111 protein-coding genes, 1 tRNA gene, 1 other RNA gene, 1 pseudogene and 2 other annotated features (2 of these 116 running past the window's edge) are annotated in these 115,343 nt (G+C 33.3%); of the genes and pseudogenes, 17 read left to right on the plus strand and 97 right to left on the minus strand.

What is annotated here, in order from left to right:
- The 5 genes from J2S15_RS01180 to J2S15_RS01200 form a co-directional block, all read right to left on the minus strand.
- Positions 1–1,377 carry the 5' portion of a YgiQ family radical SAM protein gene (locus J2S15_RS01180; RefSeq protein ID WP_307404667.1) on the minus strand. It extends 480 nt beyond the left edge of the window, so only the first 1,377 of its 1,857 coding nucleotides appear in the window; the start codon lies at positions 1,375–1,377; the stop codon falls past the left edge of the window.
- A 64-nt stretch (positions 1,378–1,441) separates the two neighbouring features.
- Positions 1,442–2,005 (minus strand): cyclase family protein, encoded by a 564-nt coding sequence (locus tag J2S15_RS01185; RefSeq protein ID WP_307404670.1) that lies wholly within the window; start codon positions 2,003–2,005, stop codon positions 1,442–1,444.
- Positions 1,995–2,471 carry a MarR family transcriptional regulator gene (locus J2S15_RS01190; protein WP_307404672.1) on the minus strand — a complete coding sequence of 159 codons (477 nt, stop codon included), beginning with the start codon at positions 2,469–2,471 and terminating at the stop codon, positions 1,995–1,997. The genes J2S15_RS01185 and J2S15_RS01190 overlap by 11 nt, the downstream gene beginning before the upstream one ends.
- Before the next feature lie 102 nt (positions 2,472–2,573).
- Positions 2,574–3,305 (minus strand): glucosamine-6-phosphate deaminase, encoded by a 732-nt coding sequence (locus tag J2S15_RS01195; protein ID WP_307404674.1) that lies wholly within the window; start codon positions 3,303–3,305, stop codon positions 2,574–2,576.
- A 10-nt stretch (positions 3,306–3,315) separates the two neighbouring features.
- On the minus strand, positions 3,316–4,038 hold the full coding sequence (locus tag J2S15_RS01200) for a glucosamine-6-phosphate deaminase (protein WP_307404676.1): 723 nt from the start codon (positions 4,036–4,038) through the stop codon (positions 3,316–3,318).
- Positions 4,039–4,130: 92 nt separating this feature from the next.
- On the opposite strand from J2S15_RS01200, the gene J2S15_RS01205 reads away from it, so the two are divergent.
- Positions 4,131–4,901, plus strand: coding sequence for a MerR family transcriptional regulator (locus J2S15_RS01205; RefSeq protein WP_307404677.1), 771 nt, complete (start codon positions 4,131–4,133; stop codon positions 4,899–4,901).
- A gap of 18 nt (positions 4,902–4,919) precedes the next feature.
- Here the strand turns inward: J2S15_RS01205 and J2S15_RS01210 are convergent, their stop codons facing one another.
- The 3 genes from J2S15_RS01210 to J2S15_RS01220 all read right to left on the minus strand — a co-directional run bounded on the left by J2S15_RS01210 (position 4,920) and on the right by J2S15_RS01220 (position 6,869).
- Positions 4,920–5,210: a hypothetical protein gene (locus J2S15_RS01210; RefSeq protein WP_307404679.1), complete on the minus strand. Its 291-nt coding sequence runs from the start codon at positions 5,208–5,210 to the stop codon at positions 4,920–4,922.
- An 89-nt stretch (positions 5,211–5,299) separates the two neighbouring features.
- On the minus strand, positions 5,300–5,794 hold the full coding sequence (locus J2S15_RS01215) for a DUF4352 domain-containing protein (protein WP_307404681.1): 495 nt from the start codon (positions 5,792–5,794) through the stop codon (positions 5,300–5,302).
- Positions 5,795–5,855: 61 nt separating this feature from the next.
- Positions 5,856–6,869 (minus strand): serine/threonine-protein kinase, encoded by a 1,014-nt coding sequence (locus tag J2S15_RS01220; RefSeq protein ID WP_307404683.1) that lies wholly within the window; start codon positions 6,867–6,869, stop codon positions 5,856–5,858.
- Between the two features lie 96 nt (positions 6,870–6,965).
- Here J2S15_RS01220 and J2S15_RS01225 point away from each other — a divergent pair, with 96 nt between their 5' ends.
- Positions 6,966–7,385 carry a hypothetical protein gene (locus J2S15_RS01225; RefSeq protein WP_307404685.1) on the plus strand — a complete coding sequence of 140 codons (420 nt, stop codon included), beginning with the start codon at positions 6,966–6,968 and terminating at the stop codon, positions 7,383–7,385.
- A 21-nt stretch (positions 7,386–7,406) separates the two neighbouring features.
- Here the strand turns inward: J2S15_RS01225 and J2S15_RS01230 are convergent, their stop codons facing one another.
- Genes J2S15_RS01230 through J2S15_RS01245 form a run of 4 tightly spaced genes read right to left on the minus strand, consistent with a single transcriptional unit; the run spans position 7,407 to position 11,405 of the window.
- Positions 7,407–9,197 (minus strand): MutS-related protein, encoded by a 1,791-nt coding sequence (locus tag J2S15_RS01230; RefSeq protein WP_307404687.1) that lies wholly within the window; start codon positions 9,195–9,197, stop codon positions 7,407–7,409.
- Positions 9,198–9,251: 54 nt separating this feature from the next.
- Complete coding sequence (locus tag J2S15_RS01235) at positions 9,252–10,007, minus strand: substrate-binding periplasmic protein (protein WP_307404688.1); 756 nt, start codon at positions 10,005–10,007, stop codon at positions 9,252–9,254.
- A gap of 23 nt (positions 10,008–10,030) precedes the next feature.
- Positions 10,031–10,756 (minus strand): amino acid ABC transporter ATP-binding protein, encoded by a 726-nt coding sequence (locus tag J2S15_RS01240; protein ID WP_307404690.1) that lies wholly within the window; start codon positions 10,754–10,756, stop codon positions 10,031–10,033.
- Entirely contained in the window at positions 10,749–11,405 is a 657-nt protein-coding gene (locus J2S15_RS01245; protein ID WP_307404692.1) for an amino acid ABC transporter permease, read from the minus strand. Before J2S15_RS01245 ends, J2S15_RS01240 begins: the two co-directional genes overlap by 8 nt.
- 39 nt (positions 11,406–11,444) lie before the next feature.
- Positions 11,445–11,653 (minus strand) — a binding site (T-box leader).
- A gap of 169 nt (positions 11,654–11,822) precedes the next feature.
- On the opposite strand from J2S15_RS01245, the pseudogene J2S15_RS01250 reads away from it, so the two are divergent.
- A pseudogene (locus J2S15_RS01250) lies at positions 11,823–12,589 on the plus strand (SDR family NAD(P)-dependent oxidoreductase).
- 126 nt (positions 12,590–12,715) lie between these two features.
- Here J2S15_RS01250 and J2S15_RS01255 read toward each other — a convergent pair.
- From J2S15_RS01255 to J2S15_RS01295, 9 genes are all read right to left on the minus strand, one after another.
- Positions 12,716–14,905 carry a sensor histidine kinase gene (locus J2S15_RS01255; RefSeq protein WP_307404694.1) on the minus strand — a complete coding sequence of 730 codons (2,190 nt, stop codon included), beginning with the start codon at positions 14,903–14,905 and terminating at the stop codon, positions 12,716–12,718.
- 17 nt (positions 14,906–14,922) lie between these two features.
- Positions 14,923–15,627 carry a response regulator transcription factor gene (locus J2S15_RS01260; RefSeq protein WP_307404696.1) on the minus strand — a complete coding sequence of 235 codons (705 nt, stop codon included), beginning with the start codon at positions 15,625–15,627 and terminating at the stop codon, positions 14,923–14,925.
- A gap of 576 nt (positions 15,628–16,203) precedes the next feature.
- Entirely contained in the window at positions 16,204–17,721 is a 1,518-nt protein-coding gene (locus J2S15_RS01265) for a phosphohexomutase domain-containing protein (protein WP_307404698.1), read from the minus strand.
- Between the two features lie 59 nt (positions 17,722–17,780).
- The gene (locus J2S15_RS01270; protein ID WP_307404699.1) at positions 17,781–18,611 is read right to left on the minus strand and encodes a class I SAM-dependent methyltransferase; all 831 of its coding nucleotides are present in this window, start codon (positions 18,609–18,611) and stop codon (positions 17,781–17,783) included.
- A 247-nt stretch (positions 18,612–18,858) separates the two neighbouring features.
- The gene (locus J2S15_RS01275; RefSeq protein WP_307404701.1) at positions 18,859–19,224 is read right to left on the minus strand and encodes a VOC family protein; all 366 of its coding nucleotides are present in this window, start codon (positions 19,222–19,224) and stop codon (positions 18,859–18,861) included.
- Positions 19,225–19,305: 81 nt separating this feature from the next.
- Positions 19,306–19,536 carry a hypothetical protein gene (locus J2S15_RS01280; RefSeq protein ID WP_307404703.1) on the minus strand — a complete coding sequence of 77 codons (231 nt, stop codon included), beginning with the start codon at positions 19,534–19,536 and terminating at the stop codon, positions 19,306–19,308.
- Between the two features lie 104 nt (positions 19,537–19,640).
- Positions 19,641–19,958, minus strand: coding sequence for a DUF3784 domain-containing protein (locus J2S15_RS01285; protein ID WP_307404705.1), 318 nt, complete (start codon positions 19,956–19,958; stop codon positions 19,641–19,643).
- A gap of 1 nt (position 19,959) precedes the next feature.
- Positions 19,960–20,388: a hypothetical protein gene (locus J2S15_RS01290; protein ID WP_307404707.1), complete on the minus strand. Its 429-nt coding sequence runs from the start codon at positions 20,386–20,388 to the stop codon at positions 19,960–19,962.
- Position 20,389: 1 nt separating this feature from the next.
- On the minus strand, positions 20,390–20,590 hold the full coding sequence (locus J2S15_RS01295; protein ID WP_307404709.1) for a helix-turn-helix transcriptional regulator: 201 nt from the start codon (positions 20,588–20,590) through the stop codon (positions 20,390–20,392).
- 182 nt (positions 20,591–20,772) lie between these two features.
- Between J2S15_RS01295 and J2S15_RS01300 the strand changes: the two genes are divergently transcribed.
- Complete coding sequence (locus J2S15_RS01300; protein ID WP_307404711.1) at positions 20,773–21,660, plus strand: fructose bisphosphate aldolase; 888 nt, start codon at positions 20,773–20,775, stop codon at positions 21,658–21,660.
- Between the two features lie 30 nt (positions 21,661–21,690).
- Here the strand turns inward: J2S15_RS01300 and J2S15_RS01305 are convergent, their stop codons facing one another.
- A complete protein-coding gene (locus tag J2S15_RS01305) occupies positions 21,691–22,215 on the minus strand; it encodes a hypothetical protein (protein WP_307404712.1) in 525 nt (174 codons plus the stop codon).
- A gap of 13 nt (positions 22,216–22,228) precedes the next feature.
- On the minus strand, positions 22,229–23,713 hold the full coding sequence (glpK, locus tag J2S15_RS01310) for a glycerol kinase GlpK (protein ID WP_307404714.1): 1,485 nt from the start codon (positions 23,711–23,713) through the stop codon (positions 22,229–22,231).
- Positions 23,714–23,859: 146 nt separating this feature from the next.
- On the opposite strand from glpK, the gene J2S15_RS01315 reads away from it, so the two are divergent.
- A complete protein-coding gene (locus J2S15_RS01315) occupies positions 23,860–24,270 on the plus strand; it encodes a nuclear transport factor 2 family protein (protein WP_307404716.1) in 411 nt (136 codons plus the stop codon).
- On the opposite strand, the gene J2S15_RS01320 is transcribed toward J2S15_RS01315, so the two are convergent.
- From J2S15_RS01320 to msrA, 3 genes are all read right to left on the minus strand, one after another.
- Positions 24,267–24,590 carry a GIY-YIG nuclease family protein gene (locus J2S15_RS01320; protein ID WP_307404718.1) on the minus strand — a complete coding sequence of 108 codons (324 nt, stop codon included), beginning with the start codon at positions 24,588–24,590 and terminating at the stop codon, positions 24,267–24,269. The genes J2S15_RS01315 and J2S15_RS01320 overlap by 4 nt on opposite strands.
- Positions 24,591–24,602: 12 nt before the next feature.
- On the minus strand, positions 24,603–25,661 hold the full coding sequence (locus J2S15_RS01325; protein ID WP_307404720.1) for a M42 family metallopeptidase: 1,059 nt from the start codon (positions 25,659–25,661) through the stop codon (positions 24,603–24,605).
- 107 nt (positions 25,662–25,768) lie between these two features.
- On the minus strand, positions 25,769–26,290 hold the full coding sequence (gene msrA / locus J2S15_RS01330; protein WP_307404722.1) for a peptide-methionine (S)-S-oxide reductase MsrA: 522 nt from the start codon (positions 26,288–26,290) through the stop codon (positions 25,769–25,771).
- 81 nt (positions 26,291–26,371) lie between these two features.
- On the opposite strand from msrA, the gene J2S15_RS01335 reads away from it, so the two are divergent.
- Entirely contained in the window at positions 26,372–26,956 is a 585-nt protein-coding gene (locus J2S15_RS01335; RefSeq protein WP_307404724.1) for a 3'-5' exonuclease, read from the plus strand.
- Positions 26,957–28,148: 1,192 nt separating this feature from the next.
- Here the strand turns inward: J2S15_RS01335 and J2S15_RS01340 are convergent.
- From J2S15_RS01340 to J2S15_RS01370, 7 genes are all read right to left on the minus strand, one after another.
- Positions 28,149–28,865 carry a LiaF transmembrane domain-containing protein gene (locus tag J2S15_RS01340; protein ID WP_307404726.1) on the minus strand — a complete coding sequence of 239 codons (717 nt, stop codon included), beginning with the start codon at positions 28,863–28,865 and terminating at the stop codon, positions 28,149–28,151.
- A gap of 2 nt (positions 28,866–28,867) precedes the next feature.
- Entirely contained in the window at positions 28,868–29,320 is a 453-nt protein-coding gene (locus J2S15_RS01345) for a LytTR family DNA-binding domain-containing protein (RefSeq protein WP_307404728.1), read from the minus strand.
- Between the two features lie 121 nt (positions 29,321–29,441).
- The gene (locus tag J2S15_RS01350; protein WP_307404730.1) at positions 29,442–29,606 is read right to left on the minus strand and encodes a hypothetical protein; all 165 of its coding nucleotides are present in this window, start codon (positions 29,604–29,606) and stop codon (positions 29,442–29,444) included.
- A gap of 70 nt (positions 29,607–29,676) precedes the next feature.
- Complete coding sequence (locus J2S15_RS01355) at positions 29,677–30,105, minus strand: MarR family winged helix-turn-helix transcriptional regulator (RefSeq protein WP_307404732.1); 429 nt, start codon at positions 30,103–30,105, stop codon at positions 29,677–29,679.
- A 132-nt stretch (positions 30,106–30,237) separates the two neighbouring features.
- Entirely contained in the window at positions 30,238–31,614 is a 1,377-nt protein-coding gene (locus J2S15_RS01360) for a citrate/2-methylcitrate synthase (protein WP_307404734.1), read from the minus strand.
- A 152-nt stretch (positions 31,615–31,766) separates the two neighbouring features.
- A complete protein-coding gene (locus J2S15_RS01365) occupies positions 31,767–32,774 on the minus strand; it encodes a C45 family autoproteolytic acyltransferase/hydrolase (protein WP_307404735.1) in 1,008 nt (335 codons plus the stop codon).
- Positions 32,775–32,887: 113 nt separating this feature from the next.
- Positions 32,888–33,799, minus strand: coding sequence for a DsbA family protein (locus J2S15_RS01370; protein WP_307404737.1), 912 nt, complete (start codon positions 33,797–33,799; stop codon positions 32,888–32,890).
- A gap of 202 nt (positions 33,800–34,001) precedes the next feature.
- Here J2S15_RS01370 and J2S15_RS01375 point away from each other — a divergent pair.
- From J2S15_RS01375 to J2S15_RS01385, 3 genes are all read left to right on the plus strand, one after another.
- A tRNA-His gene (locus J2S15_RS01375) sits at positions 34,002–34,078 on the plus strand.
- Positions 34,079–34,205: 127 nt separating this feature from the next.
- A complete protein-coding gene (locus J2S15_RS01380; RefSeq protein WP_307404739.1) occupies positions 34,206–35,879 on the plus strand; it encodes a MutS-related protein in 1,674 nt (557 codons plus the stop codon).
- A 248-nt stretch (positions 35,880–36,127) separates the two neighbouring features.
- Complete coding sequence (locus tag J2S15_RS01385; RefSeq protein WP_307404741.1) at positions 36,128–37,423, plus strand: MFS transporter; 1,296 nt, start codon at positions 36,128–36,130, stop codon at positions 37,421–37,423.
- A 209-nt stretch (positions 37,424–37,632) separates the two neighbouring features.
- On the opposite strand, the gene J2S15_RS01390 is transcribed toward J2S15_RS01385, so the two are convergent.
- The 4 genes from J2S15_RS01390 to J2S15_RS01405 form a co-directional block, all read right to left on the minus strand.
- Positions 37,633–38,271: a hypothetical protein gene (locus J2S15_RS01390; RefSeq protein ID WP_307404742.1), complete on the minus strand. Its 639-nt coding sequence runs from the start codon at positions 38,269–38,271 to the stop codon at positions 37,633–37,635.
- An 88-nt stretch (positions 38,272–38,359) separates the two neighbouring features.
- Positions 38,360–40,444 (minus strand): elongation factor G, encoded by a 2,085-nt coding sequence (locus J2S15_RS01395; protein ID WP_307404744.1) that lies wholly within the window; start codon positions 40,442–40,444, stop codon positions 38,360–38,362.
- A 10-nt stretch (positions 40,445–40,454) separates the two neighbouring features.
- Positions 40,455–41,123, minus strand: coding sequence for an ankyrin repeat domain-containing protein (locus tag J2S15_RS01400; RefSeq protein WP_307404746.1), 669 nt, complete (start codon positions 41,121–41,123; stop codon positions 40,455–40,457).
- A 174-nt stretch (positions 41,124–41,297) separates the two neighbouring features.
- Entirely contained in the window at positions 41,298–43,547 is a 2,250-nt protein-coding gene (locus tag J2S15_RS01405; RefSeq protein WP_307404748.1) for a U32 family peptidase, read from the minus strand.
- Positions 43,548–43,652: 105 nt separating this feature from the next.
- Between J2S15_RS01405 and J2S15_RS01410 the strand changes: the two genes are divergently transcribed.
- Both J2S15_RS01410 and J2S15_RS01415 read left to right on the plus strand, forming a co-directional pair.
- Entirely contained in the window at positions 43,653–44,165 is a 513-nt protein-coding gene (locus J2S15_RS01410; RefSeq protein WP_307404750.1) for a nitroreductase family protein, read from the plus strand.
- A 12-nt stretch (positions 44,166–44,177) separates the two neighbouring features.
- A complete protein-coding gene (locus J2S15_RS01415; RefSeq protein WP_307404752.1) occupies positions 44,178–45,032 on the plus strand; it encodes an aldo/keto reductase in 855 nt (284 codons plus the stop codon).
- Between the two features lie 28 nt (positions 45,033–45,060).
- On the opposite strand, the gene J2S15_RS01420 is transcribed toward J2S15_RS01415, so the two are convergent.
- Positions 45,061–45,699 carry a ferrichrome ABC transporter substrate-binding protein gene (locus J2S15_RS01420; RefSeq protein WP_307404754.1) on the minus strand — a complete coding sequence of 213 codons (639 nt, stop codon included), beginning with the start codon at positions 45,697–45,699 and terminating at the stop codon, positions 45,061–45,063.
- A gap of 101 nt (positions 45,700–45,800) precedes the next feature.
- On the opposite strand from J2S15_RS01420, the gene J2S15_RS01425 reads away from it, so the two are divergent.
- Positions 45,801–46,694, plus strand: a complete 894-nt coding sequence (locus tag J2S15_RS01425) for a class I SAM-dependent methyltransferase (protein ID WP_307404755.1) — start codon at positions 45,801–45,803, stop codon at positions 46,692–46,694.
- 40 nt (positions 46,695–46,734) lie between these two features.
- Here J2S15_RS01425 and J2S15_RS01430 read toward each other — a convergent pair whose 3' ends face one another.
- The 35 genes from J2S15_RS01430 to J2S15_RS01600 all read right to left on the minus strand — a co-directional run bounded on the left by J2S15_RS01430 (position 46,735) and on the right by J2S15_RS01600 (position 81,307).
- A complete protein-coding gene (locus J2S15_RS01430; RefSeq protein WP_307404757.1) occupies positions 46,735–51,495 on the minus strand; it encodes a Spy0128 family protein in 4,761 nt (1,586 codons plus the stop codon).
- Between the two features lie 29 nt (positions 51,496–51,524).
- Positions 51,525–52,853 carry an RNA polymerase sigma factor gene (locus tag J2S15_RS01435; protein ID WP_307404760.1) on the minus strand — a complete coding sequence of 443 codons (1,329 nt, stop codon included), beginning with the start codon at positions 52,851–52,853 and terminating at the stop codon, positions 51,525–51,527.
- A gap of 203 nt (positions 52,854–53,056) precedes the next feature.
- Positions 53,057–54,502 carry a glycoside hydrolase family 1 protein gene (locus J2S15_RS01440; RefSeq protein WP_307404762.1) on the minus strand — a complete coding sequence of 482 codons (1,446 nt, stop codon included), beginning with the start codon at positions 54,500–54,502 and terminating at the stop codon, positions 53,057–53,059.
- Positions 54,503–56,326 carry a glucose PTS transporter subunit IIA gene (locus J2S15_RS01445; protein ID WP_307404764.1) on the minus strand — a complete coding sequence of 608 codons (1,824 nt, stop codon included), beginning with the start codon at positions 56,324–56,326 and terminating at the stop codon, positions 54,503–54,505.
- 99 nt (positions 56,327–56,425) lie between these two features.
- Positions 56,426–57,259: a BglG family transcription antiterminator LicT gene (gene licT, locus J2S15_RS01450; RefSeq protein WP_307404766.1), complete on the minus strand. Its 834-nt coding sequence runs from the start codon at positions 57,257–57,259 to the stop codon at positions 56,426–56,428.
- Positions 57,260–57,426: 167 nt separating this feature from the next.
- Positions 57,427–58,284 carry a Cof-type HAD-IIB family hydrolase gene (locus J2S15_RS01455; protein ID WP_307404768.1) on the minus strand — a complete coding sequence of 286 codons (858 nt, stop codon included), beginning with the start codon at positions 58,282–58,284 and terminating at the stop codon, positions 57,427–57,429.
- Between the two features lie 11 nt (positions 58,285–58,295).
- Positions 58,296–59,066, minus strand: a complete 771-nt coding sequence (locus J2S15_RS01460) for a histidinol-phosphatase (protein WP_307404770.1) — start codon at positions 59,064–59,066, stop codon at positions 58,296–58,298.
- Between the two features lies 1 nt (position 59,067).
- Positions 59,068–59,397, minus strand: a complete 330-nt coding sequence (gene hisE / locus J2S15_RS01465; RefSeq protein ID WP_307404772.1) for a phosphoribosyl-ATP diphosphatase — start codon at positions 59,395–59,397, stop codon at positions 59,068–59,070.
- Between the two features lie 12 nt (positions 59,398–59,409).
- Complete coding sequence (hisI, locus tag J2S15_RS01470) at positions 59,410–59,727, minus strand: phosphoribosyl-AMP cyclohydrolase (RefSeq protein ID WP_307404774.1); 318 nt, start codon at positions 59,725–59,727, stop codon at positions 59,410–59,412.
- 8 nt (positions 59,728–59,735) lie between these two features.
- Positions 59,736–60,497, minus strand: a complete 762-nt coding sequence (gene hisF / locus J2S15_RS01475) for an imidazole glycerol phosphate synthase subunit HisF (protein WP_307404776.1) — start codon at positions 60,495–60,497, stop codon at positions 59,736–59,738.
- Position 60,498: 1 nt separating this feature from the next.
- Positions 60,499–61,218 (minus strand): 1-(5-phosphoribosyl)-5-[(5-phosphoribosylamino)methylideneamino]imidazole-4-carboxamide isomerase, encoded by a 720-nt coding sequence (gene hisA, locus J2S15_RS01480; RefSeq protein WP_307404778.1) that lies wholly within the window; start codon positions 61,216–61,218, stop codon positions 60,499–60,501.
- Positions 61,196–61,822 (minus strand): imidazole glycerol phosphate synthase subunit HisH, encoded by a 627-nt coding sequence (hisH, locus tag J2S15_RS01485; protein ID WP_307404779.1) that lies wholly within the window; start codon positions 61,820–61,822, stop codon positions 61,196–61,198. The genes hisA and hisH overlap by 23 nt, the downstream gene beginning before the upstream one ends.
- Positions 61,819–62,403: an imidazoleglycerol-phosphate dehydratase HisB gene (gene hisB, locus J2S15_RS01490; protein WP_307404781.1), complete on the minus strand. Its 585-nt coding sequence runs from the start codon at positions 62,401–62,403 to the stop codon at positions 61,819–61,821. Before hisB ends, hisH begins: the two co-directional genes overlap by 4 nt.
- Positions 62,404–62,411: 8 nt before the next feature.
- Positions 62,412–63,428 carry a histidinol-phosphate transaminase gene (hisC, locus tag J2S15_RS01495; RefSeq protein WP_307404783.1) on the minus strand — a complete coding sequence of 339 codons (1,017 nt, stop codon included), beginning with the start codon at positions 63,426–63,428 and terminating at the stop codon, positions 62,412–62,414.
- Between the two features lies 1 nt (position 63,429).
- Entirely contained in the window at positions 63,430–64,707 is a 1,278-nt protein-coding gene (gene hisD, locus J2S15_RS01500; RefSeq protein ID WP_307404786.1) for a histidinol dehydrogenase, read from the minus strand.
- A 4-nt stretch (positions 64,708–64,711) separates the two neighbouring features.
- Complete coding sequence (gene hisG, locus J2S15_RS01505; RefSeq protein ID WP_307404787.1) at positions 64,712–65,338, minus strand: ATP phosphoribosyltransferase; 627 nt, start codon at positions 65,336–65,338, stop codon at positions 64,712–64,714.
- The gene (gene hisZ / locus J2S15_RS01510; protein WP_307404789.1) at positions 65,335–66,459 is read right to left on the minus strand and encodes an ATP phosphoribosyltransferase regulatory subunit; all 1,125 of its coding nucleotides are present in this window, start codon (positions 66,457–66,459) and stop codon (positions 65,335–65,337) included. The genes hisG and hisZ overlap by 4 nt, the downstream gene beginning before the upstream one ends.
- Positions 66,460–66,497: 38 nt before the next feature.
- Positions 66,498–66,737: a binding site (T-box leader), on the minus strand.
- Positions 66,738–66,916: 179 nt separating this feature from the next.
- On the minus strand, positions 66,917–67,252 hold the full coding sequence (locus J2S15_RS01515; RefSeq protein ID WP_307404791.1) for a hypothetical protein: 336 nt from the start codon (positions 67,250–67,252) through the stop codon (positions 66,917–66,919).
- A gap of 299 nt (positions 67,253–67,551) precedes the next feature.
- Positions 67,552–68,760 carry a beta-barrel domain-containing protein gene (locus J2S15_RS01520; RefSeq protein WP_307404792.1) on the minus strand — a complete coding sequence of 403 codons (1,209 nt, stop codon included), beginning with the start codon at positions 68,758–68,760 and terminating at the stop codon, positions 67,552–67,554.
- Position 68,761: 1 nt separating this feature from the next.
- Positions 68,762–69,220, minus strand: coding sequence for a hypothetical protein (locus J2S15_RS01525; RefSeq protein ID WP_307404795.1), 459 nt, complete (start codon positions 69,218–69,220; stop codon positions 68,762–68,764).
- Between the two features lies 1 nt (position 69,221).
- Entirely contained in the window at positions 69,222–71,378 is a 2,157-nt protein-coding gene (locus J2S15_RS01530) for a peptidase domain-containing ABC transporter (RefSeq protein WP_307404796.1), read from the minus strand.
- A gap of 58 nt (positions 71,379–71,436) precedes the next feature.
- Positions 71,437–71,601 carry a hypothetical protein gene (locus J2S15_RS01535; RefSeq protein WP_307404798.1) on the minus strand — a complete coding sequence of 55 codons (165 nt, stop codon included), beginning with the start codon at positions 71,599–71,601 and terminating at the stop codon, positions 71,437–71,439.
- 84 nt (positions 71,602–71,685) lie between these two features.
- The gene (locus J2S15_RS01540; protein ID WP_307404800.1) at positions 71,686–72,357 is read right to left on the minus strand and encodes a GntR family transcriptional regulator; all 672 of its coding nucleotides are present in this window, start codon (positions 72,355–72,357) and stop codon (positions 71,686–71,688) included.
- 75 nt (positions 72,358–72,432) lie between these two features.
- Positions 72,433–73,521, minus strand: coding sequence for a DUF871 domain-containing protein (locus J2S15_RS01545; RefSeq protein WP_307404802.1), 1,089 nt, complete (start codon positions 73,519–73,521; stop codon positions 72,433–72,435).
- Between the two features lie 31 nt (positions 73,522–73,552).
- Entirely contained in the window at positions 73,553–74,002 is a 450-nt protein-coding gene (locus J2S15_RS01550; RefSeq protein ID WP_307404804.1) for a DUF3284 domain-containing protein, read from the minus strand.
- 1 nt (position 74,003) lies between these two features.
- Complete coding sequence (locus J2S15_RS01555) at positions 74,004–74,159, minus strand: hypothetical protein (RefSeq protein WP_307404806.1); 156 nt, start codon at positions 74,157–74,159, stop codon at positions 74,004–74,006.
- A gap of 19 nt (positions 74,160–74,178) precedes the next feature.
- On the minus strand, positions 74,179–74,394 hold the full coding sequence (locus J2S15_RS01560; protein ID WP_307404808.1) for a hypothetical protein: 216 nt from the start codon (positions 74,392–74,394) through the stop codon (positions 74,179–74,181).
- A gap of 15 nt (positions 74,395–74,409) precedes the next feature.
- Positions 74,410–74,718, minus strand: coding sequence for a PTS sugar transporter subunit IIA (locus tag J2S15_RS01565; protein WP_307404810.1), 309 nt, complete (start codon positions 74,716–74,718; stop codon positions 74,410–74,412).
- Positions 74,719–74,773: 55 nt separating this feature from the next.
- Positions 74,774–76,066: a PTS sugar transporter subunit IIC gene (locus J2S15_RS01570; RefSeq protein ID WP_307404812.1), complete on the minus strand. Its 1,293-nt coding sequence runs from the start codon at positions 76,064–76,066 to the stop codon at positions 74,774–74,776.
- A 26-nt stretch (positions 76,067–76,092) separates the two neighbouring features.
- Complete coding sequence (locus J2S15_RS01575; RefSeq protein ID WP_307404814.1) at positions 76,093–76,395, minus strand: PTS sugar transporter subunit IIB; 303 nt, start codon at positions 76,393–76,395, stop codon at positions 76,093–76,095.
- Positions 76,396–76,523: 128 nt separating this feature from the next.
- Positions 76,524–78,281, minus strand: coding sequence for a DUF885 family protein (locus J2S15_RS01580; RefSeq protein WP_307404816.1), 1,758 nt, complete (start codon positions 78,279–78,281; stop codon positions 76,524–76,526).
- An 8-nt stretch (positions 78,282–78,289) separates the two neighbouring features.
- The gene (locus tag J2S15_RS01585) at positions 78,290–79,156 is read right to left on the minus strand and encodes a YitT family protein (RefSeq protein WP_307404818.1); all 867 of its coding nucleotides are present in this window, start codon (positions 79,154–79,156) and stop codon (positions 78,290–78,292) included.
- 1 nt (position 79,157) lies between these two features.
- Positions 79,158–79,961, minus strand: a complete 804-nt coding sequence (proC, locus tag J2S15_RS01590) for a pyrroline-5-carboxylate reductase (protein WP_307404821.1) — start codon at positions 79,959–79,961, stop codon at positions 79,158–79,160.
- A 95-nt stretch (positions 79,962–80,056) separates the two neighbouring features.
- Positions 80,057–80,674: a bactofilin family protein gene (locus tag J2S15_RS01595; RefSeq protein ID WP_307404823.1), complete on the minus strand. Its 618-nt coding sequence runs from the start codon at positions 80,672–80,674 to the stop codon at positions 80,057–80,059.
- Between the two features lie 12 nt (positions 80,675–80,686).
- A complete protein-coding gene (locus J2S15_RS01600) occupies positions 80,687–81,307 on the minus strand; it encodes a DUF4004 family protein (RefSeq protein ID WP_307404825.1) in 621 nt (206 codons plus the stop codon).
- Between the two features lie 181 nt (positions 81,308–81,488).
- On the opposite strand from J2S15_RS01600, the gene J2S15_RS01605 reads away from it, so the two are divergent.
- A complete protein-coding gene (locus J2S15_RS01605; RefSeq protein ID WP_307404826.1) occupies positions 81,489–82,826 on the plus strand; it encodes a hypothetical protein in 1,338 nt (445 codons plus the stop codon).
- Positions 82,827–82,877: 51 nt separating this feature from the next.
- Here the strand turns inward: J2S15_RS01605 and miaB are convergent, their stop codons facing one another.
- From miaB to ptcA, 8 genes are all read right to left on the minus strand, one after another.
- Positions 82,878–84,314, minus strand: coding sequence for a tRNA (N6-isopentenyl adenosine(37)-C2)-methylthiotransferase MiaB (gene miaB, locus J2S15_RS01610; RefSeq protein ID WP_307404828.1), 1,437 nt, complete (start codon positions 84,312–84,314; stop codon positions 82,878–82,880).
- Positions 84,315–84,659: 345 nt separating this feature from the next.
- A complete protein-coding gene (locus tag J2S15_RS01615) occupies positions 84,660–84,833 on the minus strand; it encodes a 4Fe-4S binding protein (RefSeq protein ID WP_307404830.1) in 174 nt (57 codons plus the stop codon).
- 88 nt (positions 84,834–84,921) lie between these two features.
- Positions 84,922–85,344, minus strand: coding sequence for an aspartate carbamoyltransferase regulatory subunit (locus J2S15_RS01620; RefSeq protein WP_307404832.1), 423 nt, complete (start codon positions 85,342–85,344; stop codon positions 84,922–84,924).
- Between the two features lie 2 nt (positions 85,345–85,346).
- Entirely contained in the window at positions 85,347–86,282 is a 936-nt protein-coding gene (gene pyrB, locus J2S15_RS01625) for an aspartate carbamoyltransferase (protein ID WP_307404834.1), read from the minus strand.
- A 133-nt stretch (positions 86,283–86,415) separates the two neighbouring features.
- Positions 86,416–87,516, minus strand: coding sequence for an agmatine deiminase (gene aguA, locus J2S15_RS01630; RefSeq protein WP_307404836.1), 1,101 nt, complete (start codon positions 87,514–87,516; stop codon positions 86,416–86,418).
- Positions 87,503–88,888 carry an APC family permease gene (locus J2S15_RS01635; protein WP_307404838.1) on the minus strand — a complete coding sequence of 462 codons (1,386 nt, stop codon included), beginning with the start codon at positions 88,886–88,888 and terminating at the stop codon, positions 87,503–87,505. Before J2S15_RS01635 ends, aguA begins: the two co-directional genes overlap by 14 nt.
- Before the next feature lie 23 nt (positions 88,889–88,911).
- Positions 88,912–89,850 (minus strand): carbamate kinase, encoded by a 939-nt coding sequence (gene arcC / locus J2S15_RS01640; RefSeq protein ID WP_307404840.1) that lies wholly within the window; start codon positions 89,848–89,850, stop codon positions 88,912–88,914.
- A gap of 10 nt (positions 89,851–89,860) precedes the next feature.
- The gene (gene ptcA, locus J2S15_RS01645) at positions 89,861–90,883 is read right to left on the minus strand and encodes a putrescine carbamoyltransferase (RefSeq protein ID WP_307404842.1); all 1,023 of its coding nucleotides are present in this window, start codon (positions 90,881–90,883) and stop codon (positions 89,861–89,863) included.
- A 374-nt stretch (positions 90,884–91,257) separates the two neighbouring features.
- Here ptcA and J2S15_RS01650 point away from each other — a divergent pair, with 374 nt between their 5' ends.
- On the plus strand, positions 91,258–92,061 hold the full coding sequence (locus J2S15_RS01650; RefSeq protein WP_307404844.1) for a hypothetical protein: 804 nt from the start codon (positions 91,258–91,260) through the stop codon (positions 92,059–92,061).
- Positions 92,062–92,079: 18 nt separating this feature from the next.
- On the plus strand, positions 92,080–92,229 hold the full coding sequence (locus tag J2S15_RS20290; protein WP_370872479.1) for a helix-turn-helix transcriptional regulator: 150 nt from the start codon (positions 92,080–92,082) through the stop codon (positions 92,227–92,229).
- A 21-nt stretch (positions 92,230–92,250) separates the two neighbouring features.
- On the opposite strand, the gene J2S15_RS01655 is transcribed toward J2S15_RS20290, so the two are convergent.
- The 8 genes from J2S15_RS01655 to J2S15_RS01690 all read right to left on the minus strand — a co-directional run bounded on the left by J2S15_RS01655 (position 92,251) and on the right by J2S15_RS01690 (position 98,659).
- Positions 92,251–93,036: a TIGR00282 family metallophosphoesterase gene (locus tag J2S15_RS01655; protein ID WP_307404846.1), complete on the minus strand. Its 786-nt coding sequence runs from the start codon at positions 93,034–93,036 to the stop codon at positions 92,251–92,253.
- Positions 93,036–94,586 carry a ribonuclease Y gene (gene rny, locus J2S15_RS01660; protein WP_307404847.1) on the minus strand — a complete coding sequence of 517 codons (1,551 nt, stop codon included), beginning with the start codon at positions 94,584–94,586 and terminating at the stop codon, positions 93,036–93,038. The genes J2S15_RS01655 and rny overlap by 1 nt, the downstream gene beginning before the upstream one ends.
- A 156-nt stretch (positions 94,587–94,742) precedes the next feature.
- Positions 94,743–95,807 carry a recombinase RecA gene (gene recA / locus J2S15_RS01665; RefSeq protein ID WP_307404849.1) on the minus strand — a complete coding sequence of 355 codons (1,065 nt, stop codon included), beginning with the start codon at positions 95,805–95,807 and terminating at the stop codon, positions 94,743–94,745.
- Between the two features lie 42 nt (positions 95,808–95,849).
- The gene (locus J2S15_RS01670; RefSeq protein ID WP_307404851.1) at positions 95,850–96,308 is read right to left on the minus strand and encodes a CinA family protein; all 459 of its coding nucleotides are present in this window, start codon (positions 96,306–96,308) and stop codon (positions 95,850–95,852) included.
- A complete protein-coding gene (gene pgsA, locus J2S15_RS01675; RefSeq protein WP_307404853.1) occupies positions 96,308–96,901 on the minus strand; it encodes a CDP-diacylglycerol--glycerol-3-phosphate 3-phosphatidyltransferase in 594 nt (197 codons plus the stop codon). The genes J2S15_RS01670 and pgsA overlap by 1 nt, the downstream gene beginning before the upstream one ends.
- A 2-nt stretch (positions 96,902–96,903) precedes the next feature.
- A complete protein-coding gene (locus J2S15_RS01680; RefSeq protein ID WP_307404855.1) occupies positions 96,904–97,902 on the minus strand; it encodes a helix-turn-helix domain-containing protein in 999 nt (332 codons plus the stop codon).
- 100 nt (positions 97,903–98,002) lie between these two features.
- An RNA gene (gene rnpB, locus J2S15_RS01685) (RNase P RNA component class B) lies at positions 98,003–98,346 on the minus strand.
- Positions 98,345–98,659: a DivIVA domain-containing protein gene (locus tag J2S15_RS01690; RefSeq protein ID WP_307404857.1), complete on the minus strand. Its 315-nt coding sequence runs from the start codon at positions 98,657–98,659 to the stop codon at positions 98,345–98,347. Before J2S15_RS01690 ends, rnpB begins: the two co-directional genes overlap by 2 nt.
- 109 nt (positions 98,660–98,768) lie before the next feature.
- Between J2S15_RS01690 and recU the strand changes: the two genes are divergently transcribed.
- Entirely contained in the window at positions 98,769–99,359 is a 591-nt protein-coding gene (gene recU / locus J2S15_RS01695) for a Holliday junction resolvase RecU (RefSeq protein ID WP_307404859.1), read from the plus strand.
- Positions 99,349–102,195, plus strand: a complete 2,847-nt coding sequence (locus J2S15_RS01700; protein ID WP_307404861.1) for a transglycosylase domain-containing protein — start codon at positions 99,349–99,351, stop codon at positions 102,193–102,195. The genes recU and J2S15_RS01700 overlap by 11 nt, the downstream gene beginning before the upstream one ends.
- Positions 102,196–102,252: 57 nt before the next feature.
- Here J2S15_RS01700 and J2S15_RS01705 read toward each other — a convergent pair whose 3' ends face one another.
- From J2S15_RS01705 to lepB, 8 genes are all read right to left on the minus strand, one after another.
- Positions 102,253–102,708 carry a DUF1307 domain-containing protein gene (locus J2S15_RS01705; protein WP_307404863.1) on the minus strand — a complete coding sequence of 152 codons (456 nt, stop codon included), beginning with the start codon at positions 102,706–102,708 and terminating at the stop codon, positions 102,253–102,255.
- A 14-nt stretch (positions 102,709–102,722) separates the two neighbouring features.
- On the minus strand, positions 102,723–102,866 hold the full coding sequence (locus J2S15_RS01710) for a hypothetical protein (protein WP_307404865.1): 144 nt from the start codon (positions 102,864–102,866) through the stop codon (positions 102,723–102,725).
- Positions 102,866–103,996, minus strand: coding sequence for a YdgA family protein (locus J2S15_RS01715; protein WP_307404867.1), 1,131 nt, complete (start codon positions 103,994–103,996; stop codon positions 102,866–102,868). The genes J2S15_RS01710 and J2S15_RS01715 overlap by 1 nt, the downstream gene beginning before the upstream one ends.
- Before the next feature lie 30 nt (positions 103,997–104,026).
- Positions 104,027–107,125, minus strand: coding sequence for a dockerin type I domain-containing protein (locus J2S15_RS01720; protein WP_307404869.1), 3,099 nt, complete (start codon positions 107,123–107,125; stop codon positions 104,027–104,029).
- Positions 107,126–107,185: 60 nt separating this feature from the next.
- Positions 107,186–108,751 (minus strand): hypothetical protein, encoded by a 1,566-nt coding sequence (locus J2S15_RS01725; protein ID WP_307404871.1) that lies wholly within the window; start codon positions 108,749–108,751, stop codon positions 107,186–107,188.
- A gap of 132 nt (positions 108,752–108,883) precedes the next feature.
- Positions 108,884–113,857 carry a dockerin type I domain-containing protein gene (locus J2S15_RS01730; protein ID WP_307404873.1) on the minus strand — a complete coding sequence of 1,658 codons (4,974 nt, stop codon included), beginning with the start codon at positions 113,855–113,857 and terminating at the stop codon, positions 108,884–108,886.
- A gap of 25 nt (positions 113,858–113,882) precedes the next feature.
- Entirely contained in the window at positions 113,883–115,220 is a 1,338-nt protein-coding gene (locus tag J2S15_RS01735; protein ID WP_307404875.1) for an RNA polymerase sigma factor, read from the minus strand.
- Positions 115,221–115,285: 65 nt separating this feature from the next.
- Positions 115,286–115,343 carry the end of a signal peptidase I gene (lepB, locus tag J2S15_RS01740; RefSeq protein ID WP_307404877.1) on the minus strand. Its footprint extends 506 nt past the window's final position, so the window shows 58 of its 564 coding nt (coding positions 507–564); the start codon falls outside the window, past its right edge — the gene reads right to left on this strand; its stop codon occupies positions 115,286–115,288.

A 115,343-nucleotide genomic window follows, 5' to 3' on the forward strand; every position in this document is an offset into this window, starting at 1 on the left:
TTTTCCCATCTTATCTAACACTCGATCACTAATATGCTCAGGGGCAACTTTTAATTGACCACTAATATGATGTTGAACAAGTTCTCTGAAAAAACGTTCATCACGATCATACATTAAATAATCATAACGAAGACCACTTCGCACAAATACCTTTTTCACATTTGGCAATTCTCTTAATTTTTTCAAGAGTGTCAGATAGTCAGTATGAGTAACTTTTAAATTATTACATGGCTTTGGCCACAAACACTGTTTTGTTTTACATACACCATGATCAAGTTGTTGTTCACATGATGGCTCTCTGAAGTTCGCTGTTGGCCCTCCAACATCATGAATATATCCTTTGAATTCTGGATCCCATATCATTTTTTTAGCTTCTGCCAAAATAGAATCATGGGATCTTGCCTGAATTACTCTTCCCTGATGAAACGTCAATGCACAAAAACTACATGCTCCATAACACCCTCGATTAGATATCAGTGAAAATTTAACTTCATCAATCGCTGGGACGTGTCCAATTTCTTTATACATTGGATGATATTCACGAGTATAAGGCAGCGCATAAGCACGATCGAACTCACTCTGAGTTAGTGGGCGATTTGGTCGGTTTTGTACTACATACCAACCCTGATAACGTTCTACTAAAGTCTTTGCTTTAAAATGATCCGTATTCAGATATTGTGTATGAAAAGATTTTGCATACAATTCTTTAGAACGCACAATTTCTTCATATGCAGGCAACATAATGGGTTCAAAAGCAAGTGATGCATCTTTTGTCTTAAACACAGTTCCATCCAGATAAGTTAAATCTTTAATGGCAATTCCGCTATCTAGAGCATCTGCAACTTCAATTACGCTATTTTCACCCATTCCATACATTAATAAATCTGCATTGGCATCAATTACAATTGATTTACGAACCTTATTATCCCAATAGTCATAATGAGCTAGTCTTCGCAAACTCGCTTCAATTCCTCCAAGAATAATATTTGTATCTGGATACGCCTGTCTAGCCATTTGTGAATATACAACAACAGCACGATCAGGACGTTTCCCCGCTTCTGCATTTGGTGTATAACTATCTTTTTTTCTTCTTCTTTTTGATACTGAATAATGATTTACCATTGAGTCAATATTACCCGAAGAAATCATGAAACCTAATCTAGGCTTTCCAAATCGTTTAAAATCATCAACACTACGCCAATTCGGCTGTGCTAAAAAACACACCTTATATCCATGGCTTTCTAAAGTTCTGCAGATAATTGCAGCACCAAAGGATGGATGATCCACATAGGCATCTCCACACACATATACAAAGTCTGGTTGTTTCCAACCTCGCTCTAACATTTCTTCTTTTGTTACTGGTAAAAATTCATTCATATTGTACCTACTTTATTATTTCCTATCACATTATACTATAAATCTGACAAATTGAAATCAATGATTATTTTTTTGCTACAACTCGACATGGAAGACCACTCATTTCACTATATTTTACTGGATAAGTATTTGCAATAAAAGTAGTAGTTTTCTCTCCTTTTAGCACTTGTGATAAATTACATAAATTTTCAACTACAAACACTCCGTGATCTGCGCAATACTGATCCATAGGCGTATGTTCACTACCTCTTCGAATACCAGCACAATCAATTGCAATAATTGAAGCCTTCTTCGCTAATAAAGTCTCTATCAGTTCATTAGACAGTTGCGGGTGTTCTTTGAAATATTTCTTACCGCCATATCCAACTTCCTCAATAAATCCTGTATAAAATGCCACAAACATATGTTCACTAATTATGCTTGTATCAATATCTGTACTATTGATATCTCTATCTCTGATACCATGTACATCAAACACAATTGCATTTCGTTCCACAAACTCTAGTGGAAATTCCTTATTCATTACATCAAAGTGGGTTCCTAAGTGGCCTACTAATGATTTCTTTTCGTTCCCATTAGCATCTGTAACCATTTTTGGTGTAATTTCTATAGTTAAATCAATCAACATTATTTTCCCCTCCTTTTTTCGTTAATAATAAAATTTGATTTTCTAAATAGGTATTAAAATCGTTTAAAAAGATATCAACCTCTTTAAGTGTTTTATTAGAATAAGAATTTAAAAAGTTTAAATCACGTTCTTCCCATAACTCATGTCTTTTCAGATGTTCCAAAAACATTTTCTTTCCCTGTGGAGTAAGCGAATAAAATATTTCCTTTGCATTTCCATCTTTTGAATACTTATCAATAAAACCACCATTCATCAATTTAGTTGTTATTTTACTGATTGCACCTTTTGTCATTTTCATATAACTAGCAAGTGTTGTAACATTAGGATCTTTTATTTTCCCAATTGCATCAATACAGTGAATTTCTGAGTATCCTAACTCTTCTAAAAAAGCTTCTTCTGTCAACTTTGAAAGCATATCTTGTTTCTCTAATAATTCTTTTAATGAATCTAATATTCTTTTTTCCATAACTCACCTATATAGTTTCCTTGGAAACAATATATCAATATTCGCCTCTTATGTCAACTAATTAAGCTCTACATACATAAAAGAAAACCCGATTACTCGGGTTTAATCAATTAAGTCTTTGATTTCACTTGCTGCATCAGCATCTAATACTAATGTAAAATTAGGATGCAATTGGAATACTGAAGATGGCACATTTTCACTAACTGGTCCAAAGAACGCTTCTTTCACAATTCCTGCCTTTTCTTTTCCTGAGACAAATATAATTGTTTCTTTAGCATTCATTACACTTCTAGGACCCATTGTCACATAAAAGTCTGGAATATCTTCTTCATTACCACCAACTTCACTTTTCATAATGTCATACATTCTCGGAAAAATGCTAGTTTCTACTTTTGATGTTAAATCACCAAACTTTGTTGTATTTGGAAGATTTCCACAGAAATGTCCGTCTTTTCCTAACCCCATAAAAATCGCATCTAACCCACCAACACTTTCTAAGTAAGCATCATGTGTTGTATAGTTCTTTTCATCAAGCGCATGTACATGTTCCATTGAAATTCCAGCTGGATCAAAATACATATTTTTCAAGTTTGTCATGGTAACACCATAACCACCTTTTTTCTTAAATGGAATTTCATCAAAGTTATAATATGTTACATTCGTAAAATCAGATTTATTTTTAATTTCCTCTACCAATAATTCATATAAACGCTTTGGAGTTGAACCTGCAGTAATTGCGATGTTCATCTTTTTATTTGTATACATTTTTGCCAACAGTAAATCCATTACTGTTTTACTCATTTGTTCATAATCTTTTTCAATAATTATACGCATATTCTACCTCCTATATTAAATCTTTAATCTCACTTGCCGCATCTTCATCCAACACCAAAGTAAAGTCTGGGTGTAACTGGAATACTGATGAAGGAATATCTTCACTCACAGGTCCAAAGAACGCTTTCTTAATGATTTCTGCTTTCCCTTTACCTGTTGCAAACATAATTGTTGATTTAGAGTTCATAACACTTCTTGGTCCCATTGTCACAAACGTATCAGGAACTTCTTCCATGTCTCCTCCAACTTCTCCAGCCAAAGCAGGTTTCATTGCTTCAGGAATCGTAATCTCTACTGTTTTGTTTCCAAACTTCGTAAATCCAGGCATATTACCACAGAAGTGCCCATCTGCTCCGATTCCCATAAAGATTGCATCCAAACCACCAAAGCTTTCTAAAAGTGCATCATGTTCTTTATGATTTTCTACTGTTAGAGTATGTACATGATCCATTGAAATACCTGCAGGATCAAAATAGTCTTTCTTTAAATTAGAAACAGTAACTCCATATCCTCCACTCTTTTTAAATGGGATTTCATCAAAATTATAGTAAGTTACATTATCAAAATTTCTTCCATTCTTAACTTCTTCAGCTAATAATTCATACATTCTTTTTGGTGATGCTCCTGCAGTTATCGCAATATTCATCTTTCTATTTTCATACATTTTTGCCAATAATAAGTTCATCACTGTTATGCTCATTTGTTCGTAATCTTTTTCCACTATTATTCTCATAAAAATACCTCCGTTATTTTTAGTATAAACTCTATAGTCACTATAGAGTCAAGCACCAAAAATGTGTATAATAATAACAGTGAGGTATAAATATGGATGAGTTACTATCAATAGGAGAAATGGCAAAACTAAATAATGTATCGGTTCAGCGATTACGTTATTATGATAACATTGGTTTATTTTCGCCTGCCCATATTAATGAGCAGTCAAACTATCGATATTACACATCTGAACAATCCGCACATTTAGCTATTATTAAACAACTGCAATATATTGGTTTATCTTTATTGGAAATAAAACAACTTTTCGAGGATCCTTTGCATAGAGGAATCGAAGAACATCTTTCTACTAAAATGGATTATCTGATTCGCCAAGAAGAAAGAATACAAAGAAAAAAAGATCTGCTGAAAAGTTTTCAACACACCTTAAAAGCAGATAACAATGAAATAAAAAAGATTACTATTCACCATTTCATTGGTTTATTTATTGGTGATATCACTCAAGATTTGCCAATACCTGCATCAGGAATAAAATCATTCTATGATTCCAAAGTGGCAAAACAATTAGATAAACTAAATATATCAAAAGCTTATCTTCCTCATTTCTACGTAAATGGAGATAACTTTCAAAATGCCAGGATTTTTATAAGAAGTGTAAATCCTAAACCTGAATGTGAACTGTTAATTATTCCAGAAAGTGATTACTATTATTGTTATTCAGACGAGGATCACTTTTTGAATGATTGTAAGCGGCTAAAAGAAAAAGCTAAAAACGAAACAAATGAGTATTATATTGAAGCATTACCTAAAATTGATCAAAACAAAATTCAAAATTATCTCATATATCTACGTATCCAAAAATAAAAAGACCTCGCGGTCTTTTTATTTATTGTCATCTTCTAACACTGTTCTAACTACTTCTGCAGCAAGAACACCAGCACCAAGTAACAAAGTAGCTGTAGCCAACTTACGATGTTTCTTTCGTAAAGGAAAGTAACCAGCGATTAAGGTAGCACCAGTAACAACCATTCCTGCACGAACATATTTATCGAAGTTTTTATCATCTTGCACTTTTTTCACTACTTGATCCAGTTTTTGAGTAGAAACTTCAACTACATTTTCTAGCTGTTCTACTTTTTCATCAATTACTGTTTGTAACTCTTTTTCGCTCATAATTACCTCCATTTATGCTTTGTATATTTTAAATGTACCATATTCCCTAACACAGGTCAAAGACATAGAATGAATTTATGAAAAAAATTTTAACGAACAACAAATTTAACTTTATCTCCACCAAAAGAATCAGCTGTATACGTCAGTACAAGTGTTCCTTCTGGAGCAACTTTAAATGCGATTTCTCCTACTGCAGATTCCCCTGGATCTACATCTGTATCCATCGTTCCATTTGTATTTGCACTAAATGTAAGATCCTGTTCTCTACCATCTCCATCTTTTAGTGTGAAATCCAGCATACTGCTTGAACTAAAACTTTCATCAGTTGTGTTTTCTAATTTAATATCCATAACAAAGTAAATTGAACCATCTTCCTCAGGACCAAATATCCCTTCATCTACACGTGTGGAATTCACAGTAATTTTAATCCCATCAACTTCCGCAGTCTCTCCAACTGCAAACTCAGTTTTCTTCTCTTCTTCTTTTACTTCCTCTTCGGATGTACCACCTTCATCATCAACTGTACATGCAGCTGTAGTAAATACAAACATAACCGCCAGCAACAAACTTAACCATTTCTTCATTTCTTTTTTCCTCCTACATAGTTGTCATTATATAGGAAAGATTTTATATTTTGGTATGCTCTTAGCATACAAAACTGAAAATAATCATAATCACAAAACAACCAGTTAGAAAAAGAGCTATCCCTAAGATAGTATCTCCAATAAACCGAAATTTTTTCATTGGATTAAATCTTTTTATATCTAAATAATTAGTAAGTATTATTATTGGTAAAAGAAATATATATGCAACCATCGTTTTCGTATATAGTACATCCTGTATGTTTTTCGCTTCTGACACTTCAATTATGAAGAGAAACCAAATAATAAATAGATATGCTAGGCTAGCTAATATTCGATTAAAAGTCTTTCCTGTACGAAATCCAGGCAATGTATATTTAGAACGATTGGCAATCGCTTGTTTTAAATCCTTTTGTAACTGCTCAACTGAATGATATCGCTGATCCGGGTCTAACTGCGTACACTTTCTAACGACTCCTTCATGTTGTGAATCTGTTAGTTGTTCATTTACTAAACAACCTGTAATCATTTCGTTTAAAACATTTCCAAAAGCATAAATATCACTTTGTTGCGAACTATAGGAAAATCCATATTGCTCTGGCGCGGCATACCCAAGACTTCCCAACACATGAGTATCCGTTTTCTTTTCTTTATTGATGTTTTTAGCTATATCAAAATCAATCACCTTAATATGACCATTCACAACAATAATATTATCAGGCTTTAAATCACGATGAACAATTTTTCTTTTATGCAAGAACAATAATGCTTCGCTTAACTGATAAGCATATCTTCCAACAAGATGAATATCATCAATTGGAATTAAATCTCCCAGTAGTTCTCCATCCAGATATTCTTCAATTATTTCAAATCCATTTTCTATATTATTGATTTCATAAATTTTGGGAAAATGAGGATATGCTCTCATTTTTAACCATTCATAAATAGCTTTATTATCGTGCTGAAAAAACTGTTTTCTTACAAACAGTTTTTCATTTTTTTCTACTAATTCAATTTTCTTATACTCATTACTTGAGTATTCCTCAACACATGTATAGTTTCCCATTATGGGTATCATTATATCATACTTCTAAAGACTTTTTGTATGCTTTAAGCACACAGGTTTTCTCTTGTCTTTTCTACCCATTCATTATATTATTTGGATGGTGATAAAATGAAGAAAAAGAAAACGGAAGAGCTGGAAAAAATATTAAAGCACGCTTCTCATCATGAACTCAAGGAGTTCATTGATCAGATGGAACATACAAATTTTGTAGAGTATTTTGAATTTCTGTTAAATCAATATTCTATGAAAAAGGGCGAAGTCATCAATAATACAAATATTGATCGTACGTATGCTTACCAGATTCTTCAGGGAAAGAAACAAGGGAGTAAAGATAAAATATTTCAATTAGCTTTAGGTATGAACTGTACATTGTATGAATGTAATACATTATTGCAGTTAAGTGATAAGTCACGTTTGTATCCTAAAAAGAAACGAGATATGATACTTATTTATGCATTGGAATCAAAACTTTCGGTATTTGAAACTAATGAATTATTAAATGAATTTCAAGAAGATATCTTACAATAAGAAAGACAAGAATACATAGCGTTAACTAGTACTCTTGTCTTTTATTATGCCTACCATTTTCAACAGATACTCTGCATTTGTTGTCGTTGCTCTTCCTGGCTTTATTTTATAGTCAAAATAGATCTTATTGTTTTCATAATACTCTGAGAAGTGATAATTTTTACTTTTAATTTCCGGATCACTCTCTAAGTCACACAACTCGTAATCATGCGTAGTTACACAAGTAATACATTGTTCATTAGATAACTGACGAATTGTCTCTGTAGCACCCATAATGCGGTCCCTGGAGTTGGTTCCTTTGAATATCTCATCAATCAATGCAAGCATTGGTTTTTTTGTTTCATGAAAATCTACCATTTGCTTAATTCTAAGAATCTCAGCATAGAAAGTAGAAATTCCTTCACTGACATTATCCTCAATTCGCATCGAAGTAAAAATATCCATTATTCCCATTTGATATGCTTGCGCATGAACTGGTGCACCTGAATATGTAAGAATTGTATTCAATCCCAAGGTTCTAAGGAATGTTGTTTTCCCTGACATATTTGACCCAGTAATAACACAGGAAGTATCATCACTAGAGAAATCATTAAACACTGTTGTTTCTTCCAATAGTAATGGATGTCCCATAGAAGATGTTTTAACTTCCACTTCACTACTGATTGTTGGAAAACAATATACTTCTTTTACTTTTGCAAGAATACTTAAACTGCTAAGCGCTTCAACATTCCCAATTACATTGAACCATTTTGGCAGAATACTTAAGTAATCTTTTTTCCATTTATTTAACTGTTCTACGCAATGAAAATCCCATGATAATAATGCACTCATTAATAAATGTGCAAGAAAATTAAACCTTACTTTTGATAACTCACTAACAAATGATAATGCTTTGATACCACTTATAGATTCACTCATTGCAGTCAGTTGTTCTTTTAGATATTCACTCTCAAATGTTTCTTCCTTTAATGATTCAAACATTTTTAAATATATTGATAAAGACTCATGCAAAGCAAATACTGGTCGCAATGTAGACGTAATCTTTCCTGCAAACACAAACGTCAATAACAACTGTAAAACAATCCCTGCTTCCATAATCGTTAATGCAACATTTGATCCAGTTATATAGGCAACAATTAAAGAAACAATCGTAGCACATGGCAATAACCATTTTAGTACTTTCATAACCATTGGTATAGAATAACTGTCCTCATTCATTTCTTCAATTGACTCAAATACTTTTTTACTATTAACTTTGCTATTTGCTATTCTTCCAAGCACTTCAAAATGAATTGTAAATTCTAATTTTTCTAATAATTCCTTCACTGCATTTTGACGCTTTGTGATTTCTTTTTCATCTTTTGGTTTAAGACTTAACCAATTAGCTAACTGTTCTCTCCCTACATGAGTAGAAGCAGTATTTATATATTGATATAGTGAAGCATTTCCAAATATATCCAAATCATATCCTGGTGGAAAGTGTTCACTTAAGAATTCTTGTCCTTCGTCACTGAATTTCTTCCACTCATTTGTGAATCGATCTAGATATCGATTCAATACTTCTTGTTTCATCTTACAATAAGCTAACTGATATTTTATTCCATCATGTTTCTTTACCAAATATAAGAAAAGCACTAATAGAATAACGCTCATTGCATAATAGAATAATGCCTGTGTATATCCAAAATAGATTCCAGCTAAAATCCCTACAAATACAAGAAAACGAATTGTTGAATACGTCTGTGATGTTTTCTCCAAATCTTTTTGTTTATCTTGCTCTTTTTCTAATTGTTCTTCAAATACTGTTTTCATAAAATCCTCTTTCCCAACAATTGTAACATAAAAAGACGGCTTTCGCCGTCTATCTTATTCTGTAAACCATTTTTGAATTAATTCGTCTAATTCTCCACTTTCCTTCATTTCATTGATCGCTTTATCAAAATCAGCTTTTAACTCTGAATCTTTCTTGAATGCCATTGCATTTCCTGCAAGTTCATCCCCCTCTTCTAATATATAGTATCTCAAACCATCATTACTTTTCATCAAATCAATTGCTGTAGCTTGTTCAACAATCATAGCATCAATAACACCTTTATTTAATTCTTGAACTAGGTCTGCATAAGTTTTTAATTTCTTAAATGAAAGATCATAATCCTCTTGCATATTATCAACTACAAGTTCTTGTACTGTTCCCATTTGGATTCCAACATTTTTCCCTTTTAAATCAGCAGTTGTTTGTAAATCACTACCTTCTTTTACTAACACAACATTTTTCATACTATCAGAAGTATAGTACATTTCTGAAAAATCAACTTTTTCTGCACGTTCTGCTGAAGGTGTCATTCCTGCAATTGCAACATCACCTTTTCCTTGGTTCAAAGATTCAGGAATTGCATCGAAGTCCATATCTTTCCATTCAATTTCATAACCAGCGATTTCTGCAGCTCTTGTCATTACATCAATATCAAATCCATATAAATCACCATTTTCATCAACCATTTCATATGGAGGATACCCAGAGTTAGTAAGAACTGTTAATTTCTTATCATCACTATCACTGCTTCCACCACATCCGCTTAATACTAAACTACATACAAATAGTACACTTAATAACTTTTTCATTTTCTTTCTCCTCTTTTCTTTCGTTAAATCATATTTGCTAAGAATGCTTTTGCTCTTTCGCTCTTTGGTTGTTCAAAGAATTCTTTTGAAGGGCTGCATTCTTCAATTTTTCCTTTATCCATATAAATTACATAATCAGCAACTTCTTTTGCGAAGTTCATCTCATGGGTTACAACAATCATTGTCATTCCTGTATGACTAAGCTTTTGCAGTACTCGCAGTACTTCACTTGTCATCTCTGGATCTAATGCACTTGTTGGTTCATCAAACAATAATACTTCTGGATTCATCGCAAGTGCTCTTGCAATTGCACATCGTTGTTTTTCTCCTCCACTCATCTGGTGAGGATAGGCATCCAAACGATGTCCCAATCCAACTTCCTGAAGTAATTTTGTTCCTTTTGCATCTGCTTCTTCTTTACTCATCTTTTTAACTTTTTTTAGTGCATAAGTCACATTATCAAGTGCTCGCATATGTTCAAACAGATTGAAGTTCTGAAACACCATTCCCATTTTTTCACGAACATTTTCAAGTTTCGTCTTCGGATCATTTACCTTGATATTATCTAGATAAATTGATCCCTCTGTAGGAACTTCCAACATATTTAAACAACGTATGAAGGTTGATTTCCCTCCTCCACTTGAACCGATAATGGCATATGTCTTACCATCTTCAAATGTAAAATTAATATCAAACAGTACTTTTACATTACTGCTGTATTCTTTATATAAATGTTCAACTTTAATCATACTTTAACTTCCTTTCCACAAACTTACCAATCATACTAAGAATCTTATTCATTACATAATAAGTAATGAATACTACTAGCAATGGTTCGAAAGTTGCATAAGTTGTGCTCTTTACACTTTGATAACGATACATCATATCCGTCATACCAATTGCTGATACAACTGATGTCTCTTTGGTTAATGTGATAAACTCATTCATTACCGCTGGCAATACATTTCGAAATGCCTGAGGAACAATAATATCTTTTGCGATATCCTTTCCACTGACACCCAATGCTTTTGCAGCTTCAATTTGTCCTTTATCAATTCCATCTACCCCAGCTCTTATAATCTCAGAAAGATAAGCACCAGAATTTAATGCAAACACGATAATACAACTTACAATTTCTGAAGGATTAAACCCTGGTATTAATCCAGGTAATCCAAAGTAGAAAAAGATTAATTGAACATATACTGGTGTTCCTCTAAAAACATCAATATAAGCCTCTACAATAAACTTGGTTACTTTATTCCATCTTCGCAAAAATACAGTAGCTAATCCAATAATTGTCCCACATAGGGCTGCAACAAGTGAAATCAGTAACACTACTGGTAATCCACTCAATATTAGCTGCCAATACTTTTCGATAATCTCTACATTAAAATCCATACGATATCCTCCATTAAATAAAAAAATCCATCCTTCATATACAAGGACGAATTATTCGCGGTACCACCATTGTTTCCAATACTTCTGTATTGACTCTCTACTATAACGCCAGTTAGCGTGAATACCTCAATTGCTTTTCGATATCCCAGTTCCCAGACACGTTCCCAATTTCTTTCATCTGATTTTCCACCAACCAATCAGTCTCTATGCTTCCATAAATAGGTACTACTTCTGTTCATTACTTTTAATAAACAATATAATACAGCCATCTAATTAAAAATGCAAGCAGAATGTTTAAAAGTTGTTATATTTTATTATAAGCATATAAATTATGAGCACATGAATTGTTGTTTTTCACTTTCAAACTTATAATCAAGTTATAGTTAAAACTTAGTTCAGACAAAAGGAGGAAGAAACATGTTTGATTTAAAAGGAAAAGTAGCAGTTGTAACTGGTGCTAGTAGTGGTTTAGGAAAGGACGCAGCAATTGCATACGCAAAAGCTGGTGCTGATGTAGTTTTATTAGCTAGACGTAAAGATCGTCTAGATGAAGTTGCAAAAGAGATTAAAGAACTTGGTGTAGATGTACTTCCAATTCAAATGGATGTTACAGATGAAGACAGTGTGAAAAAAGGAATTGATGAAGCAGTTGAACATTTTGGACACTTAGACATCTTATTAAATAATGCAGGTGTTGCTGTTCGTGGTGGAGTAGATTCATTAAGTGTAGAAGATTTTGATAAATCAATGGACGTAAATGTTAAAGGAATCTTCTTGGTAAGTAAATATGTAGTAGCAAATATGATGAAGAATAAATACGGTAAAATCGTTAATACTGCTTCAATCAATGCGGTTATTGCAGATAAGGATGATACATTTATTCGTCACTCATATAATGCAAGTAAGGCAGCTGTATTAGTCTTACAAAAGGTATGGCAGCATCATATGGTAAATATAATATTACTGTAAATGCTATTGGACCTGGTTTATTTGAATCAGAAATGACAGAAAATACATTGTTTAAGTCTGATGCATTCTTAAACTTATACAATGGATTAAACCCAATGAACCGTCCAGGTAAACGAGGAGAACTAAATGGAACAATCCTTTACTTCTCTAGTGATGCATCTAGTTATGTAACTGGTCAATTCATCATCATTGATGGTGGTATGTCAATCGTATAAGCAAAAAAAGTCCACCGAAGTGGACTTTTTCTTTAGAATAGTATCGCAGTAATACAATTCTAAATTGAAGGACAACCAAATGAAGGGTAATCGAGAAGTTGTCCTTCCATAATAAATAATAAAGATTTATGAATCTTTTTGTGAGTTTTGCAATGAGTCTTCACTTTTTTGCCATGAACTCACTTTTTCTTTTGGAAAAATCAATTCAACTTTGAACAAGTCCCCATCTACATAGAGATTCATTTCCCCACCTTGGACATTGGTAAAACTCTTTACAATTGCCAACCCTAATCCAGCACCTTCCTGATTTCTAGATTCATCACCTTGAACAAATCGTTCTGATAATAAATCAATATCCATTTTAATTTCCTGTTCTGAAATATTCTTAAATGATACTAACACTTCATTTTCAAGTTCACTAATATCAATGTATACCCTTGTATTACTTAATGCATACTTATAGATATTCATTATCAGATTATCAAATACACGATACGTCTTAATACTATCGAGATTTAACATAATATGATCTGAAGATGTATGAATCTTAAAATCAAGATGTTTATTATCGATACAATTCAAGTTCTCAAAATGCACCTGATTCAACAATGCAACAATATCAACCTCTTCTATATTCAACTGAATATTGCCGCTATTCGCTTTACTGACTTCAAATAAATCATCAATTAAACGTTTTAATCGTAACGCACTAGAATCAAGCGTATTTACGTACTCTTTCTCCTGTTCATTCAGTTTTTCAGCTTTCAGTAAATCAATATATGTAATAATCGTTGTAAGTGGTGTTTTTAAATCATGAGATACATTTGATATTAACTCTGTTTTCATTCGCTGTGATTTTACTTCTTCACCTACTGCTGTCTGAAATCCATCCTTAATTCTAACAAATTCATTCCCAAGTGATTGGAATTGTCCCAAATTTCCATTTAGTTCAACATCAAAGTTCCCGCTTGACAGTTTTTTTGTAGCATCTAATAGTCTGTGGTAATTTGCTCTCTCTTCGTCTATTTTCCGCTTTATTGTAATAAACAGCAATACCGTATAAACAGCTGCTAACAGGAAGCCAAATCCAGGAGAAATAACACACATAAAGATACAGACAAAATTAATAAATACAAATAATAACAGTTTCTTGTTTATGTCTTTTTGTATATCAAAACTAACTAACTTTGATATAAAATGTTTTATTTTTCTAACAACCCACAAAACACAAGTGTTATATTTAAAATATGAGAATCCATTTAAAATAATATACTTAAACATAAATATAATTACTGCCACATACTGGAATACCAGACACCACATCAATCCATTAATTGCTATAACAAGAACTTCATTATCGATTAGATGCTGGAATCCTGCTATCGCGATCTGATGATTACTGATACCTGCAATTAATGGAGTAGCATATAATAGAATACCACCCATCACTCCCAGACAAACAATCAATATCTCAAGTTTTACTTTCTTGACTACACGATAGATGTGACACTCTTCCAATATCTTAAGTGGGCACGCAAAGATATAAAGTGCCAATGCCGCGGCTGCCATAAGGAAGTATGGCAACAAAGCTCCCATATAATCCCATGTCAAGGTATCTGTTCCCCATCCATAGTATTCACTAGTTGAGATATTGTACTTTGGAATTGCATATGTAATCGTGGTATTTTTTATGGGCTTAGCACTCATAATAGAATTATAACCATTATAGTAATCTTCATAGTAAGAGCCTTCCTTTGTATACTTAGCAACATTACTCAATGACTCTACACTACCAATTTCTTTTGCAAGATATTCTTTTTGATGATCATACCCATCAATACTTCCTTCTACACTCACAGTTCCATTTTCATCAAAATGAACGACTAAGTATCCATGATAATCCTTTCGCCTATTTTGATTATTTCTTAGATCTGCTATATTTTCTGCTGTGTTCGTATAAATAATCGGATCACCATCAATTTCAATACTATAGTAGAGCTGGTCACTATTATCTATTGTATTAATGCGTTCCGTTAACATATCCATAATATTATTTTTCGTCCAGCTGAATTCATCTTTATCTTTTTTTAATTCATCATCAAACTCAAAATATTTCTCATAAAAGTCACTTTTATCAGTTGTTGTTGATAATAGTGCATATTCCAGACCTGGTGCTTCACTTACCAAATCTCTTATTAATTCTTTTTTATTTTGTTGTTCTATATCTTCTTTTACTCCATCATACTGAAACATCATGAATACTGAAAGTACTACCAGAATTAGAACACTTGATATTTTGACTATTTTTTTATTCATAATCTACCTCTTTTACTTTATTTGATATTTTCTATTTTGTATCCAATTCCCCAAACTACTTTCAAGTATTTAGGTTGCTTAGGATTAATCTCAATTTTCTCTCTTAAGTTTCTAACATGTACCATTACGGTTTCACTGTTGATTGCATCTTCTTTCCAAACCAGTTCATAAATCATATCAGTAGAAAATACTTTTCCAGGATGTTTCATCAGTAACTCCATAATCTGAAATTCAATTGGAGTTAATCGAACTAGCTCACCATCTACATATAATTCTTTTGTATCTAGGTTCAACTCTAACCCACCAACCTGATATCCACTAAATACTTCTTCTTTCTTACTGGCAAGTTCCATAAAACGTTTGTAACGACGCAATTGTGCAGCTACCCTAGCTAGTAACTCCATTGGCACAAATGGCTTTGTAACATAGTCATCTGCACCTATATTTAATCCAGTAATCTTATCGATATCTTCTGATTTCGCTGATAATACAATAATTGGAAAATCATATGTTTCTCTTACTTTCATAATCATTGTAATTCCATCCATAATTGGCATCATTACATCAACAAGCGCCAAATCAATTGTTTCCTTTTCAATGATATCCAATCCCTCTTTTCCATTTAACGCCTTAAACACTGTATAACCCTGATTTTTTAAATAAATTTCAATTGCATTAGCAATTTCTTTTTCATCTTCCACTATTAACACTCTATCACTCATATAAGTACCTCTAGTCATCATTATAGCTTTTAAATTCTAAGAAATACAGTAGTCATTTCTAAAGAATTTCTTAAGACTTTTATTTCTTGTTTCTGCAATTTCACAATATATGGTGCTTTATCTTATGCTGATAACTCTTTTTATGAAACAGAAATAGAATTATACTTATGGCTAGAATGATATATGTGCTCTTCATATGTAATAATTTAATTAGCAAATAGAATCCATTGGTAGGCAGTTGTTGAAAGATGTGAATGATAAATTCTTGAACACTTATAATTAATGGCTGGATGAATGTAGAAAGAATTTGAAGTGGAAATAAGAAGTGAATTATTATTATTATATTTCCTTTTATATTCATATTAAGATGAAATAAAATTATTGTTACCAGAATTATTAATACAAGAACTTTAATTAAACCTTTATATTTTTTCACCACGATATTCCTCCTACTGATTACAGTATAAGAATAAAATCAAAAGGAAACATTGAAATAATATATAAAAATAAAGAAAGATTTTTTAAAGAGTAACGTAAAAACTCCTCTTACTTAACATAAAAGGAGTTTAGTTATAATTATTTATTCATAAATGAATGTAGTGAATCAAGATTTAATAATTCATAATCTTTTAAGAACTCATATAACTGAGCAGCTATTTTCTTGCATCCACCTGCACTATTAGATTCAATATTCAAAGCAAGGATTGGATCATGTAATGACTTTCTAAGTAACAGCCATCCATTTCCATTTGTTTCATCAAATGAGAATCTTAAACCCTCATAGTTTTCTTTTGCCAATTTAAACTGTGGTTGTTTAGTTGGATACGTTTCTAAAGCACTTAATACTTTTTCTCCATACTCAGAGAAATCTGGAGTATTGATTTGAAAACGTAGTTCTTGTTCCTCAAGAGGATGTTTTAAATCTTTGATTAAGGTATCAATAGATTTTCCTTGCGCATGCATCTTTGCCGCTTTAATAACAATTTTAGTGGCAAGATAAGCACCATCATCCAAGAAATAGTTTTCTTTTAATGCCGCATGTCCACTTGTTTCAATTGCTAATTGAGCATCTATTCCTTCTGCGTTTAATTCCACCGCTTTGTTGATAACATTTTTATAGCCTCGTTTGAATCGCAGATGTTTTACCTTCAATACATTCTCTAAAAACTCATGAAGTTCATCACTTGTAACACTATCCGTAACAATTGTGGTTCCTGGATGTTCTTCGCATACAAGTGCAGCACTTAAAGCAACAATCGCATTTCTGCTAATTTCATTTCCATCTTTATCAACCGCACTGCTACGATCTACATCAGTATCAAAAATCAATCCAAGATCAGCATTGTTATCCAACACTGCTTTACAGATTGCTTCCATTGCTTCTTTGTTCTCTGGATTAGGGATGTGATTTGGAAACATTCCATCAGGGTCTAAGAATTGACTACCTGTTGTATCAGCGCCTAATGGCTGTAACACTTTTTCTGCATAAAACCCACCTGCACCATTTCCAGCATCTACAACAATTTTCATACCAGATAAAGGTGTATCAAAATTTGTTTTGTCATTCACTTGCTTACGAATCGTTTCAATTAAGAAATTTGAATATACTGATAATAAATCCTGTTGTTTAATCGATCCATTACCTTCTATATAATTTTCTTCTTTTGCGTTTGTGATAATTTCCGTTATATCTTTTTTATTTAATCCACCATCAACATCAAAAAATTTCATTCCATTACGGTTATAAGGTAAATGACTAGCTGTAATCATAATTGCTCCATCACTTTTGAACTCTTCAAATATCGTTGACATAAACATCGATGGTGTTGATGCAAGACCACAATCGTACACAACACATCCACTATCTTTCAATCCTTTGCAAACCGCTTGTTTCAAAGCATCAGCTGATATCCTTGAATCATGACCTACAGCAACCTTCAAATCTTGCTTGTCATACTTATCCTGTAAATAAGTTGCAAATCCTCTTGCAAACTGATAAACGATATCTTCTGTCAGCGTAACACTCTCACCTGCTACACCATCAACAGCAACTCCACGAATATCACTTCCATTTTGTAATTTTAATAAATCCATATGTTCACCTCTTTAGTCTCTCTGCCTATAATCATAGCGAAACCTTGATTAGAATGCAATTATTTCTTTCTTGCAACAATACAGATTGTTGAAGACTGTTCATCATCTTTCCCCCCTGTACAATCGCTATAAAAACTAATATCGCTAAATCCTGCTTTCTGAAATTCATCTTTTAGTTTCTTTTTATTGAATGCAGTGTTCCACAAGTTATATACTTTAATATCTTTATCATCAACAATTGTATACTGTTCAAGATAAACTTCATTATACTTTCTGTCTTTCTTGATACACACATAAGGATGTGAACGCCAAAATCCACTATCCTCGTAAGTTATCATTTCTTGTTCTTTGAAATTCTTATAATTATATTGGCTAAATACATCTAAAACAAAAATCCCATCTGGTTTTAGTGTCTCATAAACATTTTTTAGTAACCCATCACGTTCTTTAGGATTTAAAACCCCAAAGTCACAATAAATCATCATTGCTAAATCAAAAGATTTATCAAACACAGATTCTAGATAGTTCTCATATCGATAATCAATCTGCATCTGCTTGCTTAAAGCATTTTGCTTTGCATATTCGATTGAACGCTTGGAATAATCTATCCCTACAACCTTACATCCGAATGCAGATAACTGTTCTGCATATAAGCCTGGTCCACAACCTAAATCTAAAACATCTACATTTTTCTTGTTTTCTACTAATGAATATATCCACTTGGCAGATGATTCTATTGTTTTCATTGTTCTTGATGCTGATTCTAATGTTTCATCCAAATGCGCTTTCAACATCTGTTTTGAAATATGTTCATCATTCCAAAACATCTTTTCTCCTTGCTCATATGGCTTCGGATTTTTTCTATATATTTCTAATAATTTCTTGTTCATATTAACCTCCGTACTTGCAATGTATATCATAAAAAAACTGTGGAATTTATAAAACCAGTTCAACATAATCAAAAGATACTGAATGTCAGTATACGATTGATTCATGCTGCTGATTTTATCTTTTCCACAGAACATTTACATTACTGATTGTGTAATATCAAATGGTTGGACTACCTCACTCCATTTCTAATTATGATATACATTGCAACTCTATTATACATGTAAGTATCTGCAATGTCATCTACCATTACTCGATTTCTCTAATTGCGAAATAGTTATGATTATTATCTGCAAAGTTAAATGTTCTAGTTCCATTCATTTCGACAATTTCACCAACGAGAACACCTTTTCCTTTTAAATCCATATATGTCTGATCAAATGATTTACAACTAAACAAAATTGATGGAACACCTAAATTCATTTCTGGATTCATCTTTTCCACCATTACACGATTAAAAAATACAATTGCAGTATCTGCTCCTTCTCTTGGTAGCAGTTCTACCATATCTTTTGATTCACTAAGTTTCATAAAGTCAAAATTATTAATCCAAAAGTCTCCTGTAACCTTGGGATTATTTACATAAACAATTACTCTGCCAACTGCATCTATCATAAAGTAACCTCCCTTTCAAAAGAGTGAAAGAGCCTTCATCTAAATAAAGACTCTTTTAAGTAATCAATGGGATATTATATGTTAATCATCAAGACTTTCTATAAAATCCATCCATTCTTCTTCATTATACTTATCATACTTGTCAGCTTCATGTAAAATCTTTTTGATTTCATGCACAGCTCTTTTTTGCTCAATCCATGCTGTCGCTCGGTTATTCGTTTCGTCTAGTTTCTCCAATGTAGCATCTAACCTTACTATTTCATCAGCTATTTTATCTAAAACTTTATCTTCTTTCTTTTCATAATCTGCCATAAGTCTAAATCCTCCTTTTTAATGCAAATACCCAGTTGATTCCTTATGACATAATCTTATCACTGATGAAAAAGTATTCAATTTATATGCTTGTTTAAGTTAGTTCATTTTAATTTGAATCGATTATTCGTGTTTGCATATACAATTGCAAAGATAAGACTTCCTAAGAAAATTCCTAATCCAATTATATGAATTATAGAGTTATCCACTGATTCACCAGCAATTAGCAATACCAATCCCAAATCTGCTATTAGAAATATTTTACCCATAAATTTTGATACCGCCTTACGATCATATGTATTATATTCATTTTTTGACATGGTTGAAAACCCAGCAAGCAATCTGGTGCCTCTCCCACTGAATAGAACCATACTGTATATAAATAGAATAATTGCAGGAATACATTTATAAATCCAGTCCATACTATACTTCCTTATCTTTTATTTTATGAATTACATAATAAACTGGGATTAAAATAAGTAATCCTCCTAAAATCATAATTACTAAATCCTCACTCATATATCCACTCACAATTAATGACTCTTTACTATCTGAAACTGAAATGGTTGACAGGACCACTGCAATAAGTCCGCAGACACCTGCAGAGAATATCACAAATCGTTGTCTGTTCTCACTAAGAGGATAAATATTTTTATGAATCATCGATACGCTAAAAAAAGTTACAGCTGCCATAATAATTAATAAGTTTGCATGTACAACATGAAGAAAAATAATATCCATATCAAATAGAAATGTATATAGTAGTAAACATATCCCCACAAATAATAATGTTCGCTTAAAGATATCACCTCTCATTATTAATTCATATTCATCAAGTTTTTTCAGTTTCATATTAATCCTCCTCCCAGAATAATTCATCCAATGTTTTATTTAACACTTTTGCGACTTTGATGCAAAGCGTGATTGAAGGTGAATAGTCACCTTTTTCAATTGCATTAATAGTCTGTCTGCTTACACCAACAGCATCTGCCAAATCTTTTTGTGTTAGTTCCATTGCAGTTCGTGCAATCTTCATTTTTAAATTTTTTGCCATGACCTTACCTCAAATTAAATATAAATCTTATTTCTTTTTATGTCAAGTATATTTGACTTTTTATCAAATATACTTGTCTATAATTATATTTTGACTCTTTATGCAACTATTCAATGTATATCATTTATACCTTTTCTTTTAGAGTGTTATAATAATTAATATGAAAGAAGGAGGATGCAGTTATGAATAATGAACAATTAAATCGTATGCATACAGGTAAAGGGTTTGTAGCAGCACTAGACCAAAGTGGTGGTAGTACGCCAAAGGCATTGCTTCAATATGGTGTTGAAGAAAATGAATATTCAAATGATGAGGAGATGTTTGCTAAAGTTCATGAAATGAGAACTAGAATTATTACTAGCCCATCATTTACATCAAAGCACATTTTGGCAGCGATTCTATTTGAAAATACAATGGATCGTGAAATTGAAGGAAAGCTTACAGCTGATTACTTATGGGATGTAAAGGGAATCGTTCCGATCCTAAAGGTTGATAAAGGTCTTGCTGACTTAGAACATGGAGTTCAACTTATGAAGCCAATTACTGGACTGGATGTTCTGTTGAAAAGAGCAGTAGACAGAAATATCTTTGGTACTAAAATGCGCTCTGTAATTAAAGAAGCGAACGAAGAAGGAATCAAAGCAATTGTACGCCAACAATTTGAACTTGGTAAGCAAATTGCTGATGCTGGATTAGTTCCAATTTTAGAACCTGAAGTTGATATCCATATTACGGATAAAAAGGAAGCAGAAGTTATTTTAAAAAGAGAAATCTTTAAACAATTAGAGTTGTTGGATAAAGATACAAAACTTATGTTTAAACTAAGTATACCAAGCGAAGATGACTTCTATGCTGAATTAATGGATTATCCACATGTAGTAAGAGTAGTAGCGTTGTCTGGTGGTTATAGCCGTGAAGAAGCAAATGAACTATTGGCTAAAAACCATGGATTGATTGCTAGTTTCTCTAGAGCATTAGCTGAAGGTTTAAGCGCTAAACAAAGTGATGATGAATTTAACAAAGTATTAGCAAACTCTATTGAATCAATTTACAAAGCATCAATAGTGTAAGAAAAAGTGTTCCATAATCGGAACACTTTTTTATGAAAACTCTTTTCTATTATTTTTAATATAATTTTTTAGTCGGTTTGATAATATTTCTTTATGTTGATCACTATGATATTCATGATCAATATCGATAACATAGGATGTTTTACCGTTTTTCTTTTTGCCTTTTTGATAGTCCATTCCTTTTTCTAAATAAATTAAAGCATTTACCATTGAAGCATCATTAAATGCATTTACTGTCTGCGAAATTTCTTCTTCAAAATGCTCTAGAAAACTTAAAATCCCTTCATTCCCCGTTTGAACTGAAAATCTCATAATAAATACAAGATTGCGTTCTTTTTTCGTTAAATCAATATCACCATCATCTAAATCCATCGTATACCAATATAATTCATCTAAAAACTCAGTTGGATTCGATATTGATAAAATATAATCAATAGGTGAAGTAGTATTTGATTGTTGTTCTAAAAATTCAATTGATTCTTCTACAAATTCAGAACGTTCTACTCCATCAAATAATTTCTTTACTTTTCGCTCCATGTCCTTGTTACTGCCCATCTTGTAAACCCTCCTATTTAAACATCATAACAGTTTTTACTGCTTTTTTCCATTGTTCATAGTAATATTCACGGTTTTTCTGATTCATTTGTGGTTGATATTGTCTCTGTACTTGGCGATACTTAAGGATGTCTTCTTGCGAAGCCCAAAAGCCACTTGCCAGTCCTGATAAATATGCTGCACCCAATGCGGTTGTTTCCTGATGTTTTGCTACATCAATTGATACATTTAATATATCTGACTGAAACTGCATCAGAAGTTCATTCATAACAGCACCACCATCGACACGTAATTCTTTTAAATCACATTCACATTCTTGAATCATTACTTCCAGCACATCTCTTGTCTGGTATGCAATTGATTCTAAGGTAGCTCTAACAATTTCAGCTTTACCACTGCCCCTGGTAAGACCTAAAATAGCACCTTTTGCATCCTGATCCCAGTAAGGAGAACCTAATCCAACAAAAGCAGGAACTAAATACACTCCATTATTGTTTTCAATCTGTTTCGCATACTGTTCACTTTCTGCTGCATTCTGAATCATCTGCAGACTATCACGAAGCCACTGAACTGCACTTCCTGCCACAAATATTGAACCTTCAATTGCATAATCTATTGTACCATTCATTCCCCATGCAATTGTAGTAAGTAGCCCACTTTTTGATATCACTGGTGTCTGTTTCGTATTCATTAGCATAAAACATCCAGTTCCATAGGTATTTTTAACAATCCCTTTATCAAAACAACCATGCCCATACAACGAAGCCTGTTGATCTCCTACAAGTGCAGTGATTGGTATTTCGTGTTGAAAAAATGCTTCCTTATTAGTAACTCCAAACAATCCAGATGTATCTTTTACTTCAGGTAAAACACTCTCTGGTATCTGAAATAATTGCAATAACTCAATATCCCACTTCTTTTCAAAAATATTATATAGCATCGTTCTTGATGCGTTTGAATAATCAGTCGCATGATTACCAGTTAATTTCCATAAAATCCATGTATCAATTGTGCCAAACAACAGCTTGTTTTCGTCTGCCAACTTTTTTGCCTCTTCTACATGATCAAACATCCATTTAATTTTAGAAGCTGAAAAATAAGAATTAATAGGAAGTCCTGTTTTAGATTTCACCATTTGTTCATATCCCTGTTCAATCAACTTCTCGCAGATTTCATTGGTTTGTGTTGATTGCCATACAATTGCATGGTAAATTGGTAATCCAGTTTCCTTATCCCACAATACTGCTGTTTCTCTTTGGTTCGTTATACCAATAGACGCAACATCATCTAAATCAAGTTTATGATTTACTAATAGTCCAGCAACTAAGGTTTGAGTAACTTTCCAGATTTCTTCTGCATCTTGCTCCACCCAACCTGGGTTAGGAAAAAACTGTGTAAATTCTTTTTGTTCCATTGCACAAATTTCACTGTTCTTATTAAACAACATCGCTCGAATCGATGTTGTACCAAGATCTAGGGTTAAAATATATTGTTTCATTCATCCTCCTATCGATTATCTATTAATTACGTTTTCTCTATTTTTTATTTTAACATAGTAAACTGATTTGAAAAGATGTGAGTGGCAATATAATGAAATTTGTTATAATATACATAACAAGTATCTACTATAAATGGAGGTATAATATGAGTAAAGAAGTTGTAGAAGCATATATTGAAGCAATTAATAGTCATAATGTAAATCGACTTATCCAACTGATGGATAGCGAATATTGTTTCATTGATACCTGGAATAATAGCGAAGATAAAGAAACTATGAAAACTGGTTGGGCAGAATACTTTAAACTGTTTCCTGATTATCATATTGAAGTACGGGACCTACTGTATGATAAAGATATCTTCACAGTTTTTGGATATGCAAGTGGTACCTATAAGAACACTAATAATCATTGGCATTTACCTGCCGCCTGGAAAGTAATTGCAAACGATCATAAAATCTTACACTGGCAGGTTTACTGCAATGCAAAAGTTCCTCTTGATTGTATGAATAAAGAAGATCAAAACGCTTTTATTTATAATGAAAAGAACAATGACTAATCATCGCTCTTTTCTAAACATTGTTTCAATGTTATATTTGGTTGTAATGTATAACGTTCATCATCTAATAATGAAGGATATTTAATTAATTCTTCTTTTTTTATTTTCGTTAACCGTTTTAAATAATATTCTAACTTTGATGCTTCACTTCTGTTTTCAGCAGTCCACAACACTTCTAAACTAATGATATTTCTTGCACGTGTATATTTTGCACCTTCTTTTGTTTTATAATAATGTTCCTTCATTCGTTTTTTTATATCATTGGTAATGCCTGTATATAATGAATTATCATGACAGCGAATTATATAAATATAGTACATTTCCTACAATCACTAGAAATTTTGAATCAACTGCTCATTAAGTTGTTTAATAATTGCAACTGCCAATAAAACGGTATGATCAATATCTTCCATTGATATATATCCATAATGAGTATGTGCATAACGAGTAGGAATCCCTAAAACCAGACAAGGTACTCCCTGTTCTGATATATGAATTGCTGCGCCATTTGTTGAACCAGCTTTTCTTACAGCACATTGATATGGTAATTCAAATGCATTTGCTGTTGCTCTTGCAAGCTCAATTAGTTTTGGATTAGAAATCATCCCACTATCAATATAACGAATCTGCGGCCCTTTTTTCAATACACCTTGTGGATGAGCAATATCATCATATACATCATCTGCTGGTGAACCTTCAAATACAATTGCTAATTGAGGTTTTACTTTATTTACTGTAACTTTAGCACCTCTACACCCTACTTCTTCTTGTGAAGCGATTGCGCCTGTTACCTGTACTTGCAGTTCAGTATCCTTTAATGCTTTTAAAGTTTCTAAAACACAGTAACAACCGATACGATTATCAAATGCTTTTCCCATAAACAATCCGGTTTCTGTGATTTCTTCCAAATAAACTTCTGGAGCAATTGGATCACCTAATGTAATATGAAATTTTTCTTCAACCTCTTGTTTTGAAAATGCACCAATATCAACAAATATATCATCCAACTCCAATTTCCTTTCCCTTTGTGCACTACTCATAAAGTGTGGTGGACGTGAAGTTGTTGTACCTTTTACATATTTTCCATCTCTTGTTTTAATAATCACTCGATGTGCAGGAATATTACTTACTACCCAACCCCCTAGTGGAATAATACGCAGTAATCCATTATCTGTAATATCCTGTACCATAAACCCAACTTCATCGCTATGTGCATCCAACATTACAGTTGGCAGAGTAGTGGCTTCATTATAATTCAGATATACGTTCTTTAGTGTATCCTTCTCTACTGAGATTTCTTGAGCAAATTCATTAATTACTTCTATCACATCTTCTTCATGACCAGATGGACCAAATGCATTACTTAATTTCTTTACTAACTCTTTATTCATTGCAGTTCTCCTTATATCCATTTTACTATACTACTTATTTTATCATAATTGTAGAACTAGAAATACTTTTTATCAAAAAGAAAAATCACATATCACTGTGATTTCTATTATTTATTCACTAAATAAGGATCTTCGTTTATCGCTTTTGCTCTTTCATAAACACTATCATCAATATGACAATACCCTCTAGGATTTTTATCAAGATAATTTTGATGGTATCCTTCTGCCAATACAAAGTTTTTTAGTTTTTCCACTTCAACAACTATATGATCCTTATACTTGTTTTTTAATCGCTGTAGTGATTGTATAATTATCGTTTCATCATCATTATCAATATAATAAATTCCACTACGATATTGACTACCAATATCATTCCCTTGTTGATTGAGTGTTGTAGGATCAATTATTTCATAATATAAGTCCAAAATAAACGGTAATGAAATGATTTCATCATCATAAGTCAGTTCTACTGTCTCGGCATGCATTGTATCCTTAATATCTTCATAAGTTGTCCTCTTTGTAGTACCATTGGCATAGCCAACCCTTGTACTAACAATCCCTTTTATTAATCTAAAATACTTCTCTACTCCCCAGAAACAACCACCTGCCAGGTAAATTTTTCTTTCCATACTTATAGCTCCTTTTCTTCATTCTAACATACATATGCGCATTTCTATAGAAATATGGTAAAATGAAATCGGAGAATTACTATGAAAAAATATATACCTAAAAATAGTTTAAAAGGATGTTATAAAGAAAAAGGATTGTTTTCATTACCAACTGACTACATTGTATTTGATACTGAAACAACCGGAACGGATCCATATACATCCAGAGTGATTGAAATTGGTGCAATCAAATATCGTAATCTTGAAAAGATTGAAGAATTTAATATGCTCATCAATCCAGAAGAAGCAATCAGTTCGTTTATTACCCAACTAACTGGAATAAGGAACAATGATGTTGTTAATCAGCCAACCATTGATATTGTTTTAAAAGACTTTTATGATTTTGTAGGAAAACTACCTTTAATTGCTCATAATGCAATTTTTGATATTCAGATGATTGCTGGTGAAGCATATCGATGCGATATGTCATTTCTTCAAAATGAAGTAATTGATACCGTGCCTATGGCTAGAGTAACAATACCTAAACCTTGGGTAGAAAACCACAAACTCGAAACAATCAAGAATTTCCTTGGTTTAGCGAATGGTTCACACCGAGCACTTGATGATTGTGAAACCTGCAATTGCATTTATCAACTATACTATGACAAGAATACACAAAAAAAGTAATCTATGGGGAAATAGATTACTTTTTTTCCTTTCCTGTTCTTCCTAGCCCTGTAAAATATGTCAGATACCTTTCCTTCTTCCTTATTTTATTTTGAATAAATTAGATCTCTAGCCTATCTTCAATATATATCCAGTTATCTAGTTTATCCCAAATACATAACACAAATCATACCTTTCCTTTTATGATTAGCGTTCCTTTCCTTCTTCCTAAACCTTTCCTAACTTCCTATTCTTTCCTGTCTTCCTGAACCTTTCCTTCTTCCTAATTCGAATAAATCAAATAACTAACCTATCTTCCATCTTCCTTTAGTTGTTTAATCCACCTCAAATCTGTAAGTACAAACTATAACCCTTTCCCTGTATAGCCGTACTCCTTCCCATCATCCACTTTTTCCTTTCCTAACTTCCAATCCTTTCCAATCTTCCGTTGCCCTTTCCTTCTTCCATTCTTTGAATAAATTAGATCTCTATCCTATCTTCTTTGATATACCCCAGTTATCTAATTCATCCCAATTTAGTAACACGTATCATAACCCTTTCCTAATCAATATGATATGCGCCTTTCCTTCTTCCTTACCCTTTCCTACTTCCTAGTCCTTTCCATCATCCATTTATGAATAAATTAGATTACTACCTATCTTCCATCTTCCTAGTTATCTAGTTTATTCTAAAATCTACAGTTACCATCATGACCCTTTCCAAAAATACATGTGGTATTTAAACCTACCAAAATAGTAGGAATTTAGAATTAATTTTTTATCCACCTCTAAGTGGACTCAATTGACTCTAAATTTTTTGCAAACTTCCTTGTTTACAATTCTATATTAACACATCATTCTATCATTTCAACTATAATGCCTATCAATTTACTAGGAATTAAAGAATTAAATTTTACCACCTCATAATAGTAATAATTAATTGGTGGACTCCATGCTAATATAATTGTATATCAAGGTTGTAATTCTCTGTAGTTTTCCTCAACTACATTTATATTCTAACACATTAAATTCAAATTGCAACCCTAATCCCCTCTTTTTTAGTAGGAATTTAAATTTCTTTTATTTATGCTACTTTTAATGTGTACCTATACTATAACAGTGGCTTATTAATTACCAATAAACACTCTGTTAAGAAATGGTTAATTTTAATTAAAAACAGAAAAAACTCTTTCGTTTTGAAAGAGTTTTTTTCATTAAATGTAAATGATATCCACACTACCTAATGTTACATTTCCTTGGATTGTAACTGTATGTTTTCTTTCTTCTGCAGATAAATTTGAATGCTTTCTTGTTTCATCCACTCCACCAAGAGTTGCTGACATATTATTAATAATATTCCATTCTCTTGGAAGATATAGTTCAACACTTCCTAACTCACAATTAATATCTACAACAGTTCCATTCTCACTTGGTATGGCTTGGTCAAAATAAACTTGTAGTGATCCAAGTGTACATGATATTTTTACTCTTTGTAGGTTTGTTGAATAAAGATATTGCGAACTTCCTGACATTGTTGTACTTAATTCAACAACATCATCTGTTGCATCTCCGCTCTCATTACGACCGTGATGATCAAATGTACGTGTATATCTGCGTTTGTAGTTGTAATCTTTTCTAAAGATAATATATAGTCCCACTGTAGCAAATCCTCCTGCCCACATTAATGGCCAAAAACTTATATATTCACTAATTCCTAATACTGTTCGATTCATCCATACTACATATGCGATTGGCATAATAACTAATACCCAGTTTCGATTAGTAATATTACCTAATGCACAAATTAGTAAGAATACTGATATAATGATGTGAAATAAATTCACCTGTAAGTCAATAAACTGACCTACCACAATTGCTGCTCCTGCTAACAGGAAGAATAAACCCCATAATAGATTGGTTCCTTTTCTCATAATTAACTCCTCTCTTGCAACTTAAATCTAAGTGCTTTGTAATACATTCTTGAAACGTAAACTTCTTTATGGCTATGCCGGAATTGAACTCTACTGGATGCTGCGATATTCTTTTGAATCGAATAAACTTGCTGTACATTAATAATAGTCGACTTTGAAATCCTTAGAAATGTATCAGGTAAATCTTTTTCTAATTCATATAAGCGGTATTTTACCTTATATGCATCATCAACAGTATGAGCAAAAACTTCATCGCCATCTGTTTCAAAGAAAATAATATGTTCTATTGGAAAATAATACTCTTCATTATTTTTATAAAAGACCATTTGTTTTTTTGAAGAATTCTGGTTCAAAATATGCTTTTGAATCATTTGGATATCTTTTGTAATTTCTTTACATTTGATTACAACTACTTCTTCATCTAGGTCATCCACTATTTCAATAAGTATTTTCATTTCTTTCTCCTTACCAACATTATAACGGACTATTAAAATTACGCCATAGTTTTTCGCCAAGTGGTAATTTTTTTCCACTAAGTTGTCAAGTTTCCTCTTTTAAATTAAAAAAGTTGATTGTTTACCAATCAACTCCATCATCATATTGTTCGCTATTATTACCTTCCATGCCAACAACATCATAGTAAATACCAATTACTTCATCCTCACTCATAGCGTTTAAATCTAATACTGTGTACTCGCTGGTTACAGCAAGGATATGAGCAACCATGTCTTCCCTAGTCATATGAATGTCCTCCTATCTTATATCTATACTTATTATAGTAGGATTCATAGATATTATCTATTCATATACTTTAAACATTCTTTTTAATCATGGAAGCATACACATCTAAAGAATTATATAAGTTATCTAATAATGTTTCATCAGAAACCAATTCATCTGCAAGCTTGTCGAAGAATTGTTTTGATGCATCTAATACTTCTTTTCCTTTTTTACTGATCATGAAATATACGATTCTACGATCACTTTGTGAAACTTGCTTTGTCAGTAAACCTTTATTTGCCATTTTTCTAAGTGTTGGTGATACATTGGATGTAGGTTTACTGATAACCCTTGCTATTTCATATAAGGTAACCTTTTCCTTTGTATCTAAAATACTTAGTATTTCAATTTTTGCTGAACTCATTTCATGCTCTTCATAAAATCCTATAATTTTTTGATGCCACAAATCTTGTAAATTATTCATGATTGCATTGCATTTGATTACTTTTTCCATTTTCATAATACACACCTCTATTCATCTACTGTAATTATAATATATATGTTTAGGGACATTATTCACCTGTCATGAAACTAATCATAAATGCAATGAAACTCGCTAAATCTTATAAAATATAAAAAAAGCAGTGAGAATTTACTCATTGCTCTTTCTGCTTTCAAGTGATTCGTACTCTTTACGAGTAGCTACTGCTTTATATGCTGGACGAATAATCTTACCTGCATTGATTAATTCTTCCATACGGTGTGCACTCCAACCTGCAATTCTGCTAGTAGCGAAAATTGGTGTATACAGTTGTTCTGGTAAATCCAACATACTGTAAACAAATCCACTATAGAAATCGATGTTTGCAGAAACACCTTTATATACTTTGCGTTCTCTTGCAATAATTTCAGGTGCTAGTTTTTCAACTGCACTGTAAAGTTTGAATTCATCCATACGTCCTTTTTCTTTCGCAAGACGTTCTACTGACTGCTTAAATAATGTTGCCCTAGGATCACTTATAGAATAAACAGCATGTCCAATTCCATAAATCAATCCTGCATTATCAAATGCCTTCTTATTTAATAAATCACTTAAGTATTGAGAAACTTCATCTTCATTTTCCCAATCTTTTACTTTCTTTTTCATATCATCGAACATTCTGACAACTTTGATGTTTGCTCCACCATGCTTTGGTCCTTTCAGACTAGCAAGTGCAGCTGCCATGGCTGAATATGTATCGGTTCCTGATGATGTTACTACATGGCATGTAAATGTAGAGTTATTCCCTCCACCATGATCTGCATGTAAAACAAGTGCCAAGTCAAGAATTCTTGCCTCTAACTCTGTATACTTTCTATCCGGGCGAAGTAAATATAAAATATTCTCCGCTGTAGATAATTCCGGCTGTGGATTATGAATCACTAAACTGTTTCCAGCTAAATAGTGATTGTATGCATGATATCCATATACTGATAATAATGGAAAGAGTGCAATTAAACGAATACATTGAAGCAGTACATTTGGTACTGAAGTATCATCTGCTGCATCATCATAAGAAGCAAGTGTTAATACACTTCTTGCTAATGTATTCATCATATCCTCACTTGGTGCTTTCATAATGACATCACGAACAAAATTTGTTGGTAATGTTCTATATGTACTTAATAAATCTTGAAAATTCGATAATTCCTCTTTTGTTGGCAAAGCGCCAAATAGTAATAAATAAACCGTTTCTTCAAATCCAAAACGGTTCTCTGAGGTAAAACCTGATACCAGGTCATTTACATTAATTCCACGAAAGTATAATTCTCCATCGCATGGATGATTTTCACCATCTATTTCTTTGGATGAAACAATCTCGCTGATTTCCGTCAATCCCGTTAACACACCTTTTCCATTTAAATCACGAAGTCCCCTGTTAACTTTGTATTCTGTATACAAAGAAGCTTCTATATTGCTATTACACTGACATAAATCAGCTAATAATTGAATCTCCTCTGTTACTTCAGAAAAGTTTATATCTGACATAATCGTACCTCCTTTACGCTTTATTATACACTATTTTTTCGTGAAAACCTAATCGACATTTTCTGAAAGAACTTACAAAAAGTTACACCTAAGATGTAACTTTTTGCATTTTATTCTATTTTTGAAACCGTATTCACAGATTTATATTAGGTTTATCTATTCCAAATCTTATCAAGACGATCATCTATTTTAAAGTCTGCTCTTGATGGATTCCCCTCTGCACGATATATTTTTTTCTGTTTTATATCATAAATAGAAGCCCAGATTGTATCAAATCCTGCACCTTTTTTATATTGACACATAAATCCATACGTTCCTGATAATAAGTTTTTCGCAAACTCTATGGAATAATCATTCTTCGAAAGAGCTGTTATTCCTGTCGTATAACGTTCCTTTGAATGAATTTCATCTACTATATCTTTTACCTTATACTTTTGCATTGATTCACACATAAAGTCATTTGCTGATACTAAGAATGTTTTATTACCATCAGGATAGCGAAATGCTATCTCTTCACAGTTGCATTCAATTGCCACCATATCTCCACTTTGATCAACTGCAGTAATAATCTGTGAAGATGCAATTGGCAACCTTTTCACTTCATCAATTACTTCTTTTACAGTTTTACACTTCTCCAGAAAATAACGTACTAAGAATCCTGCATTGAATCCTGGTTTAATTTTGTGTGGGATAATAAAGTTTAACCCAACTGCTAATCCATATTCATTTACTCCATCTTCCATCTGCACCATTGCAGTACTGTTTGCAACAAATGCTAAACAATCTTCTAGCTGATAATAAGCACTTTCTGTTAGTTTTTTGATTACCGTCGCAAAATCACTGGTTCTGGCCATCATCGTTGTGCTGTCATCTTTAAACACCATCGTGGTACACCAATTATCATTGGTATAGCAGTACATACAAAATAACCATGCAGCAAACTTCTGACTGTCAATTCCCATTCCATCTGCCAGACCTATAATTTGCTGTAACACCTCTGGATAATACATTTCATATTCTTTAATACATAATAAACCAAATGTTAGTTGATCTTCTGGGAGTTTCGCAAACTCCATAATGTTGACACCATTTATTTTCATTAATTTTCCATACTTTAAACCTGCTTCATAATGGGTTCCTTTATATCTTGGATGATACATTGTTTATTCCTCCTTGATTTCAAACTAACATGATAAAAATTTAATGTAAACAACTATAAAAATTTCGACTTTTTTGGTAATTTAATTCAAAATAAAAGGAGGTTTTAAACCTCCTATAAACAAACGCCTGTTTGCGGATCACAACTGATTTTGTTCATTATTTTATTAATAAAATAACTTTGACCTGCAACTTGCTTTTCTACTTTTCCTTCATCAACTAAACGCTCTACCCATTCATCTACTTTATCTAGACTTCCAAGATTGTATGCCTGCATAATTTCTGCAGCAGCTAAACGAGGATGTTTCTCCATAAAACTTAATAAATGTTCATCGTTAATTGGTGGATGTAGTGGTATTAATTTACCATTACTAATCATATTGATTACTGAGACAAAGGTATCAAACTCTTGAAACCCTCGCAACATTACCTGTTGATTGTTGTACTTTACTAAGAATGTTGGAAAGCCTTGTACACCTAAGGCTTTACCTAACGCCATATCGCCTTTGAATGCACCTTCTGCAGAACCATTGTCCATATTTTCTAAAAACGCACTGACATCGAGTCCTGATGCATCTACCAGTGAAGTAAGTACATCTAATCTGCTAGTTAGTTTTGCTTCTGCAGCACTTGCTGCACGAATGTTATATAAGAATAAATCTGCCTTTTCCTGATCAATCTTTTGCGCTGCTTTATATGCAATGTTTTGTGGGTAAGATGATGGATAAGCATTAGAGAACAAAGCAAAACCGTTACTCTCAACTGGCATACCATGACGCTCAGCAGCTTCTTCCCAATGAGTAATAATCTGTTTATTGACACTTTCAATATCACTACCACCTATATCATTAGAGTCATCACGAAAGTTATGTATATCATCAACCAGACCTCCCATCACATATCGAATTTCTATATTAGGGTAATGCGTTTCTAGTTTTCGTAACACTGGTTCACTTCCCCAGCACCATGTACAGATAGGATCTGTAAAGTTTTGTATTATTATTGTATTTGACTTATCTTCTGCCATATTGTTTCCTCCTATCATAATAATTCTAGTTACATCATATAAGGAAGAGATATGTTCGTCCATGATTATGCTCATGCATAGAATATAATTACATAATCAAATAAAAATAACGATGGATAAATTTAAATCAAGAACCTGCAATTTTACTATTTACAAAGCCAATTATTTTAGGTATAATCATATATGCTTACAATAAGTTATGGCGATCGTGGTGAAGTGGTTAACACATCTGGTTGTGGTCCAGACATTTCGTGGGTTCGATTCCCATCGGTCGCCCCATATAAATAATTAAACGTTCAATTAAGTTAAAGATAATACTTATATGAACGTTTTTTTGTATTCATTCTTGATTCAAATACAGTCTTAAATTATGCTATACTAAATTTACATAAAAGAGGGACAGATGATGAGTGAAGAAATGATGGTATATTGTATAATTGGTGGATTAGTTTTATTATTGGTTATTTTTCTTTTTATTATAAATATTCGTCGAATTAAAGCAATAAAAGTAAAGTTAGCAAATGAATATGGAAAACCACCCGTTTGGTCGTTAGATGAGAGAGATTACAATAGTATGAAGAATCTCCATCGTCATGGTTCTCAAAGTAATAGTGACATGATTGATGATATTACCTGGAATGATTTAAGCATGGATTCTATATTCAAGCGAATAAAGAATACGCAGTCTAGTGTTGGTGATGAATACTTATATCGTCTTTTACGCCAACAGAAAAATGAGAATCTTAACCATTTTGAAAAAGTCGTACAAGCATTAGATTCTGATGAGCAGAGACGACTGAATATACAGTACAGTTTTTATACTATTGGTCGTCATACTGGTAATAAACTAGTAGAGACATTAAATCACACGGATTCATTTCCTAAATTACCATTAAAGGCTATTCTTATAGTTACCTTAATTGATTTATTAAGTATTGTCTTAACCTTTTTCACTCCCGAATTTGGTGTTATAGCAATCACAATTTGTTACATTCTTTCAATGTTTTTATTTATCTATGCAATTAGAGTTATTTACTATACAACTCTTAGTATTCAAATGATTTCAAGTTTAATCAAATCTGCTAGAGTGATAGTGAAAGAAAACATACCAGAGTTAAGTCAGGAAACCAATCAATTGAAAGAACTATTAAAAAAATGTAACAGTACTGGTAAATTAGCTGATATTTGTAATCTTTTGTTAATTGGTAACAATAAGAATCCTTCTGGAAATATATTAGCTGTAATTCTTTGCTATTTTGGTTTCTATGCACTAGCATACCAATCCGTTGTAAAGAAAATAAGTAAACTATCTCCAGAGTTATTAGAACTTTATGAAATCATTGGATATCTTGAATCAGCAATTTCTGTTGCATCGTATCGAAAAAGTTTAAATTATTATTGTCACCCTACCCTTATTGATGACAATATAGTAAACTTTGAAGAAATTGTTCACCCATTATTGAAGAAACCTGTTGCTAATACACATAAGATTCATAACAAAATTATGATTACTGGATCTAATGCAAGTGGTAAATCAACCTTTGCGAAAACATTAGCAGTAAACGTTATTCTTGGTCAGTTAATCAATACATGCTTGGCAAAATCATTTCAATTTCGTCCATGTACACTGTATACTTCAATGAATTTAAAGGATGATTTGGAAGCAGGAGATAGTTTCTATGTTGCAGAAGTAAAATCGCTGAAACGCTTGTTAGATGAATCTGCGAAAGATGAGTACTCGATGTTATTTATTGATGAGATATTTAAAGGCACCAATCTGATTGAAAGAATTTCAGCTTCTACAATCATACTGAAAAGGTTAGCAGAAAATGATTGTTTCGTTTGTCTTACTACCCATGATTTGGAACTGGCAGGCTTATTAAACTCATTATACGATAATTATCATTTCCAAGAAGAAGTTAAAGATGATGAGATATATTTCAATTATCTGCTTCAACCTGGTATTACTACTGGTAGTAATGCGATTAAACTGTTAAATTATTGTCACTATGATAAAGATATTATTGATCATGCGCAATCAATGGCAGACCACTATCGTAAAACTGGAGAATGGTCATAGTAACTAGGGATATACCACTGTATCCCTTTTTTATTTTGATAATCGATTGACAGATGTACCACCACTATTCATTTAAAGTGAATTATGCTATTATAAACACATCTATGAAAGGAGAATTGAAATGATACTTATGCTTGCTCTTGCAGTAGCTCCATGCAAAGTCTAGTGGGACGAAGTTGCATGGAGGCAAATTACTAATTTGTCCCTAGACTTTGCTTTTTATTCAATAATGAAAAGGAGCAAAGAAAATGAAAACAATTAGAAAAGATATTATTAATTTAAAAGATTACTTAGTTTTATGGTCAACCCAGTTCTTGTCAACTCTTGGTAGTTCAATGACAAGTTTTGCACTTATCCTATGGTCATATCAGGCAGAAGGTTCTGCATTAACAACTGCAATTCTTTCAGTTTGCTCATATGTACCATATATACTGATGAGTATGATATCGGGTGTAATCAGTGATAAATGGAATAAGATACTAGTGCTTATAACTTGTGATAGCATGGCTGCTATTTGCACTATCATTACACTTAAATTATTAAGTGATGGGAATTTAGAAATTTGGCACTTATACTGTTTAAATGCAGTGAATGGCTTTATGAGTTCATTACAGTCCCCAGTTTCTGAAGTAGTTATAAGTTTATTGGTTCCTCAGGAATACTACCAGAAAACCAGTGGATTACAATCATTATCAAATTCACTATCTAGTATTATTACACCAATGCTGGCAGCTGCCCTATTAAGTTTTGGAAGTATGCAATTAGTAATTATGGTTGATTTAACTACCTTTATAATTGCTACTCTTACACTTTTATTTTTTGTGAAGATTCCAAAATTGGATACAAAGGAACAAGAAGAAAACATCAGTTTTACAGAATCAGCAAAGTTAGGTTTAAACTTTCTAAAGGAAAAGAAAGGTATCTTCTATCTGATGTTGTTTCTGGCGATGATCAATCTTACTGCATCTATGTACAACGCTGCACTTCCTGCCCTTATTCTCTCAAAGATGAGTAATGGAGTGGTGTCACTTGGTACTGTGCAGACTGTTTCCGGAGTCGCTTTATTGATAGGTAGTTTAATTACTACTGTTGCACCAAAACCACGAAGCCGAGTAAGGGTTATTTGTAATACTCTTTTAATATCAATGAGTACAGAGAATTTCTTTTTAGCATTTGGTAATTCGACTTACATTTGGAGTGTTGGTGCTCTTATAGGCTGGATCTGTATCCCACTTATGAGTGCTAACATGAATGTAATATTTCGTGAACAAATACCAATTCATCTGCAAGGAAGAGTTTTCTCAATAAGAAATGCATTTCAATTTTTCACCATACCTATTGGTTATTTCTTAGGTGGATTCCTAGTAGATTACTGCTTTGAACCATTTATGAAGAATCAGCAACCAAATAGTTTACTAACACAAATATTTGGAGCACAGAAAGGTTCAGGAGCTGCCCTATTATTTCTTGTATTAGCAGTTTTAGGAATCGCTACCTGTCTAATCTTTCGCAAAAATAAAGAGATATGGAAATTGGAAGAATAAAAACAAAAGTCGTTCATTGAGTTTATTGAAAACAATGAACGACTTTTATTGTTATAGGGTACAAAGTAAGGCAGGAAGATAGGAAAGGGATATTTAGGCCTTACTTTGTATCTTTATTATATCAAACTTGTCAAATTTTAAGTATTTATGTTATGTAACTAACAAAATAAGTTACCAATCTTAAAATAAAAAGTTCTCAAACGAGAACTTTACTTAATTGCTAGGATTTCTACGTTTACAACGTGTTTGTCACTGGCATTTTTTTCAATACTTAATACTTTACATTTAAACTCTTGAATATCATCTTCTTTAGATGAGAATGTATTAATTTTAGCAATATCCGATTTAGAAATATCCCCTACTACATCTTCATCTTTGGTAGTTACAGTAAAGTCTTCACTGATCAATAAAATCATTTCTTTTTCAATTGTTGAAATAATTGCCTGACGTTGTTTATTTGCAGTGTTGATAAGATTTGTTTCTAATACAGTAATTGTTTCAATTGCTGCTTTTGGTTCCATCTTTTCTTTCATTGTCTGTACTTTATCTTTTAGATTACCACTAGGCTTAAATTCAATCTTTTCTCCAACTGCTTTTAGAGCACTGATTGAGCCCATTGCTGTAAGAATAAAAAACAGAGTGACAAATAAAATTACAACTCCTAATAAAATATTAATTGTAAATGCATAAATACATAGAACCCCAAAAGCGATTGCTGCAAGTAGTTCAAGTATAAAGCTTTTCTTTAATTGCTTAGCACTTTTCCATTCCGTACCTATTTTTACTTTGTCCTCTTTTACAGTCCATTCTGAATTATTGTTACTCATATCTGAATTGTTATTACTCATACACATCTCCTATTTTGTCAAAGTAATTATACAAACTAAAACCTTCTTTTACAACAACAATTTCACAATAAACACAAAAAGAGGCATTTTATGCCTCTTTATCCTCCTTTAATTGTGCAATTATAGAATCTTTCAGTTGTGGTGGTACTTCATCATAACGATCAAACTCTTGTGTATAGAAGCCCCTTCCCTGAGTAATTGCTCTTAAGTTTGTTGGGAAATCCAGCATTTCAGCAAGTGGTGCTGAAGCAGAAATCACCTGTTTGTCATGCTCCATATCCATTCCAATAATCATTCCACGACGTTTATTGATTTCTCCAATAATCGTTCCTGTATATTCGTCAGGTACAACAATCTTAAGATTTACGATTGGTTCTAATAAAATTGGATTTGCCTTAGGCATTCCCTCTTTATATGCTAGTGATGCTGCCAATTTAAATGCCAACTCACTAGAATCTACATCATGATATTTACCATCGTAAAGTGTTGCTTTTACATTTACTACCTTATAACCTGCAAGAACTCCAGCCAGCATAGATTCACGTAATCCTGCTTCTACTGCTGGGAAGTAACCTTTTGGTACTGCTCCACCAACAACGCGTTGTTCAAATACCATTTCCTCTTCATCTGGATTTGGTGAGAACTCAATGAATACATGACCAAACTGACCATGTCCTCCTGATTGTTTCTTATGTCTACCTTCTGCCTGTACTGTCTTTTTGATTGTTTCACGATAAGGTACTTTAGGATCACTTAAATCAACATCTACTTTATATCTATTTTTCATTTTTGATACAATCACTTCTAAATGCTGTTCACCAACTCCATATAGTACGATTTGTTTTGTTTCTAAATTATTATCAATCCAGCATGTGCAATCTTCTTCTAATACTTTTTGAAGTGCACCATTTACTTTATCATCATCATTTTTTGTTTTTGGACGAACTGATTTACCTAATAAACCTTTACTGAAATTGATTCCATCTACTGCATACGAATGTCCTTTTTCACAAAGCGTATCATTGGTTTGCGTATATTGCAGTTTAACAACTGCTCCAATATCACCTGTAAATAATTTACCAACTGCTGTCTGGTGACGACCTTTGATAATGAAAATCTGATTAATTTTTTCAGTTTCATCTTTTTTAGAATTATAAACTGTTGTATCACTTGTTAATACTCCACTTAATACTTTTAAGAATGAAATCTTTCCAACAAATGGATCTACAATTGTCTTAAATACAAGACTTGTCATTGCTTCATCTTCATCGGTTCTTAACTCTTTGGTATTCTTTGTTTTTGCATCATTTACAACAACAGTTCCATGTTCTCCATAAGTTGGGAAGTATTTAACAATCAAGTCCATCAGTCTTTCAATACCAACTGAAAGGTTTGCTGAACCACTAAATACTGGAACAATTTCACCATTACGAACACCAATTCTTACTCCTTTAGTAAGTTGTGCTTCACTGAATTCTTCACCACTGAAGTATTTTTCCATCAGTTCATCATCACCCATGGCAACTGCCTCTGATATTTGTGCTTTATAAGTGTCTACTAAATCACGATAATCTTCTGGCACATCATAAGCTGTTTCTCTACTTGCTTTATCACCTTTGAAATACCAAACTTTATCTCTTAAGATATTAATGGAACCAACGACATCACCATTTTCAATAACTGGTACCTCAAATGGAATAACGGCTTTTCCAAAACTATCTCTTAATGCATTATAAGTTTCTTCAAACGAAGTATTTTCTTCATCTAGTTTATTAATAAAGAAAATAGAAGGTACTTTTTTCTCCTGTGCATGTTCCCATGCATTGATTGTTCCAGATTGTACTTTATCTTTTGCACTTACAACAATTAATGCATTGTCACAAACTTCGACAGCTGCTTCCTGTTCACCAATATAATCAAGATATCCTGGTGTATCTAAAAAGTTGATTTTGTAATCTTGCCATTCAATTGGAACAATTGATGTATAAATACTCATTCCTCTTTTGATTTCTTCACTATCATAATCAATTAAACTGCTTCCTTCACTCGTTTTGCCAAAACGATCACTGGCTTTGGTAAAAAATAACATTGCTTCTAGAATTGAGGTTTTCCCTGAGCCACTATGTCCTAATACGCTGACATTACGTATTTCACTCGCTTTATAATCTCTCATATAAACCCTCCTATCCTAGCAATGGTCCAAGCTCATCCATTAATGACTCACGTACATAATGTATTGCTTTTCGACCATCTTCATCTTCAAGTTCTTTGTCTGCTCCATAATCTAGTAATTTTTCCACTAAACCAGCGTATCCGGCGTATGCAGCACGCATCAGTGCTGTACATCCATTATTATCTGCCAGATTTACGTTGGCTTTTGATACTAATAATAAATCAATCACATCTTGCTTATATGCAAGACAAGCTTCCATTAGTGCTGTTCTTCCTTTTTCATCTTTTAGATCCAGCATTAAGTCTCCTTTTAATAATTCCTTTACAACTCGATCATGTCCTAAAAATGATGCACGCATCAAAGCTGTTCTTCCTTTAATATCCTGAATATTAATTTCTGCTCCTGCTTCCATTAATTTCTTAACAATCGTTTTGTTTCCTTTTTTAGCTGCACCCATAAGAGCAGTCCTACCAATACGATCACGTAAATTAACATCAGCGTCATTATCAATTAGAATTCTTACGACATCTTTAAAATCACGTTTTGCTGCACGCATTAAGATGGTACGTCCTTCCTCGTTTTGATAATTAATATCCAATCCCTTTTTCATCTGTGCGACTAATGTCGTAACATCTCCTGTTGCTCCACAGTCCCACATTATCTTCATTTGTTCGTCCATGTTTCCACATCCTTTCACTAAAAAATAGCGAAGCACTCTCCGCTATTCCTGAAACAAACAAAAAAATTGTGTGACAACCATTCCTTCTGCTTCTCTTACCTCGTTGTTCATTGTCATCACACCTTTCTTACATCTAATATAACAAAATAATACCACTGTTTGTTGCAAGTGGTATTATTGGTTACTATTTTGGAATTTTTGAATTAAGTTTCTGATTTCTTGAGGTGTTTCATCCGTGAAATCTAAACGAAACAAATCTATCTGAAGTTGTTTATATTCTTTTAATTTTGTAATCTGATCATTTACTTTATGATGATACATATGCATAATGCAGTTCTCATCTCCACGTAACCAGAATTTCTGCTGGAATGTATCCTGCAAGTAATAGTCTTTTACTTTACATAACTGACAGTTTTTCTTTTTACCATCACTACATAAACTATTAACTGCACAATACTTCATACTCATTAGTTTGACTTTGCCATATAAAACTACACCAATATCACCAAATGTATGATTACGTGTCTGATACTCACTAATCAGTTCTTTTGTTTGCTCTTGGCTTAATTCCTGTGAAAGATAAATATGTTTGTTGTTTAAGTGCTGTAAGTATTCTAAAGCATAAGAATTATGAACATTTAAAGAATAATCTAAATGATATCCTTTGTTGATTCCACCAATATCCCCTACCATAGACGTTTCTTCAGGATAGGATTCAATTACATTTGGGGTACGATAATGTACATACTTAGACTGAGCGTATTTTTTATAGATACTACTGTCATCAATGTAAATATGAATACCTGGGTACTTTATTGCTTCAATTAACTGTTCTTCCTTTAATACAGTTACTTCTAGGCGTGTTTCACTACTTTCATGAAACCTAAGTGGTGGCAATGACAATAGCTCTCCATCACGCTGAAATTGCTTCTGTACCTGTTTATATAACAAATCAAGTGCAGTTCTTCGTAACTCATTAAGTACTTTGATTGGAATAAACAGTCCATCATCCAATTGGATGTCCAGTTGTTTGAACTGATAGATGGTATCTCCTGTTTTCATTAGTTTTGATTTGATATCTTCACTTAGTGCTGCACGGTTAGTTGCTTCACTCACTATCTGTTCACTATTTACATTTACAAAGTTTCCATAATCATCCCAGACTTCCAGTTGGATTACTTCATTAAGTTTTAAGATAACTCTTCCATAGATTGATTCTTTTCGTGGTTGTTTCTGATATTCCTGTTGAATCTCTTTCTCTATCTGAACATCTTTTGTCTTAACCACCTTTGTACCTTTGCTTACTGGCATGTCTCTTGTATCGATTTCAATAACTTCCCCTGCTTTCGCACTTGCTACAAGCAGATCATCTTTATACATACGATTGATTTGAAAACCAATATCTTCTTTCATTAGAAATCTTATTCCATCATGCTGATGCAGTGGTTGTATTAGTTTAATTCCGATTCGTTGTTTATTTACATAAATTACACTACCTAATTCAATACCAATATGGTTTGGCCTTTCATAATTCATTAATTCTTTTGCCTGCTTTGAAAACAAATGTCCTTTGGTATAATCTCGATTAAATAAAACCTTTAACTTGTTCATTTCTTCTTGCGAAACTTTGTTACTATGATTATCCAATAATGAGCGATATAGAGATGTAACTTCTCCTACATATTCACTGCTTTTCATTCTTCCTTCTATTTTTAAAGAATCAATTGGTAATTGCTTTAATGTCTCAACATCATCTAAAAGATTAATATCTTTTGGACTTAACAGATATTTACTTTTTATGATTTCTTTATCTTCTCTTAATAAGGTATATGGTAACCTACACCCTTGTGCACACATTCCACGATTTCCACTACGATTATTATTCATTGCTGAAAACAAACACTGGCCTGAGAACGAGATACAAAGCGCACCGTGGACAAATACTTCTTTTTCAATATCAATATCACGAAATGAAGAAATCTGCTCTTTTGAGCATTCTCGAGCTAATACAGCACGTTTGATTCCCTGTGATTCAAGAAATAATAGTGCATCTTTATTATATACATGCATCTGGGTAGAGGCATGTACTTCAAAATCCGGAAACTGAGTACGAATATAATACATAATTCCTAAATCTTGTACAATTAATGCATCCACCTTTAATTCATACAATTCCTTTATATAGGCAAAACACTCTTCTAGTTCATGTTCATACAATAATGTATTTAAGGTAATATAAACACGCACATGATATCCATGTGCATAATTAATAATGTGTTCTATCTCTTCCATCGAGAAATTTGCAGCATATGCTCTTGCACCAAATTTATATCCACTCATATAAATTGCATCAGCACCATTTTGAATGGCAGCATATGCACTTTCGATTTTTCCTGCTGGAGATAACAATTCAATATTTTTCATGAGGTTATTGTATCACATTCCATTTATTTCCAACACACTCCTACTACTTTTCTAGTAATTTTTGTACTATAATGTATATGATATATTCATAAGAGGAGGAAACCTATGTTAGATATTTTTAAAAATCGGTTCAGTGTTCGTGAATACAATAGCGAAATTGTCAGCGAAGATGAATTGAATCAGGTTCTTATGGCAGCACAAAGTGCTCCTACATGGAAAAATAAACAATGCTTTGATATCATAGTAGTTGATGATAAAGATACATTAAAAGAAATTGGTGAAATTGTCAGATACAACCCTAGTAAAAGTGCATATCATAACGCCAGTCACTTACTAGTCTTTGTAGCAGATCCAACCAGAAGTGGAAACCGAGATGAAAAACCATATTACATGAGTGACACAGCAATTGCAGTTGAACATGCAATTCTACAGGCAACTGCCTTAAATCTTGGTACATGCTGGGTTGGTGTATTCCCCGAAGATACATTAAAAGAAAAACTCGGAATACCTGAAGAACTTAGAATTGTGGCATTAACACCACTTGGACATTCAAATGAAGAATATCAAAAACGACCACGTCGTGAATTATCGCAAATCATTCATAAAAATAAATTTTAGGAGGAAGAAAAAATGAAAAAACCCACAGACACATACACCTTGAATAATGGTGTAGAAATCCCATGTATTGGATTTGGGACATGGACAATCACTGATCGAGATACTTGTATCTCTGCAGTGCAAGATGCACTAAACGCTGGATATCGTCATATTGATACAGCTCAGGCATATCAAAATGAAGCATTCGTTGGTGAAGCAATTGCTAACAGTGGAGTAAAACGTGATGAAATTTTTATTACATCAAAACTGTCAAACAAAGTAAGAGGTTATGATGAAACAATTCAAGCAGTAGAACAAACATTAAAAGACTTGCAAACTGATTACCTTGATTTATTCCTGATTCACTGGCCAAACCCAATTGCCTTCCGTGATAACTGGAAAGAAATGAATGCAGAGTCTTATCGTGCAATGGAAGACTTAAACAAACAAGGAAAAATTCGTGCAATTGGTATTTCTAATTTCCGTAAGCATCACATTGAAGCACTTATGGAAACAGCAACAGTGAAACCTGTTATCAACCAAATTGAATTACACCCTGGATTATTACAAGAAGAACGTGTAAACTATGCTCATGAACATGATATGCTGATTGAATCATACAGTCCTTTAGGACAATCACGATTGATTGAAAAACCTGAATTTGATGTATTATGTAAAAAATATAATAAAGCAACAGCACAAATTATCCTGCGTTGGCAAATTCAAAAAGGACACTTGCCGTTGCCACGTTCAACTAATACACAACGTATCGCAATGAACCTGGATATCTTTGATTTTGAATTATCTGATGAAGATATGAGTTATATGGATGGTCTTACATTTGAAGGATTGGATCAAGACCACGATCCTGACACAGCAACATTCTAAGAAAAAAAACACCGCAAGGTGTTTTCTTTTATGACATTTTTATAATTTCATAGCGATCATTGATTTTAAGAACCGTGAATGTTGCAGTTGTTTTTAAATCATCTTCTGCTACATCAGTATCAGCATATGTAATGTTTACAGTTATTGTAAACCCTTCATACTCATCTGTGCTTTCTTCATAAGTCCCTTCTTCTTCACTACCAGTAGATGTGGTAAATTCTTCTGTAGTAGCTTCAGTTGAATTAACTTCTACTTTTGTAACTTCAGGTAAATTCTCTTTTCCATGTTCATCAATGATTGTCTGATAATTTGCATATACATAATTCATAGCAAATACTTGGAAATCTTCTCTATTTCCTTCTGGAAGATAAGTTAATCCACCAACTTCTTCAGCACTTCCCTTATTCTTAAGGGTAAAGAAATTTGCACTGAAGTTTTGAACTACTGATTTTGCAATTGCTTCATCATCAGATTTTAATGCATCTGTCAGTTCGTTATATAATTCGTATTGATAGTCCGTTGGATTCGCTGGAACTTCATATACATCATTTGCTTTTAGTTCTTCTTTTGTTTCTTCTTTTTTAGTTTCATCTTCGCTGTCACTTCCGCCACATGCTCCCAATACAAACAACAGGGACGCCATAACGATAACACTTAGTTTCTTCATAAAAATCCTCCATGGTTATTCATGTAAATAATATTATAACACAACTTTCCTCTTTTCAATCTTTTTATTGTGATATAATAGTAGAAGTTTAGGAGAATTTTATGAATCAAGTAGCGACAAATTGGAAAGATTATGAATGTATTGATTGTGGTAATGGAGAGAAACTGGAACGTTGGAAAGACGTTGTTTTACGCCGTCCTGACCCTCAGGTGATTTGGCCATTAGAGAATAAGGATTCTTTATGGAAACATCCAGACGCTCACTATCATCGCTCTAAAGCAGGTGGTGGTCAATGGGAATACTTAAAGAAAATCCCTAGTGAATGGACTATTCAATATAAACATCTAACCTTTAAGGTTGCCCCAACCGGATTCAAACATACAGGATTGTTTCCAGAACAGGCAGCAAACTGGGATTATATGATGAACAAAATCAAAAACAGCAATCTGGAAGAGATTCGTGTATTGAATCTATTTGCCTATACTGGTGGTGCGACTCTTGCCTGTGCCAGCGCTGGTGCTGAAGAAGTAGTTCACGTAGACGCAAGTAAAGGAATGGTACAGTGGGCCAAAGATAATATGAAACTTTCAAATCTTTCACATAAGAAAATCAGATTTATTGTGGATGATGTTATGAAGTTTGTACAACGTGAAAAACGTAGAGGCCGTACATATCATGCAATTATTATGGATCCACCAAGTTATGGCCGTGGACCTAATGGAGAAATTTGGAAAATAGAAGAACAACTATATCCACTGATTCAGGCATGTCTGGAAATTCTAGATGATGATGCCTTATTCTTCCTTGTGAACTCCTATACAACAGGATTTAGTGCAACTGTACTACACAATGTACTTCATGCTACTGTGTTAAAACGATTTAATGAAGGTATCTTATCATGTGGAGAAATTGGATTACCAATTACCCTTAGTAAAACGATTCTTCCTTGTGGGATTTATGGAAGATGGGAAAGAACAAACGATACTATATTATAAGCAAAAGAGGATGATTTCTTAATTGAAATCATCCTTTCTTTTACTTATTATTTTTATACATATTCTTTTTAAATCCATAGGTTACAAATACACCACTCAACAATAATAGGAACATAAAATAGTTGCTATTTGTTGTATCACCAGTTCTTGGTGCTTTGCTTGGTCGGAATGTTACATTCTTATCTCTTGTAGGCGTATCAATTGATGGTTTATCAGGAATTTTATCATTTTCGAAACTCAATGTAATTACAGATTTTTGATTATCTCTAATTTCAAAAGTAATTTTTTGGCTATTTAAAACATAACCTGTTGGTGCTTTTGTTTCTTTGAAGTAATAAGTTCCTACTTCCAGCCCAGTATAGATAACTTTTCCATTCTCATCACTCACTAATCCTTCTTTTATTAAAGTATCATCTGAGCGATGCAAACTAAATGTTGCACCCGATAATGCTGTTTTTGTTTGTGCATCTAGTTTTATCAGTTCTACATCTCCTGTTACTTTTGTTTCTTCATATACATTCACAAACTCAACAATGGATGCAGATGTTAAATCATCTCCTGCTACATTTGTTACATCAAGGGTTCCATCACCATTATCACTTATCTTATAAGTTCCTGTATATACTTTTGTTGAATAAGTAATTCCAGTAATATTACCTACTTTCTCAACTATCTTATATGTGTACGTTTGATCTTTGTCACTCAAACCATAGTTAAGAGTGTTGAATGTTATTATATCTTTTGTGCCTGATGTAGGAGTAATAGTTTTTGAATCTATCAATACATCTGACCCACTGTCTACTCTATATAATTCAAATGTAAATGTATCATTTTTTTTGAAATCTCTTCCACTCATTGTCTTTGATGCGTTGAATGCTATGTTTCCATCGGAACCATAAATATTAGTGAAATCAACAACTGTTGCCGATGTTAGGTCATGACCTGAATCCCTTGTAATTGAAAGAGTTCCATTCCCAGTATCTGTTATCTTATAATCTGCTTTATATTCAGCTGTTGAATATGTTATACCATTTATATTCTCTTTTTTCTCAACAATCTTATATGTATATGTTTGATCTTTATCTGCTAATGTATAGTTTATTTTATCAAACACGATTGGTGCAGTAGTTCCACTTGTTGGAGTAATTGTCTTTGAATCAATTTTCGTTACAGTTGACCCTACTACTTTGTATAATTCAAAAGTAAATGTATCTCCTGATTGAAAGTTTCTTCCATTCATTGTTTTCGTTGCATTGAATGTAATGTCACCTGTAGCACTGTAAGTGTTTATAAAATTAACAATTGTACCAGAGGTTAAATCATGTCCTGATTCTTTTGTAACCAAAAGGGTTCCATCACCATTATCTGTAACTTTATATACACCCTCATATACCTTTGTTGAATAAGTTACACCACTGATTGTATTCTCTTGTTTTTCCTTTATTCTATATGTATATGTTTGGTTTTTATCAGTTAATGTGTAATCTAATTTTTTGAATACAATAGATGCTGATGTTCCACTTGATGGTGCAATTGTTTTTGAATCAATCAATGTTTCATTTACACCATCAAATTGATATAACTCAAAAGTAAATGTATCACCAAACTTAAAATCTCTTCCACTCATCGTTTTCGTAGCATTAAATGTAATATCTCCAGTTGCAGCATAAGTATTAACAAAATTAACAACTGTACCAGAGGTTAAATCATGTCCTGATTGTTTTGTAACAGAAAGAGTTCCATTGCCATTATCTGTAACCTTATATTCACCTTCATATACTTTCGTAGAATAAGTTACCCCACTGATTGTATTTTCTTGCTTTTCTTTAATTCTGTAGGTATATGTTTGGTTTTTATCAATTAATGTATAGTCCAACTTTTTAAATGCAATGGATGCAGATGTCCCACTTGTTGGAGTAATTTTCTTACTTTCAATCAACGTTTCAGTTGAACCATTTACTTGATACAACTCAAAAGTAAATTCATCACCTAGCTTAAAATCTCTTCCACTCATCGTTTTCGTAGCATTAAATGTTATATCACCATCTGCTGTGTATAATTTATTTGTTATATTTCCAACATCAACAATCGTTGGTGACGAAGCTGGTAAACCATCTCCTAATGTAAATGTATATTTGGTGTCTGACAACACGTATCCATTTGGAGGGGTAACTTCTTTAAAGTAATAATTTCCTGCATCTAAGCGTAATACCTTTAGTTTACCTTTTGATAATAAAATACTTCCTACAGTTAGCGAATCACTACCAGTGTCATCATGTACATACCAATCCTCACCACTAATAAGCGTTTTTGTAAATCCTGTTACTTTTGTTGCATTATTAATATCTGTATCATACTTATATAACTCAAACACCGCACCTGAAAGAGCATCCAATGTTGTTTCATCAACTTTTTTAAGTTCCACTCCTCTAGGTTCATTATTAATTAGTTTATAAGTAATTTTGTCATCCGCTACACTAAATTCAATTCGTTCATTTTGTCCACTATAAAACCCACTTGGTGATACTACTTCTTTTAAATAGTAATTACCTGGAGCTAATTTATTAATAACAAAGCGACCAGTACCACTTCCTGTAGTTAATGTTTCAGTTGCTCCAGTGTTACTGAATACATATTTTCCATCTGTATAATCAAATTTTAATGGTGTTGTTCCACCAACTTTATATACTTCAAAGCTTACATTCTCTAAATATCCATTTATTGCAGTATCATCGTCTTTGTTCTCTGAATTTCCATAAGTACTATCCGCTTTATAAATAACCGCATCTCCGTTAGTTGGTTTACCACTAATTGTACCACTCCATCCATTTAATGCTTCAGCACTATATTCTTCAGTAGACCATCCTCCACTTACTCTAAAACCATTTGTTACTTTTTCTACAGTTCCAGTTTCATTTTGATCAACTTTTACTCTTGTTGTAACATAGCCATTATAAGTGAATACTGGTGGATTTGTTTGATAATATACTTTTGAATCAATACATGCTTGACTCAATTCTCTCCATTCAGAAAGTTTTAATTTTAAGTTATTGCTATCTATTAATTCATCACCTTCATCTGCATTATTATCAATTCCTTGTTGAATCATATAATCTGCATTTAATTTGATTGCATCAATTTCATCCTGTATTTTTTCTAAGTCATATACATCACCATATTTTACATAATTACCACTCGATGGTGAACCAAAGTTCGCAATTAGCCTTTCTCGTTCATTACCTGAACCATCATCTTCTAATATAATAGTCCACGTTTTTCCTGTAGAACGAACACTTGCTTCAGCAGCAGCCATTGATGCTGATGTAGTTCCAGGATCAATAAAAGTAAATCCCCTGTTCTGTGCTGCATTACCAGAACCTATATTAATATAACTTTCACCACTCATTGTAGTTAAATTTGATTGGAATGTACGGTTTGTTGTATTATTATGCAAATATATCGGTACTCCAAACTGTACCGCTACTCCATTAACTCTCCATGATGCTTCTGGATAAGCATTAAATGTCTGATGATAATCTACATACTCTTCAAAAATTAAATCTTTATATGTGTAAGGTTTAGATATAGAAAATTGGGTTGAAGCATAATCATTAATCAGTACTTTCCAATCAATTAACTTATTATCATCGTTATAGATGCTAAAACTTTTTCCACTAGGTTTAATTTCCGTACCAATGCCTGGTTTATTCCCAACAGGAGGATCTACTCTTTCTATTTCCGCTACTGTATCTTCACCACGATTAATAATAATTGATTCTCCTGCTTTTGTGCCTGACATAGTTGCAAATCCATCCATCGTTCCTTTAATATCAGTTAGACTTGGTAAATCTATTGTAATGTCCGGATCAAATGTAATAACATAAACTAACTTATATTCTCCATCCTTAATTTTTTGTTTTTCTACGGTTCCAACAGCTAATTTTTTACCATCATCACCATAGAGTATTTTTTCACCAAAACTCATTCCACTTACAACACTATCTGGACCTTTAATAGTACAAATATCAAAGTTAATGAAATCTCCCTTTTCGAAACCTATATCAGCAGAGTTTATAAGTGACCAACTCATATCAAAGTAAAATGTTGGTGATCCATATGTTTGTAAATCAAGCGCTGGCTGTACTCCTGAACTAACTCCTCCAACTTCTTCATAAATTGAAGTCTTTGGTCCTCCGTGATACGAAGCAACAGATAAAGTTAATTTATCTATTTCAAACTTTCCAGACACATTCTGATTAGGTGTTCCACCAACATAAAGCGGTTGAATGTTATTTGTACTATCATTAACTACTTCTTCCATCTGAAGATACTTTGTGAATTCGGCATTATTATGATCATAAAAATATAACTCTGCACTTTCTTTAGCATCTAGTTTTACATCAATTGATAAAGTACCATTTAAGTTTGTATAACTTTCTGCATTATCATCCAACTTAAATGATAAACTATGGTTATCTTTATCTATAACTACTTTACCAACTTCACTACCATTAATATTAGTTAACGATATTTCTTCGCTAGTTAGAATATTAAGTTCAGTTGGAAAGTATAAAGTTTTCTCTCCTTCAAAGTCATTCTTATTATCAAAGTTCCAGTTAAAGTTTACTTTTACATTTTCATCTTGTTGAAACTTCTCTGGAACGCTCCCATCCTCTTTTGTTATTTCTATTTGGTTAATCCACTCAATTTCTTTTGCGTGAATGTTTATTCCTGTATTACTACCTATAAATGTTGAGACTAACATAATAGTAGCAAATATTATTTTTGAAATCTTCTTCATTGTGCCCTCCTTAATGTAAAATTTCATACTTATTTTTCTATCTCCACTTGAAGTTCATTTCCTGCATAATCATAAATATAAAATAAATCATGCACTCCTACTGGACTATATATTGATATGGTGTTTGTTGTTTCGTCAAAGTAATATTCATGTGCTACATTGCCATTTCGATAATGTACAATCGCTTGTGGATTGATATTTGATAAGTCATCATACAAATGTAATGTGAATTGAAATTCTTCTTTTGTAGAATATCCATCTGGACTATCTCGATCAATATTAGTAATTGTAAACTCATACTCATCAATAATCTTGTCATCCTTCTGCAACTGAGCAATATGTGTTCCATTATCACTTACTTCTGTTGTCTGAACTCCATCAATTAATATATGATCATAATTATCATTACTTGTTTGTACATCAACACCTACGTTTTGATTTGTCCATGTATCATCAAATGATACATTTGTAATTGTTGCTAAATCTTCTTCTTTCTCAACCACTTTTTCCTCTTCTGGTGCAATAGCTGGTGTAACTTCAATTATTTCCTTTTCTTCAGGTGTATTATTGTTAATAATTCCATATCCACCAATTAACGCTACCGCTACTGCTGCTCCTATCGCAAGTTTTGTTTTTAGTGCTATACCAGTTGCGGCAGCAGTTCCACCAATAATCTTCTGTAATAACTCAGGATCTTCTTTTATTCCATTTGTGCATATATCATTTAATGTATTGTACGCGCTTTGAAGAACCCCAGGTGTAAACAATAGAACACCATAATTTTTTGGCGTTATTCCTTGTCTTTGCAAGTCGCTTTTTAATGCTTTTTTGATTTTATTCAGCCTTGAACTTACTGTTCCTCTTGGAATTTCTAAAACAACGGAAATTTCATCTAATGGAAGTCCTTCGTAATAACGTAAAACACCAACACTTTTCAGAGGAATGCTCATTCCATCAAGTGAATCCATAATTGCTGACATAATGCGTTTGTCTTCAATAATTTTAGAGACATCGGCTTGCTTCTCATCTTTGTAATCATCAAATGTATTATCATCATCCAAGATTATGTATTTCTTCTCTTTTCGTGCAAGATTCAAACATTCGTTATAAGCAACTCTTTGAATCCATGCATGGAAAAATTTTGAATCGTTTAATCCATTTAATTTGTTATAGACTTTAATAAACACCTCCTGCACAATGTCATAAGCAATATGGTCATCTTTAAAAAAGTGTTTTGAAATAAAATAGATTTTACTATAATAAGCTTTGTATATTTCGGTAAAAGCATCGGTATCTTTCTTTTTTGCTTTCTCTATAGTCTCAATTGAAACAAGACTATATATCTTCTCCTCAGTCATCTTTCGCCCTTCTTTCTAATCTCATACATTTATTAGTCGTAAATCTTTCATAAAGCGTTCACATTTTTGCTTATATTTTATAAAAATTGTCATTTGATTAAACGAACTCATACATATGACGGTAAGTTTCACTAAAAGTCTCACTTTTTTCACTAAAAAAACAAAAAAAATATGATTGATATTTATCAACCATATTTCTTTTATTAATTTAAGTCTTCACCATTACTTTGAATTACTTTTTTGTACCAGTTAAAACTATCTTTTCGATAACGGTTAAAAGTTCCTTCACCGTTATCATCAGCATCCACATAGATGAATCCATAACGCTTTTTCATTTCTCCAGTAGATACACTAACTAAATCGATACAACCCCAAGGAGTATATGCAATCAACTCCACCCCATCATTAATTGCTTCCTTCATTTGCTCAATATGCGTACGTAAATAATCAATGCGATACGGATCATGAATAATACCATTTTCAAATTTATCAGTAGCACCTAATCCATTTTCAGTAATCATTACAGGTACCCGATAACGATCATACACTTTATTAAGGGTATATCGTAATCCAACCGGATCTATTTGCCAATCCCATTCACTTTCTTCTAAATATGGATTGCGTGCTCCCCCCATAATGTTTCCTGATGTCTGATCAGCATCAGGATCAGAACTACGACATACAGACATATAGTAACTGAATGCATAGAAATCATGTAAGTTTTCTTTTAACAGTTTTTTGTCTTCTTCTGTAATATCTATTATAATTCCATTGTCTTGATAATATTTTTCTTGAAAATATGGATACTCTCCTTTTAACTGTACATCTGAACAAAAGCAGTTTCTTAGTAAATCTTCTTGTTGGGTAAGTACGATATCTTCTGGCTTACATGTTAGAGGATATAGTGTAATGTGACAGGTCATAGAACCAAATTGAAAATTTGGATTGATGCTCTTACCTAGTTGCACTGCTTTTGCGCCTGCGACAAGTACATGGTGTAATGCCTGAAATCGCAATTGTGCATTATCTGTTCCACCACCAAACGTCTTCATATCATCCGCAATGATACCACCTTGAACAAACCCACTTATTGGAAGTGACAGATTATTTATTTCGTTAAACGGAATCCAGTAAGTTACATAATCTTTATATCTTTCAAAAAGAACATTACATAACTTCATGAAACAATCTATCATTTTACGTGATGCCCATCCATTAAACTTCTTAGCTAAATGTAAGGGTAACTCGTTATGTGAAATTGTAACTAGTGGTTCGATATTGTATTTTTTTAATTCTTCAAATATTTTATCATAAAACAAGAGTCCTTCTTCGTTAGGTTTTTCTTCATCTCCATTAGGAAATATTCTTACCCAAGAAATAGAGAAACGGTACATTTTGAATCCCATTTCAGCAAACAATGCAATATCCTCTTTATAATGATCATAATGTTCTGATGCTTTATGAGAGGGATAGTATAACTGCTCACTCATATCTAAGGATACTCTCCTTGGGTTTTGATGAGTACCTACAGTAATTACATCAGAAACACTGATTCCCTTGCCACCGACTTCCCATGCCCCTTCAACTTGATTTGCCGCAGTTGCACCACCCCAGTAAAATCCATCTGGAAACTTTGTAGTTTTCTTCATTTATGCATTCTCCTTTGTTGATAAATAAACTAAATTATCTTTATTATCAGTTGTTCCATCTGTCTTTGAAAACTGAAATGTATAATTCTTACTATCTGTAATTACCATACACACAGTTGGATCAAATCCTTTTTCTTTGATTAATTGTGTATCAAACTCAACAAGTTTATCACTAGCTTCTATATAGTCACCTTCATTTACAAAACTAATAAATCCTTCACCATCCATTTTCACCGTATCTATTCCAATATGAATTAATATTTCCACATTGTCATCTGATAAAATTCCAATTGCATGTTTCGTATGATACAGTGATACTATCTTTCCGTTACAAGGAGCATAGATAATATTATCTTCTGGAATAACAGCTATACCATTTCCTAAATATCCTTGAGCAAAGGTTGGATCATTCACTTGTGACAGGGAAATCACATTACCTTTAACTGGACTATTTAATATGTATTCCCCACTTAATTTTGTTGTATATCCTGTGAAGTGTAAAATTACTACAGTTACAATCATTGAGACTGATACACCTAGCATGTAATAAACAAAGGTTGGTCCAAAGGCTAATATGATTGTTCCAAATGGTACAAATCCAAACCCTCCATAAGTTACGCTAAACAATCCCATAATAGCACCACCTGCTGCTCCACCTGCCATAACTGCAAATAATACTTTTTTAAACTTCAAAACTAATCCAAATAATACTGGCTCTGTCACTCCAATAAGCCCAGATATTCCTGTTGAACCAGCAATTGATTTTAAATCTTGATCTCTCGTTTTAAAAAATACATATAATGCTGCAGCTGCCATTGCAGCATTTGAAGCAGCACTGAATGGATACATGAAGTCATAACCTAATGATTCTAAGTTCATTACAACAATTGGAGTAAACGCAACTTGCATCCCTGTCGCAAGAATGAATGGATAAGTCAATCCATAGAAGAGTCCACCTAATACTCCAAACTGGTTATAAATCCAAACGAATCCTTCGGCAACGAAATTACCTGCAAATTGTCCCAGAGGCCCTAAAATCCATAGTGCAACTACTCCACCTATTAGTAATGACAATGTTGGTGTAACAATAATATCTACCATTTTAGGAACAATTCTCTTTAATCCCTTTTCAATCAATGACATAAAGTAAACTGAAATTATAATTGGAACTACTGAACTTGAATAGTTTTGTAATGTAATTTCAAATAAACCTAAATCAATAATTGGTGTTCCTGCTGACACCATCCCAATAAATGTAGGGTGGATCAGAATAGCACCTAATACTGCCGCCACATATGGATTACATCCAAATCGCTTACCAGAACTAAATGCTAGATACATTGGTAAGAAATAAAATGCTGCATTACTAAATACATTTAATAATTGGAAAATTCCCGATGCTGGATCTACCCATTCCAGTACTTGTAATGAGTATAGAACTCCCATAATCATCCCTGAACCAACGATTGCTGGAATAATTGGTGCAAAGATAGATGAAATCGTATCTAGAAATATATCCAATAATGAACGTATATTGAATTCTCTCTTGGATTTAGTTCCATTAGAATGTTCTTTTAAAGAAATTAATTCATTTACTTCTTTATAGCATTCATCTACTGCACCTTGTCCAATGATTAATTGCAACTGGCTAGTACGAAATACAACACCTTGTACTCCTTCAATTTCTTCTAATTTCTTTTCATCTGCTAACTTATTGTCAAATAATTCAAATCTTAATCTAGTTGCACAATGTACAACGCTCTTAATATTCTTGTCTCCTCCAACTGCTTCTACAATTGCTTTCGCCATATTTTTATAATTCATAATATGCTCCTTTCTTTTAAAAAAAGTCTATGTCAAAACTTGCAATAAGTTTTGCACATAGACTTTGCCTTTTCAGTAACAACTCTATTTATTTAACTATTAGTCATTTCTAATTAATCTTTGTATATGAACTGCTAAGTATAATTTTTCTTCATCATTTACTTTGTATTCATAATTATCCTCAACAAACTGTGCTATGTATTGAGCACCTTCAAATGCTTCTGGATAATTTTTAATAAAACTTTTCATAATATCTTCATCCCCGAAATTCACATGTTCGTCTTTCAATATACGTTGAGCAAAGAACTTCAGATGTGTAAGGAACCGATTGTAAATCAATGAATCTTCTTGTAAATCTAACTTTAATTGATACTTCACAATCTTCATAATCTGACCTGTGATTTTCATAATATTAGAAACTGCAAGATTCTGCTGATTTAACTTTGCGTCAATTACATGAATGACAACAAAGCCTGCTTCATCTTCTGGTAAACGAATATGTAATCTCTTTTCAATTAAATCAAGAGCATATAAACCAACTACAAACTCTTTTTCATATAGATTCTTGATATCCCATAATAGTGGATTGTTAACTGAATATCCATTCTCTAATCGTGTAAGTGTAAATGAAATATGATCTGCTAGCGTTACGTGAATACTTTCATTTAATACAGTGTTTAAATATTCTTCAGCGAAGGAGATGATTTTCTCAGATACTTCAAAATGTTCAACTGGAATTTCCCTCAACAATCTAGATATCATTTCTTGTTGATAAGTATCTTGTAATACAAATCTTTTTTCTATCTGTTTTTCATCGATCCAACTTCCCGGGTTTTTGTTGTATGCGATTCCTGATCCTATGACAATGACTTCTTTTAAATCATCATCATACGTCTGGACAACATTGTTGTTGTATTTCTTATAAATCTTCATATCTCCTCCTTTCTGACAAAAAATACCTGGATACAGATAAAACTATCTGCCATCCAGGTATCGCCTTTTCAGTAACAATCCTAAACTAAATATATTTATTGTTCCTTTACACTTATAGGATAGCAAAAGAAATATTTGATGTCAACGATAAATCGAAATTATGCAATTTACATCTCTGCTAGGATTTTATAAATCAATTTTGCAACTCCATCATTTGCATTTGAATCAGTTTCAAACTTTGCAACATCTTTCACTGCCTGTGGTGCTTGTCCCATTGCATAAGAATTAGGAAACCTTTCAAGCATTGGAATATCATTCATTCCATCACCAATAACAATAACTTCTTCTTTTTTATAGCCATAGGTTTCACATACTTGTTCAATCATATGACCTTTGGTTGCTTCAATTGAATTGATTTCTAAGTTATGAAGACTAGAAGATGTTGTAATAATACCTTCTATTGTCTCTAATTCTTGTAATACTTGTTCTCTTAACTCTAAATCATCAAAACGAGTTTCAATTTTTAAAATTGTTCTCTCTAAAATTCCTTCTATTGTTTTCTCAACAATTAGTGTATCAAAAAATTTGATTCTTTCCATGAAGCGAAGTGGATCTTCACGCATTTCTTTTGGTGCTGCTTTTTTTATTCGCTCAATCAGATGAGTTTTCAAATCATCACCACCATATAAAATACATCTACCTAAAGAAGTATAGTAATCTGCATCAAGTTCATACTTATCAATTACTGCTTGAACAGCAGCAACACTATCTTTTGATAATGGATTCGAAATTAATAGTTTTCCATCATTATCATAAAACTCAGCACCATTCAAACAAATAGCTTTTGGTTGCAGATAAGACTCTTCAATAGCCATCTGCACGCCATGATAATCTCTTCCACTTGCTGGCATAAATGAGATTCCTTTTGATCTCAACAACTGTACTGCTTTTCTATTCTCATCTGATAATACGTGCTGATCATTCAACAATGTACCATCCAAATCACTTACAAATAAACGAATCAAAGTAGTTCCTCCTAAAGTTCAATTTTATCTTGGTAATTCAAATTCAAATCTTTGAATTCTTCTTTTAGCAGTTCTTCTTTTTCTCTTACCTGTAACATTTCTGGTTTATGTGCATCATAACCAAACATCACTTTACAGCCTTTTTGAGCTACAATACGAAATACATCATAATGTGGATAGATATACTGCTGTATACCATTATACAACTTTTTGCCATAAGTTGCTCCTTTTAAATTAATTTCAAGATAGGCATCATTACGTAATACTGCATCACATATTTTTTCAATTGCCTTTTCATTGCGTTTCGAAAACTCGTCTTTACCTAACATAAAGTAATCAAGATGAGCGACATATTTGGTTAATCCACAATCCAAAGCAGCACAAATCTGATTTGCATAAATATCAACATCATCGTCATTGCAACCATGATCATAATACATATCAAAGTTTTTCGCATGTTGACCAACAATCATATAATCGACTTTCGATAACATTTCTTTCAGATAGTCTTCTTTGTCATCAAAATATTCAAATTCAAAACCTATTTTAATATCAATCTGATCCTTATATTTTTCTCTTAATGCCTGCATGTCCTCAATATACTTATCCATTTCAGCAAACGGGATGCGTTCTTTTTCATCATCCCATCCATCAAACCCGATATGTTCGCTCATACCTAATACTTCAAATTCTGCATCAATTGCACTTTGAATGTATTCATCATCTTTACCAGTTGCATGGCCACAGCGATAGGTATGTGTATGGTAGTTGAAATTTTGCATATTAATATTTATCTACAGGCTTGCGTTCCGCCTTTAGATTACCTTTCTTATGACTTCTTTTTTCTAATTCATGATTTACATCTTCCAATGTAATATTCTTTTCTGCCATTAAAACAAATAAATGATAAATCAAATCACTAATTTCATTTACCAGTTCTTCTTTATTATCATTTTTCATCGCAGCAATGATAACTTCAGTAGCTTCTTCTCCTACTTTTTTCAGGATTTTTTCTAATCCTTTTTCATATAAATAGGCAGTATAAGAACCTACTTCTGCATGTTCCTTACGGTCTAATAAAGTTTCATACAATACTTGTAATTCATTCTTCATGTTCCATTCCTCCTACAGTAATTTATTGAAAAAACAAGATTTTTCTCCCGTGTGGCAAGCCACCCCATCCTGTTTAACAACCATTAATATTGTATCATAATCACAGTCTAAATACATTTTCAAAACATGTTGATAATGTCCACTTGTTTCACCTTTGACCCATAGTGAATTACGACTGCGAGAATAATAAGTAGCAATCTTTGTGTCTAATGTCATTTGTAAACTTTCTTTGTTCATATATGCCATCATTAACACTTCATTGGTTTCATCTTCTTGTACAATTACAGGAATCAAACCATTATTTTTTTCAAAATCAATTTTATCTATCATACTATCACCTATAACCGTACTGGTATTTCTTTCTCTTTCAGATACTCTTTTACCTGACCGACACTTAACTCACCATAATGAAATAATGAAGCAGCAAGAGCAGCATCTGCAGCATCTTTTTCAAACACTTCAGCAAAGTCCTGCAGACTTCCACATCCACCAGATGCAATTACAGGAACATCTGCTATCGCATTTACTGCTTGTAACATTTCAATATCAAATCCGGCTTTTGTTCCATCAGCATCCATACTAGTAAGCAAGATTTCTCCTGCACCTAATTCAAGACACTGCTTTGCCCAATCAAGTAAATCCAGACCTGTATCGATTCGTCCACCATTGATATAGACATTCCATCCACTTTTGTCTTCTCGCTGTTTGGCATCAATTGCCACAACAATACACTGCGATCCAAACATTTGTGCACCATCTGCAATTAATTGTGGTTCTCTTATTACAGCAGAATTCAATGATATTTTATCAGCTCCTGAACGAAGCATCACTTGCATATCCTGAACACTACGAATTCCACCACCAACTGTAAATGGAATAAAAATAGTTTTTGCAACTTCTTTTACAACATCTACCATTGTCTCACGGTTTTCATGAGTAGCTCCAATATCTAAAAAAACAATTTCATCAGCTCCTTGCTCATAATATTGTTTTGCTAGTTCTACAGGATTTCCCACTTCTTTTAAACCAACAAAGTTAATTCCTTTTACTACCTTACCTTCACTTACATCAAGACAAGGAATAATTCTTTTTGTGTACATATTAAACCTCCTTTGTTAGTTGTATTGCCTCTTTTAAATCTAATGTTTTATGATACATTGCTTTACCAGTGATTGCGCCATATAGTTTCAAATCATTTAGAGCCCTGATATCATCAATGCTTTTGATTCCACCAGACGCAACAATTTGAATACTCACTTCATCTTTTAAACGATTCAACATCTCAAGATTTGGACCTTCTAGAGTTCCATCTTTAGAAATATCTGTTACTATAATTGTTTTAACTCCAAGTTTTTCTAAGTATTTTGAAAAATCAATGTAATGCAAATCGCTCGATTGAAGCCATCCTCTTCCATAGACATAATCATCTTTGAAGTCAACACCTACAGCGATACGTTCTCCATATTGAGCTAACGCTGTTACTAGTAGGTTTTCATCTTCCATTGCACTTGTTCCTAAGATTACTCGTTCAACACCATTTTCTAAATAATAAGTAATGTCTTCTAACGTTCGGATTCCACCGCCTACTTCTACTGGAATCGAAAGGGTTTTCGCTACTTCAATAATCTTCTCATGGTTCACTAGTTTACCAGTTTTGGCACCATCCAAATCTACCAGATGTAAGAAGGGTGCTCCCTCTTTTTCAAAAACAACTGCAAGATCTAAGATTGTACCTTCCACAGATTCCATTTGGTTATAGTCACCTTTATAAAGACGTACAGGTAACCCATCAATAATATCAATCGCTGGTAGTATAATCATCACATATCTCCTTAAAATTTTTCAACATTGCCAATCCATCTTCCCCACTTTTTTCTGGGTGATATTGCATTGCATACACATTTTCTTTTTGAAAGTATCCAGGTACTTTCATTGAACCATAATCACTATAAGCTACTAAATCTTCCACATCATAGTCACTTACATAATATGAGTGAACATAATAGACGAAAGGAAGATAGTCTTTATTCCATAGATTGGTTTCTCTTTGTATCTCTAAACGATTCCAACCAATTTGTGGAATCTTTACAGAAGGATCAACCATTTTAACTACATTTCCTTTTAAGATCCCTAACCCTTTACTTCCATTTCCTTCTTCACCGTTTTCAAATAACACTTGCATCCCTAGACAGATTCCTAAGAATGGTTTCTTCATCGCAACTGCTTCTTTGATTGGTGTTATTAGATTTCTTTCGCTTAAGTTTTTCATACTGTCTTCAAAAGCACCAACACCAGGAAGAATCACTCCATCAGCTGCTTTAATATCCTCAGGATTACTACTAATCTTACAAGTTGCCCCAATAGTTGTTAGGGCATTGTATACACTATGTAAATTGCCCATTCCATAATCAATAATTACAATCATTGAATAACTCCTTTAGATGAAGGTATCGCTGTTCCTGTTACTTTGACTGCTTCTTTTAATGCGCGTCCCAATCCTTTGAAGATTGCCTCAATTTTGTGGTGATCATTATCTCCATACAATACATTCACATGTAATGTAATACCAGATTGAATTGCAAATGCATACAAGAATTCTTTTGTCATTTCACAAGAGAAATCTTTAATCATATCTCTTTTCAGTTCTGCATTATATACCAAATATGGACGACCACTAATATCTAAATCGACAGTACATAACACTTCATCCATTACCATACGCATACTTCCATAACGTTGTATTCCTCTTTTATCACCCAGAGATTCTTTCACAAGCATTCCTAAAAGAATTCCACAATCTTCAACTAAATGGTGATCACATACATGTAAATCACCTTTCGCATGAAGTGTGATATCCATGTTTGAATGAAATGCCAATAACGTCAGCATGTGGTCAAAAAAACCTACTCCAGTATTAATATCAGCTACTCCAGACCCATCAATATTGATCATTGCCTGAATCTGTGTCTCTTTTGTATCTCTTGATGTTTGTGCTACTCTTGTCATAGGACCTCCTAAAGTGAACATAATAGTTCAATTACTCTTTTATTGTCTTCTTCATTACCAACCGAAATACGAAAACTATTTCCATCAAAATTACGAATCACAATATTATTTTCTACCATTACTTGCAGAAGTTTTTTCTTATCTTCACACACTCCATAAAAATAATTGGCTGCTGAAGGATATAAGGTTACCCTCTGTGGTTTATTCATAAGATATTCCATATACATAGTATCTCGCAAAGATTTGATTCTTTCAATCCCTGCATACATTAAATCTTTATATTGTAATGTAATTAATGCAGTTAACTGCGTTAATACATTTACATTGTATGGCACTTTATATGGTGCTATTTCTTTTATTAGTTCTTTGTTTCCAAGCAGAAATCCACATCTTACCCCTGCTAATCCATAGGCTTTTGATAATGTTCTAGTAATCAACAGGTTAGGATAAAGATCCAAATATGGCAGCATATTTACATTACAGAATTCTGCGTATGCTTCATCTACTACTACTTTTATATCCTGGAATGATTCTAATATTTTAATAATTGAACCATTTTTAATCTGACGTCCTGTTGGATTGTTTGGATTAGAAAAGATAATCATATCAATATCATTCTTTTTCCCAAAACGAATAAATTCATCCACATCAAACATATCATCTGCAGTAATTGGAAATCTTACGATTTCTGCACCCTGCATTGAAGCATAGTAATCATACATTGAGAAATCTTGCTCCATTGTGTATAACTTCTTACCTTCACCTAACGTTAGATTAATAAGTAATCCTAACATCTCATCACTACCATTACCTACAATGATCTGATCTGGTGAAAGTGAAATATACTCACCATATGCTTTTTTTAATTCACTCATATCATCATCTGGATAACGATTAAAATCAATTTCTGCGATTGCTTCTGAAATTTCCTTAACAATTTTTCGATTTAAATTTTCTGGATTTTCATTGGCATTTAATAAAGTTCCCTGATTATTTTGTGCTGTATATGTTTTTATATCTTTCATTTTATATCCTCACCCTAACTGCATTTGCATGCGCATCCAAACCTTCTTGTTTGGCAAAACGAATAATTTTTGCCCCCTCCTTTTGTAATGCTTCTTTACTCCAATGTAAATATGAAGATTTTTTCATAAAACTATCCACTCCTAGTGGTGAATAGAATCTTGCAGTTCCATTCGTTGGTAATACGTGATTGGTACCACCAAAATAATCCCCTATACTCTCACAAGTATAATAGCCAAGGAATACACTTCCTGCATTTCGTACTAGTGGTAAATAATCTTTTGGATTCTTAACCATTAATTCTAAATGTTCTGGTGCAATTTCATTTGATATTTCAATTGCTTCTTCAATCGTAGACGCTACTATTACATATCCATAGTTTGCAAACGACTGTTCCATAATCGAAGTTCTTGAAAGCTCTTGTATCTGTTTCTCAAGCTCTTTTTCCACTTCTTCAACTAATTGCTCTGATGTTGTCACAAGGATGCTAGAAGCCATTGTATCGTGCTCTGCCTGTGACATTAAGTCAGCAGCCACAAAACTAGGGTTTGCATCTTTATCTGCAATTACCAAAATTTCACTTGGTCCTGCAATCATATCAATGTCTACTTGTCCATATACTAACTTTTTTGCTTCTGCTACATAGACATTCCCCGGACCTACTACTTTATCTACCTTTGGTATTGTTTGTGTTCCATAGGCAAGTGCACCAATTGCCTGCGCACCTCCGACTTTATAGATTTTATCAACACCAGCAACTTTGGCACTTGCCAGAATAAATGGATTTACACTTCCATCTTTTTGTGGAGGAGTTACCATAATAATTTCATCAACATTTGCGATCTTCGCTGGAATTACATCCATTAGTACTGTACTGGGATAAGCAGCACTTCCACCAGGTACATAAATTCCCACACGTTGTAATGGAAGTACTCGTTGTCCTAAATACACATCATCCGCTTCAACAATCTCATATCCTTCTTTTAATTGTTTCTTGTGATATAATTCAATATTCCTTTTTGCATCTTCTAAGATAGAAATAAACTCATCATCTACAAGACTCATTGCTTTATCCATTTCTTCCTGTGTTACAAGAATATCTTCTATTACAACTCCATCAAATTTAGATGTATAAAATGATAATGCATCATCTTTCTCTTCTTTTACTTTTTGAAGAATTTCTAATACGGTCATTGTAATTTTAGGATCTACACTCACATTACGATCTTCTAATACTTTAGCAAATGCTTCCTTATCCCCATAATTTATCTTTTTCAACATACTGTTACTCTCCTATTACCTGCCCAATATCATCTAATAATTCTAATATTTCTTTTTTCTTTAAACGAAAACTTGCTTTGTTTACAATTACTCTTGCACTAATATCACAAATTCGATCAAATACAATTAATCCATTTTCTTTTAATGTAGAACCAGTTTCAACAATATCTACAATTGCATCACATAAGCCAAGAATTGGAGCAAGTTCTACCGAACCTTCAATCTTTATAATTTCAACATCCATTCCTTTTTCCTTAAAGTACTGTTTAGCAACTGTTGGATATTTTGTCCCTATCTTTACATGAGTATTCTTTTTAAATGGATCCTTTTCTGGTAAACTTGCAACGATAAATCCACATTTACCAATTTGTAGATCCATTAATTCATAATAACGATTTGTTGACTCTAAAAGTGTATCTTTTCCAACAAATCCAACATCTGCCACTCCATGTTCCACATAAGTAACACAATCAGCAGCTTTTACCAGAAAGTAATCAATATCTTTCTTTGTATCATGAAATACTAACTGTCTCCCTTTATCTTTTAAAGGTTCAATTCCATATCCACAAGCTTCAAATATTTTTACACTTTCTTTTTCTAATCTTCCTTTTGTAAGTGCAATCGATATCATAGACTACCTCCCAGCACATTGATTCCATCAATTGTGTTATTTTCCTTTAATATAACTGTATAAGAATCATCAAATTCATTTCTTTTTTTGATTGCTTTTAATATATTTCCTTTTCCATATTCAACAATTATTTCTTTACTTGTATCTTTAAAATCATATGCATTCATTAACTGATCAAGTTTAATTGAAAAACCAACCGCTGGTAAATCAACACCATACTTCTTAAGTAAATTATCATAACGTCCTCCACTTAAAATCCGCAGTCCCACACCTTCAACAAATGCATCAAATATAATTCCAGTATAATAATTCAGATTACCAATTTTTCCTAAATCAAAAGCAACGATATCCTTATACCCTAAACTAGAAAGGTTTTCATATAAAGATTCCAGATATTCAATGATTTGCATCAACTCACTGTTAAAAGCATATTTCTTTGCTTCCTCCAGCATTGCAACATCACCATTCCACCAGATCATCTTTAAAAAGAATTCTTCCATTTGTGGAGATACTTGAATTGCATCCAAATAATCCTTCAATTCAATCAGACTTTTTTGATCTATTAAATATGCAAGTTTCTCTGCCTGTTCACCAGTTATATTTGCTCCTCTGCAAGCAGCTGCAAAGAATTGAGCATTCCCTATTTCCAATGTGAGTTTCGTTTGCTTCATTGCTGTTAATGCATCTAATGCAGTTGCCAGAATTTCTAAATCTCCTGCTTCTTTTTCAACACCAATCAATTCCACTCCACAATCAGTAATCTCATTTTTATTACCAGATAATGTCTCGTGAACTTTAAATACATTTGCACAATAACGAAAACGTAAAGTTTCTTTAGTATCTTTAAATTTCGTTGCTGCCAACCGTGCAATTGGAATTGTCATATCAGCTCTAAGTGTTAATATTCTTCCATTATCATCAATGAATTTATATAACTCCTCTTCTTTGATATCGTCAAAACCAACTTCATAAGTTTTGTAGAACTCAACACTTGGAGTCATTACTTCCTTATATCCCCAAGTATCCAATCTTTTTTCTAACTCTAATTGTAATGTCTTTTTCTTCTTTGCTTCGTCTAATACGAAGTCACGCATTCCTGATGGAACTGAAAACTCTCTCATTGTTGTTTCCTCCTTATAATAAACAAAAAAACTTTCATCCAAAGGACGAAAGTTTAACTCACGTGGTGCCACCTTTTTTTATCAGTATCTCACAATACTAACCTCTTCAAGTACTAACATACTCTAGCACGATAACGGATGCAAGGACACCGATGAAGACTACTGAATTCGCCTTCACAACTCCAAGATGTGTTCAAGAAACTTTACATCTTCTTTCTCACCAACCAAGAAGTCTCTGCAATGACCATTTCTTTACTAATTCTTTTCATAGTTTTTTGTATTGATGTTATTATAAGTTTTATTTCATAACTTGTCAAGAAATATTTCAAACATTTTCATCATTTCTTACATTTTGTTTCATTGGTTGTCAACTACTATAATTTTAGATATTTAAATAATAAGAAGAGGCTACCTTATTAATAAGATGATACCTCTTCGATAAGTGATTGAATATTATTTAGATATAGCCTGCCCATCTAGGTGTACGTCCCCACCACATTGTATGAAAGTATACTCTAAGTCCATTGTAGCGTGTACCCTTTTGAAAGATGCTTGCACTGTAGCCCAATACAGAAGCAATTGCTCCGGCATAAGGTGCAACTGTTGGGAAGAAATAAGCAACTGCCGAAGCAACACTTGATCCAGCACTTAATACTCCAGACATTGTTGCACAATCAGCACGTGTAAATGTCCATGTCCACTGTGCATGACCTACATGAGTCCAATATCCCTCACCTACTAATTCATCTAAACAATCTAATTCAACATAATTCTTTGGTAATACTAATTCCATAAACTTCTCCTTTCCTTATATATTTAGCATCTGATAATAAATACATATTCATTACATTAAAATGATGTGTAGTTATATATCAAATACGCTAAACACTGACCAAATAACTGAATTCCAGCAAATATAAATGCAACTTCTATTCCAAAATCACAATGTATGCAAATCGTCATTAAACTAAGCAGAATTAACTTTACCCATCGATATTGCATAATCATGATTGTTCATCAGTTGAATCGTTCTTCTTCATCCTTTTTAACTCCTTATTTTTCTTTTATTGATGATCTTATCAACAGCGATAGTTATTGGAAATTTAATAATCCCAATAGCCAATCCATATAGGTTTCCCTGTCATATACAACATAAACATTCACAGGCAAGGAACGTACAATTTCCATAGGAAACTTCCCTTTTTCTAAGTTTGTTTTATTTAGTTGTACTTTACATTTGTATACAGGTATCTTACCTGTATCACTTTCCTGCATTAAAGTACCTTTATCAATTGAAGCTACTTTACCATCCAGCATTCCATAAATCTGAGTATCCATTCCAGAAACAGCTATCTTAACCAGACTTCCTTCCTCTACTTTCATTCGTTCATATGCTGGTATATATGCAAGAACATAATATTGGTCTTTGTTATCCATACTTATTTCACCAATGACCTCATTCATTTGAACACTGATTCCTGTAGATAGTGATGTAACATAGTGAAGATATCCAGAACTAACTGCTTTTAAAAGATACGTAGAAGTTTCACCATCAGCAATTTGCAAACTAATTTCAATCTCTAACTTCTCATCTTCTAGTTGGGTTCTTGTAGAACCTAGTTCAGAAAGGAACTGTGTCTTTGTTTTTTCAACTTGTGATGCACTATCCAGTTGCTGCTGCAACTCTTGAATCTCTTGATCTAGTGATTCTATTTCTTGATCAAGCAGTTCATTCTCTGTAGCATCTTCTTTTTGATTCTTCTTATTCTTAACTTCGCTTAACTTTTGCTGTTTCTTTTGAATACTGTTAACAAGATTTGAATTTGATGTATCTTCTTCACTTTTCAGTAATAAATAATAATTCATCTTTTCATAATATTCCTGTTGTTCTTTTGAATTATCTAAATAATTCATATTTTGCTTTAATGATTGATCAAATAAATCAATAGCATCAAGTTTCCTATTTGTTAGATCTAATTTTTGATGCAATGTATCAATTTCAGTTTTATTGCTCTCTCTGGTTACTTCAAGAATCATCTCTCCTTTCTCTACATAGTCACCTTCTTCTTTATATAGTTTATTAATAGTCCCGTTTACACTTGAACTGACATAAGTAGTATCATCCCCCATTACATAACCGGAAGCCTCTACTGTATACGTCTTTTGAGCAATACTTAGAAATACTAGAAGTATTATCAGTAAAACATTGACCATTATTAAAATATAAGATATTACCTTTGGTGATTTTTGTTCATAAAAGATACGAGAATCTTTTAATTCATTTGTATCATAGAGTTTCATACTATGCCTCAGTTATTGGAACATATAAATCAGCGACTAATCGATTATCCTTTTGTGAATGCATATGCGTATAAATTGTCCCATCATTTACTAATTCATGTTCAAACAAATAAAGTTGAAGTTTCACATGAGCTAACTCAAAAAACTGTGGTTCACCATCGTAATGAAGAAACAGACAACTATCTATTCTATATTCAGAAAGTTTCGTATATTCATCATATTCTCCATCAATTTCAATTAGAAAATCATAACTGGCTCTTATTTCACCATTTTCTAATACTTCCGAGCCATTCAATCTAGTAATCAGACCACTCGTAGTTTTAATTTTTAGTAATTCTAAACGATTTAAAAATGAAATAATATATTTATTCACTTCTTCAATCTTTATGTTACTAACACTCTCACAAATCACATTTTCCAAATGGAGTGATTTATATTTAATTGTTCCTAAATTTTTCATATTATTTTCCTTTCCTTATATTTTGCATTTTGACCATTTCAAAGTACTTGCCTTTCTTTTTCAATAATCCCTGATGGGTTCCATGTTCAATGAATCCACCTTTATCTAAAACATAAATCTCATCACATTGCTCAATCATTGTCAGTCTGTGTGCAATAATGATTCTAGTTTTTTCTTTTAGATGATGAAAAATCAATTGATGAATATAGGATTCACTTACTGAATCCAGATTAGAGGTTACCTCATCAAAAATATAGTAAGATGGGTTTTGAAGAATTACTCTTGCAATTGTCAGTCGCTGTTTTTCACCAAATGAGAAATTGCTTCCGTCTTCTTCAACCACACTAAAATATTTTTTATCCAGCTTTTCAATAAAATCATGTATACCAATCTGTTTACAGACTTGTACAATCTTTTCCAAGGTAAGACTGGTGTTGCCTAATCGTAAGTTATCAATAATAGTTCCCGAAAACAATTGTGCATGTTGAGGAACATAAGCAATATGTTTTCTGATTTTGTGACAGTTGATAGTTTGGAAATTATGTTCTCCTATAGTAATAGAACCTTGTTGAGGTGATAAAAACTTTAGTATTAATTTCGCAAGACTACTTTTACCAACTCCACTTTCGCCAACAATACCAATCACTTTTTTCTCAGGAATTATAAGATTTAAATTTTCAAAAATTGGTTTCTTATAACCATAAGCAAACATAATATCCTTAAAGACAATATCACCACTCAACTGGGCATCTCTTCCTTCACTATTCTCCTTCTTTAACATCATTAACTCATTTAACCTCTGCATTGCAATATTTGCTTCTTGAAATGATAACTGCAGAGATACTAAACTTTGCACTGGTTCAATAAAATACTGACTAAGGGTTTGAAATACCATCAGATCACCAATACTCATAGCTCCATCCATAATATAACTTGCACCTATTGCCATAAATAATAAGTTTCCAATTGTATTTAAAATTGTTGAAATGGTACTTTGAATATTCTTAATTTTACCTTCTCTATAACCTATCTTTTGAGATCTAACTAAATTCTTTTCAAGATTTTCAATTTGATGTTGTTCATTTACTGTTGTCTTTACTGTTTCAATGTTATTTAACGATTCTATTAGCCCTGAATTCAGTTGTGAAGTAGCTTCCATCTGTTGGATATTAATTTCTTTATAAGGTTTCTTAAATATATAAATCAACCCAATATTCATACAAACGATAATAAGAAGAATCAAAAATAAAGAACTGTTTAGAAACCATAAGATCAAACAAGTTACAACTTCCAATGTAACGTCCATAATCAGTGATACAGATAGGTTTGTAAAGATTTCTTTAATGGTCATCGCATCTTGAAAACGGGTTATAATATCCCCTGTTTTTCGTTGTACAAAGAATATATAAGGAAGATGTAAAATATGATGATAATATCCCAGTAATAATGGAATATCAATTTTTCTTGAAAGATACAATAACACTTGCTGACGACAGGCTGATAACCCACTTTGAATAATCGTTACAATACTGAAAAATAAAACAAGTAATACTAATGTCGTCCGTAAAGAAAACGGAATAATTTCATCCATTAATATTTTTGAAAACAATGATGATGCAATTCCCAAAAAGGTAAGTAGAAAAGACAAAGAAATAATCTGAAGTAATAATCGTTTATGAGGAAAAACTAATGTTGTAAGCATTTCCCTTATTCCAATCTTTTCAAACACTACGGATTCAAACTCTGACTTTGGGACTGTTATAATTACCGCACCAGTGAATCGTTTTTCAAATTCTGTTATATTCTCTTTCTGAATTCCTTTGGCAGGATCTGCATATAAAACCCTATCATTCTTTATTCTATGAATAACGACAAAATGATATCGACCATTCTCATTGAGTAATTGCACAATACAAGGTAATGTTACATCTTCAATCAGTTCTTTCAGCTCACAGCGCACTGCCTTACATTGAAAATGAAATTTCTCTAGTGCCTTCATAATTCCTAACATTGTTGTACCATCACTTAACGTTTTACTTTCTTCTTCGATAACTGATAGAGGTACTTCTTTTTTATAGTGAAGCAAAACAGTTGCAACTGCTGCATTTGCACAGTCACTGTAACTATTTTGCATCACACAACTCCATCTTTTCCACATACATATTCACCCTTTCCAATCTTCTCTTCTTATTTATTAACTTCAAACATAATAAATCCTAATCTTTTTTTCGATTAATTATCAATGACAGAATAAATGTAATGACAGTACCTGCAAATAATAAAACCACTGCATCACCACTTACAAAACCTAAAAAAATTAATATACCTAACATAATTGAAAAAATACTTACAATCTGAAACAAATACTCTAAATATTTCATAATATCATCTCTCTTCCTACTTATATATATTCAATTTAAATGAAAACCCCTAAAAAAAAGATGTACCTTTTTATCAGGTACACCTTAAGATGTAATCTCAATTACTTTTTCTTTTGGATTGTTGAACACTTTCATATAGATAAAAGGTGCTCCACTTTTACGGTTAATAATATTCTCAACCATAATAATCGGCTCATTGATTTTCAGCTCCAGCATATGTGCATATTGCATTGGCACTAATGTTGGAACAAATCGTTGGGTTAGACTTCCTTGTATAATGAAGTCATTGAAATCTCTTGTCTTTGGCAGATTTCTAAATTCATCGTCATCAAGATCCAATCGTTTGATATATATTTCCTCAATTGATTGCGGCCTTTCATCTGCTAAACATAATCGTATCATCCTAACTACAGAATCTTCTCCACTGATGTTTAAATAACTTTGAACTTCGTCAGAAGAAGATGCCTTAACATCAAAATAGATAGATTTATAAGTGATTTCTCTCTCTATGCTTTTCTCATCTAAAGTTGTGTTCTTTTTACGAAGAACTTCATCTGCAACAAAGGTCCCCTTATTCGAATTTCGATACAGATATCCCTCATCAACAAGAGCATCAATCGCCTTGCGAACTGTCATCCTGCTGGCACTGTAGATTACAGCTAAATCACGTTCACTTGGAACAGGTGAATTGGCAGGTAGCTCGCTGATCATTTCAATTATTTTCTCTTTTATTTGCAGGTAAATTGGAATGCTCACAAAATTCTCCTCTCATTATTTTTCTTTTTGATATAACAATTATAAGTTAGGACCAAAAAAATAACAAGACTCTAATTATTCCATAAACGCAAATGCACGCCAAGGTTCAATATAGTCTAACAGCATTCGCTCATTTTCTGGTATTGTCCCAATTACGTTTTTACGTCCATCATTTGGCATATCCTTCAATACAATATGTAATTCTCCTTTGTAACGTGAATATTCATCATTTACGATAATTACATCTCCACGTTTTAAATCACGAGTATTCGCTGCAGGAACACTCTCTTTAGCATACGTTACACGAGGCATCGTAGAACGTGCCATATACTCACTCATATCCCCACGAACGAAATGTTTATGTTCGAAGATAATTTTTCGTTCAGTTGGGTGTAATTCTTTTTCATAATCAATTTTAAATGTAAGTAAATTTGGATTAATTTTCGCACATGCTTCTAGTTCTTCTTTAGAAGCAAATGCATTTCCAATAATTACATCATCTATCATCTGCGTCGCACATAAGTGACGCATTTGCACATCTATTGGTAAATCACGGTGGATTTCTAACGTACATAGTCCTTCATTTACTGGCCAAGGTCCAAATGTATTATCATTTTGTGATGATACAAAGGCTGCAATTTGAAGCCCATGTTCCTTGATCATATTGTTACATAGGTCAAAGTGTTTTTCACTCAATCCTGTATAACGTTGTGGATAGAAATTATGACATGTAATCATTGACTCCTTGTTAGGATAATGAGATACGATATTATCAATATATCCATTTCCAAAACTAGCATTAATTTCAATTTTTAATCCTTCTTTATTATATGTCATCATACTTTCTTTTAATCCATCAAATCCTTCATCAAGACGAATACCATCTGCATGCATTTCTTTAAAGAATGAAAGATCATCATAACTTACACCAAGTTTTTCAAATACAAATGGTGCAACATCTAAAATAACTTCCATTCCAAATTCATGAGCATAATCTATCATCTCTCTGAATTCAATTAATATTTCTTCTTTACTTCTTCCTTCAACACTTAATAAACAAGTAAAGATTCTTTTAAAACCACTATTTGCAGCTTGTTCAATATACTTTTTATTATCCTCTAACGCTGCATGTTCTGGATAAACTGATATACCTAGTCTTGCCATATTTCCTCCTTTTAAGAAAAAAGAGAATGTGTTAACATTCTCCAATTTGTCCTTGCATCATTGCTTCTAATTGATTTAACACTAGATTTGCTTTCTTTTTATTTGAGCGCTTATAGAGTTTAGACATAAGTCCATAATTCAAATTCTGACTTTTCTTCTCTGACATAAACTCTTCATTATAGGTTAGGTTAAAATGCGAATCATCTACATCTTCAAGTTTGTATGATAGAGTATTAAATCCTTGTGCACTTTCAAAAGTCGCCTCATAAATAGTTGGAACTTCAAGTTGTGTAATTGTTACTCTAATTAGTCCTTCTTTTCCGACTTTAGTTTTAAGTTGTTTTTTGTAAGAATATCCCTTACCTATATCTTCCAGCTTCACTTGTTTTCCTTGAGCCTCTGAAATATCTTCTAATAATGAATCCATTAAAATTGAAAATAGCTTTTCTTTTGACCCCTCAATTACTCTTGTGACTTCCATATTATGAGTCTCCTTTCTTCTTTCTAAATAATAATACTGCACCAACGATTGCCATGGTAATACCACTTACAATTCCTGGTAAACTATCTGCCATCGTTGATGATAATAATACGATCACACAACCAATACTGATTAAAAACAATGACCATTCTTTCATAGTTAGCGCTCCAATCTTATTATTCTGCTTTTACTTGAAAGTAAAGAACCGCTCCCACTTCAGTTGCTTTAATAGCTGCTTTCGCAGTTGTTGCTGCATCTTCCATGTCTTCTGCATTTACAGAAAATTTAAGATTGATTCCACTTTTTCCTTCAAATTTATATTGGTATTTCTCAATACCTTCTACTGTTTCAATAACGAAATCTTGTTTAATTGGACAAGATATAATAATCATAATACCACCTCTATTTTATCCTATTTTCTTGTATACATCAATGAACTCACCAGCAAGAATCTTGAATGCTTCAGCACTCATTAACTGATCTTCTGCATGTAGTAATAATAATGTAATAGGTCCTAATTCTCCATTTGCTTCACTTTGAATTAGTTGAGCATGTGCATGGTGTCCTTCGGTAAAGAATTTTTCACCTTCCACGATTGCTTCCTGAGCTTTTTCATAATCCCCCGCTTTTGCATGTTGAATTGCTTCGATAAAACTACTTCTCGCCCCTCCAACGTTTGAGATGATTTGAAAAGCTATTAATTCTAATCCTTCCATTAATACCTCCAAAATATGTTAGGAGGGAAGTTTCCCTCCTAATTTAAATTATATTTTATTCTTCTATTGTATCGTTTAAATCAACTTTGTTTCCGATAAGAACGAATACTCCCCAAATAACGACAGCAATACTTCCACCTGTAGCTAGGAATGCGTAAATCACTGGTGGCATTACCCAAGGTACTGGTGTAAATACTGGAGGAACAATTCCTAATGCTGTTGCAGCATATGCGATGATTGTTAAAATAATTGGTACGATCATCCAAGGAATGAAATATACTGGGTTTAATACAATTGGCATACCAAACATAACAGGTTCGTTAATGTTGAATGCTCCCATTGGTGCACTTAATTTTGCAATAGCTCTAGATTCTTCTTTCTTAGAGAAAATGAAGATAGCAATGATGAATGCAATTGTACATCCTGCACCACCCATCCATACATATGCATCAAATGATCCACGTGTCCAGATGTAAGGTAATTCACTAACTGCAGTTCCTGCAATATAAGCTGCATTGTTTGCGTTTGTAGCTGTTAAGTATACACCATCTAATACTGGTGCAAGTACGTTGGTACCATGGATACCAAAGAACCAGAATAACTGAACAGCAATAATAACGATAATAACTGCTCCAAAACCTTGTGATAATGATAAGAAAGGTTGTTGGATGTATTCAAGAATCAAGTCTCCAATTGCTTTTCCTGTTCCTAGGTTTACTAGGTAAGCAATAATAGCACATAAGTAGATTGCCAACAGACCTGGAATAATAGCAGTAAATGCTTTAGAGACTGCTGGTGGAACTGAATCCGGTAATTTAATTGTAATGTTTTTATTAATTAATTTTGAGTAAACAATTGAAGACAATAAACCGATAATTAATGCTGTAAATAATCCACTTGAATTTAAGTAAGCATAATTAATATGTCCCCAAGCACCAATTTCTTCACCAGCTTCACTAACTACTGTGATTGCTTGTGGTGTTACTGCAATAAACGCTGCTACTGCGATTACACCACCAGCTAATGCTGGAGCTTTGTATGCTTTTGCAATATAATATCCTAATGCGAAAACGAATACTAATGAAATTATTGCTAGTGTTCCCCACCAGACATTTCCATTTACACCGATAATACCTTGAACGATGTCTGAGCTAACAAAACTATCCCATCCCCATTCAGTAGGTAAATCTCTAAAGAATACGTTTAATAATGTTGCAACTGCTCCAGCCATTGTAACTGGCATAATTGCGATAAATGCATCACGAATTGCAACTAAATGTTTTTGTGATCCAATCTTTGCTGCTACTGGAACAAAATGTTGTTCCATCCATGCTGTAAAACTTTTCATATTATTCTCCTTTTTTTATCTTCTTTTTACTTCACTAATGCTAATGCATCTTCTAATACTTTTTTACCATTCATCATTCCATAACTTGCCATATCGATAACCATAACTGGTTTCTCATTATTCACACGTTCTTTCATCTTTGCTTCAAGATAACGAACTTGTGGTCCTAGACAAATTACGTCAGCCTTTGGTAATTCTGTTTCTGATTGTGCATCACCAACTGCCCAAATCGTAGTTTCAATCCCTTTTTCGTCAGCAGCTTCTTGCATCTTTTTAACAAGAGCACTAGTCGACATTCCTGCTGAACAAACCAATAGAATATTTGTCACGAATGCTTCCTCCTTTCGTGGTATATACCACTTTCCTACTCCTAATATAACATAATTCTCACACAATGCAAGCGTTTTCATCTAATTTTCACAAAAAAAAGATTACCTGGTTGGTAACCTCTCTTTTTTTATTCACCTACTAATTCACTCATAACGTAGTCTTCAACGATACTATAAGGTGCTGAACCTACATTTAGAATCGCTTCATGATATTCCTTATCTGTTACATCAGAATTCTCCTCTTGAACCTTTTCTCTTAAGTCTTTAAATCTGAATCCAGCTCCATAATATTTTGAGAATACTCCTGGAGAATGCAACAACTGTTCGTATTGACTAGTCGCCACATCGTTCGTATAACCCATACTCACTAGAGCAGAAACTGCATCATCTTTACTGATTCCATCATAATGGATTTCAACATCCAATAATAAAATCTCGATGTATGTATATTGCATCAGGTATGTGTATAGAGTTGCTGCATCTGCATCGTTTGCATATTTCGCAGAATAGTTTTCTACATAGTTTGCATACCCTTCTGTATATCCATCAAAATCCATCAGTTGACGAATGATTGGTTGTTCTTGCTCTTTGTAGTATTGTGTCTGGTACATATGCCCAGGGAATCCTTCATGAGCAATTGTAAGATATGAATCTTCACTGTACTCACTATTTAAAACCATTAACTCAGCAGAATCTAAAGAATCTACTGGACTGATAAAGTAAGCAGCTGAAGCCTCAAAAATTGACTGCATGGATTCTGGAACAATTTCCATATCATATTCTAATTCACGAATTTTTGGAAAGTCATCTGCCATTTCATCTTTTAATTCATTTAATACTTCTGTAGGGTTTGTTGCATCTGTATAATCGATTACATCATTTCCTGATGCATCCATTACACGATCAAGTATTGTTGAGTCTTTCATCATCATTGACTGTGCATCACTTAAGACATCCGTTTGTTTCTCTTCAAGATATTCACGATACTCTTCCACTGTTTCAAATCCAGTGTTTGCACTAATCAATTCTTCATAGTATTCTTTTCCATCATCATAAACAACTGCATATCCTTCATCTTTTGTTGTTTTCACATCAAGTGCTTCTACTTTTTCTTTTAAAGATGTATATGCCTGTTTCAGATCTTCTTCTACATATTTCTTGTTGGTAGCTTTATATTCTTCTTTTTCTGTATCACTTAATCCATCTAATCCATCAATTTTTTCATTGAATGAATCAATCAGGAACGTTTGGTCTCCATCAATATAATCTGTACATTGTTCAATTAATGCAGTAATCTGACTTGGAGTCATCCCATAACCTGCGTCCTGACGATCTTGTTCATGATCTGCAAGTGCTTCATAATAATCCTTTGTTGTTTTTAATAAATTCAAATAAGAATCTACATCACTTTGTGTACGAAACTTATAGAAATAAAAATTTAAAGGCATGTTGCTTGGAGCCCCATACATTGTATCCAAATAATTTGTATTCAGATAATATGCAGCATCATCACTCATATCAGTAGAAGTATCAAAGTACGCCAACATAACATCATATGTTAATTGTTGATCTTTACTTAATGAACTGCGAGAAAAATCTTTGATTTCATCATAGATTTTATCCATTTCCTCAACACTTTCATCATATTCTTCTCTTGATGGTAGTGTATATTCATATAACTCATCTTTGTAACCAGCTGCTTCTTTATCTACGAATGTATAGTTCAACCCATAATCTGTAGCGCTGTATAATTCTGATGGTAAGTTTTCAACATACTCATCAAACTCTTTGTTTGGTTCACTAGCTGTTCCATCGTCACTGCCACTACAAGCAACTAATCCAACTGCCAATGACAGAACGCATAATAACTTAATAAACTTTTTCATGTTTCCTCCTATAGTCGTTTTTGAAAGTTTCCACTTACACTTAGTCCTTCACTAAAAATAATAAATGCATGTTCGTCAAACATCTTAACTTTCTTTTTCAACAATGGAATTTCATACTTTGATATTGCTGTAATCATGATATATGTTCCCTCATGGGTATAACCACCTGCGCCTTCCCAAAAGGTAACCCCTCGATGCATGTGATCAACAATATAATCCATCACTTCAATATGTCGTGTAAAAATCATTGCTGTCATATTTATATTTTGATAATGAACTTTGTCCACAACAAAATTAAATACTACTAAATAAATCATAAAATATATTGCCGTTTCAACGTTGAACAATAACGCATAAGTAACAAACAGAAAACTGTTTACAATAATTGATAATCGTCCAACACTAAAATTCGAAAATTTTCTTGTAAAAAAAACACCTAGTATGTCTAATCCACCACCAGATCCTCTGGCTCTTAAAATACAACCAATACCAAACCCAGAGATAATCCCTCCAACCAGACAAGATGCTAATATATCGTCCAAAATTGGCGTCTGTAATACTGGTATAATTGCCAGAAAAAGCGTCTGTGTAAGCACACTTAGGATTGTTAAAAAGAAAAAGCGCTTAGAGATATTTCGATAAGCCAATATCATCAGTGGAACATTCAAAATAAAGTTAATAATCCCACTTACTTCAAAAGGAAAATGAATTCCTGCATCACTGAGCAGTGTTCTTAACACTTGTGAGAACCCCATTACTCCACCACTGTACATATGAATTGGTGTAATAAATAAACTGATTCCCAAAGTAAATACAAAGGTTCCAAATACAACAATAATGGCATTCCTTGAATATCGTTTCATCGTTTTTTTCATACTATTCACTCATCGAACGTGATTTTTTGGCACACGCATCCATTGCTTTCGCAACAATCTCATACAAACCTTCTTGCTCCAACACATTTACTGCTTCAATTGTAGTTCCATTTGGGCTACAAACATTCTTTTTAAGCTGATCTGGTGTCTCATCTGATTCCATCACCATTGTTGCGGCTCCAACAACCGTCTGCGCAGCCAACTTCTTAGCAACTTCATAAGTAAGTCCCTGATTCATTGCTTCCTTAATAATCGCATCAATGAACATAAACACATAAGCTGGACTGGATCCACTTGTTGCAATAATTGTATGAAACATATCTTCGCTTATTTCTTCAACTACGCCAACAGCAGAAAACAACTTCATTACAAAGTGTTTTTCATCTTCACTTACTTCAGGACTCGCACAAATACCACTTGCCCCTTTATTTACAAATACTGGTGTGTTTGGCATTACTCGAATCACTTTTAATTGTTCCTGCTGGAATAATCCTTTGATTTTCTCAATTGTCATTCCAGCTGCTATACTAACAATCACTTTTCCCACATCTGTTTTAGGCAATGTTTCAATTACCTCTTTAAACTGGTAGGGCTTGATTGCCAGTATAATATAATCACATAACTCATAGAGTTCATTGTTGTTATCACATACATGGATATGATAAGTGTCTTTTAAACGACTTCTTGTTGTTTCTGTTGGTGTGTATACATAAATATCATCTGCATTTATAATTCCTGCACTTAATATTCCTAAAAGAATTGCTTCTCCCATATTTCCACAACCGATAAATCCTAATTTTTTCATTACTATCACCTAGTAACATTCTATCTTTTTTTCAAGGTAAAGTCTACCAAAGTAAAGAAAAAGATAAGAGTTTTCTCTTATCTAAAAGTATGCAATTATATCCTTTCGATTCGACAATCACCTTCAATGTTCATCACATCGCAAGTAGAATCAACAACCAATAAGCCATCACAGATAACCGTATTTACTTTACAGTGATTTGTTAAAGTAATCTCATTTGCACTAATTGTATCACATTTTAAAACTGATGCTTTTAATGTTGTACATTCGATATTCACTAGTTTATTGGCTGGTGCTGTTCTTATAATTAGTTGAGTCAGATTAAATCCCTGAGCAATCTCAATATCATCGCCCATCATCTGATTTCCTTTTACTTTACCATTAATTCTAATACGATCAGCATTAATTTCACCATCATTATCCAACGAACCATTTACTGTAATCTGATTTGCATAAATTACTCCTCGATCACTTTTCAGCATGCCATTTACAGTCATATGATCACCTTTAATATCACCATCACTCTTCAAAGAACCTGATACAACCAGTCTTCCTGTTTCTAGATTTTTTTCAAATTTTGCCATTCCAGTGATTGTAACATCCTCTGCATTCACATCACCCATAAATTTTGCACTACCAGTTACATTAATACGCCCATAGTCTCCACCCATGCTTTTTTCTGCACCAGTAACTCTAATATCTCTTTTTGTCATTTTATTATCCTCCTAAATTAAGTTTTTAAACTTCATTTTAAATTCATCATTTACATCTCTTAACTGAATTCTCGTAATGATATTACAACGATTATCCATGTAAAATTCTTTTATGCCATTTCCAACAACCAACAGATAATGCTGATCATATTCGAAGATTACTATTTCGTAATCTACAGAAGTAATATTCTTTATAATAGCAGCATTATTCTTCAACAATTTCTCTATATCTTTATCTTTTAGATGTGGAGTTACTTTCGTATGAAGTCCATAAAGAATCACCAAATCAGTATATTGCAGACTTTCTTTTTGTAATAGCGCTTTATACATACTTACAAAGCTTTCACTTACAATTCCCTGCTGATATAAAACACTTTCTTCAACTACATTATTACTCATTAACTCTGGTGATAACATTACTGCCATCTCCTCAAGCGAATAATAGTCTTTTAACTCTTGGATTGTATTGATTCGCTCTAAAATCTTTTCTTTAGGAAACACCGTTTCCTGTCCTGTATAACTTGATTGTTTCACAAACCATTCTTCTGGTATTAATCCAAATCGCTTCCATCGATACAACTGCCCATACGAGATACCTGTGATTTTTAAAAGTTCTTTCTTTGTAATCGACATATTACCTCCTTTCGTAACAATGTTACGTTTGCATAAACAATATAACATAACATTGTTACGTTTGTAAAGATAAATGAAATATTTTATACTTTCATTACAACATATTGCTTTGATTAATAGAATAAGATACTATGTAGTTGTAAAGTATAACTACTTTTAAGTATACAGAGGGGCAAATAAAATGAAAAAAGAAAAGAAACTTGCTTATGCAAGAAAAAGCACTTCCTTACTTGCTTGTCTTTTTCTAATGGCTACACTCGTTGCATGTGATAGTGAAATGAAATTATCACTAGTCGACGATAAGAAAACGACAATCGAATATGGAACAGAAGTAGATTTTGATTTATTATCAACACTGGTTACTTCTAACAAAAAAGACACCAATATTACATTTCAAAGTGATGTTGAATACAGTGAAGTTGGAATTTATGATATACAAGCATTGGGCTATCTTAAAGATTCTAATAATGATAATGCGGATGCTACATTAGATTTTACAATTAAGATTGAGGACACGGTCCTCCCTACTCTAAAAATAAAGGATGCTAAGAAAACAAAAGAAGTAGAGTATGGTTCCACCATAAATATCAAATCATATATTGATGAAGCATATGATAAAGTTGGTGAAGAAAAAAAGCCAATCGAAGAAAATGAAGTACTTTCAAAAGATAAGTATGAGGAACGGCTTACAGAAACGAAAACCGCAAAAGAAAAAATAAATAAACGAAAAGTTGGAAAAGTAGTGGTTTCTTCAGAAGAAACCAAAGCTGAAAATATGCAATTAAGTGCAAAAGCAAATTATTTACTAGCAACTCATGATATTGATACTTCTAAACCTGGTGAATATGAAATTAAAGTTGTAGCAGTAGACAGTAATTATAATGTTTCTGACATTGCTAATATTAAAGTTAAAGTTTTAGAAGAAGGTAAAAAAGCCGAAAACACAGATGGCTCTAGTGATGACAGTAATACTACTAATTCATCTGCAGATAATGGTTCATCTGGTAATGATGGAACTGCTAGCAATTCTGGTGATTCTAGCAATAGTGGATCAGGTAGTAGTTCTGGCAGTACTGGAGGTAGTGGCGGAAATAGTAATAGTGGCGGTTCTACTGGTACTGGTGGGGGTCAATCTGGCGGAAACAGTGGTGGTAATGTATGCTCACAAACTGTTGTGTCAAGTTCACGACCTGAGCAATATTTAGAACTCTATCGACTGGTTCCTTGTGATCCAAGTATTGTGGAACCAGGAAAAAGTAATGCCTATAAATCAACACAAGACGGAATTTCAGGTGTGGTAAATGAGTTTCACTTTAGCACAGATTTCCAAGACAATGGTTGGGTAGCATCTGGTAGTGTCTATGAACTTTATAACAACGCAGGTCAAATTGTAGGTTATGGTGGTTATGTGGAAATTGTTGACAGGAATGGAACCATTATTGGAAAACTTGTTATTGGCGATAATACAAAACCAAGAATATGGAAGTACAAAAGCAACGTTATTGTTGGCTGGAGATAGCAAAAGAAAACTGTAGTATTGTAGATTCTCATCTACTTACTACAGTTCTTTTTATATTTGTTTACCTTTTAACGTCCAAGTTTTTGCTTCTAAAATTTCAACTTCAACAATATCTCCAGGGTTCAACTTTTTATCAGTTACAAAATTAACAAGTTTATTTTGTTCAGTATAACCACTATAAACTTCTTTATTCTTTTTACTAGGACCATCTACTAATACTTTGCAAACCATTCCTTCATATTTTACGTTTTGCTGACGAGCATAACCATTGGTTTTCTCCATCAAGCGATTTAATCGATCTTGCTTTACTTCCATTGCTACATTATCTTTCATTTTAGCAGCTGGAGTCCCCTCTCTTGGAGAGTAAATAAACGTAAAGGCATTATCAAACTGACAATAATCCACAATATCTAGCGTTCTTTGGAACTGTTCCTCTGTTTCATTTGGGAATCCTACGATAATATCCGTTGAGAATGCACAGTTTTTAACTTTTGCTTTTAATTTATCAAACGTTTCTTTGTAGTCCTCAACCGTATAACGACGTCCCATAATCTTCAACATATCATTATCTCCAGATTGCACTGGTAAATGAATAAATGGCATTATATTGTCATACTTTGCAATTGCATCAACCATTGCATCACTGAAATCCCAAGGATGTGATGTAGTAAAACGAATTCGTTCAATCCCTGTCTTTGCTACTTCTTCTAATAAGTGAGCAAATCCACCATCTAGTCCTAAGTCTTTTCCATAAGAGTTTACATTTTGTCCAAGCAATGTAATTTCTTTGAAATTACTGTCCTGTAACTCTTTTACTTCTTCCAATATATCTTCTACTGTACGTGAACGTTCTTTCCCTCTCGTATAAGGAACAATACAATACGTACAGAATTTATCACAACCATACATAATGTTTACCCATGCTTTATGAGTACCAAAACGCTTCACAGGTAAATTTTCAATAACATCTCCTTCTTTTGAGAATACTTCAATTGTTCTTTCTTTGTTCATCATTGCCTGATATAACAATTGTGGTAAACGATGAATATTATGAGTACCAAACACTAAGTCTACATGAGGATACTTTTCAAGGATAATCGAAATGATTTCTTCTTCCTGAGCCATACATCCACACATTGCAAACATTAAATCAGGATTGGTTTTCTTCAAACGTTTTAAAGATCCTAATTCACCCAATACTTTATCTTCCGCATTCTTTCTTACTGCACATGTATTCAGAATAATTAAATCTGCCTCTTCAGGAGTATTCACTTGTGTAAACTGTAAGGTTTCTAAAATACCTGCAATTGTTTCTCCATCACGTTCATTCGCCTGACAGCCATAAGTACGCAAGTAAAAGGAGCGATCAACTCCAAGGTTTTTCACTTCATGTGGTATTTCAAACAGTTCTTTTTCAATATTACTTCTTGCCTTTGTGCGTCGCTGTGCAACTTTTAAACTAGGCAGTACAAATTCTTCTTTTTTCATATAACCTCACATTCTATTTGAACAAGAAAATGATTTCTAAGAAATCATATTAAATACAAAGATTTAATACCAGGTACCTCTCTTGCAGCCCTGTAAGATTATTCTCTTCTTTATCTTTCCTGATGCAAGGTGTTACGATAAAGACTTCAAATATATCCTACTCCATTGGCACACAATGAAATTCCATCTACAATACCGACCAGACATCTTCCATTAGTGACTGCATTAATATTGTAGTTCCATTTTGTGCTTACTTATTTATTAACATTTTTTTCTTTTTATCCTAATATTTTTATATTTTTATAGAACTTTCCTAATTAATAAAAAAACCAAGCTAGGCTCGGTTTATTGTGTAATAGCTTCCGTAGGGCAAGTTCCTAAACATGCTCCACAATCTATACATGTTGCATCATCCACAACTGCTTTACCTTCATCATTCATTGACAAAGCTTCAACAGGACAAGATCCAACACACGCTCCACACCCAATACAAGTATCTAAATTAACCTTAACTGGCATTGTAAGTCCTCCTTTATGACATGTTTATTATATCACATTCACACTCACTTTCAACCTTATTTAAAACAGTGCAGGAGTTAGTTTTGGTTTATTTATTTTCAACTTTACTGTCGCAATATAAACAGCGATAAATTCTATCTTCTGGATTCGCAAGATAGAAAATATTATCTAAATCTTGTTCAACTGATGTAATACAACGTGGATTTTTACATCGCTCAACATTTGTAATTTGCTTTGGCATATCTAACTTCTGTTTTTCAATTGTTTTTCCATCACGAATGATGCTAACCGTAATATTTGGATCTAAGTATCCAAGTACATCTAAGTCTACTTTAAAATCATTATCAATTTTAAGGATATCTTTCTTTCCCATCTTATTACTTTTTACATTCTTTATAATTGCAATTGTACAATCCAAATCATCCAAACCTAGTGCATCATAAAGTCGCATTGCTGTTCCAGCTGTAATATGGTCTAATACAATTCCATTTTTTATACTATCTATATTCATGATTACGCTCCTTTATCCAAACCTAGCATTTTTAAGATCAAAGCCATACGTACATATTTTCCATTCAATACCTGTTCAAAGTAACAAGCTCTTGGATCATCATCAATTTCTACAGAAATCTCATTTACACGAGGCAATGGGTGAAGAATTGATAAATCTGGTTTTGAATGTTCAATCTTTTTCAAATCTAAGATATAAGTATCTTTTAAACGAATATAGTCTTGTTCATTAAAGAATCTCTCTCTTTGAACTCTTGTCATATAAATAACATCAAGTTCAGAAATTACATCTTCAATTTTTTCTACTTCTTTATATGGTAAATTCTTACGATTTAATACATCACTTTTTAAATATTCAGGAATTTGTAATTCTCTTGGTGAGATAAATACAAAGTTAATGTTTTCATAACGTGACATTGCTTTTAATAATGAATGCACCGTTCTACCAAACTTTAAGTCACCACAGAAACCAATCGTCAGATTATCCAAACGACCTTTTTCTCGATGAATTGTCAGTAAATCCGTTAATGTTTGCGTAGGATGGTTATGGCCTCCATCACCTGCATTAATAATTGGAACCGTTGCTCTACTAGTTGCTACCAGTGGAGCACCTTCTTTTGGATGACGCATAGCAATAATATCGCTGTAACAAGATACAGTTTGTACGGTATCACTCACACTTTCACCTTTCGCTGCACTTGATGAACTTGATTCAGAGAAACCCAATACGTTTCCTCCAAGTTCCAACATTGCTGCTTCAAATGATAATCGAGTTCTGGTACTTGGTTCAAAAAACAAAGTTGCCAATGTCTTATTCTTGCAAGTATCATAATAATCTTCTTTATTCGCAATAATTCTTTCTGCTAAATCTAGAATGTCTTGAGTTTCTGAAACAGTTAAGTCACCTGGATCAATTAAATTACGAATCGTTGTTTTCATTTTTTACCTCTTATCTTTATAAATTTAAATCTTCCTCATCTATTATATATCGAACTGCATCAATTGAAAATATATAACTAATTAAATTTTCAATTGAATGTGCAAAAAGCACGACAGTGCGTGCTTTTCATAATTATTTTTGTGATACTGATGGTTGTTGTTGTGTAATACAGTGAATATTACCTCCACCAAGTAGAATTTCACGTGCGTAGATTCCAACGATTTTACGATCTGGGAATACACTTTGTAAAGTGTCAATCGCATTACGATCATTAGGGTCGTCAAATAAGGGCAGTACAATTCCACCATTTGCGATATAGAAGTTTGCATAAGAAGCCGCAAGACGGTCTCCTTCCATTCTTGGTAATGTACCATCAACTGCATCTACCCCTTCACTTTCTTCTTGTGTGATTAGGATATTTGCAGGTAACATTAGTTTTACTACTTCTAAATTTCTACCTTTTGCATCTTTTTCTGTCGTTAAAATCTCATATGCTTTCTGACAAATTTCATATTGTGGATCTTCTTTATCATCCGTCCAAGCCAATACAACTTTTCCTGGTGCTACGTAATGTAAGATGTTGTCCACATGTCCATTTGTTTCATCATTATAAATTCCATAAGGAATCCAGATAATTTTTTCTAAATTTAAGTGTTCTTTTAATACTTCTTCAATTTCTTCTTTTGATAAGTCAGGATTTCTTCCTTCACTCAATAAACATTCTTCAGTAACAATTAGTGTTCCTTCTCCATCAACGTGAATAGAACCACCTTCTAATACAAAGTCATCTAGACGATAACGGTCTTTTCTTTCAATGTCACACATCTTCATTGCAACATGGTCATCTTTATCCCATGGGAAGTATAATCCATCAACCAGACCACCCCATGCATTGAATGCCCAGTCAACACCACGTACTTCATCACCATTGATAACAAATGTAGCCCCACAGTCACGCATCCAAGAATCATCATTGCTCATTTCCACAACTCTGATATGTGGTGGTAGCATTGCTCTTGCATGGTCATATTGGTCATTGCTTACACACATTGTCACTGGTTCAAATTCAGCGATTGCTTCAGCCACTTGAATAAATACTTTTTGCGCTGGTTTCCCTCCAAGTCTCCAGTTATCTGGACGTTGAGGCCAGATCATCCAACATCCATCATGGTTTTCAAATTCTCCTGGCATGCGGAATCCATCTTTTTTTGGTGTACTGTTAAGTGTTTTCATTTTGTTCCTCCATTGTAACCTCGCCTTTATTTTGGCGACATATAAATTCACCTATGATAATAAATATGACAGCCCCTATGGTAATCGGCAGTGTTGCTTCCAGTGTCGCACTATCAAACGATAATGGAACAGCTGTAAAAATAAGTGACACAATGATAACTACCATTGGACATAATGCTAAAATCTTTAAGAATAAATCGCTTCCCTTTACTTTGAATGGTCTAGGTGTATCTGGATCAATCTTACGTAGCTTTAAGAATGCTGGGAAGATTGGAATATAAGATAATAAGAACATTACTAAGTTAAGAGCAAAGAAACTCCAGAATAAATCTTGGTTTGGAATAATTGGTGCAATTAACACAACTACGCTAGCAACAATTCCATTCATCAAAGCTGCCCCTGTTGGCATTTGATTTTTCTTTGATTCATGTTTGAATACTTTTGGCATATCACCATTTTTTGCTGCATAAGATGCAACACTATTTACTCCTAATGACCAAGAAATCATGTTTCCAAATAATGTTAGCAAGAATAGTACTGCTGATACTTTTACTAATAACCCTGTAGGTTCATTCGTCATTAAGATAATCGCATCGACTAATCCACTACTTGTACTAATATCTGCAGTCGGTATTGCTACACCAATTCCAAACGCTGAGAACATGTAGATTCCTGCAATAACAAGACCTCCAATAATAATTGCTTTTGGAATTTGTTTGCTTGGATTTTCCATATCACCTGATAATGTACAGATAACTTCAAATCCTAACATATTAAATAAGATTACGGATACGTAAGATAAACTATCCAAATCAAAGGATGGGAGAATTGATGAAACCGTAATTTCATTTGCTACTCCTTGCGTAAGCGCTACATAGATTCCAAGTCCTCCTAATAGAAGTGCCAAGAATACTTTTATAACAGCTGCACCGTTTAAAATCCATACCGAATCTGATACTGGATAAAAACTGATAAATACTATAATCCAAATAAATGCTAGTTCAATTAATAAGGCAGGAATCGTTCCTATTTCTGCCCCAGTAATCAAGGTAATCATATCTGGGAATACAACAGCTAATGAAGCCATCCATAATGGAAAGTTAATCCAGTAATACCAAGATGCTCTACTTCCCATTCTTGAGCCAAAAGCTTTTCTAACCCAGTCGTATAATCCCCCTTCACCATCATACGTTGTTCCTAATTCTGAAGAGATCAACCCATATGGTAATAAGAAGATCAACATTAATAAGATCCACCAGAAATACTGCGAGTTCCCTATTGCTGCAACGGGTGCAGCTGCTTCCGCAACGAATACAACACAGATTACTAATAGGATGGCATCTATCATTCTAAATTTTTTCTTTTTTGACATTTATAGTGCCCCTTTCATTATGGTTACATGTGGATTGTTGTTCCACTCTCACCTTTCATTGCCAATGGTGCTTTTTCAAGAGATGCAATAATTGCTTTTCTTCCTTTACCACTGCTAGCAAACTGCATTGCTGCCTCTACTTTCGGCGACATACTACCAGGTGCAAAATGTCCTTCTTTTGCATATTGTTTCGCTTCTTCCACACTCATTTCTTCTAATGCTTGTTGGTTTTCCTTTCCAAAGTTAATTGCCACACGATCAACTGCAGTTAATATAAACAGATAGTCTGCTCCTATTTCCTGTGCTAGTTTCGCTGATGCAAAATCTTTATCAATAACTGCAGGTACACCTTCGTAATCACCATCATCGTTGATGTAGACAGGAATTCCCCCTCCTCCACATGCAATAACGATGTACTCATTATCTAGTAAGTTTAAGATTGATGCCTTTTCTGCGATATCGATTGGCTTTGGTGAAGCAACAACCTGACGAAATCCTCTTCCAGAATCCTCTACATAGTGGAAGTTAATATCTTCTTTCGCCATTTCTTCAATTTTTTCTTTACTATAGAATGCTCCAATTGGTTTATTTGGATTTTGAAACGCTGAATCTTCTTTATCCACTACAACCTGTGTAACCACTGTTGCCACATTCCAAGGCATTCCTTGTTTTCTTAGTTCTTTTTTAATTCCTTTTTGTAAGTGATACCCAATGTATCCTTGTGACATTGCAGTACATTCCATTAACTGTAAAGGTACTACTTTATCACTTTGTTGTGATGCCAGATCAAATGCAAGGTTAATCATCCCTACCTGTGGTCCATTCCCATGACTTATTATAATTTCATGTCCCTGAGCAATTAAACCAATTAATGAAGGAGTTGCTGCATCAATCATTTCTTGTTGTTCTTTAGGATTGTTTCCTAATGCATTTCCTCCTAAAGCTATTACGATTCTTGACATAAGTATCTCCTTATTTTAGATATTCAAGACGTTCTTCCATGAAAGCATCTAGTTCTTCTTTCGCTTCCATTTTTTGTAGTTCTGTTGGTTCTTTCTTATATCTAGTAAAGTAAACCAATAAACCACGCATTGCCGTTAAACGGTTTCCAGCTTCTTCAAATGCTACTGAGATATCACTATCTAATACTTCATCAGTAACATCTTCTCCACGTGTTGCTGGCAAACAGTGCATGAATTTAGCTCCTAAGTTCGCCATTTGCATTAAATCACGGTTTACCTGGTAATCGTGGAATACACGTTTACGTTCTTCTTCTGGCATTTCATCTTCATATAATCCATACCAAACATCTGTATATACAAAGTCAGCACCAGTCATAGCAGATACTTTGTCATCAGTTACATCCCATGTACCACCAGATATTTTACAGTTTGCTTCCATAATCGCTTTATGATCAGCATTTAGTTGATGTGTCTTTGGTCCATAGTGTACAAAGTTCATTCCTAGTTTTGTAGTTATAAATCCTAGAGAAGCACACACTTGAGTACCATCACCTACGAATACTACTTTACAGTCTTCTAATTTTTTTCCTTTTGGTAAGTTTTCTACAATTGTACATAAGTCACCAATTTCTTGTGTCGGATGATTATAGTCTGACATCCCATTTAATACTGGGATTGTGCTAACACTAGCGAATTTCACTACTGTATCATGTTCAATTACTCTAGCCATTACAATATCAATTAGGTTTGATAATACTCTACCAGTATCTTCAATTGTTTCATGTCCACCCAGTTGAATCATTCCAGGTCCTAAGTACTGTGCATGTCCACCCAATTGTGTCATTGCTGTTTCAAATGAAACTCTTGTACGTGTTGATGATTGTTGGAAGATCATTCCTAATGTCTTATCTTTCAACAATGGAGGATAGTAACCATTGTTGATGCATTTCTTTAATTTCAAAGAAAGATCAATGATGTCTAATAGTTCCTCTTTTGTAAAATCATTTGTGTCAATAAAGTGTCTTAATTCCATAACTTTTCTCCTTTTCCATTCACTTGTTATGTAAATATGTAATTGTGAAAGCGTAACATATGTAGTTATTAAACTTTATTCAGTTGTTAGAAACCACATACGTCAGTTGTAATTATGTTTTTACGAAGGAATGTCCAATTCAATGACATTAATTTTTGAATAAGATCAATTGCCCTACACATGTTACGTCTTTGACATCTTCAACTTACTACTTAATGTAAGGGGTTACATTAGGAAAAAGGTTATAATTTGGTTATATTTTCTCTATAACTAAAGTTATGTTTTATCTAAACCTTTGGTTTATGATATACTTTTCTTTGACACTAATTTTATGATTTGCCATGATTTGTGTAAGGGGTTACAAGGAGAACGTTATGGATACACTCAATACTCTATTATTTATATTCAGTGTTGTACTTATACTGATTCCAGTATTTTCATCAGGTGCATCCTTACTGACATATATCAAAACAAAAGAAAAGGTCTTCCTCTATGCAACATTGTTGCTGATGACCTTTATCTGTGACTTAACATTTCTACATTATATTGATTTCTATCACTCCTCTACTACTGTGCTTCCTGATACGTTTATCAGTTTTGCACCATTTAAAATATTATTATTCTCAATTATGCTGATATTAAATATGTTAATTGTCTTACATATCTTTAAGAAAGAAGTAAAAGCAAAGTATTTCTTATTTATACCTATCTTTGTAGCAATTGAAGTAATCTTAAAAGTTATGCCAGAAAACAATCTGATGATATGGATGTTTTATACAACCAGACAAGTCTTTTCAATTATTGTATTACTATTTTTCTATTATTCTTATGTACGATGTACAAACGCAAATATTAAAAAAGTAGCGAAGAAGTTTGTAGGAGTAATTGGAATTCTAATTCTATTGAATCTAATTATTGTAATCGAAGATGCATTGGTATCTTCTCAACAGGAAGCATTCTCTACTTCAGGTTTAATATTTAAGGAACGTAACTTTACGGAAAATTTGTACTGGATGGTAGTTACTATACTGATCTTCAGCAATACCCTTCCTGTAATTCGTCAGTTAGAAATACCAACTATGTCTAAGTCAGAACGTATATCACAAGATATACAAGCCTTTACGACTTCGATACAGCTTACCAGACGCGAATTAGAGATATTCCACCTCATTATCTAGCACACTGGAAATAGTGAGATAGCAGAGCAGTTATGCATCTCAAGTGGAACATTAAAAGCACACATTCATAATATTTATGCAAAGGCTGATGTCAGTCATCGTAATGAACTAATAAAAAAGGCAAGTGAATACTCAGTTCCTGAAGATACAATAGTCAATGAAATATAAAAAGGATGATTCTTTATTGAATCATCCTTTGCTTTCTTCTGGTCGAATCTGAATTCTTGAAATATTTGTAGCACATTTGTTTTCTGTATCAATATCAATTAATACAGCTGAGAAGATACCTTCTCCTTCAGCGACAGTAAAGCGTGTTTTCTCATTTGTTAAGAAACGAATAGTAACTTCTTCCACATCACGACCAATGATGCTGTCATAAGCTCCACACATTCCGACATCGCTAATAAATGCACATTTACCAATAATTCTTTCATCTGCCGTCTGTACATGTGTATGTGTACCAACAACTACCTGCAGTTTATCTTTAAAGACATTTGCAAATGCTGTTTTTTCACTAGTTGCTTCTCCATGTAAATCAACGAAATAAATATCCGCATCTACTTCATCCAATACTTCATTCATACAAGTAAAGGGAGATTCATCAACATTGTGCATAAACACTTCACACATTAGATTACAAACACAAACCTTAACCCCTCCAACATCAACAACTTTATAATATTGTCCATATCCTGTAGGTTCTAGATTCATAGGAACTATCATATTCTTAGCATCATCAATAAAATTGAAGATTGTATCTTTTGAATATGTATGGTTCCCCATTGTAATCACATCGACACCATAATTTAATAACTGATTGTAAATCTTATAGGTGATACCTTTTCCATGAGCAGAGTTTTCTCCATTCGCAATTACCAGATCAACATTATGTTGTTCCTTCAAACTTTGAACATGCTCGCCTACCATCTTTCTACCGACAGCACCAACAACATCACCAACGAATAATATTCTCATTATTTTGCTATTTCATTTGCCCGAGTTTCACGAATAACCGTTACTTTAATTTGTCCTGGGTATGTAAGTTCTGACTCGATTTTATCTTTCAATTCACGTGCCAACTTCATACAAGCGGGATCATCTAACTTATCTGGTGAAACAAAAACTCGAATCTCTCTTCCGGCTTGGATTGCATATGTACTTTCCACTCCATCGAAAGATTTTGATATCCTTTCTAAGTCCTCTAGACGTTTTATATAATTTTGCATCTGTTCTTTACGTGCACCAGGTCTTGCTGCACTTAATGTATCAGCTGCATATACTAAATTAGAAATTAAGTATTTTGCTTCTACTTCACCATGGTGAGATTGAATTGCATTTAATACAACTGGATCCTCTCCATGTTTCTTTGCAAATTTATATCCTAGTTCAACGTGACTTCCATCCACTTCATAGTCAATTGATTTCCCAATATCATGAAGCAATCCAGCACGTTTTGCTAATACTTGATTCAGTCCTAATTCAGCAGCCATCATACCAGTTAAGTATGCAACTTCCATTGAATGTTGAAGTGCATTTTGACCATAACTATAACGGTACTTCAATTTACCTACTAAACGAACCATATCTTTATCCATTTTACCAATTCCAAGTTTGAAGATAGCATCTTCTCCAGCTTTCATAATCGCTGTATCCATCTCTTTTTTGACTTTACGAACGACTTCTTCAATTCTTCCAGGTTGGATTCTTCCATCTTTAATCAAATTCTCCAGAGCTTGACGAGCAATCTCACGACGAATTGGATCAAAACATGAAAGTGTTATTACTTCTGGTGTATCATCAATATTTAAATCAACCCCAGTTGCTTGTTCAATCGCTTTAATATTACGACCTTCACGACCAATAATTCTTCCCTTCATTTCTTCTGAAGGTAATGTTACAACTGAAACCATACGGTCAGCTGCTTCATCTTGTGATAAACGTTGTACAGCTAATGCAATAATATTTTTCGCTTTATCATCTGCTGTATCTTTTGCATCATCTTCACGTTCTTTAATATACGATACTACTTCATTATCCATACGTTTTTCAACGATACTGAATAACTCATCTTTTGCCTGTTGGCTAGACATCGCTGCGATTCGTTCAAGTTCTTCAACCTGAGTATCAATGCGACGGTCCAATTCTTCTTCTTTCTTGTCCAATGCTGACAATTTTTCACTTAATTGCGTATTTTTCTTATCTACCTGTAATTCTTTATTCGTTAAAGTTTCATCTCTAAAATTAAGATTGTCTTCACGACGTAAAAGTTGGCTCTCCTTTTCCAGAAGTTCCTCATTACGCTTTTTTTCTTCTTTTTCTGCATTAAGTTTCATTTCATGAGCTTGTGTCTTACCTTCTAATACTGCTTGTTTAACAATATTGTCGGCTTTCGACTCAGCTTCCTGTATTGTAAGTTTTGCTTGATGTTTGCTTTTTGTAATTCCCATCTTACCGGCAATCACCATAATGGCAAGCCCGATAATAACACCAATAACACCAGACAAGAGGATTGTAGATATATCCATAATAAATCCTCCTCATGTTTCTAATCTTTTTATTACGAGTGTATCCAAAATACACCTATATATATAATACATAAAAAAGCACATTTTTTCAACGAAAATATCCTCGCTGAATCCCTTGCAAGCAAAAACAGTGATGAACATCACTGTTTCGTTTGTTTATTTTGCTTCAACTTCTTCTTTTGGTGCCTCTTCTGCTTCTTCTTCCACTGGAGGATGTAATTTTTCTTTTACCTTATCTCCAATTTCTTTTAGTAAGTCTGGATTGTCTTTCAAGAATGCTTTTGTCGTTTCTTTTCCTTGTCCAATCTTTTCACCGTTGTAAGAGAACCAAGCTCCACTCTTGTTTACGATGTCATAATCAACTGCTAAGTCCAATACTTCAGCAACATATGAAATACCTTCTCCATACATAATTTCAACTTGTGCAATCTTAAATGGAGGTGCTACCTTGTTTTTAACAATCTTAACATTAACTTTATTACCAACAACATCCGTACCAATCTTAATTGCTTCGCTACGACGAATATCAATACGTACTGATGAATAGAACTTCAACGCTCTACCTCCTGGTGTTGTTTCTGGGTTTCCAAACATAATTCCTACTTTTTCACGTAACTGGTTAATAAAGATTGCTGTACATTCACTCTTGTTCATAACTCCAGATAACTTACGCATTGCTTTTGACATCAAACGAGCTTGTAACCCTACCTGAGAGTCTCCCATTTCACCATCTAATTCTGCTTGTGGAACAAGTGCAGCAACTGAATCGACTACTACTAAGTCAATTGCACCACTGCGAATCAACATTTCAGTAATTTCTAATGCTTGTTCTCCAGAATCTGGTTGCGATAAAATTAGTTCTTCAATATCAACACCTAAGTTTTTCGCATATAGTGGATCAATCGCGTTTTCCGCATCAATAAATGCAGCTCTTCCACCACTTTTTTGCACTTCCGCAATCGCATGTAATGCAAGAGTAGTTTTCCCACTTGATTCAGGACCATATACTTCAATGATTCTTCCTCTAGGGTATCCACCAATACCTAATGCTTCATCAACCTTGATACTTCCAGAACTGATTGCATCAATTGCAACAGCACTACGATCACCAAGTTTCATGATTGCTTCTTTACCAAATTGTTTTCTTATCGCGCCTAACGCATCTTCTAATAAAGCATCTTTTTTGTCAGCTGCTTTGTCATTTACTTTTTTTTCTGCCATAATTTCCTCCTCTATTATTATTCGCAAAATTACAGATATATCCTATTTATTAAGTCGTTCTAATACTTTTTCCTTTAAATATTCACACACCTGTTCTCTGATTTCATTTCGCGATCCCTTAAAAATCATTTCATATGTCGTGACTTCCTCTTTTACTAGAACACCCATATATACTAAACCTACAGGTTTGCCATCCATTACATCTGGACCAGCATTCCCACTACAAGAAACTACGATATCACTTGTGAACATCTTTTTCCCTTGTACTGCCATCGCGTGCGCACACTGTTTTGAAATCACACCATACTCAGCGATTAACTTTTTATCTACATGTAATACATCTTCTTTAATAACTGTCTGATAAGTAACCAGACTACCTTTTAATACTGAAGATGCACCTGCAACACCACTAACAAGAGCAGCAAACATACCACCAGTTAAACTTTCGATACTGGCAATTGTCAGATTTTCTTCTTTTAGTCTTGCCACTAATTCTTTCATTATTTACTCTCCATAATATATTGTTTACATTGTTGAAAATAAACAATACCACTATAAGCAGAAATAATTGCTGATATCCATACTAACCATTCTCCCACTTCAAGTCCAAAGAAAGCGAATGGAATATCATTCAATAATACAACGATAATTGTTACCATTTGAAGTACTGTCTTTAACTTTCCCCAGATTCCTGCAGCAACAACAACACCTTTTTGTGCTGCCATCATCCGCATCGCATCAACAATCGTATCACGCCATATCATGAATAAAACTGGTACGATAGAAACCGTACCAGATACAGCTAATAATATAAAAACTGTATTTACTAACAACTTATCTGCAATTGGATCAATAAACTTTCCAAATGATGTAATCATTTTATATTTTCTTGCGATGTATCCATCAAGAAAATCCGTAAATGAAGCAACTGCAAATATAATTAATGTAATAACTTGCGTTCCTGGTAATACTATATCACCAATAGTCCATGTAAACATTGTGATTCCATAATCTGTGAATGGAAACATATATACAAAGACAATTACAGGAACTAACAATACTCTGAAGATAGACAATTTATTAGGTAAATTCATGACTATTGTCCCTTCAACGTAAATGTGATTAAAAAGTTTTGAGCTTCATACGTTGATGTAGCAAGTTCCTTATCCAATGTAATTTCTTGCCCATTAATTGTAATCTTCATATTATTATATGAGAATTTTCCAACTGTTAATGTATAAGTAGTACCTAAAGTTGCAGTTCCATCATATTCAAATGGATTTTGGCTAGTAGCAGTTGTCTGATAAATATATTCTCCACTAACAACAGATAAACCAAACCAACTTTGTAATGTATCATCACTAATCGTAATTTCAATCTTTAACGGATCTGCATCCTTTAATCCTTCAATTTCATAGTTTGTTGCATCTACTGTGTTTATAGTCAACGCACCTTCTGCCTTTTTATCATCATCACCATCTGTTTCTTTGTTGTCATCATCCGTATCCGTTTCTTTTTCTGGATCCGGTGTATTGTTATCTGTAACTACTGGATCTTTCGTTGTATCATCAGATGAACCACCAAACCCATTATTAACAACTACAAAAATCACTATTGCGACTACAATTGCAATAATTGCAATTAATGACAATAATGAAACATCTAATTTTGGTCGTTTACTAAATCGTGAAGACTGATTAGCATTCTGACGAATCGAGCCTCGATCCTTAACCGTCGCAACCGGTGGTTCCTTATAGTTTTCACTTTTGGGAACTTCTGGCTTACTCTTTTTTGCCTGAATGTTTTCTTCCATTTCTTCACGTTCTTTAATTGCTTTTAATGAAATAGTTTGGGTAAACTCATCAATACTGTCATCAAAGTTTTCCTTCACTTCATCAAACGGGATATCTAGTGCTTTGCAATATGCACGCACGTAAAAGCGAAGATATGTAATATCATCTTCGAAATATCCTATGTCCCCTGCTTCAATTGCTTTAATGTGACTAACTGGCATTTTTGTCATTTTTGCCACATCATTCACAGAGAGTTTTAATTCTTTTCTTTTAGCCGATAACTTCAATCCTATATCTTTCATTATGCACCTCATGTAAGACATACCATTATTATTATACCAATATTAAAATGGTTGTAAAACAAAAAAATGAAACAATTGTCTCATTTTCAATAAAAATAGTACATATAAGCCATGTTCTGTACCCTTTTTCAAGGGTGGCAACCATTTATCTACACAAATGTGTCCCTTTGTCACTTCAGTTCGTAACGCAGAGTTCCCCTACCAAATTTTGGGTTTCTCGCTTGTGGGGTTTACCCGTTCCATCTTTTATATTTCTATAAAAGCTCGTCTCTGTGGCACTTTTAAAGACTCCATTCATAGTTTCCCTTAGAATTTCATCAGCCGTTAGCTTACACTACCCAGACTTATCGTTTCGTCTGGCACAAACACTATAATCATCTCAGATTATGCGAGCATGGACTTTCCTCTACCTATATTATATATAAGCAGCGATTGCCTTGTACTATTTTTTAAATACTTCTTTTTCTAAGTTTGAAATTCTTTTTAATAAATCAACTTGATCTACACTTACTTGTTTATCACTTTCAAACTTAAGTTTTAATTCCAGTTCACTTATTCTAGAATTTAACTTGCGATTTTCATCCTCATATCTTTGTAAATGAGTTCCTAATTCTTCAATATAATTTTGATAACTCTCATAGTCTTCAATAATCATATCTAAAAACATATCAACTTCATGAGTAGCATAACCCTTTAAATCAATATGAAATTGTTTCTCTAAAATTTCTTTTACTTCTAAGTTATATTTTTGTACCATATCATCACCCACTTAAGTTTCGCAAATTATCTACAAAAAAGCAAGCGGAATAGTAAAAATTATGGAAATAATTGATTATATTGTAGTATAATATAGTCTAGGTGAATATATGATAAATTATCCAACAAAGAAAAAGACGAATACTAGCATGAATATTACTACGAAGTCCAACCAAAGAGGTATGGGCTTGGAGAAAGATATTAATGACAGTAATACCTTTTATCGAGAATGTAACAGAGCACTAATATATAAAAAACCTACACCTGTGCAGGTTGTACGTGTAGACTATCCAAAAAGAAGTAGTGCTAAAATCGTAGAAGGTTATTACAAAACCCCTAGTACAACGGACTACAATGGATTATATCGGGGAAAATATATTGATTTTGAAGCAAAAGAAACAAAATCAAAAGCATCGTTCACCTTCAAAAATATCCATGAACATCAAATCCAGCATTTGGAAGATGTACAAAAACATGGAGGTATTGCTTTTTTAATTATTAGATTTACACTCTATAATGAGACTTATCTAATAGATGCATCACATATTATTGATGCATATAAAGATCAAAAGCAAAAATCAATTCGATACGAAAAAGTAAAGGAGTGCGGATGTTTAATCTGTGAGTCATTCACACCAAGACTTAAATATCTGGATATTGTTGATAATTTGTATTTCAAGGAGGATTCTTATGGCTTTTAATTTAAAAAAGAAACAGTCAACTAATAAAAAGACGACTGATAAGCCCAAAACAAAAAAGAAAATAACACGCAGACATATCGTGAATTCGATTTGTATCGTTTTCTTATCATCTGTGTTGGTAGTTAGTTTAGTATGTTTTGTGTTACTACAGAATATATTAAGTAATTCAGGAGATGTGACAGGAGAACTTACTGCACAAGCTTCTACACGAATCTATGATAAAGATGGAGAACTTATAACCACTCTGGCAGGTAATGATGGAGTTCGTGAAAACAAAACATATGATCAAATGCCTCAAGTAGTAATTGATGCATTCCTGTCAATTGAGGATTCTAGATTCTTCAGCCATAATGGATTCGATTTACCACGTTTTATTAAATCTGGATACGAAAACGTCTTAGCTGGAGGGTTTGCACAAGGTGGTTCTACACTAACTATGCAGTTGGTAGATGTTACAATGTTCCAAGATTTTGATGGAACTACTGCATCAACTTCAGATAAGTTAGAACAGAAAGTTCTGGAAATTTTCAAATCAATGGAAATTGAAGATGAAATGTCAAAAGAAGAAATAATTGAAAATTATCTTAACCAGGTAAACTTTGGAGGCGCTGCTCGTGGTATCCAAAAAGGTGCTGAATACTACTTTGATAAGGATGTTGAACAGTTGAACTTAAGTGAAGCTGCATTCCTTGCAGGTGTTGTTAATGCTCCTGGTTACTATAATCCTTATTTGGATGTAACTACCAGTGAAGATGGTACCGTTACTGTGAATCACTATGACGAAGCTGTTGAACGTAGAGATGAAACACTTTACTTAATGAAATATCATGGATATATAACTCAGGAAGAATATGATTTGGCCATCTCTACGGAGTTAGCATTTACATTGTCTGGTGAAACTAGATTCTCTGTCGATGAATATTCAAGTTTTGTTCAATATGTTACAAGAGAAGTCCTCGAGAAGACGGGAATTGACCCTTATACAACATCAATGGACATTTATACTACAATGGATAGAAATGCGCAGGATTATGCAGATGCCATTTGTAATGAAACAGCAGAATATACACATAAAGAAGGAACATTTGCAATTAGTGAGCAATATAACGATCGTTACCAAGCTGCTTTTGCGGTTATCAATAAAGATGGTGGAATCGTTGCCCTTGGAAATGGTTTTGGTGCAGATGAGGATGAGAAGAAAGCTCGATCATGGAATGTAGATAAAGAGTTTGGTTCTACTGTAAAACCACTAATCGATTATGCACCTGCAGTTGAGGATTTAGGTTGGGCCTCTTCACATGTGGTCCCTGATGAACCAATGGAATATGCAACAAGCGTTATGTTTAATGCCGATAGAAAGTTCCATGGAGATATGGACTTACAAAAAGCACTAAACTACTCTTATAATGTACCAGCATACTATACATTAAGTCAGGTTGTTAATAAAATTGGTAATGATGGTGTTAAGGATTATCTGACAAAACTTGGATTTGATGAGGATGTTGTTAATGGTTATGATGATTCCACTCTTGCTTATTCGATTGGAGGAAGAGAATTTAAAGGTACTCCTTTAGAGTTGGCTTCTGCTTATCAGACACTAGCGAATAATGGTGAACATACGGATGTATATTCTGTTAGTAAGGTGGTATTCAAGGACGGATCTGATGATTATGTAGCAAGTCAAGAATCACAACGTGTTTACTCAGACGGAACATCTTGGATAATCAATCATTTATTATCAGGTGTTGTTGATTCTGCCATTACAGATGTTAGCTCTTTAACTAGTGCTGATTATCAAATTTATGGAAAATCTGGAACTACCCATTATGATGAAATTACTGCTGATGAATATGGTGCAGAATACAATGGAAGAGCAAAAGATAAATGGGTCGTTGGTTATACTGATGAATATATTGTAGCTAGTTGGGCTGGTTATGATGCAGCTAGTGGCTCTGAACGAAATTATCTTAACGAAGATGAGATAATTTATTGGAACCTTGCTGGTGATATTACCCGAACAATGCTCGATGTAGTTACAAACTATGGTGAAACTGCAAGCAAAACTGAAGCACCACAGTCAGACGAGGTTACAAGCATTACCCATGTAGCTGGTGTATTCCCATATGCAGCAGCCTCTGGAGACGTTTCAAGCGACTTGGTTGTTAATGGTTTCATTCTAAAGAAACACGCCACAACACTTGATACAATTTCTCCTGACCCACTTGAAGAACCTTCATCATTCACAATGTCACTAACAGGTAATAATTTAGAATTTACATTATCTGAATATCCAGACAAAGAGAAACTTAAAGTTGCTGAGAAGACGAAGACTGTAACTGTAGCTGGCGTCTCTGCATCGGTTACCAAAATATTTGATAAATCATTCTTATATGGTGCAGTAACATATCAAGTTGACATTGAGTTAAACGGAAATAAGCTTACTACAGTAAGTCCAGAAAATGGAAAAGGTACATTCTCTCAATGGGGTAAGGAACTTGAAAACGGTGATAAAGTCAAAGCATGTGGTTACTATAAATATGCGAATACAGATGAGAAAGAAACATCTCACCTATGTCAAGAACTTGTTGTCTCTGGTGTCGAAAAAACATATACAATAGATAATTCATTTAGTTTGCTGTTTGATGGAAACACAACAGCAGCTCAGGCAAAAACAAAAATTGACAGTTATATGAAATCAAATTATGAAGATGTAAAATACGAAATTATTGAAACATCATCTGTCAGCACTGGATCATTAGATACAGATAAGAGTACCCTTCAAGCAGGTACAAAAGTTGACACAAAAACGACTTACTATATTTATATAGGAAAATAGCAAAAGAAAAAGCAATGGATTTAAAAATCCATTGCTTTTTCTATACTTATAGAACAGTTATTTACATTCCATTTCTCTATCTTCCAAATATTCTTTTACTGTTTTTAAGCTAACTTTTTTATCTTCACCTTCGACATAACCACTCAACAACCCACTGGTTTTCAAACTGTCAAAGTTTTTATCTGTAACTTCTACCTCTAATGTATCTTTAAATTCCGTTTTACTTACTTCATATGAGTAAGTGACTCCATCAACTGTTTTATATGCCTCAGTTAATTCTTTTCCAAATTCTTCTAATTCATCAGCACTTGTATAATCAGCCGACTTCTTTAAATCAACAATATTCTCAGTTACAATTTTACTAACTTTATCATCATCTGAGGTTACTGTTATTGATACTTCAATAACTTCCTCATCCCCTAAATTCATTTTGCATGTTGTTGTTTTATCACTTGAAGAACAGGCACTGATAACTGCCACGCTCATAATAATTAATACTAATAACCTTTTCATCATAACTCCTTTACCTATTTTTTGAAATACTTCCCATACTCATCATGCAAATTCTCTGTATTCTTATACTGCTTTTTTAATTTCGAAATATAGAACATACACCCTAATGCAGTAGCAAAGAATAATATAAGTGCAATTACATCATATTGACAATTCATTATGAATTCCTCCACAAGACTTTATTTCTTGTTTCTAAATATTTTTTATAAACATATGTAGCAATCAACATTAAGAAACTTAATCCTATGAAGATATAATGCACATAACAAGTTACATGTGTCTGTACCATTGCAGCAACCTCATTCTCAGGATTTCCTGCAAAACTAAATGACTTATATTTATCCGTATCTGCTTTTTTATCCCCAATAAACAATTGTATGATTTTTTGAAATGTATTCCTGCCACTCAGACGTTCATCTAAAGCATCAAATGAATATTCTTTTGTCTTGATAACTTCCATTATCTCTATGCTTTTTTCTTCGCTAATTGCCTCTTCAACAATCTCTCTCACAATATCTGGATGATACTCAATATCTGGTTCATATGGTTGAGATGGTACAACAGGATCCGGCTGTGTAGGCGTTGGCGTAGGTGTCGGTGGTTTCGGTTCAACTGGTGGTGTTACCACAACCTGAGTTTTGTGTGCTGCCAATGTAATAGAAGGAGCTGCAACAAGATATGTTCCATTATCATTTGCTGGGTTGTATCCTGCATGAATATAGGTTCTTGTTCCATCCGCTTTTACTCCAGCAATATTATACTGGAGATTAATATTTATATTGGTACCATTAGTTGTAAGTGATTGTTCTTTTACGCGAAACCTCATCGTTGCAACTGTTCCACCCGTTACGTCTACTGAATTATGGTAGTTATTCGCTGATGTAACAACCAGTATCTGATTATCTGCTCCATTGTATTTGGATACATATGATGACCAGTCTGCATTTGTAAATGCTGGAGATAATGTATTTCTTATTTCACTAAAAGAAGTGATCAATTCTAGTTGACTCTGATCATAGGTAACTATTTCAGTGATTCCAATTGAATAAGTGTTTGCAGGTAACGCTATTGATAATTCAATAATATTACCACCACTGTAATAAGTTATCCCATTCTCGCTAAAAGGCGCAGAACCACCTTCTACGTAAGTTATCGTATTAATTAGTCTTTGTTGTGCAACATTATTAGGCACTTCTGTATAATGTAAAGCTGATACTGGGCTATTACCCAGTATCAACGCTACTATACTAAAACAAATTATACTTGTCATTCTTTTCAATCTTTTCATACCTCACTAACCTTCCCTTGTAATTATTGTCTACTGTATTGGAACTAATATCGTAGGTGGAGTAACTGTTGGGTTTGATAAGTAGTATTGACATTCACTTAAATCAATTACATCTACACGCCCATCTGAATTAGCGTCTGATAAGAGTATTTCAACCGAAGTTGCTGACCCTGGATCAGAGAAGATACGTTTGAACTCTGTAAAGTCTAATACATCAACACGGCCATTCTTATCATAATCAAATAACAGTCTCTCTTCTGTTTTCTTAACCACTTCTAATGTTACAGTTTTTTCAACATAGTTGTCTGTTCCCTCTGCACCATAGTAATAAACAATCGTATATTTCCCTAATTTTCCTTCCTTAATTGCATTTAAGTTATTTGTTGAAATTGCAATTTCAGGATTAACTGTAGTTCCATCTTCCAGTGTAACTACGGCATTGTTATAAGGAATTAAATCTTCTTTTTTAGTTACTTTTTTAGCATCCGTATCAGCTATTTCACCATTTGTTGCATTTAAAGCAACTTTTTCATTTGGTGAAATCTCTGGATTATCAGCAACAACGACAATTTTCACAATTTTATTAACTTCACTTTGACCACTACCATATGAATACAACACATCGTATGATCCAATTTTACCTTGTTGAATTGCTAACCAATCTTGTGCAGATACATTTACTGTTGGATTTGCTGTTGATCCATCTACAAGTGTAACTAATGCTTTGTTGTAAGTTCTAAGTTGTTCTTTGTTTACTAGTTTCTTTGCATCACTTGATTGAATGAATGCATTGCTAGCATATAAACTCACTTCTTCATTTGGTGAAATTTCTGAACCATCTTTGATTACTGTTGTATTTACTTTCTTACTTAATAAATCACTACCTGATCCGTGTAAATAAGTTACTTCATAAACTCCTAGTTCTCCATCTTTCAATAGGTTCCAGTAAGCTGAGTTTATTTGTACTGTTGGATTAGCATTTGTTCCATCAATTAATGTTACTTTTGCTTGGTTCACTGGAATCAAGTCTTCTTTCACTGTAAATGATTTTGCTACAGATTCTGTAACAAACGCACTCTTTGCAAATAATGATGCCTTGTCATTAACGATTGATCCATTTTCCACAATAACTACATTTGCAGTTGTAGTCACTAACTTATCGCCAGTTCCATAACTGTATGTAATTGTATACTTACCTAATGTTCCAGCCTTAATTGCTGTCCAATCATTTGTTTCAACAACAGCATTTGGATGTGTTCCATCAATTGCTGTTACATAAACATTATTTACAGTACGTAAATCTTCTTTTGCATTTAACGCTTTTGCTTGGTCTACTGTTATGATTTTATCTTCTGCTGTTATCACATGCTTCTTATCTTCAACAACACGTAAAGTTACTGTCTTAGAAACATATGTATCACCATTACCATAACTATATTCAACATGATAATTCCCTATTGTTCCTGCCTTGATTTTAGCATAATCAGGTGCACTGATTACTGGTGTTAGCACAGAACCATCAGATAATGTCACAGATGCGTTATTCAAAGTAATTAAGGCATTTACATCAGTTAATGCTTTTGCCTCAGTCTCACTGATTTCAGCGTCTTGTGCATATATACTTGCTTTCTTATCTGGTGATATTTCAGAATCATCTTTGATTACTGTAATTTTTACTCTTTTATTAACTGCGTTTGATCCACTACCATATGAATACAGAACATCGTACGAACCTACAGTTCCAATATTTATTGCTAACCACTCTGAAGAACTAACATCTACAGTTGGTTTTGGTTTTGAACCATCAAGCAATACTACTTCTGCATTGTTATATGGAATCAGTGCATCTTTACTTGCCAATGCTTTTGCATCCGCTTGTTTTATGAAACCATTTTCTGCATATAAACTAACATCTTCATTTGGTGAAATAATTGATCCATCTTTTACAACTGTCACTTTCACTGTTTTTGATGCAGTATCACTTCCACTACCATAAGAATAAGTTACATCATATGTACCTAGTGTACCCGCTTTGATTGAAGCAAAACTTGCTGCTGATACATTTGGTGTTGCTGAAGTTCCATCAGCAAGTAATACTGTTGCTTTATTTACACCAATAAGTGCATTTTGATCAGCTAATGCCTTTGCATCACTTTGTGTAATAAATGCTGATTTTGCATCCAATGCAAATGTTTTTTCTGGTGAAATGATTGCATCATCACTAACTACGCTCAGTTTTACACTACTACTTCCTGTATTACCACCCTGGTTATATGAATAAGTAACGTCATAAGATCCTAATTCTCCATTTTTAATCGATGTGAATTTTGGTGCATTTACAGCTACATCCACACTGCTACCATCAGTCATTTTTGCCGAAACATTGTTGTATGGTTTTAATTCATTTGCATTTGCTAAGTTCTTTGCATCACTTTGTTTAATAAATCCATTTTCTGCATTAAAACTTACTGTTGGTTTCTTTAAATAAATGGTTTGAGCAGGAGCAGTGTAATATGCTGTTTCACTATCTCTTGCTGGATCATAACCTATATGTGTATAAATTCTTCCATTATCAGTATTTTTTACTGTTTGAAATTGTGGGAATTCAAATACAACTGGTTCTCCAGTAGTTGTTTCTCCACCGTCTTTAACACGGAAATACATCTTTGCCAATGTACCACCTTGTTTGTCTTTTGAACTTTCAATTGTATAGTTATTAGAACCACCATAAATCAAAATTGTATTTGGATCATTATGAAGTCTTGAAACATATCCTGTCCAATCTTGTTGAAGATAATGCTTATCAATCGATTGTTGAATATCATAATTCGTTGATAACAATTCTAATTTTGTTGAATCATAACGTATCCCTTGTTGATATGCCTGCGTGTCTGTATCTGCAGGTAAATCAATCTTAACTTCAATAATATCGCCATCACGATAATATTGAACTCCATTTTCTACATAACTTGCATTTTTGTGTGTCCCTAATGCACCACCGCCATCATTTCTACTAACTGTACGAATAGCATCTACTGGGTCATCTGGTGCAGCCATTATACCTTGTAATGGTGCTACACATGTTACTGCTATAAAAACAGCGACAACTAACTTAAATATTTTTTTCATGTTTTTCCTCTCTACAACGCGGAAAAGATGTTTAATAACACCTTTCCTCCCTAAGTTATTTTATTGTTTCTTAATTTTTAATGTAATCATTGCTCCTGCTGCTAATAAAGCAGTAAATATTAATAATGGAACATTTGTAGTATCACCAGTATCAGCACCACTTCCTGCTGCCGTAGATGGTTTCTTAGTTCCTCCTGCTGCATTACCAGTGTTATCAACACTTGGCTTGTTTGTGTTTCCTCCCTGATTCGAGTTATCACCATCACCAGTGATTGAAACCGCTACAGTAACATCTGCCGTTCCAGTTCCTACATTACTTGCAAATGAAGGATTACCATTGTATGGAGTAACTACACGATTTCCATCTGTATCATAAGAAATCATTGGTAGTGCAAGTTTAAAATTCACATTAAACGTTTGTGCTAATAGATTATCATTTTCATCTACACGATAAGTGTCTGTAGTTCCTGATAATACTTTTCCTGGAACCACAAATGTACTTCCATCATTACATTCAATTGTTACATCAAAATCTTCACCCTTAAGTGCATTGATTCTTTCTTCCAACTTAGCGCTTGAAGTTCCAGCATCTAATACAATTGTTTTCGATGCTGTATCAATTGACTTAACTGTATATGTTCTTGCTGCAACTGATAATGTCAAAGTCTTTTCAGTCGTATCACCAGCATCGTTTGTTACTGTATATTTAAATACATAACTTCCTTCAACTGGTTGATGTTTAGTAAATGTACCAGTACCTTCACTAATAACCACTGAACTAGCATCAATAGTAGCATCGCTCTCACATGCTGCAGATTTAATATATGCAGATGGATCGAATAAATCACCTTCGAAGATAGCTACATTGCTTTCACTAATATCTAATGTTGGTGCAACTGATTTAGGTTCTTCACCACCACCATTACCTGGTGTTTTTGCAGTTACTGTAATTGGTGCAGGAATGAAGTATGCTGTTTCAGCATCACGATTCGCATCATATCCTGCATGTGTATAAACACGTGCTCCATTTGAGTATCCAGCTGTTTGGAACTGTGAGAAATTAAACGTAATCGCTGTTCCCTCAGCTGTTTCTACACCTGGAAGAACTCGGAAATACATTTTTGCTAAGACTCCTCCGTCAAATTCTCCACCTTTTGTGTAATCTGCAGTTGTTCCATAAACTAAAATATGTTCTGGATCATTGTTTAATGCAGATACCTGAGTTGACCAAGTTGCATCAATGTAATTTCTTGATAACGTTGAACGAATATCATAATAACCTGACAATAATGTAACTTTTGATTTATCATAATTTACACAATCCTGAAAAGCAATTGAACCATGCTCTGCTGGAAGTGCAATAGTAACTTCTATGATATCTCCATCACGAAAATATTGAATTCCATTTTCCTCATAACTAGCCTTCTCGTGAGTTCCATATGCTCCCCCACCGTCATTTCTGGTAACTGTATGGATTGGCATGATTTCGAACATTGGCTCACCATCGACCCTATCTGCTTTTGTATCAGTAGGTAGTAAAGCCGAAACTGCAGGAACTGCAATTGCTGCTACCAAAGCCACAATACCAAATATCTTGACTTTTTTACTTTGTATTCCTAAATTCATATTAACCTCCTCTTTTTCATATAAACAAATATGAATATAAAAAATCCTTTCTATCTACATGGGCGAACTTAATTAAGAAAAGGTTCCATAAAAATTAAAAAAGATGCAAATTTCTTTGCATCTCTTAAATTCTTAGATTGGAATATGTACTTCTATTAATGGTAATGTAGGATCACTAATGAATCGGTTTATTTCAACCAAATCTAAAATATCAATCCTTCCATCTCCATTAGAATCACTCATATACAAAATCTCTTTTGTAATTGTTCTTGAACCACTCATATAACTAGTGAATTCAACATGATCCAGAATATCTATACGTCCATTTCTATCGTAGTCAAACATATGACGTACATAGTATTGTTGAGTAACTTCTGCATGCACTTGTTTTACAAGTCCGTTGTATGCAAAATCTACTTCATAATTATCTGGTGTTCCAGCATTCAAGTCAGACCAATCATCTACTGCAACCGTTGGTACAGTTGTTGTGCCATCTGCGAAGTAAACTGTTGCTTGTGCTAATGGAATCAATGCTTCCTTATTCGCAAGAGCTTTTGCTTCTTCCTGAGTTAATGAAATACTGTTTGCATAAATTGCAAAATCACGTTCAGGCGAAATGATTGCTCCGTCTCTTACTACTGTAACTTTTACTACTTTCATCGTGAAATTATCACCAGTTCCATAATCATAAGTTACATTGTATGTTCCAATGATTCCCGCATTAATGCTTGGATAATCCGTTGATGAAACATTTGGTATTGCAGTTGTACCATTTGCATAAGTAACACGTGCATTATTGTAATCAATCAATTCACTGATTCCAGTTAATGCTTTTGCTTCACTTTCGGTAATAACTGCATTACGTGCATTCAATACAAAGTCTTTTTCTGGTGAAACCACTCCACCATCTTCGTATACAGTCAACATAACTGTTTTCTGTACTTGGTCACTTCCACTTCCATAACTGTAAAGTACTGGATAAGAACCTTTAATACCACTTGTTGTAGCTAACCAGTCAAATGGTAGCATCGTAACCGTTGGTACATCCGTTGTTCCATCTTTTTTCACTACAGATGCTTTATTAAATGGAATTAACTCGGTTGTCGCAGTTAATGTTTTTGCTTCACTTTGTGAGATAAGTCCATCGTACGCGCTTAACACAAAGTTCTTTTCTGGTGAAACAGTTCCATTATGTACAGTTAGATTTACTGTTTTCGATACTTGGTTTGAACCACTTCCATAACGATAAGTTACTTTATATGTTCCTAATTTTCCCATTTTGATATCAGCATAACTTGTTGTTGATACACCAGGGACTGCATCACTTCCATCACTTAAGATAACTGATGCATTATTGTAAGGAATTAAATCCTTTTGTGCAGTAATAGCTTTTGCATCTTCTTGTGATATAAATCCATCTGATGCATAAAGTATAAAGTCTTTTTCAGGTGATACATCACCATCTGGTACCACTCTCAAGTTTACAGTCTTCGAAGTTTCATTGCTTCCACTTCCATAACTGTAGGTAACTGAGTATGTCCCTAGTATTCCTGCACGAATTGCTAGCCAGCTAGTTGCTGTTACGACAGGTGTATCACTTGTTCCATCACTCAATGTTACTGTTGCCTTATTATAAGGAATCAGTTCATTGCGGTTTAGTAATGCCTGTGCGTCTGACTGTTGAATAATTCCACTCTTCGCAAAAATCGCAAAATCCTGGTTAGGTGAAATAATAGAATCATCTTCAATTACATTTAATTTCACTGTTGTACTCAACGATTCACTTGCTTGTGTGTAAGCATAAGTCACATCGTAAGAACCTATTGTTCCAGCTTTGATTTGTGACCAGAATGATGTTGCAACCTGTGGATCTAGATAAGATCCATCTTTTAATGTTACATAAGCATCATTATAAGGAATCATATCCGTTTGTACACCTAAGCTTTGAGCCAGTGTTTTATAGATAAATCCATTTCTTGCATACAGTGCAAAGTCATGACTTGGTGGTGTGATACCTTTTGTAACAGTTAAATCAACTGTTTTACTTACATAATCACTGCCACTTCCATAACTATAAGTTACAGGGTATGTTCCTTCAATACCAGCATTAATCGCTACCCAAGAAGTAGTAGTTACATTCGGTTGAACATGTGTACCATTCTTCAAGATAACTGAAGCTGAGTTATAAGGAATCATATCTGTTTGTGATGTCAGAACTTTTGCCTGCTCCACATTAATTAGTCCATTCTCTGCATATAATGCAAAGTCTTTACTTGGAGGAAAAACCGTTCCATCTGGTACTACTGTCAGTAATACTGTTTTGGTACCTTGCGTTATTCCTGTTCCATAACTATAAGTAATATCATAAGAACCATGTACTCCTGCTACAATATTTGCCCAGCTACCTGTTGTTACAACTGGAGCTGCTGTTCCACCTGTATTGGTAGTAACACTTGCTGTATTGTAAGGAATCAACTGATCCTGATGAGTTAATGCTTTTGCTTGTGTTTCATAAATGAATGCATCTTCCGCATTAATAACATGTTTTTTATCTGCAGTCATTGTAAGATTTACTGGCAATTGTACTTGATTACTTCCACTTCCATAACTATATGTTACAGGGTGAACCTTTACAGTTCCTGCAACAATTTCACTAAATGTTGATGCATTTACAGTTGGTTCTGCACGAGTACCATCTGCTAATGTTACTTTTGCATTGTTGTATGGAATTAGTTGTGCCTGTGTCGTTAATGCCATTCCTTGTGTCTGTGAAATCGATCCATCTTCTGCATATAATGCAAAACTGTGATCTGGTGGCACTACTGAACCATCTTCAACTATATTCAGTTTTACTGTTTTAAATTTTTGATTTGCACCTGCACCATACAAGTACGTTACATCATAACTTCCAATTGTTCCGCTAGTAATGTTTGTCCAGTTATTTACACTCACTAATGGTGTTGCTGCTGTTCCATCACTCAATGTTACTGAAGCATCATTGTATGGAATTAATTGGGTTGAATCAGTAAGCAGTTTTGCTTCGCTTTGTTTAATGAACCCATTTCTAGCATATAGTGCAAAACTGTTGTCTGGTGGGAATACAGTCCCATCTTTCACTACATTTAATTTTACTGTCTTTTCACCACGAACGTTTCCACTTCCATATGCATAAGTAATATCATATGTTCCTATGGTTCCAGCAGTAATGTCATTCCATGAATTGGTTGAGACACTATCTGGAGCTGCTGCTGTTCCTTGATTTGTTGTAACACTTGCATTGTTATATGGGATAAAATCAAACATTGTCTTAATTGATTTTGCCTGTGTTTGCGTAATAAATCCATTGCTGGCATTTACTACATGCTTTTGGTCTTCCACTACTGACAGAGTAAGTTGTTTCTCAGTATAGTTTGCTCCTGTACCATATGAGATAATTGTTGTATATCTACCAACTGTACCCGCTTTAATTGCATTCCATGATGCATTGCTCACATTTGCTGTTGCACTGCTTCCATCAGCCATCGTTACAGTTGCTTCATGAACTGTTAATAAAGAATTCACTGATGTTAATGCCTGTGCTTCCATTTGTGAAAGTGATGCATTGACTCCAAATAATGCAAAGTCTTTATTTGGTGAAATAATTGAACCATCTTTTACAACATTAATCTTTACTGTTGTTGATGCATCTCCATAAGAATAAGTTACATCATATGTTCCAATTGTTCCAGCTTTAATATCATTCCAAGATGCTGTTGTTGCAGTTGGAGTAACACTTGCTCCACTCTTAGAAACTGCAGTTGCATTGTTATATGGAATTAATCCATTTGTATTACTTAATGCTTTTGCTTGTGATTCTGTAATAAACCCATTATTAGCACTTACTTCATCATTGTTATAATTAAAGTTTGCCAATTGAATTTGGAAAGGTTTATTATTTGATCCATAATCTTTCAATAATACACCACTATATGTTAAATATGCAGGAGTTGGATTATTCACCGTTCCTCCAAACACTTCATGTGGTCTAAAGTTTTCATACTTTAAATAATATGAACCATAGTTGAATGTTAATGTTCCAGTCCCAGTCGCTTCATCGGTAACTACCCACTCCACATCAAATACTGTCATTTGATGTGTATGCGTAATATTCTTTGTATAAGCAACTGGAGTTGTTACATCTCCATATTGGTTTGTTTTATGAATCGCAATGTGATTCTTACCTAACCCTGAATCACCAAATTCATTATCATTATCATGATAATCAACTTCAAATATAACCCCATTACGTGCTCCATAGTATTTGTCAAAACGATAGATACCCATCGCACCACCTGGTAAATATGTATATGTTAGATTTGGATTCGTTTGAAAACCAATCGTAAATCCATCACCCATTAAAGTAGTATTTGATGATAACATATTTTTCACTGTAAAACCTTTAGAGAAATCTACAGGTTGTTTTGATACAGCAGCAAATTTAGCATACCATCCTTCCCAGAATGCCGTTCCACACAATGACAGACATTTCGCATTCTTCTTATAAGTAAAACTGTAATACTCAGCATACTTATTCCCCAACTCTAATGTATAGTCATCAATGAACTTTAATCCTCCTGTTGTTGAAGAGATATTAAAGTCATTTCTGAAACTCCATGAACTGTTTGATAATGGCATTATTTCACTAAATGCCTCTACTGATTGTTCATTTGTATTCTCGCTGACAATTTGATTTACTTCGTATTCAACTTCTTTTGTTCTTTTAATTTCTTTAATCTTTCCTTCTTCTTCCTCGTATACTTTATAGTTGATTACAAATGTCAATATTTCATTTTCGGTTGAAATATAACTTGTTGAACTTCCTTCACTAATACTTCCATCAGGATTTCCAATTGCTAAAATTTCAACATCATTACTATTTGGAAAGGATTCAAAAACTACTTCTACTGATTTTTGATCATCACTGACATTTGTTTGAAGATTATAACTGACATCTTCACTTTCTGCCTTAACAGCAGGTACACTTACAACACTTAATGCAATAAATGCAGCTACTGCGGCAACGAAACTTTTCTTAATTCCACTAATTACCTTTTTCCTTTTTGCCAAAATTAGTACTCCCTTCTTTATATGCTTAATTAACAGTATTGCTGTCTATAAGACTTACTTCTTTTGAATTTATTTTGTATACTTGGTAGTTCCCCGTCTTATCATACAAATACAGCTTGGCTTCCTCTTCAACCGCATCTTCTAAATATGCACTGCTGGTTCCAATCTGAATAAGACCAAATATGTTGTCTCCCTCTTGTACATAAGATTTTTCAAAATCAATTCCAGACAAGTTATCACTAGCCAATATCTTCAATAATCCGTCTTCTTTTGTCAGACTAGTTAAAACTGGAGATTCCTTGTCAATATTGTCGATTACAAGTTCTTGCGATACATCGCGATACTGAACATTATAAGTTCCATTCTTATTCACGATAAATGCATAATTATAATCATCTTCATTAGTTAATTTAATTTCTTCTTCGCTATCACTCAACACTACCTTGATATCTTTTATATCCGGTTGTTCATCAAATGACAAAACGATCTGTAAGTCTTCATTTGTTAATTCTTTAAGATAGCCGATATCTTTTAATTGGGCTACCGGTTTTGAAACTGCCTCCACAGCTGGGTTTAAAAATGTATAAGTTCCAAATGCTCCCAGAATTAAACCAACGCTTATAATAGATGCACCAAACCCTGTAAACAACCCAGTACCAACTGCTGCCACACCCGCTGTAACTCCTGTTGCATTTTCAATTACACGTGCAACTTTTGCTCTTGAATTTGGATCCATTGATTCTTGTGCTACCAATGAATTGTATAATTTGAACATCAGTGGAGTAAACGTAAATGACAAGTATACTGCCGGTGTAACCTGACGATTGGATAAACCTGTTTTCAGCTGTTTTTTAGCTCTGTGCAAACGACTCTTTACAGTACCAACCGGAACACCCATAATGTCTGCAATTTCTTCAATGCTACATTCACCTACAAATCTTAATAGGCAAACTTCGCGCATGTCTTCAGGAAGTCCATCAATTTCTTTTTGTACTGCTTCCAAAATTGTCTTTTTTCTCACCGCATCACCTGAGTCACCTTTTTTATCAGAGTAATTTTCTATTATGGATTCTCCATCTTTGGTAAATGCACCACGTTTGTTTTTGCGATAAATATCTAAAGTGTTGTGATATGCAATTCGATATAACCAAACATTAAAAGCACGAACATCCCGTAAAGCAGAACGGTTCGCGATAACTTCAATGAAAGTATTTTGAATTGCTTCTTCACTATCAGCTTCATTATGCAATATATTTACTGCAAGATAATAAATCTTATTTTGATACTTACCAAAGATTTCTGGAAATATACTATCGTCTCCATCTAGAAATTTTTGAATCTCCTCATTTCTTAACCTACTCATATTTTTTCATCCTTTCTAACATAAGTGGCGAATGAAATTGAAAAAAGGTTCCAATAATTTTAAAATTATTTAGAGTTCTCTATTCTAATCTGGTCAAATGGGTAAAGAATAATAATATCTTTT

It is taken from the genome of Breznakia pachnodae, assembly GCF_030814225.1.
GTDB lineage: Bacteria > Bacillota_I > Bacilli_A > Erysipelotrichales > Erysipelotrichaceae > Breznakia > Breznakia pachnodae.

Bases quoted from the DNA above. Each gene is read 5' to 3' on its own strand.
- J2S15_RS01240 (WP_307404690.1), bottom strand. From the start codon at position 10,756: ATGATTAAAGTTGAACATTTATATAAAGAATACAGCAGTAATGTAAAA.
- J2S15_RS01650 (WP_307404844.1), top strand. From the start codon at position 91,258: ATGGATACACTCAATACTCTATTATTTATATTCAGTGTTGTACTTATA.
- J2S15_RS01285 (WP_307404705.1), bottom strand. From the start codon at position 19,958: ATGGACTGGATTTATAAATGTATTCCTGCAATTATTCTATTTATATAC.
- J2S15_RS01620 (WP_307404832.1), bottom strand. From the start codon at position 85,344: ATGAATATAGATAGTATAAAAAATGGAATTGTATTAGACCATATTACA.
- J2S15_RS01230 (WP_307404687.1), bottom strand. From the start codon at position 9,197: ATGAAAACAGTATTTGAAGAACAATTAGAAAAAGAGCAAGATAAACAA.
- hisI (WP_307404774.1), bottom strand. From the start codon at position 59,727: ATGATAGATAAAATTGATTTTGAAAAAAATAATGGTTTGATTCCTGTA.
- J2S15_RS01335 (WP_307404724.1), top strand. From the start codon at position 26,372: ATGAAAAAATATATACCTAAAAATAGTTTAAAAGGATGTTATAAAGAA.
- J2S15_RS01365 (WP_307404735.1), bottom strand. From the start codon at position 32,774: ATGTATCATCCAAGATATAAAGGAACCCATTATGAAGCAGGTTTAAAG.
- J2S15_RS01550 (WP_307404804.1), bottom strand. From the start codon at position 74,002: ATGGAAGTCACAAGAGTAATTGAGGGGTCAAAAGAAAAGCTATTTTCA.
- J2S15_RS01405 (WP_307404748.1), bottom strand. From the start codon at position 43,547: ATGAAAAATATTGAATTGTTATCTCCAGCAGGAAAAATCGAAAGTGCA.
- J2S15_RS01320 (WP_307404718.1), bottom strand. From the start codon at position 24,590: ATGTACTATATTTATATAATTCGCTGTCATGATAATTCATTATATACA.
- J2S15_RS01700 (WP_307404861.1), top strand. From the start codon at position 99,349: ATGGCTTTTAATTTAAAAAAGAAACAGTCAACTAATAAAAAGACGACT.
- J2S15_RS01235 (WP_307404688.1), bottom strand. From the start codon at position 10,007: ATGAAAAAGTTATTAAGTGTACTATTTGTATGTAGTTTAGTATTAAGC.
- J2S15_RS01720 (WP_307404869.1), bottom strand. From the start codon at position 107,125: ATGAAAAAAATATTTAAGTTAGTTGTCGCTGTTTTTATAGCAGTAACA.
- J2S15_RS01225 (WP_307404685.1), top strand. From the start codon at position 6,966: ATGAAGAAAAAGAAAACGGAAGAGCTGGAAAAAATATTAAAGCACGCT.
- J2S15_RS01350 (WP_307404730.1), bottom strand. From the start codon at position 29,606: ATGACTAGGGAAGACATGGTTGCTCATATCCTTGCTGTAACCAGCGAG.
- J2S15_RS01445 (WP_307404764.1), bottom strand. From the start codon at position 56,326: ATGAATTATAAAAATATGGCGAAAGCAATTGTAGAAGCAGTTGGAGGA.
- hisZ (WP_307404789.1), bottom strand. From the start codon at position 66,459: ATGAGAGAGTTTTCAGTTCCATCAGGAATGCGTGACTTCGTATTAGAC.
- J2S15_RS01420 (WP_307404754.1), bottom strand. From the start codon at position 45,699: ATGAAGAAACTAAGTGTTATCGTTATGGCGTCCCTGTTGTTTGTATTG.
- J2S15_RS01530 (WP_307404796.1), bottom strand. From the start codon at position 71,378: ATGTGGAAAAGATGGAGTTGTGTGATGCAAAATAGTTACAGTGACTGT.
- J2S15_RS01370 (WP_307404737.1), bottom strand. From the start codon at position 33,799: ATGGCAGAAGATAAGTCAAATACAATAATAATACAAAACTTTACAGAT.
- arcC (WP_307404840.1), bottom strand. From the start codon at position 89,850: ATGTCAAGAATCGTAATAGCTTTAGGAGGAAATGCATTAGGAAACAAT.
- J2S15_RS01545 (WP_307404802.1), bottom strand. From the start codon at position 73,521: ATGGCAAGACTAGGTATATCAGTTTATCCAGAACATGCAGCGTTAGAG.
- recU (WP_307404859.1), top strand. From the start codon at position 98,769: ATGATAAATTATCCAACAAAGAAAAAGACGAATACTAGCATGAATATT.
- J2S15_RS01460 (WP_307404770.1), bottom strand. From the start codon at position 59,066: ATGCAAAATTTCAACTACCATACACATACCTATCGCTGTGGCCATGCA.
- hisD (WP_307404786.1), bottom strand. From the start codon at position 64,707: ATGTTGAAAAAGATAAATTATGGGGATAAGGAAGCATTTGCTAAAGTA.
- J2S15_RS01380 (WP_307404739.1), top strand. From the start codon at position 34,206: ATGAGTGAAGAAATGATGGTATATTGTATAATTGGTGGATTAGTTTTA.
- J2S15_RS01340 (WP_307404726.1), bottom strand. From the start codon at position 28,865: ATGAGAAAAGGAACCAATCTATTATGGGGTTTATTCTTCCTGTTAGCA.
- J2S15_RS01270 (WP_307404699.1), bottom strand. From the start codon at position 18,611: ATGAACAAGAAATTATTAGAAATATATAGAAAAAATCCGAAGCCATAT.
- glpK (WP_307404714.1), bottom strand. From the start codon at position 23,713: ATGAAACAATATATTTTAACCCTAGATCTTGGTACAACATCGATTCGA.
- J2S15_RS01325 (WP_307404720.1), bottom strand. From the start codon at position 25,661: ATGAATAAAGAGTTAGTAAAGAAATTAAGTAATGCATTTGGTCCATCT.
- J2S15_RS01290 (WP_307404707.1), bottom strand. From the start codon at position 20,388: ATGAAACTGAAAAAACTTGATGAATATGAATTAATAATGAGAGGTGAT.
- J2S15_RS01425 (WP_307404755.1), top strand. From the start codon at position 45,801: ATGAATCAAGTAGCGACAAATTGGAAAGATTATGAATGTATTGATTGT.
- J2S15_RS01555 (WP_307404806.1), bottom strand. From the start codon at position 74,159: ATGAAAGAATGGTCATTGTTTTTAATCAGTATTGGTTGTGTGATCGTA.
- J2S15_RS01200 (WP_307404676.1), bottom strand. From the start codon at position 4,038: ATGAGAATAATAGTGGAAAAAGATTACGAACAAATGAGCATAACAGTG.
- J2S15_RS01670 (WP_307404851.1), bottom strand. From the start codon at position 96,308: ATGAAAGAATTAGTGGCAAGACTAAAAGAAGAAAATCTGACAATTGCC.
- rny (WP_307404847.1), bottom strand. From the start codon at position 94,586: ATGGATATATCTACAATCCTCTTGTCTGGTGTTATTGGTGTTATTATC.
- ptcA (WP_307404842.1), bottom strand. From the start codon at position 90,883: ATGGAATTAAGACACTTTATTGACACAAATGATTTTACAAAAGAGGAA.
- J2S15_RS01315 (WP_307404716.1), top strand. From the start codon at position 23,860: ATGAGTAAAGAAGTTGTAGAAGCATATATTGAAGCAATTAATAGTCAT.
- J2S15_RS01655 (WP_307404846.1), bottom strand. From the start codon at position 93,036: ATGAGAATATTATTCGTTGGTGATGTTGTTGGTGCTGTCGGTAGAAAG.
- J2S15_RS01280 (WP_307404703.1), bottom strand. From the start codon at position 19,536: ATGGCAGATTATGAAAAGAAAGAAGATAAAGTTTTAGATAAAATAGCT.
- J2S15_RS01190 (WP_307404672.1), bottom strand. From the start codon at position 2,471: ATGGAAAAAAGAATATTAGATTCATTAAAAGAATTATTAGAGAAACAA.
- hisA (WP_307404778.1), bottom strand. From the start codon at position 61,218: ATGATTATACTACCAGCGATTGATATTATTGATGGGTTACCTGTACGT.
- J2S15_RS01430 (WP_307404757.1), bottom strand. From the start codon at position 51,495: ATGAAGAAGATTTCAAAAATAATATTTGCTACTATTATGTTAGTCTCA.
- J2S15_RS01390 (WP_307404742.1), bottom strand. From the start codon at position 38,271: ATGAGTAATAACAATTCAGATATGAGTAACAATAATTCAGAATGGACT.
- J2S15_RS01360 (WP_307404734.1), bottom strand. From the start codon at position 31,614: ATGTCAGATATAAACTTTTCTGAAGTAACAGAGGAGATTCAATTATTA.
- J2S15_RS01440 (WP_307404762.1), bottom strand. From the start codon at position 54,502: ATGAAGAAAACTACAAAGTTTCCAGATGGATTTTACTGGGGTGGTGCA.
- J2S15_RS01345 (WP_307404728.1), bottom strand. From the start codon at position 29,320: ATGAAAATACTTATTGAAATAGTGGATGACCTAGATGAAGAAGTAGTT.
- J2S15_RS01185 (WP_307404670.1), bottom strand. From the start codon at position 2,005: ATGTTGATTGATTTAACTATAGAAATTACACCAAAAATGGTTACAGAT.
- J2S15_RS01600 (WP_307404825.1), bottom strand. From the start codon at position 81,307: ATGTCGATTACAAAGAAAGAACTTTTAAAAATCACAGGTATCTCGTAT.
- J2S15_RS01580 (WP_307404816.1), bottom strand. From the start codon at position 78,281: ATGAAAAAGTTTATTAAGTTATTATGCGTTCTGTCATTGGCAGTTGGA.
- J2S15_RS01195 (WP_307404674.1), bottom strand. From the start codon at position 3,305: ATGCGTATAATTATTGAAAAAGATTATGAACAAATGAGTAAAACAGTA.
- hisG (WP_307404787.1), bottom strand. From the start codon at position 65,338: ATGATATCGATTGCACTTACAAAAGGAAGATTAGAAAAAGAAAGTGTA.
- J2S15_RS01735 (WP_307404875.1), bottom strand. From the start codon at position 115,220: ATGAGTAGGTTAAGAAATGAGGAGATTCAAAAATTTCTAGATGGAGAC.
- J2S15_RS01710 (WP_307404865.1), bottom strand. From the start codon at position 102,866: ATGAATTGTCAATATGATGTAATTGCACTTATATTATTCTTTGCTACT.
- J2S15_RS01245 (WP_307404692.1), bottom strand. From the start codon at position 11,405: ATGGATTTTAATGTAGAGATTATCGAAAAGTATTGGCAGCTAATATTG.
- msrA (WP_307404722.1), bottom strand. From the start codon at position 26,290: ATGGAAAGAAAAATTTACCTGGCAGGTGGTTGTTTCTGGGGAGTAGAG.
- J2S15_RS01615 (WP_307404830.1), bottom strand. From the start codon at position 84,833: ATGCCAGTTAAGGTTAATTTAGATACTTGTATTGGGTGTGGAGCGTGT.
- J2S15_RS01560 (WP_307404808.1), bottom strand. From the start codon at position 74,394: ATGATTATTATATCTTGTCCAATTAAACAAGATTTCGTTATTGAAACA.
- J2S15_RS01395 (WP_307404744.1), bottom strand. From the start codon at position 40,444: ATGAGAGATTATAAAGCGAGTGAAATACGTAATGTCAGCGTATTAGGA.
- J2S15_RS01385 (WP_307404741.1), top strand. From the start codon at position 36,128: ATGAAAACAATTAGAAAAGATATTATTAATTTAAAAGATTACTTAGTT.
- J2S15_RS01295 (WP_307404709.1), bottom strand. From the start codon at position 20,590: ATGGCAAAAAATTTAAAAATGAAGATTGCACGAACTGCAATGGAACTA.
- J2S15_RS01210 (WP_307404679.1), bottom strand. From the start codon at position 5,210: ATGAGCGAAAAAGAGTTACAAACAGTAATTGATGAAAAAGTAGAACAG.
- J2S15_RS01220 (WP_307404683.1), bottom strand. From the start codon at position 6,869: ATGATACCCATAATGGGAAACTATACATGTGTTGAGGAATACTCAAGT.
- licT (WP_307404766.1), bottom strand. From the start codon at position 57,259: ATGAAGATTTATAAGAAATACAACAACAATGTTGTCCAGACGTATGAT.
- J2S15_RS01680 (WP_307404855.1), bottom strand. From the start codon at position 97,902: ATGAAAGATATAGGATTGAAGTTATCGGCTAAAAGAAAAGAATTAAAA.
- J2S15_RS01605 (WP_307404826.1), top strand. From the start codon at position 81,489: ATGAAAAAAGAAAAGAAACTTGCTTATGCAAGAAAAAGCACTTCCTTA.
- miaB (WP_307404828.1), bottom strand. From the start codon at position 84,314: ATGAAAAAAGAAGAATTTGTACTGCCTAGTTTAAAAGTTGCACAGCGA.
- J2S15_RS01215 (WP_307404681.1), bottom strand. From the start codon at position 5,794: ATGAAGAAATGGTTAAGTTTGTTGCTGGCGGTTATGTTTGTATTTACT.
- J2S15_RS01305 (WP_307404712.1), bottom strand. From the start codon at position 22,215: ATGGGCAGTAACAAGGACATGGAGCGAAAAGTAAAGAAATTATTTGAT.
- J2S15_RS01415 (WP_307404752.1), top strand. From the start codon at position 44,178: ATGAAAAAACCCACAGACACATACACCTTGAATAATGGTGTAGAAATC.
- J2S15_RS01265 (WP_307404698.1), bottom strand. From the start codon at position 17,721: ATGGATTTATTAAAATTACAAAATGGAAGTGATATTCGTGGAGTTGCT.
- J2S15_RS01525 (WP_307404795.1), bottom strand. From the start codon at position 69,220: ATGAAAAATTTAGGAACAATTAAATATAAATCACTCCATTTGGAAAAT.
- J2S15_RS01400 (WP_307404746.1), bottom strand. From the start codon at position 41,123: ATGGACGAACAAATGAAGATAATGTGGGACTGTGGAGCAACAGGAGAT.
- recA (WP_307404849.1), bottom strand. From the start codon at position 95,807: ATGGCAGAAAAAAAAGTAAATGACAAAGCAGCTGACAAAAAAGATGCT.
- J2S15_RS01520 (WP_307404792.1), bottom strand. From the start codon at position 68,760: ATGAAACTCTATGATACAAATGAATTAAAAGATTCTCGTATCTTTTAT.
- pgsA (WP_307404853.1), bottom strand. From the start codon at position 96,901: ATGAATTTACCTAATAAATTGTCTATCTTCAGAGTATTGTTAGTTCCT.
- proC (WP_307404821.1), bottom strand. From the start codon at position 79,961: ATGAAAAAATTAGGATTTATCGGTTGTGGAAATATGGGAGAAGCAATT.
- J2S15_RS01570 (WP_307404812.1), bottom strand. From the start codon at position 76,066: ATGAAAAGTTTTACAGCATGGATGGAACAACATTTTGTTCCAGTAGCA.
- J2S15_RS01255 (WP_307404694.1), bottom strand. From the start codon at position 14,905: ATGAATAAAAAAATAGTCAAAATATCAAGTGTTCTAATTCTGGTAGTA.
- J2S15_RS01585 (WP_307404818.1), bottom strand. From the start codon at position 79,156: ATGAAAAAAACGATGAAACGATATTCAAGGAATGCCATTATTGTTGTA.
- J2S15_RS01715 (WP_307404867.1), bottom strand. From the start codon at position 103,996: ATGAAAAGATTGAAAAGAATGACAAGTATAATTTGTTTTAGTATAGTA.
- hisH (WP_307404779.1), bottom strand. From the start codon at position 61,822: ATGATTGTAATTATTGATTATGGAATGGGCAATTTACATAGTGTATAC.
- J2S15_RS01435 (WP_307404760.1), bottom strand. From the start codon at position 52,853: ATGACTGAGGAGAAGATATATAGTCTTGTTTCAATTGAGACTATAGAG.
- hisC (WP_307404783.1), bottom strand. From the start codon at position 63,428: ATGAAAGATATAAAAACATATACAGCACAAAATAATCAGGGAACTTTA.
- J2S15_RS01260 (WP_307404696.1), bottom strand. From the start codon at position 15,627: ATGAGTGATAGAGTGTTAATAGTGGAAGATGAAAAAGAAATTGCTAAT.
- J2S15_RS01355 (WP_307404732.1), bottom strand. From the start codon at position 30,105: ATGAAAATGGAAAAAGTAATCAAATGCAATGCAATCATGAATAATTTA.
- J2S15_RS01410 (WP_307404750.1), top strand. From the start codon at position 43,653: ATGTTAGATATTTTTAAAAATCGGTTCAGTGTTCGTGAATACAATAGC.
- J2S15_RS01635 (WP_307404838.1), bottom strand. From the start codon at position 88,888: ATGTCAAAAAAGAAAAAATTTAGAATGATAGATGCCATCCTATTAGTA.
- J2S15_RS01275 (WP_307404701.1), bottom strand. From the start codon at position 19,224: ATGATAGATGCAGTTGGCAGAGTAATTGTTTATGTAAATAATCCCAAG.
- hisF (WP_307404776.1), bottom strand. From the start codon at position 60,497: ATGTACACAAAAAGAATTATTCCTTGTCTTGATGTAAGTGAAGGTAAG.
- J2S15_RS01705 (WP_307404863.1), bottom strand. From the start codon at position 102,708: ATGAAAAGGTTATTAGTATTAATTATTATGAGCGTGGCAGTTATCAGT.
- J2S15_RS01205 (WP_307404677.1), top strand. From the start codon at position 4,131: ATGGATGAGTTACTATCAATAGGAGAAATGGCAAAACTAAATAATGTA.
- J2S15_RS01515 (WP_307404791.1), bottom strand. From the start codon at position 67,252: ATGGAATTAGTATTACCAAAGAATTATGTTGAATTAGATTGTTTAGAT.
- J2S15_RS01565 (WP_307404810.1), bottom strand. From the start codon at position 74,718: ATGGAAGGATTAGAATTAATAGCTTTTCAAATCATCTCAAACGTTGGA.
- aguA (WP_307404836.1), bottom strand. From the start codon at position 87,516: ATGAAAACACTTAACAGTACACCAAAAAAAGATGGATTCCGCATGCCA.
- pyrB (WP_307404834.1), bottom strand. From the start codon at position 86,282: ATGAAAACAACGATTCGTAATTTAATTGATCCAGGTGACTTAACTGTT.
- J2S15_RS01300 (WP_307404711.1), top strand. From the start codon at position 20,773: ATGAATAATGAACAATTAAATCGTATGCATACAGGTAAAGGGTTTGTA.
- J2S15_RS01725 (WP_307404871.1), bottom strand. From the start codon at position 108,751: ATGAATTTAGGAATACAAAGTAAAAAAGTCAAGATATTTGGTATTGTG.
- hisB (WP_307404781.1), bottom strand. From the start codon at position 62,403: ATGACAAGAGTAGCACAAACATCAAGAGATACAAAAGAGACACAGATT.
- J2S15_RS01595 (WP_307404823.1), bottom strand. From the start codon at position 80,674: ATGACAAAAAGAGATATTAGAGTTACTGGTGCAGAAAAAAGCATGGGT.
- hisE (WP_307404772.1), bottom strand. From the start codon at position 59,397: ATGAAGAATGAATTACAAGTATTGTATGAAACTTTATTAGACCGTAAG.
- J2S15_RS01535 (WP_307404798.1), bottom strand. From the start codon at position 71,601: ATGAAATATTTAGAGTATTTGTTTCAGATTGTAAGTATTTTTTCAATT.
- J2S15_RS01690 (WP_307404857.1), bottom strand. From the start codon at position 98,659: ATGGTACAAAAATATAACTTAGAAGTAAAAGAAATTTTAGAGAAACAA.